This is a genomic window from Caldicellulosiruptor morganii (assembly GCF_026810225.1).
Lineage (GTDB): Bacteria > Bacillota > Thermoanaerobacteria > Caldicellulosiruptorales > Caldicellulosiruptoraceae > Caldicellulosiruptor > Caldicellulosiruptor morganii.
Window position 1 is genome coordinate 115344 of the sequence record NZ_CP113865.1, and the last position, 104657, is coordinate 220000.

Consider the following 104657-nt stretch of genomic DNA (forward strand, 5'->3'; position numbering starts at 1 on the left):
GCGAGACCTTTTACCAGCTAAAAAATCTTGATAAAGAGACAAGAGAATTCATTGTGAAAAACCTGGGTCTGAAATTTATAACAACCTCAAACATGGTAAAGCTTGAAAAGGTGCCACTTGTTCCAAAAGAGTATATGGGAGTGCTTGATTTTGAACAGCCGCGGGACTATGCATTTTTGTGCCTTGTCCTTGCCTTTTTGGAAGACAAAGGGGTGGAAGAGCAGTTTTTGCTTTCCAACATCACAGAGTATATCAGGATGAACTTTCCAGATGAAGAGATTGACTGGACACTCTACTCAAACAGACGATCACTTATCAGAGTGCTTAAGTTTTGTGAGAAGATGAGGATGATAAGAATTGACGATGGTAATCAGGAAGAGTTTGCAGAAAATAGTGAGGCAGAGGTGCTTTACGAGTCGACGGGGATTTCACGATATTTTATGAGGGTGTTTCCAAAGAGTATTACTGAGTACAGCAGCTGGCAGGAGATTTTGAACAGTGAATTTGAGTTTGCAAACGGAATTTCACAGCCCATATCAGATATCAAAAGGATTAAAGCATACAGGGGGCTTGTTGTTGATGGCAGTGTCAGTTTTGAAAATGAGGATGAGCTTTTGTATATAAAACGTCAAAAGGTTAACATTACAGCAGAGCTTGAAAAACATCTGCCAGAGGCAAGTTTTCATATATTCAAGTCTTTTGCGTTTTTGGCTATTAATGAGAGCTATAAAAATACCTATCCTGACGATAGTAACCTCTGCGACATTCTTCTTTTGGTCTCAAGCCAGCTTTTGTCAAAGATAGAAAAAGGTGAATACAGCCTTAATCCTGCAAATGAAACCCTGGAGATTCACATAAATGCTTTGAAATCCATTTTGGAAGATGTGCAAAAGCAATACAAAAACTTTTGGAATAAAGAATGGCGAGAAAAAAGCCTTGATAAAGTGTTTGATGAGTTTTTAAAGTTTTTGTGCGAACTTGGATTTGCAAAACTGCAGGAAGACGGGTTTGTTGTAATCTATCCAATTTATCTGAAGGTGGTTGGCGAGTACCAGGCTTCAGATGAGGCTGAAGAGAGTATTTAAAAATAAGCATTTTTAAAAAAGAACAAGATGGAGGTTTTTTGATCAAGAATGAGCAAGGAACGCAGGTGGGTGCTATCCCGAGCAGGTGTTTTTAACTACTGGTACTATGATGAAGAGTATTTTGACTTTTTTGATGGAAGGATGCTGATTCGCGGTCCAAACGGGTCTGGAAAGTCTGTCACAATGCAGAGTTTCATAACACTCCTTTTGGACGGCAACTATCATCCATCAAGGCTTGACTCTTTCGGCTCAAACGCGAGAAAGCTTGAGGACTATGTCCTGGGCGAGCAGGATATCTCAGGGAAGAATGAGTCGACAGCATACCTTTTTCTGGAGTTCAAAAAGGAAAACATATTTGTTTCAATTGGTATGGGTATGAGAGCAAAAAGGGGCTCAGGTGTTGACTGCTGGTATTTTGTACTGACAGACAACAGAAGGTTTGGGATTGATATATTCTTCTATGAAAAGATGGGCGAACAGAAGATTCCTCTCACAAGAAGAAAGTTTGAGAACCTGATTGGCAGTGGTGGCAGGGTTTTCACAAGCAGAAGAGATTATATGCAGGAGGTAAACAAGGTCCTGTTTGGGTTTGAAAATGTGGAAGACTTTGAGAACCTGATTGATCTGATAATCCGTGTTCGAGCACCGAAACTTTCAAGGGATATAAAGCCAGACAGGATATGCGGTATTTTGCAAGAGTCGCTTCCTGCACTGTCCGAAAGTGACCTTCGCAGCCTTTCAGAGTCGATTGAAAACATGGACAAAATCCAGACAGAGCTTAAAAATTTGGAGGCAATCCAATCCTGCCTTGAAAAGATAAAAAGAGCGTATGATGAGTACAACAGATTTTTAATGTACCAGAGAATTTCTGAGCTGATAGAATCGTATAAAAAACTGACAAAGGCAAAAGAAAGGTGTGAGATACTCTCAAAAGAGTTTCAAAAACTCACAGATATGGAATCAGATCTGAGAAATAGTCTTGACAGTATTGAAAAGGAAGAACAGGCGCTGAAGTTCAGGCTTGAGAGCATAAAAGAAAGTGATATATTTAAGCTTCAGCAAAAGCTTATCGAACTAAATGCTGAAATTGAGGATTTGGAAACTCAAAAAACTTTAAAACTTTCAAGTTTAAATGACCACATGCAAAGGCTCTCTCGGGCAGATGCTGACATAAAGCACACAAAACACCAGCTTTTGAATTCTCAGAATTTGATAAAGGACTATGTTCAGCAGAGCAAAAAGCTGCTTGAGAGTTTGAATATGCAAAGGTTTTTGGATGTAATTGATATTTTTGAAAAAAATGAGCAAAAGAGTTTGGACATTCTAAAATCTGAGCTAACAAACTTCATAGCTGAAGTGGAAAAGGCTCTTAAAAACTATGATGCCCTGCAGGATGTGCAAAAAGACCTGGATAACCAGCTGAAAAGACTTGACCAGGGCAAAATTCAGCTTCAAAAGTACCAGGATAAGTTAAATCTTTTAATTCTTCAGCTTGAAGATGCAAAAAACATTCTAAAGAGCAAAATCAAGAGCTATTTTGAACAAAATCAAGTTTTAAAAGCAGAGGCTGATGATATAACTTTGATGTTTCAGCTGATAAACACAATATCACAAAAGGGCGAGTATGAAGGTGTAAAGAAGATTTTGAATGATGTGTATGGCAGACATTATCTGTCAATCTCAGACAACTTGCGAAAGATCGAGTTTGAAATGAATCTACTCAAAGAGAGAATTAAAGACAGAAAGCAAAAAATTGAGGAGATTCAGAGCCAGAAAGACGAGTTTATACCATCTTCAGAGAAACAAAAGAAGGTAAGACAGAGACTTTTAGAAAAAGGTGTGCCGTTTGTGCCTTTTTACATGGCAGTTGACTTTAAACCGGGCACAGATGAGAGATTAAAAGCTGTGATTGAGGATGCACTTTTTGAGCTTGGGGTTTTAAATGTTCTTATTGTGCCAGAAAAGTATAAAAATGAAATTGATGAACTTCTGGAGGATGAAAAGGAAGTTGTACTTTTTCCAAAGCCGGCATACTTTTCTCACACACTAAATGAGTATCTTGAGGTTGCAAACTTTGAAAATGCAGATGCTTTGAGACAGGAGGTTGCCGCTGTAATTGACAGTATCCATATAAATCCTGTAGATGATGGAATATATGTATGTGAAGATGGGCGGTTTGGAAATGGCATATTGAAAGGGAAGACAACCACACATGAACAGGCAAGGTATATAGGCATTGAGAACAGGCGAAGGTACAAACAAATGCTAATTTTGCAGCTTGAGGAGGAGATTCAAACTCTTGCAAAAGAGCTGGAAGAAAAGAAAGCTGAGGCAAATTTTCTAAAATCCCGGCTTGAGGTTTTAGAGCTTGAAAAGAAAAACTTTCCGACATCTGCAGACTTGGACACTGCCTTTGACATGATAAATGGGGTTGAGAGGAATATTTCAAAGCTTCAGATTGAGATTGAAGCTTTTGAAGAGAGAATAAAAGAGCTGACAAATAAGCAAAATCAACTGAAATATGAAATTTCACTGATTGCAACAAAGCTGTCAGTACCGTCTTCAAAAGAGGTTTTTGCAAAAGCAAAACAGGACGCAAGTGCGCTGTCGAACTTACTTTTGAGACTTGAGACTGAGGTGCTGCATAAGCAGGAAATTGAAAAAACGCACCAGAGTCTGAACAGGTTATATGAACAGATAAAAGAAAGTGTAGATACTTTAAATGGCGATGTTCACAGGATTTCTGAAAAGTTGGGGGTTTTAAATCTTCAGAAAGGGGAGATTGAAAAAAGGCTTTCGAGCGAGGATGCTCAGAGACTTTTTGACAAGCAGAGAAGAGCGTTTGAGAGGCTTGAGAACATCCCGGTTGAGAGAAAAAGACTTAATGAAAAGCTTTTTGAGGTGACTTCCCAAAAAGCAGCATCTGAACAGAAGCTTGAGTTTTTAAAACAGGATCTTGAGTCAATTGAAAGTGAATATGAATTGGCTATGTCCTCTTTTAAGATAGAGCTTGGATTTGGTTTTGTTTTCAAAGGGGTAGAATTTGAGGATGAGCAAAAGCTTATAGAGTTTGCAAAGTCAAAGGAAGAAATTCTTAAAGAGTATTCTCAGAAGGATTTTTCTTCGATACTTCAGAGGCTTATGTCCATCCATTATACAACACAGATCCAGCTTGCAGAGTTTGGAGCAAACCTTGTTGATTGGAAAGATGACAGAACAACCTACAAAAGGTATTTGTGGACCTGCAGGAAAGAGGGGAGATTTCTTTCGCTTTACCAGTTTATAGATGAAATTGAAATGGAAATTGCCGAGAAAAAGAACTTGATAACAGAGAGCGAAAGAGAGCTTTTTGAAGATGTTCTGGCAAAGAATATAGGCTTTAAGATTTCAAGGAAAATCATGCTTGCCCAGGATTGGGTAAAGAAAATGAATGAGCTTATGGCAAATTTGTCTACATCAAGCGGTCTTACATTCCGGCTTTCATGGGAGCAGAAAAGACAGGAGGCAGAGGATGAGCTTTCTACAGGTGAGCTGGTAAAGCTTTTGAGCAAGGACCCTCTTGCCGCAACAGATGATGACAGAAACAGGATTGCAATGCATTTCAGGTCGCGCATAGAAAAGGCAAAAAGGTACCAGGAAAACCCCGAAAACTTTGCAACGCTCTATGAGATAATCAAAGAGGTTCTTGATTACAGACAGTGGTTTGAGTTCAGGCTCTACTACCAGAAGGTAGGGGAAAGCAGAAAAGAGCTTACAAACAATGCATTTGACAGGTTCTCTGGCGGTGAAAAAGCACTTTCCATATACGTTCCACTGTTTGCGGCACTGTGCGCAAAATATGAGAGCGCTGCGAATTTTGCACCGAGAATAATTGCACTTGATGAGGCGTTTGCTGGTGTTGATGAGAACAACATTGAAAACATGTTTGATCTGATAGAAAAGCTTGAATTTGACTATATAATGAACTCTCAGGTTCTGTGGGGCGATTACAAAACAGTGCCAGGACTTTGCATATACGAGCTTTTGAGAGAGAACAATCAGCCATCTGTGTTAAAAGTAAAGTATATCTGGAATGGATACAAGAAGGTGCTGGTTGAGGTATGACAGAGGATAGGATTTTTTATGAGTGTGTTAAGTACTTTTCGCAAAAAGGCTTTAGGCGTGCGCTGGAGCTTATTTACCAAAAATACAGGTCTTTGGGCAGGTTTTCTGGCAGAGTGATTCTGGAAAATCCGAGTGAAGAGGAAAAAGAGGCTTTGTCGCGGTATCTTAGAAGGGTTTTGAGAGGCGACAGGCTTGTAATTGATGTAAAGGACTTTGCGGAGACAAAGTTTCAGGACACTAAGTTCTCAGGGCTTGATTTTAAAAGCGTTCTGTCAGCGGTTTTAAAAAAAGAGGTTATCACCAAAAAGGAAGAAAAGCATCTGGAAAGTGAAAGGGTGTTGAAGTTTTTTGAAAGTTTGTCGGCACATTTTGAGGCTGATGAAAACGCCGCAGAGGTTTTGGATGCTTTCAGGGAAAATTTCAAATGGTTTGAAAGCTATTACAAAAAGTATTCGCAGAAAGAGTTTTTGGAGATGATGAAAAAGGTCATAGAAGCGATTTTAAAAAGACCGCAGAGCCCTGAGACCTTAGCTATTTTTGCAACAAGGACCACGGGCAACCCCCACTTTTTTGACCATGATAAAGACGCAGGAAAGATATTTTTGAAGCTTTTGAGCATTTTAAGCGGTAAAGAGTTTCCACAGAATGCAGAGGAAAAATCAGAACTGCTTTTTGATAACAACATCTTGATTGATGAGCTTTCAAACTGGTGTCTTTTGTACAACATTGGCGGGTATGTTGAAGATGGAAAAGAGGATGAAGGGCTCAGGTGCTTCGGCAGCCAGAAAAAGCCACTGATTTTACCGCTTTATACAATAAAGGATTACAGAGGGTTTTTTGCATATTCAAATAAGCTTGTGATTGTTGAGAATCCTGCTGTGTTTTCTGCCATTGTGCAAAAAGTCCCTGAGGTTTCTGCTGTGTGCACAAACGGGCATCTGAGGCTTTCCTGCAGGATAGTAATTGAAAGCATAGCAAAAACAAATATTGAGCTGCTTTACTCGGGCGACTTTGACCCGGAGGGGCTTTTGATTGCAGACAGGGTAATTCAAAACTTTGGTGCAAAGCCACTTTGCATGGACGAAAGCCACTATCTTCTGGCACTATCTCAAAATAAGATTGATGAAAGGCGCCTTGAGATGCTGAAAAATATTGAATCTGCTCAGCTTCAAAGCGTCTGCCGGAAGATGAAAGAGCTTCAGCTTGCCGGGTATCAGGAGAGGATTGTGGACAGGATTGTTGAAGAGTTGCAAAATTAATTCGCATGGTGAAAGAAGATTTCAAAATACAACATTAAATTTAAATGATGCAATAAAAATAGGTTCAAGGGGCTGGTGTGAATTTTTTAACAGCCCCTTTGATTTTTGGTATTTCAATGTGTGGTTAACATTTGAACTTTACAATGAACTCAGCTCCTTCTCCTTTTTTGCTAAAAACACTGATCTCACCATTGTGCATTTGGATTATTTCTTTTGCTATTGACAAACCAAGTCCGCCTATTCCTTTTCTGGTATTGGTGCTGTAAAATCTATTGAAAATGTATGGCAGGTCTGCTTCATCGATTCCTTCACCATCATCTTTGATTGATATTTCGATATAATCGTGTTTTTTATCAGCTTTTATAAAAATATTTCCTGTGTCATTTGTATGATTGATTGCGTTTACAATAATGTTGCTGAAAGCTATTTTCAAAAGCTTAGCATCGCCTTTTAATACAATATCATTTTCAAAAAGCCAAAGCTTTCTGTTTCCTTTAATAATATTTAATTCAGAAATAATCTCACTAAAAAGATTTTTTAAGTTTATAGGTTGAGTACTCAGCTGAACTGCCCCCGATTGCAATTTTGATAGCTCAAGAATTTCATTTATTAGATTATTCAAACGCTCAGCTTCTTCCATAATTGAACTTGCATATTCTTTGATTTGGTCTTTTTCCAATATGCCATCGTATATAGCCTCAGCATAACTTTTTATAATACTTAGCGGGGTTCTCAGCTCATGAGTTGTGTTTGCTATAAAATCTCTTCTTAGCTTCTCTGTTGTTAAAAGATTTTGAGCCATGAGATTGATTGTGTTTGCAAGCTCACCAATTTCATCTTTGTTTTTAACATTAATTTTAACGTTATAATTTCCACTTGCTATAGCTTTGGCTGCGTCATTGATTTTTAGAATCGGTTTTGTGAACAGGCTGCTCAGCACATATGCACCGATTATTGATATTAAAAGGGCAGCGATAAAAAGGATAAAGATTTGATTTTTGACATTTCTCACGTCATTTTGTATGTCATGCAAGGGAGTATGAATGAATATTGCTCCTATGATTTTATTATTGTTAATAACAGGCATTCCTAAGGTAAATAATGTACTTCCCTGAAATGTTCTTTGGTCTGTTTTGTAGATAGTTTTTCCTGATAAAACATCCAAAATTGTTTGTCTTTCAATGTTCCTTGTTCTTCCAAACATCAGTCTTCCATAAGAATCTATCAAACTGCCGGTTGAGTCATATATTGATACTCTGCCGTTTATAATACTGGCGATGTTATCTGCTTCACTTGAATAGTCAAGGTTATTCTTAAACTTATCAGCAATGTCTTTTGCGTATTGAATCATTTTATTTTTCAAATTGGTTTTAAAACCACTTGTTATGATATTGCTTTGTAGAAAAAAACTCAATCCAAGCATAATGAAGAGCAAAATCAGTGTGTAGGTAAGAAGTTTTAGGCTTATTCTTCTCATTTTTTCACCTCAAACTTGTATCCATATCCTCTTACTGTTTTAATACACTCTCTGATATCTCCAAGCTTCTCTCTGAGGTTTTTAATATGTGTATCCACAGTCCTGAGCTCTCCGTAATAATCATAACCCCATACGCTGTTTAAAATTTGCTCTCTTGAAAGTGCAATGTTTTGCCTTTCATACAGGTACAGTAAAAGTTCATATTCTTTTTGAGTTAGATTCACTCTTTGGCCTTTTACATAAACCTCTCTTGCTGCTTTGTCAATGAACAGAATGTCAGCTAAAACAGGTTTTTTAGCTCTCTTTAAAATTGCCTTTACACGTGCAACAATCTCCTTGGGGCTGACAGGCTTTACAACATAGTCATCAGCACCAAGTTCAAATCCAAATATCTTATCATCATCCTCTCCGCGGGCTGTCAGCATAATAACCGGCGTATCATCCTTTTTCCTTATTTCTCTTAACACGCTCCAGCCATCTTTTTGTGGCAGCATGACATCTAAGATCACAGCAGAGTACATAGAAGGTTGAAATTTTTCGATTGCCTGGTTTCCGTCTGCTGCTTCTTCCACTTCAAATCCTTCTTTTTCAAGATACAACTTTATTATTTTTCTGAGCTTTTCTTCATCCTCAACCAGAAGTATCTTCAACCTGTAACTCACTCCCTGTGAATTTTGGATACGAAAAGCGGTGATTCCTTAAATAAATTTTACCAGAGACTTGCGCAAAAATCATCATTTTCAAAACACAATTTATTTAAAAAGATTTTCTTCACAAAAACTCCACAGTTTCTTCACATCAGTTTCACAAAGCACCTTTATATTTATAATTGCAAAACAAAATTTTAGTTTTTGGGAGGTTGATTCAAATGAAAAGGAAAATAGGTTTTGTTTTGGCAGCGGCTTTTTTGGTACTTGCCCTGAACTTGGCTGCTTTTGCTGCAACAGGCGTTTCAAACAATAGCTCAACATCAGCAGCTAATGCCACAGTTTTGCACATGGCAAGAGGGTATGGTGCTCAGTTTATGGCTTCAATTGTAGCAAAGCTCACAGGTCTTACAGTTGATGAGGTTGTAGCTTTGAGGTCACAGGGACAGACTTTTTATCAGATAGCTCTGTCAAAGGGTGTGACAGCTGAGAAGTTTAAAGATGCTGTGTATCAGGAAAAAGCTGCTTTGGTTGACCAAAAAGTAAAAGATGGCATCATCACCAAAGAGCAGGCAGATAGCATAAAGGCACAGATGAAATCACGAATTGGCAGCTGCAACGGACAGGGCTATACAAACAGACCACAAACCGGGTATGGAATATTTGGTGGTAAAAACGGGCAAAAGCAGGATATAGGGCAAGGCAGAGGCTTTGGCAACGGCAGAGGCATAAGAAGCTTTGCAAATGCAAATTCTTCAAATCAATCAAAATAAGTTAAGTAGACATTTGGGCTTAGCAGGGTGGTTTGCTCTGCTAAGCCTATTATTTATAGCAATTTAAAATTTTATCTATTTTGTATTTTACGAAAATACCTCGACATGATAGGGATAAATTACAACAGCCTTTATTTCGTCTTTTGCTGTATCAAAAATGAGAACAAAACCTTCATCGAGTTTTGTTGCAAAGAAAGATTCTTTTTCATCTAAAAAGTATGCTTTGATTTCACCCTTTAAAACATTTTTTGTTGTAATGAAGCCTCAGATAATTCATCTGTAGGAAAGTTAATCGGCAGCTCCAAAAATGAAATCTGGTTGGTTCCTATGTAATGCTTTATAAAGAAATTCTTAACTGGTAATAAATATGGATGAAATGGGAAATACAATAACTAACTATAGAAAAAAGCATATTATAATTTAATAGAATACCTTAATTCTCTCAAATTTACTCCTGCAATATTAATTATTCTTACTTTATTATCACTTCTGAACCCATACTTTTCGTAAAAATTCAAAGCTCTCGTATTACCTTCCAAAACCCAAAGGTGACAATAATCAAAATTTTGCTTTTTCAATCTATTTAAAGCAAAATTCATTAATTCATAACCTTGCCCTGTTGACCAATATGCTGGTAAAACATATATAGATATAATCTCTCCATATCCAGCTTCTCCATCACGCGATTTACCAAAACAAACACATCCAGTATCAGTTTCTCCGTTATTTATTATCGCCGCTTCATGCAATTTGTTAGATAACGCCTCAATAAATGGCTTGATCCACCTATCTTCCGAAATCCCATTTAGATATTCTTGCGGTATCAAACCTTTATAAGCTTCTTTCCACGTTAAAGCGTGTATTCTACTCATAATAGCTGCATCTTCAATTTTAGCTAACCTTATATAACTCAATTTTTCTCCCCCATTACTCAAGTATTTATTATCTGCTGTTTTATAATTTAAGCAGAAACTTTTTTTACCTCAAAATTCATACAAAATAAAGCCACTCAAAATCAAATTCAAAAAGGCTAAAGATAGTTACGTGGGTTTGGAACCTGTTATAACTTGCTATTTATATTGCTCGCATTCTTCAGCTATTTTGTAAATATGCAAATTATCTCAATTATACTATTATCTATAATTCTTTTATCTTTTGACCTCTGAATTGATTGAAAAGCATTTGTATTATTGTTATTTTCCCTTTTTTATATATTCATTGCTTTCAAAACCCAAATTAAAGATTCTGTGTCAGTATGGAATAACCAGAACTTCTTCATTGTTTAGAGGATTGCTAAAATAAAGAATTTTTGAACAGGGTCTGGTTTGCAGCAGCAAGCTTTTGTCCCAGGGCGAAAAGAACCTGAAGATAAAACCGTCTGTCTGTGAAAATTTTGCTGTTACAAGATAGCCATCGCTTTCACAAATATCAAAGCATCTTTCATTTCTGTCAAACGTGAAGGTGTTGTAATTTTTGATGTGTATTTTTTCACCCGGATATAGAGCTTCAATAGTGCTTGCTTCTTGAATTTAATCATATCAGTTCCCTTTTAGAATCTCAATACTGTTTTGCATCCTTTTGAGCTGAAGCAAAAATTTTATAAAAGGCAAGATATCAAAATAGTAATAGCAAATGTTCCTCAGGGTTAAGAAAATTATTGATTAAACCATATACACAGTGTAAAAATACAAGGTGTTTTGTATTAAATTCATAAACAGGTTTTCTGTTTTTTGTGGAGTATATTTTTATTCTATAGTGTTTCGGATTGATAAAATCAATCTTTGGTGAAGCAGTTAATACAAAGCCGCTTATGAAATTTTCAAATACCAGAGAGAAATTGTATGCAAATAATAATTGTTCGTCATTACTGATATCAATATCTACCGTGTGTTTTTTATTTTTAAAAACAGAATGGTTAACAATCTTTAGTTTTCTTTTGTCATTTTCTTGTTCTTCCAAACATTGGAATACACAAAAGTTTCCCTCTCTATCCCTTAAAAGAGGATAAACAATTCCATCTAACACATAGCAATCCTGCTTTGTGAGGTTGTGCAAATTTATTTTTATGAGTTCTGTTTTATTTTTGTCAAATTTATATTTGGTGTAAAAATAATATTGTCCGTCAATAAAATTGTAAAAATCAAATGATAAATTTCTCAATGAGCAATCAACCAGATATGAGTCAAAATAGGGTTTTTGCAAAATTATATCCTGTATGAATTTACTTTGAGGATAAAGTATAAAGGTTTCCAATGCATCCACTATGCGTTCTATCTTATGGTTATCCCAGAGCATTTTTTTTCATGTGGCTCAATTTTACCTGTTTTAATAAGTATGTAACCGTCGTTATTATTAACAGGTGGTATATAATCCATAAATGAGAAGGTGTAAAGAAGGTAATCTCCACAGCAATTTCTGGGTTCATAAACATAATATTTCTCATTTATCATGTCGATGAGAATAATCCTGAAGCCTTTTTGTTCTGAATTTTCAACAAAGATTATAATATACCGGTGGTTAATCATTTTGATATTTGAGAGGATGTCTGGCAATTGATTGGTATTATCCAGGTCCATAATTGGCACTTCCATCAGGGTTCTTTCTATAGTTTTGCGAAGGTTAACTTCACAGATGTTTATTTTTAATTGGTTATCATTGACTGCATAAATACATCCATAAAAAGTATAATTTTTATCATCAAAAAACAGCATTTTGTAATAGCTGTTCTTAAAAAAGTATAGCCTGGTTTCAAAAGTTGAGAGGTTACACAAAAATAGTCCAATCATATTGTTTACTTCGCCGATGGCAGAGGGATTTTTTAATATACTTGCAACCAGAATATCTCCAATTTTTTGCGGCACACTTATGGAAAAATTGTTTTCAAATCTGGCATGGGGTTCAAATGTTTTTAAGAATTCTTTGTAATCCGAGCAGATGTCATGCATGTATAAAACTTGAAATGACATCAAAATACCTCCCTGCAACAGTTTTGCCTGGCAATCATAAGATCTTGAGTTTATCAAATGTGAATAAAGATAATCCAGGAAGCTTATCATCATAATATTAGTAAAAATTCATCCCTGTCTTTATTTTTTTCAACAAGTGTAATTAGAAAAGGATTTGAAAAAGGGTATTTTGTAATGAATTCAAGTAAAACAGAAGAAGATTCCAATGAGTACAGCTTTATTTTATAGTGTTTGGGGGTGTCTTTATAGTCAAAACCGGGTGAAATGGTCCCAAAAAGATTGTATTTTGCTATATACTTGTATGTTATATCTACAAACTGCTCTTCTTTGCTCAGAATAAAACTTGCACTTTTTGCGTTATTTCCATTAAGATATTCTTTGCTTATTTTTAACAGATTTTGTTTGTCATTTATCTCTTCAATTGATGAAGAAATAGCCATCAATAACCCATTGTCATAAAACAAAAATTTACTGTCAGGATCAATTGAAGGTTTAATAACTTCTTTGGCAAAGGTTTTAAGATCTAATTTTATAAGCCTTGATGAACCGGTTTTTAAAGATTTTTTAATATAGTAGAAGCAAAAATCTTTTATTGATTCAATATCATCTAAATAGCGAAAAGAAAAATTTTCTGAGATACGTTCAACAATATAATTGTCAAAAAATAGGCTTTGATTTTTAATATCTTCTATGAATTTATTCAGCGGGTAGAATGCAAAAGCCTCCCGGAAATGCTCAGCCATTTTAAAACTTTCGGGAGGATAATACATTTCCTTTTCGTCAGCATCAATTTGTCCAAATTTGATAAAAACAAAGCCATCAGTCTTGCTAACAGGAAAATACCTTATATAGCATAAAGGAAAGAACTTTTGAGGATTATTGTCGAAGACGTAACTGTAAAATTTACTCTCAAAAAGATCTATTACATAAATTTGCCATTTATTGCTTGAAACAAAAGGAAAAATCTTATCATGTATAATTATTGCATAGCGAGGATTTACCATTTCAAAAAAGAAAGGATGAGGCGAAAAGAAATTATCTACTCCCTCCTGCTTCAAATGACTTTCCCAGAGCTTTGATTCAACAATGGGAATTTCAAAAATGTCTTTTTCGTATCTGTTCAGCAGATTGATACTCCTGATAATAATTTTAACATACTGGTCATCAGTATTCCAGTAATAACCGTAAAGTATGCTGTTTGATTCATCAAAGTAAATAATTTTCTCCAGCTCTTTTTCAAAAAAGTAAGTTTTAAGTTCAAGATTAAATAAATTTACAAAGCATATACCAGAAACTTTATATGTTCCCTGCTTTGCTATACCTCTCGTATAATATGATTATCAAATCACTTAAAACTTCATATCTCAATTGGTACATTAAATTATTAGTACCAATTGATTACTGGAAACTGACCTTGATAACAAAGCTTTTCTTAACACATTCACTTCTTAAAAAATTGAATATTAAAATTGACTGCTACAGTTTAAATTTGCCCTTTATCTCTGGTAAACTAATATCAGAAAAAGTTTAAGCCTGATTTAGTTTATTTGGATATTTTTTGACCACCTCCTGCTGGACGTGCTTTGATATCTGCACGCCACAGCTTGAGAAAGACTGAACCCCAAAGGATTACATGAGTAATGTTTACTCGTTTGCTGTGCACGGTCAGTTTACCACATCTGATTTGAGCATGTCAGATGTGTGCACCCTGTAAACTGCTCCGTAGCTCTAATATCGGCGAGGCTGCATTACATGTAATCCCCAGGGATAAAGGGCAAAACTTTTTTCTAACACCACACACTTTAGAAAGGAGGCCTTTAAATTGCCAAATACTTTAATCGTGGGCATTGATATCAGTAGTCAGTCAAATTCTATCTTCTTCATCGATGATGCCGGAAATCACTTGATTAAAAAACCCTTTTCCTTGCCTAACGATCAAGAAGGTGCTAATGAATTAATCAAAAGAGTCATTGACTGCCTCAGCCAGTATAATCTGTCCTACGTTAAATTCGGCATGGAAGCAACTTCACATTACGGTTGGCATCTGCATTTGTATCTTGCTTCCTCTTCTGAATTACTACCTTACAAACCAACCTTTTACGTGCTCAACCCAAGCATCGTCAAAGGATTTAAAAAGATCTACACTTTCTTGCCTAAAACAGATAACATCGACGCTGTCGTTATTGCTGAATGCGTCAGGTTCAGTAAGCTAAATCCAACACCTTTGCCTGACTTCAAATATGCTGCACTACAACGCCTTACCAGAATGCGCTATCACCTTGTTCATAATCTAACTCGCGAAAAAAACAGAGCTCTCAATCTCATATACCTTAAATTCTCCACTTATTCTCAAGACTGCCCATTTTCTGATATCTTCGGTAAGGCATCTTGCGCTATCATCGAAAACTTCACCCCAGATGATATTGCTTCCATGCCTTTAGAAGATTTAATTAAATTTGTATCTGACAACGGCAACAACAGATTATCAGATGTCAATAAAATCGCTGAAATACTTAAAACCGCTGCTAATCGTTCATACAGATTACATCCTCTGTTGGCTGAGGCAAATGACTTAGCTTTGTCTATGACTCTTGAAAACATTAGATTTATGCAAGAACAACTTAAAAAACTCGACAAAGAAATCTCAAAACTTCTTAAAGCTTTCTCCCAAACCTTGACCACCATCCCTGGCATAGGAGATGTTCTTGCAGCCGGCATCATCGCTGAAATCGGTGATATCAAGCGCTTCAAAAATGAAGCTGCTTTAGCTAAATACTCCGGCCTTGTTTGGACTCAATACCAATCAGGCAATTTCAATGCCCAGGAAACCTCATTGGCTAAGTGTGGTAACCAATACCTGAGATACTATCTTGTTGAGGCTGCTAACTGTGTTAGGGTGCACACAGTCCGTTATAAAGCCTTCTACAACAAGAAGTTCTCAGAGGTTACCAAACATCAGCATAAACGTGCCCTCGTCCTCACCGCAAGACGATTAATTCCTCTGATCTTTGCAATGCTCAGCAAAGGTCAAATATATCAAGAAAGAGGTGATGTTTACAATACTTAGTTAATCCCATTTCTTAATTTAATAATCTTCTCAAAACAAGCTGCCAGTTAAATTTTTCCAGGCTGAGCGGCTCGGTATTCTATTGCCTTTTTTGCCCTAATTATCTAAAAAATTTTTTTAAAAAACCCCCTTGACATTATACCGTTTGTCTTAATAAAAAATTTTTGCAATCTACGGGTAAACTGCCAGGTTGATTATTTTTTAAAATGTTGTGTATTTCAGGTGATAAATCCTGAATGTAAACAACGTCAATGTTCATTATTTTGCCCTCCTGATTCTTAGAATGATTTAGCAGAGAAAAAAGGGATAGATTACAAAAGCCTTTATCTCATTTTTGTTTGCATCAAAAATGGGTACAAAACCCTCATCAAGTTTTGTTGCAAAGAAAGATTCTTTTTCATCTAAAAAGTATACTTTGATTTTGCCCTTTAAAACATTTTTTGTTGTGATAAAGCCTGCAGATGAAAATGAATATATGTTTTCAAATACTTCATCTTTTTCAACAAAGAATTCCAGTTTTTCTTTCTGGTGATTTTCAATGTATATTTTTTCAACAGTTAATTTTTGCAGCTTTGAACCTGGCAGATCAGAGTAGCTTGTTTCTACCAGAAAATATCCTTTTTCATCGCAGTATATAAAAGGGATTTCACTTTCAGAAGTTATTAATTTTGATGTTATTCTCTTATTCAAATCAAATTTGAAAATTTCTATACTGTCTCTGTCAAAGTTTTCCTTTGAATACAAAATGAAAGGCGAGTTTTTAGCTATTTCTGGTGAGAAAATGTCATCAGCATTTAAAAAAGGTTCAAATTCAATAGACTGATTTTCATCCGCAGTTGTGATGATGTATCTGGAAAAATCCACTTTTTTCTGGCTCATTGCTTCATCGAGAACATCTTCAACAGGTGCCACAATTAAAGTTTCAATCTTATCTTTGTAATCAGAATTTGAATTGTAAAAGTGTCTTTTTTCAAATGAGCATATTCGACCGGTTTTTATCAAGATGTATTTGTTGTTCCTGTGCTTTTGAATAACCTTTAAGTCTGCTATCTCAAATATGTCATGTTCTTCAAATAGATAGGGATTGATTGGAAATTCCTCTTTGCTTTCCATGTCAATAATTTTGGCAATCTTTTTCGGGTAATCAGGTATGTTTGGAGTAATAACTAAAAGATACCTTTGATTTAAAGCGCTTATATACAGGGGTTTTATAAAATCATCTTCCGGGCTTTTATCAAAATAGTCTATTGAAAAATTGAAAATTACACTTTCAATAGAATTTATAAGATCAGCTTTAATAATTTTTATTTCCACTAAATTTTTGTTTGGCTTTTGGGCTGTGTATACGTATAATATACAGTTTTCATCATCGAATAGCAGAATCTTGTCAATTTTGTTTAAAAACCTGTAGAATTTGCAGCTCAAATCTTTCCCTCTGACAATGAATATATTTTCGGTTGTAATTTTGGGAAGGTATTTTACCATTTCAAACAGAATATCAGCATTTGAAGTAAATCTTGGCTTTAGCACAAAAGTGTTATCGGTTGATTGCAAAAATGGTGATATCCCATCACTTTTGCAGGGCTTATATTTTGATATTTCTTCGCAAAGGTTATGTATATTCAAAATAGCTACATTTCTCATAGGCTGCCTCACCTTTCTTCTCTTTAAACCAAAATTGCGCAGATTGCAAATATTACATGATTGCAAAAAATTCACACTGCACAGGAAAATCAGGGGTTATAGGATTTTATCAGGAATCTGGGATAGATTACAATAGCGTTTAACTCATCAGTCTCAAAATTTACAATTAATGAGAAAAATTCCTGTAAATAATCTATCTTCACTATTGGTATGTTATCATTCATTGAATAAATGGATATATACTTTTCTTCAGGGTTTAGCGTGACGAAAATGGGAAAGTTTTTTAAAAGGTAAAACTCTTCTATTAGCTCCTTTGTAGGGAAATTAATTGGTAGTTCCAAAAATGAAATCTGGTTTGTTCCTATGTAATGCTTTATAAAGAAATTTTTAACTGGTAGTAGATATGGATGAAACGGGGAATACAATAAAAAATATTTGTTGTCTTCTCTGTATACAGGGCTTACTCTTTCTGAAGGAAAAGGGAGAGAGCCTATGAAACTTTTATTTTTTGTCTCCAGATCAAAAGCAAAGATATCAGTTGTTTTTGTCAAAAAGTTTTCTTTTTTGTAAGGTATAAATGGTGAATCAATGTCCTGGGAATAACTTTTTATACTGTAATAAAAACCATAGCCGGGTTTTCCACAATTTAAAAAATCCAATGTCTCATGATACTCGGCTTTATCAATTAGGTATTTGGAAAAAGAGGGCATTGTGCCACTGTCAATGTGTTGAATTAATTCTTCACAGGGAATTATCAGTAATGTTTCAACCTTGTTGATGATGTCTGCACCACAATTGAAATAGTTTCGTTTTTCATCTGGAGTTATTCTGCCAGTTTTAACAAACAAGTAACTTTTATTTTTAAATCTCCCTATATCTGCATGAGAAATCTCAAAAATAGAGTGATGGTCAGTTATAAATGGATCAAGATAAAATTCAGATTTATTATGAAGATCAACTATCAGAGCGGATTTGTCTCTGAATTTTTCATCAATATTTACTAGCATTATATACCTTTTATTGAGTGCAAATGTGTAAATTAAAAGTGAATCTGAAGGTTCATAGCTTTTGTCCATACCTGAAAGTTCCATTGCAAAACTGTAGATCAGCCTTTCTTCTTTTTCTTCTATGTCAATGCTATATAATTGTAATTCAGCAAATCTGGTGTTATTTGAAGATATTTTGTATCCAAGTAAGGTAAAATTCTGGTCATCAAAAGATATTATTCTAAAAATTTTGTTTTTCAGTTTGTAATTAATAATTTGTTCAACTTTGTTATTTTTAAAGGATAAAACAATAATAGATTCAATAACATCCTGTCTGTCGCTTTTTTCCACAATGAACACTATGCTATTACAGCTCTGATAAATAGGATAAACACAAAACCTGTCTTTTTTGTCCGAAGAAAAAGTATAAGTTTCCCATGGAATTTTATAATAGTTCTTTAATGCTTCTGATAAATCCACTACCGGAATTTCAGACATGATATTAAAAACTCCCTTCGATTTTTTAAAATTGAGGGCTGTCAAAGTGAATAATAGTGACAACCCTCAAAAAAATTTTTCACACAGAAACATGCGTAATTTTAGATAAAAGTCAGTAAAAATAAATCAAAATCTCATCTTTTTTATCCGGATTTTCATAGATAAAGATATTATAGCACATATGAACAGAATCCAGCCTGTCAATTAACTTCTGTGTGCTCAGCAAATACACTTTGTAAGTTAGAAGGAGTTTATCATGATTGCTAAAAGCAGCCTCATCCAAATTAAAGTGAGCAGTAGCAGTAATGAAAAAGTTTTTGCAAAGATTTAACAGATAAATAGATTCATTTTCTTCAAGTAGAGGTTCAATCCTTTTTATTTTTGTTTTTTCACCAAAATAAAATATTTCAAGCTGTTCGGGTTTGTTAGTCTTGAATGATTTTACAATATAAAACAGTTCTCTGCCTTTTATTTTTCCCGAGTCCAGTATTTGATATACTGTAAATATTGAATTTAAGATTATTCTTTCATCAAAGGAATAAATAACCTCTTTTTCAGCAATACCTCTTTCTGAAAGTTTAAGCTTTATAAGATCGGATTTGTCCTGTTCTGTATATGTTTTGACATAATAGTAACAATCATTTTCAAACCACCCAAGATAAGAAGAATTTAAAACAGCTTCATAGTCAGCAAAGTCAACCAAATATCTGGAGAATTCTATCTGGTTGTTTTTTAAGTCCATTAAAAATTGTTCAAAAGGAAGAATATATATTTGCTGTTTTACATTAAGAGTTTTGGGGTCAAAAACTTCCTTTTTCATTTCATCCATAACAATATCTAACTTTTCACAATCACCTATCTTGCCTGTTTTAAACAGAATATGCTTATTATTATATAAAACAGTAGATTGTATTTCAAGTTCAGCCAAAAAATTCTGCTCTTGTGAAGGTAACTGATACAGACTTTTATTCTCTATATCAAAAATAAATACACTCTTATAAATTGGAATATCAAGCTTATCTGTAGGCTCTAAAGAAAAAATTAGAAATCTGTCTGAAAGTTCCTTTGCCTCAACAAAGAAGATGGAAACAGCTCTGTTTTTTTCTTTTAAGTGCGCATTGTAAATATTATTTTTGCACATTATATTCTCTCTTTTGTTAATAATATCAATTTCCAGAATATAGATTTCAGACTTTTTTTCATCAATAGCAAGAGCGTATAATAGTTTTTTGCTGTCATCAATTTTTAAGATTCTATCAACAGGTATTTCTGGCTTGTATGAATATACAGGATGCCACGTTTTATTTTTTTGCCATTCATATATGTCAATATTATCAATTTTGTTTGATAAGCTCAAAGTATCTTTTTTCGCAGTGATAATTAATCGATTGGAAAAGCATAGAATCAAACGATGGAATGAATATTTTGAGAAATTTGTTTCTAAGTTTTTCTGAGGTTCAAATAAAAAGCCGGCAAAATTTATTTTTTTCATTATTGTTTTCACCTTCCACTCAGTCTCATTACTACATCAGAAAATAAAAAATTTGCAGTTGTTATTCTCACTGTTTATATATTCACTATCTTCAAAAACCAATTAAAGATTTTGTGTCAGTATGGAATAACCAGAACTTCTTCATTGTTTAGAGGATTGCTGAAATACAGGATTTTTGAACAGGGTCTAGTTTGCAGCAGCAAGCTTTTATCAAAGAGCGAAAAGAACCTGAAGATAAAACCGTCTGTCTGTGAAAATTTTGCTGTTACAAGATAGCCATCGCTTTCACAAATATCAAAGCATCTTTCATTTCTGTCAAACCTGAACGTGTTGTAATTTTTGGTAAGCATTTTTTCACCTATGTAGAGAGATTCAATAGTGCTTACCCGTTGACTTTCAATTATTTCTCTTGCAATGTAAAGGACATCTTTTTTATCAATTTTCCTTCCTTTGATAATTCTGTAATTGGTAAAACGGGAATTTTCCAGTATTCTTTCTCTGGTTGAACAAATGAGGATTGGATTATTGCTATTCTCAGAAAGATTGATTTTGTAGAATTCGGATTTATTTTCATTTACGTATGTTTTAAGGTAGTAATAATTATCGTCTTCAATGAAGTAGAAAGGTAAAACGGCTTCGGTTTGAGCAGTTGTGAGTGTGTATTTTTCCAAATCCACAGAGTTTTTTATAACATCAGCTTTAAACTGTTCAAAAGGGTATATTATGTGTTTTTGTGTATAATAATTGACAGAAGAAATATCACTTTCTTCATTGCTGATAAGAAGGTCATACTTTTCAGAGTTTCCCAGATTGCTAATCTCAAAGAATAAGTATTTGGAATCGAACAAATGAACTTCTGTCATATTGATATTTTTTATTGTTCTTGATAGGGAGCATGGCAATTGATAATATTCTTTTGCTGCAATATCGATGAGAAAAAACAATGGTTCGAATGTTTCTGAGTAGTTTTTATAAGAAGAATATGGTATTAATTTGACAAAGATATATTTTTTATCCAACAATTTTGCATATACTGAATATTCAGCTTTGCAAATAAGGTAATTATTAAAGGTTTCTGATTCTGAAAGTGGAATGTCTATTATGTCTTCCTCTTCAAGCTCAGAACTCATCTTTTTTATACTGAGTTTAGGAAAAGGAGTAGGAAAGCTATGAATTGTAAATATATCTTCACAAGTATCATTATATAGAATTATAATATCATTGGGAAGGTTAAAGTATTTGCATTTAAACTTTTTGGTCTCAATACAAAATACTCCTATCCGGTATAATTTAAATGGATGTTTATAAGTGAAGCAAAAAACTTTGTTATTTTTAAAATGACAGAAGTTTGAAAAATCTCCGGTATTACAATCTGACAAATATTCTCTTAAGCCATCAAATAAGCAAATTTTCTTCAATTAGTTAACCCCCTAATTTATTATTTATTATCAGCACATAGAGGCACCTATCTCAAAAAATTTTAAGTAGCGTTTAAAAATAGGTGCCTCACTTAATCCCGGTGCAATTGGCAACGCTATAGCAAACTGCGCCGTAACAGTATCCGAATCACCAATATTATACTCTTCCTTTGTTTTTTCATCAATCAGTTTTGCTTTTAGATTCTCACCGTTAACAAACTTCTGATGCCTTCCTTTGTTTCAATAAAGCTTTACTTAACTCAAGGAAAGAGGTATAATAATACAGTGAATAGAAAAATAAATAAAGTGGTGATATTAGCTGTGTCAGAATTAATTAAGGATATAGACAATGTAAGGAAAATATCAATTCCAGTGGACACATTAAAATATATTATAGAAAAACTTGAAAATGATATAATATGGGACTATGACTATATAACAGGTGAATTAATTATTATGAAACGTCCTGAGTCTTATGTAGATGCTCTGGCAGGCTTAGGGCAATAGATATGGGAAAAGCTTGAGAGTAAAGAATTTATTAAGAATATAGCAAGAAGACTCCATCTTCTGTAAGAAGGAGATGAATTGCTAAAAATGTGATAAAATATTTCTGGGTGATGTTAAATGTACAAAACACAAAAAAATCATATAAGATGTGATAAACAAACATACAAAATTTTGCGAAAGCTTTGTCACTTTTCAAAAAATCTATACAACTGTGCCCTGTATCATATAAGACAGCACTATTTTCAAACCCACGAACACCTGCGATATGAAAGTGTATATCACATTGCAAAAAGCAACGAAAACTACAGACTTTTGCCATCACAGATTGCCCAGCAGACACTTATTTCGGTTGATGAAACTTTTAAATCTTTTTTGAGCTTGTTGAAAGCCAAAAAAGAAGGAAAGGTAAAAGAAAAAGTTCTAATGCCAAAGTATCTGCCCAAGGATGGGATGTATCAGATAGTTTTTCCAAAAGACCAGTTCAAGATAGAAGATAAGAAAGTGAGACTGAGCCTAGGCAGAAACTTTTCAAAGGAGTTTGGGGTAAGATACCTATATTTTGATTTACCAAAAAACATTGCAGGCAAAAAGATTAAGGAAGTCAGGATAATTCCAAGATACCATGGGAAATGGTTTGAGATTGAGTATGTGTATGAGGAAAAAGAGCAGGATTATGAGCTTGACATAAGCAGGATTTTGGCAATAGACTTAGGATTAAACAACTTTGCAGCGCTTACGGATACCATTGGGACTGCCTTTTTGATAGAGGGCAGGTTTTTAAAATCAGTCAACCGATGGTACAATAAAGAAAAAGCAAGGCTGCAAAGTGTATACTCCAAACAGGGAATCAAATATGGTTCAAAACTTGCTCAAATTTCTCTTAAAAGACAGCATATAGTTGAGAACTTTTTAAATCAGGCTGTAAACGTTGTAGTTAAGCACTGTCTGGAAAATAAAATAGGAATAGTTGTTGTGGGTAATATGAAAGAGATAAAGAATGGTATAGAGCTGGGGAAGGTGAACAATCAGAACTTTGTGGGAATACCATACAAGAGGTTTAAGGGAAAATTAGAAGCAAAGTGCAGGTTATATGGAATAGAGTATGTGGAGGTAGAGGAAAGCTATACGTCACAGAGGTGCAGCAGATGTGGGGTGGTTGACAAAAGTAACAGAAAGCATAGGGGCTTGTATGTATGCAAGAATTGTGGGAATGTGGTGAATGCGGATATAAATGGGGCGATAAACATACTTTTAAAGGTAGCTGGTGAGTCTGCGATAAAGCAGATAACCAGTAGTGGGTGTGTGAACCATCCTGTGAGAATAAGGGTAGCTTAAGATGCTACCAAACTTCTCACGAAGCCTTCACCTCTTCAGGTGGATGGTAGTTCACTGAAGAGATGAGAGAAGAATGGGAACATTAAAAGCGGGGCAAAAACTTGCGTTGGATACTAATTTACTATATGAGTTGCTTGATTCTGACTGAAAGAGTAAATATGGCTCAAAAGCAGAATTAAGTTTACTGATATAGTCAGAATAATTTGTATGGCACCACGAAGGTGCTGTAAATATTTAGAGGTATTGGGCAGGATAAAATTGATATAAGTAAAACCGAAGATTTCGAGAACAAAGCCCACGAAGGGTGAGATTTTCGCCTTTCTGTGGGCTTTATTATTTTATTTATAAATTCATACAGAGGAGGTAAATAAGTTAATGAGAGGCAGAAGCTTTAATCCAAATTATTTTAAGGCAAAAAAGAGCATAGTAAGTGTTTTTCTAATTGCAAGTCTTTTCTTGCTGATTGTGTCAGGTGCGCTTTCGGGTTATGCAAAACAGGAAAAAGCACCTTCAAAGCTAATTGTGACTGACCTTCTTGGCAGAAAAGTGGAGATTGAAAACAAGAAGAACAAAAGAATTGTGGCAATAGGACCTGGGGCGCTCAGGCTTGTTTTGTATGTAAATGGCACAAAGAACATAGTTGGAGTTGAAAATGCAGAAAAGGCATGGGAAGAGGGTTCAAGAACATATATAATGGCATACCCTGAACTCAAAAAACTGCCTGTAATAGGTCAGGGCGGGGCAGACTCATCACCTGACCCGGAAAAACTTATTTCTGTAAAACCTGATGTTATTTTTGCCGCAAGTTTTTTAGACAGAGCAAAGGCAGATGCCCTTCAGGCAAAAACAAAAACTCCTGTTGTTGTGCTTGACTATGGTACAAAGCTTCTTTTTGATGAGAATGTCTACAAATCACTAAGACTTATTGGTAAAATTGTAGAAAGGCAGCAGCGCGCAGAGGATCTTATCAGCTTTATGCAAAGGTGCAAAGCGTTTTTGAATGAAAGGACGAGAAACATTCCTGATTCCAAAAAGCCAAGGGTGTATGTTGGAGCTATCAGCTTCAAAGGCGGGCATGGTTTTGAGAGCACAATGGGCAAGTACTTTCCGTTTTTGGCGACAAACGCAGTAAATGTAGCAGATAGCGCCAACAAAGAAGGATGGTTCATGGTTGAAAAAGAAAAGATTTTAGAGTGGGACCCTGACATTGTATTTATTGATGAGGCGAATATAGATCTTGTAAAACAGGACTACAGGAAAAACCCCGAGTTTTACAAATCACTTTCAGCTTTCAAATATGGAAAAGTCTATGGTCAGCTTCCTTACAACTTCTACTGGACAAACATTGACACTGTTTTGGCAGACACATTCTGGATTGCAAAGGTTGTGTACCCTGACAGGTTCAGAGATGTTGACCCAATCAAGAAAGCTGATGAGATTTACAAGTTCTTCTTAGGAAAGCCACTTTACAGCAAGATGGCAAAGAAATTTGGTGGATTTGTAAGAATTAAGCTTGACTAAAAGATATAAAATATAACAAAAGAGGTTTTGCGAATATGACTCAAAGCAAAGAAAGACAGCAAAATTTAAAGCTTGGCTACAAAAAGCTTATCTTTGAAAAAGTGCTGTTTTTGCTTGTGGTTGTTTTTCTAACAGTGCTTCTTTCAATCTATGCAATATCCTCAGGTTCATCGGATTTGAGCTTTTCGGATGTTTTAAAGGCTTTTTTGGGGAAGTGCGATGAGAGAACAGCTCTTATAGTCTTTGACATAAGACTTGTAAGAGTTGTTGCTGCAATTTTAGCAGGGATTGGTCTTGCAATTGGCGGAGCTGCTATTCAGAGCCTTTTTCACAATCCCTTGGCTTCGCCTTTCACTCTTGGAATTTCGCAGGGTGCTGCGTTTGGCGCAGCAGTTGGGATAATTGTTCTGGGCGGCGGTGCTACATCTTCTGCCGCCTCTGACTCTGTTACAATTTTGCATCCGTCAGTGGTTGTTGCATGTGCTTTTTTGGGGTCAATGCTGTCAACTATAGTTGTGCTTGCTTTGGCGCAAATAAAGAGGTTTTCACCCGAGGCTGTTGTGCTCTCCGGTGTTGCTCTTAGTTCTTTGTTTGGTGCTGCAACAACAATGATTCAGTATTTTGCATCGGATGTCAAAATTGCTGCGCTTGTGTTCTGGACGTTTGGCGATATTGGAAGAGCCACATGGAGCGATGTAAAATTGATGGCAATTTTTGTAATTCTGGCGTGGGTGTACTTTCTGGTAAATTCATGGAACTACAATGCAATTGCAAGCGGTGAGGATATTGCAAAAAGCCTTGGTGTAAATGTCGAAAGGACAAGATTTCTGGGGATTTTAGTAAGCAGCTTTATAACATCTGTGATTGTCTCCTTCCTGGGAATTATAGGTTTTATATGTTTGGTTGCACCTCACATAGCACGAAGGTTTATAGGGAATGACCAGAGGTTTTTGACAATAGCATCCGGGCTTGTGGGTGCGTTTTTGCTTCTTTTGTCAGACACAGTGGCAAGACTTATAATAAAACCGGTTGTTCTGCCGGTTGGTGCTGTCACAGCTTTTCTTGGTGCACCGCTTTTTATGTATCTTTTAATCCGCGGAAAGAAGGTATGATAAAATGCTGAAGGTAGATAACCTTGAGTTCAGCTTCAAAGACTTTCAGGTTTTGAGTGGAATTTCTTTTGAAGCAGGAAGAGGCAGTATTGTGTCAATTTTAGGAAACAACGGCGCGGGAAAATCCACGCTTTTGAGATGCATAGCAAGGCTTTTGAAGCCAGAAAGTGGAGCTATTTTTATAGATGGCAGGGACGCAAATAGTTTTTCGCACATCCAGCTTTCAAAGACTGTTGCATATGTTCCGCAAAGATACACTGCAAACAGGATAACAGTGTATGAAGCAATCCTTCTTGGCAGAAAGCCGCATTTTACAGGGCTTGTTCCCTCTTCAGAAGATTTGGAAAAGGTTGAAATGGCGCTTGAACTTTTTCAGCTAAAACACCTTGCTTTCAGATACTTGGATGAGATAAGCGGCGGTGAGCTTCAAAAGGTGGTGATAGCACGTGCGTTTGTTCAAGACCCGAAGGTTTTGCTTCTGGATGAGCCAATAAACAACCTTGATTTGAAGAATCAAATAGAGGTTTTGAAGATTTTAAAAATGCTCTCAAAACAAAAAGGTATTCTGGTGGTTGTAATTCTGCACGACCTGAATTTAGCAATCAGATTTTCTGACTGGTTTGTCTTTGTTAAGGATGGCAGGATATTTGCCTCGGGTTCAAAAGAGATAATTACAGCCGATGTGATTTCAAGGGTATATGGAATAGATGTAAAAGTAGAAAAACATGGCAATGAAATATTTGTTGTACCGGAGGTTTCTGCTATTTAAACAAAAGTTAATTTTTAAAAGAGGTGATTTTGATCTGATGGAACTTGTAAAAATAGGAATAATTCACAGCCCATATAAAACAAAAGAACAGGCGCCGCGCCAGGGTGCGGATTCAGAAGAGGTTTGCTATATAGAAATATTTGAAAAATACATTGAAGGGCTGAAGGATATTGAAGAGGCAAGATATTTGATTGTTTTGTACTGGGGTCATCAATCAAGCAGAGAAGTTTTAACAACTTTGACTCCGTTTTCTGATGTACCAAAGGGTGTTTTTGCATGCAGGTCTCCAAACAGACCCAATCCAATTCTGCTTGATATTGCAGAACTGATAGATATAAAAGGCAATGTTCTTGTTGTCAAAGGTATTGATGCAATAGACGGCTCACCTGTAATAGACATAAAGCCTTATTATGAAAGAATTGATATTCCCAAAGGGTTAAAAGAGGAAATTTTCAAAGTGCAAAGCAAATGACATGTTTGAAAGGTGGTGTTAATTATGACATGGGAAAAAGAAATGCTCTGGAAAAAAGCAGCTAAGTTTCACGGGCATGTATGTCCCGGGCTTGCAATTGGTTTTAGGGCATGTGAGGCAGCAGTAAAAAAGCTTTCGCTCAGGTTTTCTCACGATGAAGAGATAGTTTGCATTGCAGAAAATGATGCGTGTGGTGTTGATGCCATTCAGGCAATTCTGGGCTGCAGTGCCGGCAAAGGCAATCTTATTTTCAAAGACAGGGGCAAACAGGCATTTACTTTTTTCAGAAGGGATACAAATCAGGGTATCAGAATTGTTTTCAGAGGTTTTAATGAAAACAGATCAAGAGAAGAAAACCTGCAGTATATCCTTTCTGCAGATTTGGATGAGATTTTCGAGTACAAAGAACCAAAAGACAAACTTCCAAATATGGCACGCATTTTCAGGTCTTTGAAATGTGAAAACTGCGGCGAGATGGCAGCAGAGCACAGAATAAGAATTTTGGAAGGCAAATTTTTGTGCCTTGATTGCTATGAAGACTACTCAAGAGGATGGGGAAGATAAAGCTTTTCCTCATCCTCTTTTTTCAAAGCCTCTTTTATATCCTCAATTATCTGTGAAAATATCTCTTTCATGGATAGATTAACTGTTCCGGGAATAAATATTCCGTGAAGATTCAAGGGTATTATGTACTTTTTGCAATCAAGGCTGAAAACCAGATGTGCTATCTTTGCAGTGATTTCACCATTTATGCCACCGCAGCTCAGAATACCAATAGGTCCAACAATTGCATCGGGCACAAAGTTTGTTAAAAAATAGACAATTTCATCTTCACCACAATATCCGCTATCTGCTCCGCTTTTTAGCATGTTCTGCACTGCAACTTCGTTTGTTCCAAGTGCCACGATTTTTACATCATCTTTAAGCTCTTTTTTAAGTCTTTTAATAAATGATTTCCCAAGTCCTGCACCCTGTCCGTCCATCACAGCTATTACCATTTTGGCAGTGATATCCTTTTCGTTTTAATTTGCTGAAATCTATTATACAATAAAAATAAGTGAAATTAAATATTGGACTTTTTTGACAGATTTATGACAAAAAAATCAATTGATTTTTTATAAATTTTATTAGTATAATTTTCAATGATTAAGATTTAACAAAATGTGTGTACCAGTGGGGAACAGAATTATGAAAAGAGTGCTAATAGTTGATGATTCAGAGCTTATGTGTGAATTTATAAAAAATTGCATAGGGAAGAGGATAGAGGATGCTGTAATTTTTACTGCAAAAAATCCATTAATTGCAATCAGAAAAGCAAGGACGTTCAAAATGGACCTTGCTTTGATAGATTTTGAAATGCCTTTCATGAATGGGCTTTTGCTTATAGATTATTTGAAAGAGATAAATCATTTTACAAGAATAATAATGGTTTCGGCTTTTACAGAACCTGGTGCCAGGATTACCGTTGAAGCTTTGAGCAAAGGTGCTCTTGATTACATTTTAAAACCATCCGGTTTGGAAGATGCAAAAAGATTTGAAGAAGAGTTGGTGGAAAAAGTAAAGTGGGCATTGGGCGATGTTGATTATAAAAAGAAGAAAAGGGTATCAAAATTAGATGTTGAATCAAATGGCGTTCAGGTAGTTTCACGGGCACCTTCTGTTGTTATTCCAAAACCCAGGATTTCAAAACAGGATGATTTGGTGCAAAGGGTGAAAAACAGCGAAGTTATTGCCATTGGAATCTCAACAGGTGGACCTCCTGTGCTTGAAAAGATATTTACAAATTTAAAAAGCGATTTCAAAATTCCCATCCTTGTTGTTCAGCACATGCCTCCAACCTTCACAAAAGCCTTAGCTGACAGGCTTGCCAGAATTTCAAAAAGAGAGATAAAAGAAGCCGAGGATAGAGAAGAGATAAGACAGGGGGTAATTTATATTGCTAAGGGCGGAGTCCATTTGGCTGTTGAAAGGGTGCTCGGCAGGTTCTATACAAGACTGCTTGACAATGTTGAAAAAGTAAATAGCCACAAGCCCTCCTGTGATATACTTTTTAGCTCTGTTGCAGAATGGTACCAGGACAGAGCAACAGGAATTATCATGACCGGTATGGGTTGTGATGGTGCCCAGGGGCTTTTGGAGATGAGAAATCAGGGAGCGCTTACAATTGCTCAGGACAGAGAATCATGTGTTGTGTACGGTATGCCACGGGTTGCTGTAGAAAAAGGAGCGGCAGAAGTGGTTATGAGCGTTGATGAGATAATAAAGCTTTTAAATAGTGTTTAAATATGGTTATCTTTTTCAGCACAGCAGGATGAAGATGCATGTATTTTCCGGGTAAGCAAATACATCTGCTGCAGAGTATTTTCGAGCCTGAAGTAGTAAATAATATAGGCAACTGTCAAGACCAGAAATAAAGTATCCAGAGCGTACAAAAGAAGTAGATTATCTGCTCTTATGACAAGGGTGAGCAAAAAGCCGGCAAAGGTAAGCAGTGAAAAAAACAGAGTTATTATCAGGTGAACAAGTCTTTCGTGCTGAAAATATGATATCATCTCATGGTTGAATTTTAAAAAGTCTTTGGATTGTTCTGAATTACTTCTATTGATTTGTTTTAGCATTTCCAAATGTTCTTTCATGAGTTTGAGCAGCATTTAATAAAACCTCCACTTTCAGCTGCAGCCTCTTTTTTTATACTTTCATATTTTCCTCATCTCTTTTTACGCTTGTTTTTTAATTATCGTATTCTGATTAAATTATACCACAATCCAATTCAAAAAGATTTCTAAAAATATGTATATCTTTTTTGTAAAGTATGTGGTATATATAAAGTTAAAATAAACTTTTGCGGGAAGATTGTGATTTTGAAGATGAACAGGCACACACAGATACCCGAAAAATTTAAAAAATTCTTCTGGGATGTTGAATTTGAAGACTTAGACATTCAAAGGAACAAAACATTCATTATAACAAGGCTTTTGAATTTTGGAGACCAGGATTGTATAAAGTGGCTATTTAGCACATATTCAAAAGAAGAGATTAAAGATGTAGTAAAAAATAGCAGAGGGCTTTTGAAAAAACCTGCAAGGTTCTGGCAGCTATATTTCAACTTGAAAGAGGATGAAATGAAATGTTTTGAGGTATTTAAAAAGATGGAGGGATTGTATCCATTTTAGTGGTATTTTAAAATGGAGGTTAGCTTTAAGATGTTTTTTAATGTTTTAGAATATCAAAGATATGAAGTTCTAAATAAGATTGTAAAAAGTGATGTTGTTGGAGAGTCTTACCTGGCTGGTGGAACAGGACTTGCTTTGCAGCTTGGGCATAGAGTTTCTGAAGATTTTGACTTTTTCTCACCAGTAGAATTTTCAGGTGATGATATAATATACAAATTAGAAAAGGTGGGCGACGTAAACATATTGTATTCATCCAAAGATACTCTTCATTTGCTTTTAGATGGAGTTAGGGTAACATGGCTATATTATTCCAATCCGTTGTTAGATAATCTTGTAATACCGGCTGAAATAAAAGGTTTGAGAATTGCTTCAAAAAAAGATATAGGCGTGATGAAACTGGTTGCCATTTCTTCAAGAGGGACAAGAAAGGATTTTATTGATTTGTACTGTATATGCCAGTCAGGAATAGAGCTTGATGAGCTTTTTAAACTTCTTCCACAAAAATTTCCAAACAAAGTGATAAATCTTTATCATATTCTTATTAGCCTTTGCTACTTTGATGATGCAGAGAATGAAGCAATGCCTAAAATGCTCATTAGACTTGATTGGGATGATGTCAAGAAATTTTTCTTAGATAATTGTAAGAAATTAATCAAACTGATAGAATGAAATTATTTTCGAGAAAGAAGGTGTGCTTCCTTGAATATAGTTGCATTTTCACACTACAAAGAAGTAGCTTCTGAAGATTTAAAAGATTCATATGCGATTGTCATTGACCTTCTGAGGGCTACCTCTACCATGATATGGGCTATTTCAAACGGTGCAAAGAGGATAATTCCGGTTGAAAAGGTTGAAGAAGCCCTTCTTTTTAAAAAGCTTGATGAAAGCGTTCTTCTTGGTGGAGAAAGAGGCGGCTTGAAGATAGACGGTTTTGACCTTGACAACTCACCTCTTTCGTACAAAAGTGAAGTTGTGTCTGGCAGAACCATTGTGATGACAACAACAAATGGCACAAGAGCGCTGAAAAAAGCAGCAGGTGCAAAGCGCATTTTTCCCGGTTCATTTATAAACGCCAGAAAAACTGCAGAGTATATTATAAAAGAGGCTCTGTGCCATGATATTCACACAATTTCAATTGTGTGTGCCGGGACAGAAGAGAAATTTACACTTGAAGATATTCTCTGTGCAGGCTATTTTGTCCATTTGCTTAAAAAGCATTTTCCAGATGCTTTTTTGGATGACCTTTCCATTGCTTCATACGAGCTTTATAAAAAATTTGAAAATGACCCTCACGAAATATTAAAATATTCATATCACTATAACAACTTAAAAAAGCTTGGCTTTGTTTCTGACCTTGAGTTCTGTCTCAAAAAAGACTTTGTTGACATGGTGTGCGAGTACAAAAACCTTGTGGTAGAGAAGGTGTGAAAATGTATGAGATTTATCTTTCCTCATACTCAAAGAGAATTTACAGGAAAAGAGCTAAAATAGTTTCTGCTGCTGGTATGTTTGCAATCCTTGCAATAGCCAGCCTGCTTCACTTTGGATTTGAGTTTTTTGGAAAGGTCAAACCTACCGCTATTATTTTTGCTGTTAATGAGAGTGTATGGGAGCATCTTAAAATTGGCTTTTTCGGGGGGTTGATTTTTTACATAATTGAATTTATCATTTATGGAAAGAAGTTTGACAATTTCATAGTGGGAAAATCGGTTGCGCTGTTTCTGATCCCATTTTTGACGGCAGTGTTTTTCTACACCTACACCGCATTTTTGAATGACAATCTGATTCTGGACATACTCACCCTTGTTCTGGCAGTTGTCATTGCCCAGCTTGTCTCCTTAAGGATTATACTTTCAAACAGGAAGATAAAAAAGCTACCTTTTGTTATATTGATAATTATCCTTTTAATAATATTTCCACTTTTTACATACTTTCCACCAAAAATTCCACAGCTTTTTTACGACTTTGCACACAGGCGCTGGGGAATGTAGGTGCTAAAGTATGTTTTTGATTTTCGAAAGATTTTACAAAGGGGAGTGGGAAGACATATGGAAAAACCAAAGTTTTATATAACAACGCCCATATACTATCCATCTGATAAACTTCATATAGGACACACATACTGCACGGTTGCAGCAGACACCATTGCAAGGTACAAAAGGCTAAGGGGCTTTGATGTGTTTTTCCTGACCGGCACAGATGAGCACGGGCAGAAGATAGAAAGAAAGGCTCAGGAAGCTGGCAAGACACCTCAGGAGTATGTTGATGAGATAGTTGCCTCAATCAAAGATCTCTGGAAGCTTATGAACATCTCATACGATGACTTTATAAGAACAACAGAAGAGAGACACAAGAAGGTTGTCCAGAAGATATTCACAAAGCTTTATGAGCAGGGAGATATTTACAAAAGCGAGTATGAGGGCTGGTACTGCACACCGTGCGAGTCCTTCTGGCTTGACAGGCAGCTTGTTGATGGCAAGTGCCCTGACTGTGGCAGACCTGTTGAGAGGGCAAGAGAAGAGAGCTACTTTTTCAGGCTTTCAAAATACCAGGATGCGCTTGTTAAATACATTGAGGAACATCCGGACTTTATTGTTCCGCAGTCGCGCGCAAATGAGATGATAAACAACTTTATAAAGCCAGGGCTTGAGGATGTGTGCGTTTCAAGGACAACCTTGAAATGGGGAATCCCTGTGCCGTTTGACCAGAAGCATGTAATCTATGTGTGGATAGACGCACTTTCAAACTATATAACTGCACTGGGGTATATGAGCGAGGATGACAGCAGGTTCAAAAGATACTGGCCGGCAGATGTTCACCTTGTTGGGAAAGAGATTGTCAGGTTCCACACAATTATCTGGCCGGCAATGCTGATGGCACTGGGGCTTCCGCTTCCCAAAATGGTTTTTGGTCATGGCTGGCTGCTTTTGGAAGGCGGTAAGATGTCAAAATCAAAAGGAAATGTTGTTGACCCTGTAATCCTTGCACAAAAATACGGGGTTGACAGCTTAAGGTATTTTCTTTTGCGCGAGATTCCGTTTGGCGCAGATGGACACTTTTCAGAAGATGCACTGAAGACAAGGCACAATAGCGACCTTGCAAACGACCTTGGAAATCTTCTGTCACGAACAGTTGCGATGATTGAAAAATACTTTGATGGGGTTGTGCAACTTCCTGAAGAAAAAGATGAGCTTGATAATGAGATCATAACACTGGCAAAACAGGTTTATGATAATGTATGCAAATATTTGGATGAGCTTCAATTTTCAAATGCACTGATTGAAATCTGGAAGCTGATTGCAAGGGCAAACAAATATATAGATGAGACAATGCCATGGGTGCTTGGCAAAGATAAGTCAAAGTATCCGCGCCTTAAGACAGTTTTGTACAACCTGGCAGAGGTTTTGAGGATTGTTGCAATACTCATTGAGCCTTTTATGCCACAGACAACACCAAAGATGCTTTCTCAGCTTGGGATTTCAAAAGAAGAAAATCCGGATATAACAGCCTGGGAGTCGGCTGCAAATTTTGGACTTATCAAAGAGGGCACAAGGGTGAGAAAAGACCAGCCACTTTTCCCGAGAATTATTGATGATGAGGAGGAGAAAAAGGTGCAAGAACAAAGCAAAGATCTTACAAAAATAGAAGGTGCTGTGCCTGCAGATGACAAAAAAGAAGAGGAAAAGAAAGAGTATATTTCAATAGAGGATTTTGCAAAGATTGAACTTAAAGTTGCAAAAGTTTTAGAAGCAGAAAAGATAGAAGGTGCTGACAAGCTTTTGAAACTCATTGTTGACCTTGGTGATGAGAAGCGTCAGATAGTTGCGGGCATTGCAAAGCACTACAGCCCGGAAGAGCTTGTTGGCAAGAAGATTGTGGTTGTTGCAAATCTAAAGCCTGCAAAGCTTCGCGGAGTTGAGTCGCAGGGTATGCTTCTGGCAGCGTCGATTGGCGATGAGCTTTGTATAATTTCGCCTGAAAAAGACATCAAAGAGGGTGCCAGAGTAAAGTGATGATAGTTGATGTTCATGCACACTATGACGATGAGGCATTTTTGGAAGATTTGGAGGATGTGATGGCAAAGCTAAAGAGAGAGGGGATTGTTGCCATCTCATCCTCTTCATCTATTGAATCATCAAAGGAGAATATTGAAATTGCAAAAAAGTATGATCACATTTATATAAATGTGGGGATTCATCCGCATGAGGCAAAGGATGCACCGAAGGATTTTGAGGATGATCTTTTTGAGCTTGCAGGGTTTGAAAAGAATGTTGCAATAGGTGAGATAGGGCTTGATTATCATTATGATTTTTCGCCCAGGGATGTTCAAAAAGAGGTTTTTATTCGCCAGATAGAGGTTGCAAAAAGGCTTAATCTTCCAGTTGTTGTTCACTCAAGAGAGGCACACAAAGACACGCTTGATATTTTAAATGAGCATGCGATTGGGAAAATACCGGTTTTGATTCACTGCTATTCAGGTAGTGTTGAGATGAGCAGGATTTTGAGAAAACATGGGGTATACATCTCTGTTGGCGGGGTTGTGACTTTCCAGAATGCCAAAAAGCTCATAGAGGTTGTGAAAGAATACCCGCTTGAGCTTTTGATGCTTGAGACAGACAGCCCCTATCTTACCCCTCATCCTCACAGAGGAAAGCGCAATGATTCAACATATTTAAAGTATGTAATATCAAAGATTGCGCAGATTAAAGAGATTTCCGAAGAAAAAGTGATAGAAATCACTACAAAAAATGCCAGAGATGTATTTGGCATCAGGTGATGAAAAAAGAAGGATAGGAGATGAGTCAAAGTAAAGATGGGAATGATAACATACACAATTGACAGCAGGCTATATATCAATGTCACAAACAAGTGCACAAACTCATGCATATTCTGTATAAGAAACACTGAAAGAGGTCTTGGTGATGGGTATGACCTGTGGCTGGACCATGACCCAACAGCAGATGAGATTTTAAATGAGATAAAAGACCCGCAAAAGTATGATGAGATAATCTTCTGTGGCTATGGTGAGCCTTTGATAAGACTTGATGTTGTAATTGAGGTTGCAAAGAGGCTAAAAGAGAAAACAACAGTGCCCTTGAGGGTTAACACAAACGGGCATGCATCATTTATACACAGGAAAAATGTGCCACAGCTTCTTTCCGGGCTTATTGACAGGATTTCGATAAGTCTCAATGCCTCCAGCAAGCAGAAATACAATGAAATTTGCAGACCTTTTAATGAGGATATTTATGACCATGTGATTGAGTTTATAAAAGAGAGCAAAAAATATATAAAAGAAGTGTGGGTTTCATGTGTGGACACCATAATAGATGAAGAGGAAATAGAAAGGTGCAGAGAACTTGCAAAGCAGCTTGGTGTGAATTTTAAATTGAGAGCGTATGAGGGATAATATAGAATAAAGGTGAATTTATTAGGAGTAAAAAATAAATTGAGGTGTCTTTTAATGAAGTTAAAAAGTTTAAGCGTTAAAAACTTCAAAAGTTTCAAAGAAATGAATATAGAACTAAAAGATTTCAACGTGGTTATTGGTGCGAATGCTTCGGGAAAGTCAAATTTTGTTCAAGTATTTAAATTTCTACGCGATATTATAAATCTTGGCTTAGAAAATGCTGTATCCATCCAGGGGGACATTGAATATCTTACTAATCTAAAAGAGGGCCAAGGTGAAGAATTGTCAATTGGTATAGTATGTGAAATAGAGGATGATGGGAAATTTGCAAATACAAAGCAAAACATTGAAATGACTTTCCATGAAATGAAGTATGAGTTTTCTTTAAAAGAGAAAAAAGGATCGCCAGGTTTTAAAATTGTTAACGATTGTTTGCTTCTAAAGTTTAAATTTAAGGATGAAAACGGGAAAATTATTGAGGGTGAAATCAGACTGTCTCATAAAAAAGATAAATTAGTGTATGAAATTTTTCCAAAAGGTATTGAGGATAAAGTGGCAAGTCTTGTCCCGCTTTTATATTTAAAAATGGATTCATTACCCCAGAACCTTCTGCTAATTCAAACGCCTTTATTTTTTATATGGCGGCGCTTGACGATAGATGATATATTCCGTAATATTTCAATTTACGATTTTGAGCCCAAAAAGTCCAAAGAGGCTGCTCCAATTACAGGTAAGGCTGAATTAGAAGAAAATGGCAGCAATCTTGCAAAAGTAGTAAAAAACATTTTGGAAAATGAGGAAAAAAGAAGAAAACTTTTTAATTTAGTAAGTGACATTTTGCCTTTTGTCAATAATCTCTTTGTAGAAAAGTTACCTGATAAGTCCTTGCTTTTCAAGCTCCAGGAATCATACTTTGAAAAAAAGGATATTCCTGCATCATTGCTTTCTGATGGGACTATTAATGTAATAGCAATGATAATTGCATTATATTTTGAAAAGAAAAAGTTTGTTATCTTTGAAGAGCCAGAAAGGAATATTCATCCTTTTCTTATTTCAAAGGTTATTGAAATGATGAAAGAAATTTCACGAAAAAAGCAAATTATTGTTACTACACATAATCCTGAAGTTGTCAAATATGCGGGGATTGATAATCTTCTTTTGGTTTCTCGTGGTAGAGATGGTTTTTCAAGAATTTATCGTCCACTTGAGAAAGACCAAATAAAGATATTTTTAGAAAATGATTTGGGAATAGAAGAACTCTTTATTCAAAATCTTCTTGAGGTAGGAGCGTAAGTAAATGAACTGTGGCAAAGGTATATACGTTTTGGTGGAAGGTATAGATGATGAGAGGTTTTTCGAACGTATATTAAAACCCATGCTCTCTTCTAAATATTCTTTTATTCATATTATAAAATACTCTGGTGATGAGTTTAAAAGCCCAAAAAGTTTACAAAAGTATTCCAATTACATAAGGGCTTTTGCAGAAAGTAATAATGATTATATTTTTATAACAGATATAGATGACTCACCATGTGTTACACATAAAAAAGAGCAAATTGCAAAGTTGATGAAGAATATAAACAAAGAAAAAGTAGTTATAGTTAAAAAGGAGATAGAAAGCTGGTACTTGGCAGGTGCAGAAGATAATTTTTGTTCAAAATTTGGAATTTCAGAGTTTCAAATTGGTAACACCGAAAAGTTGTCAAAAGAAGATTTTAATAAATTTATCCCCCGGAATTTTGACAGAACAGATTTCATGATAGAGCTTACAAAAAATTTTTCAATAGAAAAGGCAAAAAACCGAAATGCCTCTTTTAAATACTTTATGGAAAAGTACATCGAATAGGAATTCTAATTTTTAGAAAGTTTTTCTAACAATGATGTTTGAAAGTTTTCGTATATGTCTAAAATATATAAAAGAAAAAAAATATTTTATTAAAATAGGTCAATTATTCACATAACCACATTTACAAAAATAAAATACAAATTTATAAAAAGTTCATTTATTTTTGGTATTGATTGGTGTATACAAAAAACATATAATTAGTAATGTAAAGAGCAGCTGAGCAAAAAATGAAAAGTGGCTGCGGACAACCCCCTTGGTTTTTTAAAATACATAAGAGGTAGAATCCCCCCCGTTCATTTCCTCCTTTTATATAGAAAGCGGGCAAGGACGCAAAAAGGTGCGTCCTTGCCCGCTTGCGATTTTGGGGGAATTTTTTTAATGCAAGCTTTTTAAAAAATATTGTAAAATAGAATAAGGCATCTTTTTTGTCAAAGGAGAAATTCAAACGCAAAATGGCAAGATATAAGATAGGTTCTCAAAGGAGCGGGGTTTTCAGGAAGACTCAAAAAGAGAAGAAAAGAAGATTTAAACGCAAATACATACTCTACATCTTTGCTGCCTGGATTCTGGCAAATGTTCTTTTGTTTCTGGCAAGAGAATATATCTCAAACTACTACTTTTCAACCCAGCTACCTGCACTTTCTCCTGAAAATTATAAAAGAATACTCATATTTGCACCCCACTGTGATGACGAGACATTGTCTTCTGCTGGTGTTATACAAAAAGCCTTAGCAGGCGGTAGCAGGATAAAAGTTGTTGTAATGACAAACGGTGATGGCTTTACAAGAGCAGCCGGTCAAAACTTTGGGAAAATCAGACTAAAACCGGAGGATTATATACGATTTGGCTACCTTCGCCAGAACGAGACCATTCATGCTCTTGAAGACCTGGGTGTTGACAGAAAAGATATTATATTTCTGGGGTATCCGGATAGGGGTTTGAGGTATCTCTGGGAAAAATACTTCGACTCAAAAGTGAGTTATTTCAATTCTCTTACAAGGACTTTTCATAGTCCATATTCAAATTCTTATGAAAAGAATGTCCAGTACAAAGGTGTAAACGTTGTGAGAAATATAGAGAGTATTATAAAGTCATTTGCTCCAGATTTGATAATCTATCCATATTCGCGCGACCAGCATCCTGACCACTGGGCAACCTCTGCATTTGTAAAATTTACCATCCTGAAAATGGGTTACAAATGTGAGCAGTGGCAGTACCTTGTGCACAGAGGTGACTGGCCAACACCGTTTGGCAGGCACCCGGACATGTTCCTGGTGCCACCTTTCAAGCTTGCATTTACAGACACCAACTGGTATCAGGTGATGCTTGATGATTTTATGATAGAGAAAAAGACAAACTCCATTTCTGATTATCACTCTCAAATGAAGGTTATGAGAGGGTTTCTGGAAGCCTTTGTAAGACAGAATGAGCTTTTTGCAAAGGTTGATGACATCATTGCAAGAAAGTATCAGGGAGATGATTTATTCTCCTCAAAGTATATTATTATGAAAGAGCCAACACATGACATCTGGTCGATCATTTTCGAAAAAGGTGCGGACATAGACAGTATCTACGCTGCACATGACAGCAGGAATATATATATTGGAATAAAGATGGCCGGGTCGGCAAAAAGACTTATCGGCTATTATCTGCACATCCGTGCATTTAAAGACCAGAAATATCTTGGGAGGATGTACATCCAGATTTCGGGAAGTAAAATGAAAAGCGAAAAAAATATGACAACCCCTCAGTTTTCTTTAGAGAATTCAAAATTTAAGAGAAACAAAAACTATATGATGGTGACTCTTCCAAAGAAAGATTTACAGAATCCAAACATGCTTTTTTTGAGTCTTCGAACAGAATTTTTGGGCCGTCAGCTTGACAGAAGTGCATGGAAAGTTGTTTTGCTAAAATGAAACTCTTACTGTGGTATGAGCTCTTCGTATTTATAGGTAAATTCTATAAGTTTTGGTGTCATGTAAATGGGAGAATTTGTTCTTAAAGCAAGTGCAATTGCATCGCTTGGTCTTGAATCTATGACAGATATGACATTGTTGTAGTCTTTTAAATAAAGCTCTGCAAAGTATGTTCCATCTTTGATATCAGTGATTACAACCTTTTGTATTGAAATGCCAAATTTTTGAAAGATGTTAATCATCAAATCGTGCGTGACCGGGCGTGGCAGCTGCTGCTTTTCAAGTGCAAGCGCGATGGACTGAGCTTCTAAAGGACCGATAAAGATGGGAAGCACCATTTTGTTGTTCCTGTCGCAAAGCAGGACTGCAAAACCTCCGCCTTCCTGGAAGAATGCAACGTTTAAAACATACATCTCAATCATTGCAAACAGCACCTCTTTAAAGTTTTTTCTAAATTTGCTCCACAGTAAAAAGCAAAAACCCCTTACTTTAATATTATGACACAAAGTAAGGGGTAAAATAAAGATTTCAATGAAAAAATTGTTTTTAGTTTTTCAGGATTCTGAGTGAATTCAGGATGGCAATCAATGCAACACCTACATCTGCCAAAACAGCCTCCCAGAGGTTTGCAAAACCTGCTGTACCAAGGAGCATCACCAGAAACTTTACAGACAGCGAGATTGCAATGTTCTGGATTACAATTTTGCGTACAAATCTTGAAATGTCTATCAAATCCAGAATCCTGGTGGTTGAATTTTCAAGCAAAATCACATCTGCTGCTTCACCTGCAATGCTTGACGCACCACGTGCAAAAGAAATTCCAACATCGCACAAGGCAAGAGCAGGAGAGTCGTTTATTCCATCACCCACAAATACTGTAGCAGCTTTTCCGGCTTCTTTTTTAATGCTTTGTGCAATCCTTGCTTTATCCTGTGGGAGAAGATTTGCAAAAACTACGTCAAAATCAAGCTTATTTGCAACTTCTTCAGCAGCTTCCTTCCTGTCGCCGGTGAGAAGAAAGGTTTTTATTCCAAGTTGTTTTAACCTTTGCAATGTTTCCTTTATATCTTCTTTGAGAAAATCCTTCAAAACAACATATCCACAAAACCTGCCATCAACGGCCATATAAACTGCTGTTGCAAAAAGCAAATTTTTTTCTTCTTCTGGTTCAAGATCAATCACTATGCCCTTTTCCTGTAAAAACTCCTTTGTCCCGGCAATGACCATTTTGCTGTCCACAACACCTTCTATTCCCCTGCCGGCATACTCTTTTATCTCTTTTACTGACTCTGCATCCACTTTTACTTTAAATTCATTGGTTATGGAAATTGCAATTGGATGATTTGAAAAGCTTTCTACGTGGCAAAGAAGTCTTATAAACTCTTTGCTGGAAATACCTTTTGGCATAACACTTTCCACTTTCAGGGTGGCACTGGTAATGGTTCCGGTTTTGTCAAACAAAATGGCATGGATTTTACCTGCCATCCTGTCAATGTACTGTGTGCCTTTCACAAGGATTGAAGATCTGGACAGTCTTGCAACCCCTGCAAAATAAGAAAGCGGGATGGATATAACAAGGCTGCACGGGCATGAGACAATGAGAAATATCAGGCTGCGGTATGCCCACGTCTTAAATGGCTCAGAGGACAAAAGTGGAGGTATTAGCGCTACCAGAATAGCAATAATGGTTACAGCAGGAGTATAGACTTTTGCAAAAGAGGTAATAAACCTCTCTGTCTGTGATTTTTTAGATGCTGCATTTTCTACAATTTCGATTATCTTTGCAATTGTAGAGTCCTTGTAAAAGCTCTTTGCCAGAACCTCAATTGTCCCATCAAGGCTTATTGACCCCGAAAACACCTCATCATTTTCCCTGATGGGGACCGGATGTGACTCACCTGTGATTGCGGATGTGTCAAGAAAACAGCTGCCTGCCACTACAATTCCGTCAACAGGAATTTTTTCACCGGCCCTGACAACTACTAAGTCACCCGGAACAATATCTTTCGGACTTACTCTTTTTATCTGGTTTTCAATTTTGAGGTTTGCATATTCAATTTCAAGATTTTTCAAAGAATTTATGGTTTTTCTTGACCTTCTGATTGCAATCTCTTCAAGCAGCTCTCCTATCCTGTAAAGAAGCATAACAAGTACTGCTTCGGGATATTCTTTTAGCAAAAATGCAGAGATTGTCGCAACCGTCATCAAAAAGTTCTCATCAAAGATTTTTAGCTGAATTAAATTTTTAAAAAACTTCCTTATGACATTCTCTCCTGCCAGAATATAGGAGAGTAGAAAAAGTCCTATTTGCCACCATGAGCTTTCAGAAGCAAAAAGTCCTGCTGTAAAGAGTAAAATTGAAGTTATTATCAAAAAAAGCTCTTTTATATCAATCACAGGTTTTTCGTCGGGCACTTGCAGAACTTTGACATCCGGTTCAATTTCATTTACAATCCTGTTCACACTTTCTAAAAACAGCTTATAATCTTTCCGGTCAATCTCTGCTGTTAGCTTTTTTGTCACAAAGTTCAAACTTGCATTTTTAACAAAGTCAAGAGAATTTACCTTTTGCTCAATTCTGGATGCACAGTACGCACACAAAAGATTTTCCAGTAAAAGCTCAACCTTAACAATTGCCAAGTTTGCCATCTCCTTTATGCTGTTATTGATGCTATTGAGATAATTTAAGCTTTCTCAGCAAGGTGCAAAAGCCCAAGCTCCAAAATGCTTTTTACATGTTCATCATTTAAGCTGTAATAGACAACCTTTCCTTCTTTTCTGCTTCTGACAAGCCTGAATGCCTTCAAAAGCCGCAGCTGGTGGGATATTGCCGACTGCGTTACCGAAAGCAGCGCCGCCAGATCGCATACGCACATCTCTGATATCAAAAGTGCGCTCAAAATCTTGACTCTTGTGGAGTCAGAAAACACCTTGAAAAACTCGGACAGATCAAACAGCTTCTCTTCATCCGGCAGCTCTTTTTTCACTTTTTCAAGGATATCCTGATGAATCACTGTGCATGTACAAGTTTCAATTTTTTTTGACATTTTTTCACCTCAAATCAAGAATTGATTGTAGATAGAGGTAATCAAATTCTATAAAATAAAACATATGAGCAATTATTCATATGTTTATTATATATCCTTTTGTGTCAAATTGTCAATGACAGCAGAATTCTCAGCAGAAAAAATAGCCTTATGGTTTTGAAATCCTTGACTCAAAATCTTTTCAAGTGCTACACTTGAAAAGAAGAGGATTTGTAAAAAAATTTTTCTGGGGGTTTGACAGGTGAACATAGTCCTTCTTACAATTGGCTATCCCCATCCCAAAAGGGATGTGTTTGTTGCAAACGAGATGGAGTTTCTTTGCAAAGCTTTCGACAGGGTTTTTATCTTGCCGGTTCAGGCAGGCAGGGTTTTGCCAGAGAAATTAAAAAACGGTGATAGATACAAACCCCACGAAAAGGTTAGGGTATGGGATGTTGAGTACACAATAAAAGATGTTTTGTTTATTTCACCAAAGCTAATGGGGCTTGCGATAAAGGAAGCTATCAGGGCAGTTTTTCAAAGAAGTACAATCAGATATAAAATGCTGCATCTCTGGATGATTTTCAGATGGATTTTTCTGACAAACATTACATTGAAAAATCTTAAAAAGCTGTTTGAAAAAGAAGGGATTGACCCGGAAGATACTGTGCTTTATTCATACTGGTTTCATTTTCTGGCTTTGAGCATTGCTCTTTTTGAAAAACCTGTTTTGCTAAAAGTTTCAAGAGCACACAGGTCAGAGCTATATGAAGAAGTTTATCCTCAGCCATTTAAAAGGTTTATTGTGAAAAAAATTGACAGAGTTTTTGCATGCTCTAAGATGGGTGCAGATTATATAAATGAAAAGTATAACACAGACAAAGCAGCCATTTCATACCTTGGAACTTTCAACGGCTATGAAGTAAATCCTGACAAAAAAAGGTTAAAGCCTTTTAAGATAGTCAGCTGTGCAAGGGTTGTCCCTGTAAAAAGGCTTGAGAAAATAGTGGATAGCCTTGAGAAAATAGAAAACCATAAGATTTCGTGGACACACATTGGAGATGGCGAGCTTTTTGAAAGTCTAAAAGAATATGCTCAAAGAAAACTTTCAAAAAAAGAAAATATCAAATACAATTTTATGGGATTTTTGCCAAATGACAAGATTATAGAATTTTATGCTAAAGAAGATTTCAACCTGTTTGTAAATACAAGCTCATCCGAAGGTCTACCTGTTTCAATCATGGAGGCAATATCATTTGGAATACCTGTTGTTGCAACAGATGTTGGAGGGGTGCGCGAGATAGTGATTGATGGTGTAAACGGCTATCTGCTAAAAAGAGACTTTGCAGAAGAGGATCTTGCAGGGCTCATAAAAAGGTTTATTGAAATGCCTGAAGAAGAGTACAGAAGATTTTGTATGGGGGCAATAAAGATATGGGAAGAGAAGTTCAATGCCAAAAGCGCCTATGAGAAATTTGTGTTTGAGATATTGAAGCTTGCAAACTCAAAAAAGGAGCTGGGCTTAAAGGATGAAAGATAATAAATTTGAGGTGCTATTAAAAGTAGAACTTTTTATACTTGACATGGATGGCACAATCTACCTTGGTGACAGGCTCTTTGAAGGAAGCAGGGAGTTTGTAGAGCTTTTGAAAGAAAACAGAAAAGAGTTTTTATTCCTGACAAACAATTCATCAAAAAGCTCTGATGAATATTTAAAAAAGTTATCAAAAATGGGAATAGATATTGCAAAAGAAAATCTGCTAACTTCCGGTCAGGCAACTGCCATTTATCTCAATGGCATTGCAAAAAAGACTATTAGAGCATATGTTGTTGGCACGGTTTCTTTGAAAAAAGAGCTTGAGAGTTTCGGGATAAATATTGCCGAGGATATAGAAAAAGAAGAGGTGGATTACCTGATTGTGGGGTTTGACACAGAGCTCACTTACAAAAAGCTTTTGGATGCCTGCGAGCTTATAAGAAAAGGGATACCTTTTCTGGCAACAAACCCTGATCTGGTCTGCCCTCTTGATGGTGGCAAATACATTCCGGACTGCGGTTCAATCTGCATAATGCTTGAAAATGCCACAAAAAAAAAACCTCTTTTCATTGGAAAACCATCTTCGATAATTGTGGATGTGATTTCAAAATTGAAAAATGTTGAGAAGAGCAGGATAGCCATGATTGGCGACAGGCTCTATACAGACATTAAGATGGCAAATGACAATGGCATGGTTTCCATTCTTGTCCTGTCAGGCGAGACAGCTTTTGAGGATATAGAAAAATCCCGGTTAAAACCAACCTTTGTATATAACTCAATCAGGGATATCTATGAGGATTTGAAGACTGTGTACAGAGGTGCAGGTTAAAATGTGCGGAAGATATCTGTTTTTGCCAGATAGACAGATTGAAGAGATAAAAAACATCCTGCAAAGAATCAATCAGAAATTTCAGGGCAGCTCATTTTTGAGCAAGCTCAAAACAGGAGAGATTTTTCCAACAGATCTTGCAGCTGTGGTGGTTGCAGGCGATACTGAAAAAGATGCCACAATTGCGCGCTGGGGCTTTCCTATTGAGGGCAAAAAGCAGGTGATAATAAACGCAAGGGCAGAGACTTTGCTTGAAAAGTGGACTTTTAAAAAGATTGCAAATCAAAGATGCTTAATTCCGGCTGCTGGATTTTACGAGTGGCAGAAGAAGGGGGATGGCAAGCAAAAACTTTTAATAAAACCCAGGGAAACACCAGTTTTTTACATGGCAGGGCTTTATGACAGAATCAAGTTGGAAGACGGTGGAGAAATTGACGCATTTGTGATTATTACAACAGAGGCAAACTCCCAGATAAAGCCAGTTCACAGCAGAATGCCAGCAATACTGAAAAAAGAACATGAGGATATCTGGCTTTTTGAAAAGGGGAATGAGAAATACTTAAAAAAGCTTTTTTGTACTGTGTTAAAGCCGTTTGATAATGAGATGGAAATTGAAAGTGTTTAGAAAACTGCTACATCACAACTTATATGGTATATGATTGCTATGGCTATCTTTTTGAGTGTTACAGGTGCAGAATAATAAAATCCTCAATATGAAATGTTCACAAACAACTTTGTAAAATTTGATATAGAAAAATTCAAGTGTTGGTGCTACAATAAATTCTATGCGCCTTTTGTTAAAAAAATGACCAGAAATAAAATTGGTATTAAAATTCATAGCAGGTGGTAGAAGGGGTTGAATTGCCATGAAGAGAATCTTCTTCACAGAAACAGTTTTAAGGGATGCCCAGCAATCACTGATTGCAACCAGAATGGCTTTTGAAGATTTTGAAGGAATTTTAGAAAAAATAGACTCTGCGGGGTATTATTCAATTGAGTGCTGGGGCGGTGCAACGTTTGATTCATGCCTCAGATATTTAAACGAAGATCCCTGGGAGCGCCTGAGAAAGATAAAGTCAAAGGTGAAAAATACAAAGCTTCAGATGCTCCTTCGCGGGCAAAATCTTCTGGGCTACAGGCATTACCCGGACGATGTTGTGAGAATGTTTGTCCAAAAATCTATTGAAAATGGTATGGATATAATTAGGATATTTGATGCTTTAAATGACCTTAGAAACATTGAAGTTGCAGTTGATGAGACAATCAAGGCAGGTGGACACGCCCAGGGCACAATTGTGTACACTCTAAGCCCAATTCACAACCTTGAGATGTATATAAAGATTGGCAAAGATCTTGAGAGCATGGGTGTGCACTCCATCTGCATAAAAGACATGGCAGGGATCATGAGCCCCAAAGAGGCTTACGAACTTGTAAAAGCGCTGAAAGAAAACGTAAAGGTACCAGTTTTCCTTCACACACACTCCACAACAGGGCTTGGGATTCTGACATACTTAAAAGCAGTTGAAGCCGGAGTTGATGGTATTGACACAGCAATCTCAAGCTTTTCAGGTGGGACTTCACAGCCACCAACAGAGACTCTGGACTATGCACTCAGGCAAATGGGCTTTGACACAGGGCTAAACAGCAGGGTACTGAAAGAGATAAACGACTTTTTCAAGCCGGTAAAAGACAGGTTCATCAAGAATGGAACTTTGAATCCTTTTGTTCTTTCAACAGATACAGATGCGCTCATTTACCAGATACCCGGTGGTATGCTCTCAAATCTCATTGCTCAGCTAAAGCAGCAAAACGCATTGGACAGGCTTGATGAGGTTTTAATGGAGGTGCCAAGAGTCAGAGAGGATCTGGGGTATCCGCCGCTTGTGACACCAATGAGTCAGATGGTTGGCACGCAGGCTGCTGCAAACGTCCTTGCCGGTGAGAGATACAGGGTAATCCTCAAAGAAGTCAAGGCGTATATAAGAGGGGAGTATGGAAGACCACCCGGCAGAATAAATCCCGAGCTTGTAAAAAAAGTACTGGGTGATGAAAAGCCCATTGAAGTGAGGTTTGCAGATACACTTGAGCCCATTTTTGAGACAACAAAAGAGAAGATTAAGGACTTTGCAAAGACTGATGAGGATGTTCTATCTTATATTTTGTTCCCGCAGGTTGCCGAAGAGTTTTTGAAAAACAGAGGAAAGAAAAAGCCTGAAGTAAGAAAGATTGAATACACAATTGAAGGTTTGAGATCATAAAATTTTGAGAAGGTGAGAGAATATGCACTATGCCTACAGCACAATAGGTGAAAGGCTCATCTTGGGGTTTGAAGTTACTATTATTGGTGTGCTGATTGTCTTTGCTGTTCTGGCACTTTTGAGCCTGATTATAAGCCTTCTTTCAAAGGTTTTGCAAAAGATTTCAAAAGCAGATCAAAAAGAAACTGATGTGCCTGCCGAGTTGAGTTTTGATATGGACCTGACAGAAGAGGTAAAGCCTCCTGACAAAGCAGGTTTTGTATCAGGTGAGGCAGTGGTTTTTGGTGCGGATGATGAGGAGGTTGCTGCAATTCTGGCTGCAATTTCGTTTGATAGTGATATTCCGCTTTCTGAAATGAGAATAAAGTCTATTAAATACATGGAAAAATAAAAAAATTAAATCATAAAAATCAATTTTGCGGAAGGTGATTTTTTAAATGATGAAATATATTGTAACAGTCAACGGTAAAAAATTTGAGGTTGAAGTGGAAAGGATTGGCAATGGCAATGGTTCAAAGCAGGTAAATGAGACTCCAGAGAAAGTGACAGCAAATGATATTGAGCAGAAAATAGCAGGCGGTATTAAAATTTCTGCACCAATGCCCGGCAAGATACTATCTGTGAATATAAAAGAAGGGCAGAAGGCTAAAAAAGGTGATGTTCTTTTTATCCTGGAGGCAATGAAAATGGAAAATGAGATCATGGTGCCCGAGGATGGCATGGTAGAGAAGGTTTTGGTATCGAAAGGTGCACAGGTTTCAAGCGGTGATATTCTTGCAATCTTAAAGTAACAACCGGAGAAGGGGAGAAGCATAGATGGAATTTTTCAGCATGATAGCAAAGGCAATTACTGATATACTCACAGCATCTGGGTTTGCGAAGATAACTGCTGGTCAGGCGATAATGCTTGGTATATCATGCATTTTGATGTACCTTGCAATTGGCAAAAAATTTGAACCGCTTTTGCTTTTGCCCATTGCGTTCGGGATGATGCTTGCAAACCTGCCGTTTTCTTTTCTGTCAAGCCATGATAAGGGCGGGCTTGTTTATTACCTGTATCAGGGCGTAAAGCTTGGAATCTACCCGCCGCTCATTTTCCTTGGCGTTGGAGCGATGACAGACTTTGGTCCGCTGATTGCAAGACCGAGCAGTCTTTTTCTTGGTGCTGCTGCCCAGTTTGGAATATACTTTGCATTCATGGTTGCGCTGCTTATTGGTTTTACACCGCAGGAGGCAGCTTCCATTGGCATAATTGGTGGTGCGGATGGTCCAACTGCAATCTTTCTCACAACCAAGCTTGCACCGCACCTTCTTGGTGCGATTGCAATTGCAGCATACTCCTATATGGCTTTGATTCCTCTTATTCAGCCGCCTATAATGAGGCTTTTGACAACAAAACAGGAACGGATGGTCAGGATGGATCAGCTGCGAGAGGTTTCAAAGCTTGAAAAAATTGTTTTCCCTGTGGCAGTTACAATAATTGTGTCGCTGCTTTTGCCGTCTGTTGCGCCACTTATTGGTATGCTCATGCTCGGGAATCTTTTCAGGGAATGCGGGGTTGTCGAGAGGTTATCCGATACTGCACAGAATGCACTGATCAACATCATCACAATCTTTCTGGGGCTTTCTGTTGGTGCAACGGCAAGTGCAGAGAGATTTTTGAATCCCAAAACACTTGCGATAATCTTTTTGGGACTTCTGGCGTTCATATTTGCAACAGTTGGCGGTGTTATATTTGGAAAGATAATGTACAAACTCTCGGGTGGAAAGATCAACCCCCTGATTGGTTCGGCAGGTGTTTCGGCTGTTCCAATGGCAGCACGTGTTTCTCAGGTTGTCGGGCAAAAGGAAAACCCATCAAACTTTCTTTTGATGCATGCAATGGGTCCAAACGTGGCAGGGGTTATCGGCTCTGCAGTTGCAGCAGGTGTGCTGCTGACTCTGTTTAAATGATAAAATGAAAAAGAGCCCACGAAGGGAAGTAGCCTTATTACCATTTCCTTTGTGGGCTTTTTTGTATTTTGCACAGAGTTTGTTCAATATGATAGCTTATAAAAAAAGGTGGAGATGAACATGGATGTAAAAGAATATTTTGATATGCTTGCAGAGAAGTGGGATGAGATTGTATGGCATGCTCCTGAAAAATTAAATAAAATTATAGAAAAAATCCAGCTAAAAATAGGTGATAAGGTTCTGGATGTTGGATGTGGAACTGGAGTTCTTGTGGAATACATTTTAAAATCTGTCGGGCAGCAGGGAAGCTATCTTGGTGTTGACATCTCAGAAAAGATGATTGAAAAGGCAAAAGAAAAGTATAAAGGGATAGAAAATGTAGATTTTGTTTGCAGCGATGCAACAGAGCTTTTTTTCAGGGAGCACTTTGACGCTATCATATGCTACTCGGTTTTTCCCCATATACAGGACAAGGAAATGGCAGTAAAAAAGTTTTCACAGATGCTAAAAGAAGGTGGCAGACTTGCAATTGCACATTCGGAGTCAAGAGATAAAATAAATAGCCTTCACAAAAACCTTCCAGAGCCTGTAAAAAGTCACTTTCTGCCACCAATGAGTAAGATCATAAACATGTGCCAGAATGCAAAGCTAAAAATTGTTTGCAGTATTGACAGCAGTGAGATGTTTTTGCTAATTGCCCGGAAGACAAATATTAATGATGTTTAGTTGCTCATGAAATATTTATATTTTTATTCAGGCAAAAACTCTTCAATTATATTGTGCACAAAGGTAATTTGGAGTATAATCAAAAATAATGAAGTAATTTTTAAAGGGTGGGGTTGTTTGTGAAAAGGGAAAAGAAAAATGTAGAGAAAAAGCAATCTCTTAAATTTAAACGTCCAGGTTTCAGCAAAGGCGGGCGACTTGCCAAAAAATTTGCTCTGCTGATTATTTCTATTTTAGTCATACCCATTTTGATTATTGATGTGATTTCAATCTCTACTTCAGTAAATTCAGTGTTAAACGAGAGTAAAAAGTCATATCTTGCTGCAACCACTGCTACTTCAAGCTACTTTCAGCTTGCATTCAAGACTGCTCAAAACAATGGCACACAGCTGATGGCAAATGAGCTTGTACAGAGGCTTTACTCCGAGTCCAAACAGGCAGCACTGGACGAATTTCAAAAGTTTACTTTGCAATCAGATGCTTTGAAGGTGGTACAGAATTTAATTGTTGCAGACAACATGATTGCAGGAGTTTATATTTTTGTTGATAAGGAGAGATCTTTATTTGTTCCTTCTTTACCGTTTGAAATAAACTACGATAAATTAAAAAAGACATCATGGTATCAGAAGATAATAGAAGCTGGCGCACCTGTACTTTTTGAGTCACATTCAGAGGAGTTTGACAGCATAGCAAAGTCAAACAATGCCAACATGCCTGAGTATGCATTTTCTATAGGTATGCCTTTTAGAGATATACAAACCAATGAAACTCTTGGTGTTATGGTTCTTGATATCAAGAAACAATGGATGCAAGAAACATTGCAAAACACTCAAATCAGCCAGAATGGTGGATATATGCTTGCGGTAAGCCCATCTGGAAATGTCATTTTGCCATCTGAATGGGAAAATAGCTTTAAATCTTTGCCTGATAGAAACACCGAGTTTGTGAAAAAGATTTTGCAGCAGCAATCAGCCCAGAAAACGGATGGTGCTTTTGATTCTATTTTCAGTGGCAAACCATTTTTGATTACATACTCACAGGTTCCCGACACAGGCTGGACTATAGTTGGGATGATTCCAATTTCTCAGCTTGTTTCTTCAGCGCGAAAACTTGAAATTTTGATTATAGTTCTCACAGTTTTGTTCACTATAGCAGCGCTTGCAGTTGGTATTTACTTTGCACTGAGGATTGTAAGAGATTTAGAAAAAGTGACAAACATCTTTGCCATCGCTGAAAAAGGCGACCTGACTGTTACACTGGATATCAAAAGGGATGATGAGATAGGGCTTCTTGCTCACAGCTTTAACAATATGGCAAAAAATATAAAGTCTCTGGTAGAAAAAGGTGTGAGCTTAAGTGGCGAGGTTACAGGGGCTATTTCAACCCTTGCAACGGTTGCCTCAGAGACGGCTACTGCGTCCAATGAGGTTGCAAAAGCCATTTCTGAAATAGCAGAGGGTGCCTCCAATCAGGCAAGAGAGGCGACAAACGTTGCTCAGACAGTTTCAAAGTTTGGTGAGAGGATAGAGACAATTGTCAGCTCTGCTGAACAGATGAGGGCGCTTTCACAAAATGTTGCTCAGCTTTCAACAAGTGGTACTGATGCTGTTGCAACCCTCAACAGTGTTACGCATGACACAGTGCATATAACAGATACAATGATTAAAACAATTAACCAGCTTGCAGAGTATTCAAGGTCTATAGGCAAGATTATTCAGGTTTTGGGCAGCATCTCTGAGCAGACAAAACTTCTTGCATTAAATGCATCCATTGAGGCTGCAAAGGCAGGGGAAGCTGGACGTGGCTTTGCGGTTGTTGCCCAGGAGATTCGAAAGCTTGCCGACCAGTCAAAAGAGTCAACAAGAGAAGTTGAGGAGATGATAAAGAAAATTGTAAATCAAACAAAAACTGCACAGGAGGTTGCAGACAGGGTAGAAAATGTCATTGATCAGCAAAATGAAGCGGTTGAAAATGTTGCTTCTGCATTTTCAAATATAAAAGGTGCAATGGATGAACTTGTAGAAGGGATTGAGAACATTACTGAGTCAATTTCTGCAATTGACAGAGAAAAGGATGTTATCATCCAGAGCATTGAAAATATTTCTGCAATCTCGCAGCAAACAGCAGCATCGTCTGAAGAGGTTTCTGCATCAACCGAGGAGCAGCTTGCAGCAATAGAAGAGCTCAGGGCCATGGCAGAGAGCTTGAATAAGCTTGCACAGGACCTGAAAGATGCTATGAGCACCTTCAAGGTATAAAAGAGTTTTAAAAGCTTTTGCAAAATTATTTCACCAATTTTACAGTTTGGTTACAGATTGAGAAGTTATCTTGACTTTGAGAATATGAGTTGATAAAATGTTAGCTGTAAGTGAGAGGGTAGTAAAAAGACTATCCTCTCACTAAAAAATAACACAGGGAGGTTTGGTGAGTAGTTATGAAAAGATTTAAAAGACTCATCGCTATTGTAACAGTAATGCTTTTTGCCCTCTCAATTATTGCTCCTGCGTTTGCACAGGACGAAGCAACAACAGAAGAGACAGGTTCTGTGTATGAGCAGGCAGCAAAGGTTCTTCAGGAAAAGGGTATCTTAAAAGGTAATGAGCAGGGTGACCTGATGCTTAACAAGTCACTCACAAGAGCAGAAATCCTTGCAATGATTATCAGAGCAACAGGTCAGGAAGATGTCGTCGAAAACTACAAGGATGTAGAACCATCATTCACAGATGTTTCACAAGATCACTGGGCATTTGCATATGTTGAGGCAGGAAAGGACCTCGGCATTGTAAATGGGTATCCGAATGGAACATTCAAACCAGACAAACCGGTTAAGTTTGAAGAGCTTTGCAAGATGCTTGTTGCTGCAAAAGGCGAAAGCCCGGCAGCAGGAAAGTGGCCTTTGAACTATGTAAGAAAAGCTCTTGAACTTGGATTTTTCAATGGAATCGAAGATGAAGTTGGAATTGGTGATGTTGTAATCAGAGGCCAAGCAGCGGTAGCATTTGCAAATGCATTCTTCCAGCCAGAAAAGACAATAGTTGTGAAAGACGTAAAGCCGGTTGCAAATGACACAATTGAGGTTTATGTTGATGCATATCTTGGAGATGAAGCAGCAACACTTGAAGATGGAGATGTAATTCCTCTTGACTTTGAGATCAAGGATGCATCTGATGAGACAAAGACAGTTGCTGTGACATTGATTGATTCTCAGGCATCAGACTTTGGTGCAGGAAAGCTTGTATTGAAGACAGCAGCACAGACAGAAGGAGCTACTTATAAGCTTTATTACAAGGGCAATGATACAGGTAAGACTTTTGTAGCTGTACCGGTTCAACTTCAAGTTGTAAAAGTTGAAGTTCCAAACCTGAAACAGGTTGTTGTAACATTCAACAGAGATGTAAAGGATGTTTATGCACAGGATACAAATAACTATGAGATTAAAGTTGGAGATGCAGTTAAAAACATTGGCGCTGTTAAACTTAGTGAAGACAAGAAGGTTGTTACATTAAACTTGAAAGATGATTTGGCGAACCAGGACAAAGTAAAAGTTACCTTGAAAACAGGATTGGGATTGAAAGCAGATTATACAGCAGAAATAGGACCGGTTGTTGATGCACAGGCACCTTCAATTGCAAAAGTAACAGCTATCAATCCACAGAAGATTCAGATTGAATTCAGTGAGCCTGTTAAAAATTATGGTACTTCATCAAATTACACAGTCAATGGTATGTATCTTGTAAAACAAGTAAAAGGGTTTGCAGAGGACAGCTCAATTGATCCGAATGTTATTGTGTTGTACCTGTATACTCCACTTAATGTTGGCAGCAATACTCTCAGTGTTGCAGGCGTAACGGATATTGCAGGAAATACTGTTGTTAATCCTAGAGTAAGCTTCAATGTTGCTGAAGATAAATCACCAATTGAGCTAAAGAATGTAAGTGCAACAATGACCCAGATCAAATTTGAATTCAGCAAAGCTATACAGAATATTGTAAGCATCTCACTATCAAATGGAACAGTTACAGGAACATCAATTGATGGTAATGTAGTAACAATCTCACTTGGCGATGACATTACAAGCTGCATACCAGTATCTGGTGCTAGTGTTTCACTTCAAGTGGGTGATTATGCAGGACAAACGGCTACATTTAACAAGTACATTGTTCCTACAATAGATACAGAAAGACCAACCATTAAATCTGTCAATGTGGCTGATTCAACTACAGTAAAGATAACATTCAGTGAAGATGTAAGAGTACCAAGTGTGTCGGATAACAAAATAGTTGTGAAAGATAAGGACGGAAATCAAAGAGTAATCAGTGCTATTACATGGGATACAGATGACAGTGGTAACCAGATTAAGAACACCTTAAAAGTTACGGTTGCTTCACCGCTGCCGGCGGGTGTTGTGACAGTTGTGGTAAGTGGTGTTGAAGATGCATCACCTCTCAAAAATGCAAGCTTACCACAGACTGTAACAGCAACCTTAAGTGATACAACACCACCAAGTGTTGTTGCACCTATTGTTTACAATGATGTTGCCGGTGACACGACAGAACTTTATATAACATTTGACAAAACATTGAATGCGGCAAGTGCTAATGCTGTTGCAAATTATAAGTACCTGGATAGCACATATGTAACAAGGGACTTCAGCGGAGCTTCAGCAACTTTACTTTCCAACGGCAAAACAGTAAAGCTGGTTGTGAAAGACAGCGAATTTGCAAGCATGACATATCTGCAAATAATGGGTGTTGCTGACACAAATGGTAACAAACTTACAACCGCAGTGCTAAAGAATGGTTCCAATTTTGTCAATGCTGGTGCTGCTATAGTCACAGTTGATGCAAATAAATTGCCTGAGGCTGTTTCAACAAATAAGATTAAAGTTTACCTAACAGGTCCTATAAATGAGTATACAATTTACGGTGGCGATTTTGAAGTTAAAGCTGGATCAAGTACAATAGACATACTTTATGCAAAGTGGCTGGGCGATGAGAAAGCAGTTGAGCTTAATCTGGCAACTGCTGTAGGCGCTGATGCTAAGAGGGATGGTAATCCAGTTACTGTTTCAGTAAAGGCTAACTCTGTAACAAAAGATTTGCTTGGAAGATCACTTAATAACGGTTCAGCAGTTGGTCCATTTACAGTTGCTGATAAGATTGCACCAACAATTTCCTCAGTAGAAGCAGTATTCAATACTACAGCTAATCAGACATATGTAACTGTAAACTTCAGTGAAAATATTACTGTTGGCAATGTGCTTGATCAGTTCAAGGTTTATATCGGTGGGGCGTTGACACAACCAGATGATATAACAGTTGGTCAGAACAATATTGTTTTCAAGTTTAATGGTGACAAGAGATACAGTGCAATCAAAGTTGATTATATACCACATTACAATGGATCTTACAGAGTAAAAGATGGTGCTTCAAACGAGCTTGGACAGACAAGTGTAACAGCTACATGGAAGTAATTGTAGATAACAAAAAGAGGGTGAGTTGAATACTCACCCTCTTTTTATTTTGGGCTCTATAATAAATAGGCTCTATAATAAATATTGGGGTGGGGGAAAAAGGAAAAAATATAGCGCTTATTCTGAATGCCTGCTATAATAGAAACTGTTTTATGACAGAAAACACTCAAAAAGAGAAGGGAAGCATCCAGAATAAGTGCTTAAGTATGATAAGTATAATTATATCACTGAACTTTTAAAATCTAAGAATATTATTTTTTACCAAATGAATTAGAATTAAAGTGAAATTAATATATATAAGTGATTGCATATGGTATTGTTTTTTAAGATTGTATTACCAAAATAAGTGTTTATAACATTTAACGCATAATTGAAAAAGTTAAGAATGGGAAACATTCAGAAAATCCACTTTACTGCTTGACAAAGAGTGTTTTAAGGATAGTTAATTTATAAATACTGATCAATTTGATAGGAAATTTGTATTGCTTTTAAAAAGATATACATAACAGATCATATAGCTACAAGTAATAGAAGTATTACACTAAAAAAGAAGAATATTAGTAACAGAAAGATATTTAAATAAAAAGTCAAAAATCTGAGGATTAAGGCAAAAGAAGCGGATCGCCCACACAGATGCAAGTATCACCCATGTCATTAGCGGTTATTCGTTCAAATTGCAGTGTTAATGTGTTTACATTTTCAACAGTTACTTCAGCATATACAGGTTTTTTGTTCAGCTCAATTTTGTATTCGCCAATAAGTCTATCATCACCAAATATCCTGACCACACCTTTTGAGCCGCTGGTTGAGCAATCAGCAATGACGAGCCAGCAGCTGAATTTTTTAAACTTTCCGTCAATCTTGTATGAAAGGCTAAATTTTGCACCATTTGTCCAGTGCTTCCACCAGATGTTTTTGAAAAACTTTTGATAGTTTACAGTAATATTTTCATCATTAAAACCAAATGAAGTATACATCCCAATGGGTGAAGCACTGAGGTCGGTCAGCCATGTGCCCTCCTTTTTTTTGAACGAGGACATTATTTTAACCTGTTTAGATTTGTCATCAAAAACGTAATCCTTTTTTGTTATATTCAGAAATGTAGTAATGATCGATTCAAAATGAACATATCTACGTCCTTTGTAACTCAGGAATGGAAGCTTTTCTGAAATGGTAATATCATCTTTTACAAGGTCGTATTCATATTCCTTTGGCATGTTTGCAAGCTTTTGATTTAATAATTTTACCTGGCTTTGCAGTGAGGAAATTTGCTTTTTGAGGTTTGCATTTTCAGACTTTAAGTTGTTGTACTGCTTTAGAAGATTTTCATAAAGCTGCCTGTAATCTGGCTTGGTTGAAGCAAGCCCATAAACTGACACAAGGAGAAAGAGAGTTGATACCAAAAACATATACTTTTTCAACAGAAATCATCTCCTTTCAATGTGTAAGATTTTAAATACACTTTGTTACTAAAAATATAATTAAATCATGCAAAAATATCAACAAAATAAAATTACATAAAATAAATTTTATATATGTAATGTAAATAATAACTTAAAAATTCAACATTTAGAGACGATAATGGCTCATACCAGAAGTATCCAAAACATTAGATGTATCGTTGTGTATTAACCACATAATTGAATAAAATGTATATCTAATTAAGCAAATAATTATCTTTGCTATGCACTACCAGTTATAGAGGCTATTTAGGTCTACTTTTACATTCCCCTAGATTTTCACATTTCATTAAAATTTGTTTATAGAAATTTAAAAATTTATTCATAAATTTTTAAAGAGGAAAAATTTTCATGAATAAGGCTAAAGTAAAGTATGAAAATATTCAAATTACTGAAAGCCTGCATAAGCTTCATACTTGTATTTACTTTTATTTTTGCAATGTTAGTCTTACCATGGGATATATCACATGCCCAATCCAATAGCTCACAAAATTCACAGTCAGATTTAATTGATGTTGTAAAAAGCTTATCTGGCAGCAAAATCACAATCTACATTGCAAAGCTCTCATCCCAGAGCGATGGCAGAGGTTTTGGAAGAGGTCGAATTGAGCTGACAGGCAAGACACAAACAATTACAGTTTCAAACAAGACAACAATTGTAACAAGATCATTTCAAAACGGTCAGGTGGTTGAAAAGAAGCTATCAACAAAGGACTTAAAGACAAACAATATCCTGTACATCTGGTATGCAGATAGCAAAAAGAAAACCATCTCAAAAATACTTGTCCAGGGCACATACGACCCGTATCAGACGCCGGAGCTGATAGGCATTATTAAAAAAGTTGAGTCAGGCAAAATCACGGTAGTGGTTGCAACAATCGAAAGGCCACAGCCACCACAGAACACATCAAACAATCAAGCCCAGCAAAGAACAAATCCTCAGCCGCCACAGGGCGGGTTTAGAAGAGGCATGATGAATTTGAAACTATCAAATCAAACAAAGACAGTAGCAATTTCAAAATCAACAGAAATTGTAACAAGAAATTTTCAAAACGGTCAGATGACAGAAAAGAAGCTGGCAGTAAAGGATTTAAAAGCAAACAACATAGTGTACATCTGGTATTCTGACAGTAAAAAGACAACTGCAAAAAGGATTATGGTAATGGGAACATATAACCAGAACAGTTCAAAATAACACAGTAAAAAAGCGAAAGGAAGGGTGTGCATATGGCAGAGAAAGTAAAGCCTCTAAAAACTTCTAAGTTAAAGTTCAGCTTAAAAAGCAAGGCTTTAAAGAAAGTTGTAATATCCATAGCAATTGTTGCAATTCTGGCAGGAGCAGGGTTTGGGGTATACAGGTTTGTCCAGGTAAGAAAAAATCAAAATCAGACCATTCAGCAGCGGACTGCAAGGGTAACCAGGGGAGATATCACAGTTAGCGTTACAGGCTCCGGTCCGATTGAGTCAGCTCAAAGTGTAGATTTAACATCTACTGTCAGCTCAAACATTACAAAGGTCAACTTTAACGATGGCGACAGGGTTAAAAAAGGAGATGTAATTTTTGAGCTTGAAAACCAGGATGCAAAGGATAAGATAGACTCAATCAAAAGCCAGATAGACGATGTCCAGTCGTCAATTTTGGATGTTGAAGATAGCATCAAAAACCTCAATGTCACGGCACCGATTTCCGGGTATGTAAAAAACCTCAACCTATCAGAAGGTGACAGGGTCGCAAAAGGCTCAAATTTACTCACAATAATAGATACATCAAAGCTGAAAGTCACATTGCCATTTTCAGCAGCTCTTTTTGGCAAAGTCAAAATAGGCACGCCAGCAGTTGTTTATATTCCAGACATATCCCAGTCAGTCCAGGGTACAGTTAGCTATCTTGGGAACATAACTTACACAAATGAATACGGTGGCAGGGTTTTTGATGTTGAGATAACAATCTCAAATCCAGGTGCTCTGCAGGAAGGCATGAAAGCAAGTGCCGAGATAAAGGCAGGAAATGATGTGTATCTTAGCACACAGGATGCAGCAATGGAGTATGTAAACAAAGAAAATGTCAAAGCAAAGGTTGATGGTGAGGTTGAAGAGATTTTTGCAAAAAACAACCAGTTTGTTGAAAAAGGTGCGCTGCTACTGAAGCTTTCAAACGATGACCTGTCAAAACAGCTCAAGAACTATCAGACACAGCTTAAAAACTTGCAACAGCAGCTGAAAGAGGCAGAGGACAATTTGGAAAACTACTACATCAAAGCTCCATTTGACGGAGTTGTGACGAATATCAACTTCAAAAAAGGTGATAACATAAAAGCAGGAGAAGTGCTTGCAACCATATTTGACGACAAAAATTTGGTATTCAAGGTTGACATAGATGAACTTGATATTGCTAAAATAAAAGTAGGGCAAAAAGTAAATATAACAGTTGATGCACTGACAGACACCCAGACAAACCCGCTGACAGGAAAAGTTGCTAAAATCCCGCTTGAAGGTACAACACAAAACGGTGTTACAACATATTCTGTTACAATCTCGATTGACAATCCAAAAGATCTCAAGATTGGCATGAATGCAAACGCAGAGATAATTGTAAACCAGAAACAGAATGTGTTGATGGTACCGCTTGAAGCTGTGCAGAAATTTGGTAACAGGTACTTTGTGTTTGTAAAATCATCTGAACAAAATGGCTCTCAAGAAGGAGAGACCGGTGGATTTTTCCCGCAGGGAGGCTTTGAAAGCAGTCAGCAAAGCCAGGGCTCACAAAGCTGGCGACAAAGATGGCAGCAGGAAGGTGGCAGCACACAGAATGCACAGCAGTGGTCAAACAGCCAAACAAGAGGTTCATGGTCACAAAACAGCCAAACTGCAGGCAGCTTTTCACAGCAGCGAGCAAGAAGAATGGCAAGCCTTCTTAACAACAGCTATTACAAGGGCGCAGTTTTACGACCTGTTGAGGTTGGAATCAACAATGATTCTTATATTGAAATTGTAAGTGGTCTTAGCGAAGGGGATATTGTTGTGCTGCCACCACTTTCAACAGGCTCAACAAGCACACAGACGCAAACTCAGCAAGGATTTAATATAATGGGCGGATTTGGCGCCCCGGGTGGTGGAATGCCGGGCGAGTTCAGACAATACAGGCAGTTCAGACAGAACCAGAGTTCAGGAGGCAGCGGTACAACAAACAGAAATTCAACCGGTAATCAGGGCAGTTCTACACAAAGATAAAAAAGAAGGTGAAAGCTTGCTATGATTGAACTTATAGACATATACAAAATTTACAAAATGGGCGATAGCGAAGTGTATGCTTTAAACGGTGTTAGCTTAAAAATCAACCCTCACGAGTTTGTTGCCATAGTGGGACCATCCGGTTCAGGAAAATCAACCCTGATGAACATAATAGGCTGTCTTGACACACCTACATCTGGCACATATATACTGGATGGTCATGAGGTTAGCAGGCTGAATGACAATCAGCTTGCCGAGATTCGAAACAGCAAGATAGGTTTTGTGTTTCAGAGTTTTAACTTAATTCCACAGCTCACAGCGCTTGAAAATGTTGAACTTCCTCTGATTTACAAAGGCATGCCTGCATCGGCAAGGCACAGGCTTGCAAAGGAAGCCTTGGCAAGGGTTGGCTTGGAGCAAAGAATGCATCACAGACCAAGGCAGCTGTCTGGCGGGCAGCAGCAGAGGGTTGCAATTGCAAGGGCGCTTGTCACAAACCCGGCAATAATTCTTGCAGATGAGCCAACAGGAAACCTGGATTCAAAGTCAGGTGCTGAAATAATACAAATATTCAAGGAACTTCATGTACAGGGCAGCACAATTGTTTTGATCACGCATGACAATAATATAGCCACTCAGGCAAAAAGGATTGTGAGAATTCAGGATGGTCAGATAATAGAAGACAGGGAGGTGAGCTGACAGGTGGCACAGTTTATTTTAGCTTTTAGAATGGCAATAAAAAGTATACTTTCAAATAAGCTGAGGTCCTTTTTGACAATGCTTGGTGTTATCATAGGTATCTGGGCGGTAATTGCAGTTGTTGGACTTGCGCAGGGGAGTACAAAAAGCATAACAGACAGGCTTCAGAGGCTTGGGACAAATCTAATACAGATAAACATAACAGGAAGAAACAGCAACAGAAATGTCACATTTGAGGAACTTCAGCAGTTTGCCGACCAGCATGCAGATGATATAGAAGCAATTGCACCGACTGTGTCAAGCTCTGTTACACTGAAGTATGGAACAACCACACATGACACCACTCTTATCGGGACAACTGCGGACTACAGCACAGTCAGAGATGTAAATGTCAGCAGTGGAAGGTTTATATTGCCTATTGATGTGGACTATCGTCAAAAAGTTGCGCTTGTTGGCACTTACATTGTGAAAGATTTGTTCAATGGTGAAAATCCAATAGGAAAAAAGTTAAAGATAAACGGGCAGATATTCACGGTTGTTGGTGTTTTGGAGGAGCGTGCAAATTCACAGGAGCAGTCAGACGACGACCAGGTGATAGTGCCGGTGACTGTTGCGCAAAGACTCACACGAAACGCGATCATCCGAAACTTTGCGATAAAAATCACAGACGGAAACAAAAGTGACACTGTTATGAACTACCTGAATAATTTTCTGTACAAAATCTACAACGACACAACTGCATACAGGGTATTTAACACAGCCCAGCTCCTTGACACCTTAAACAGCGTAACGCAAACACTTACACTCATGCTTGCAGGAATTGCCGCAATCTCACTAATTGTTGGTGGAATTGGAATCATGAATATCATGCTTGTATCTGTGACTGAGAGAACAAGAGAAATAGGAATCAGAAAAGCAATTGGCGCAAAGAGAAGAAATATTCTTGTTCAGTTTTTAATAGAGGCATCTGTTGTGACAGGGCTTGGAGGAATAATTGGGATTATTTTGGGGTATGTGACAATTAATTTGTTCTCAAAGCTAAATGTTGCAACGGCAATATTCTCTGTACCATGGGCAATTTTAGCATTTACCATTTCACTTGCGATTGGGATAGTCTTTGGGCTGTTCCCGGCTTCAAAGGCGTCCAGACTGAATCCAATTGAAGCTTTAAGATATGAATAAAACCTTGGAGGGATTTGAAAGATGAGAAAAAAGTTGATAACAGCTTTCGTGATGCTTTGTTTTGTGATTGTCAGCACCGGTGTTTTTTCTGCTTTTGCTGCATACAGGGACATTCCATCAAATGCAAGTTACAAGCAGGCTGTAGAAAAGCTAAATAAGCTTGGAATTCTTGTTTACAGGGACTATTTCAAGCCAGGTGCCAGTGTAACACGCGGTGAATTTGCAGCTGCAATTGTCAGGATTTCAAACGCAGAGGATGAAGCAAACCTGTTAAAAGGTTATTCGCAGTATCCCGACATAAAACCAAACACAGCCCTGTGTGGATTTGTCAACTGGGCTGTGAAGAAAAAATACATGACACCAATGGCAGACGGCAAATTTAATCCCAACGGCCCACTAACCTTTGCACAGGCGACAACTGCTATTGTTAGAATGCTCGGGTATTCTGACTCAGACCTCTCTGGCATCTGGCCACAAAGCTATATCGACAGGGCATCTGAACTTGGACTTATAAAAGGAATAAACCTTTCAGCTTCTCAAAAGGTTCCGCGCTGGGCTCTTGCCTTGATGCTATCAAGGCTTCTTGACACTGAGGTCAAAACTGGTGGGAGTCAAGCGCAGGGCAGCCAGTCAGCTTCAAGTTTAGTCACAGCATCAAACCAGAGTAGCAGTGGTATAAAATTTTCTGAGTATGTTGGGCTTTACAAATCGTATGTTGTGCTTGATACTGGAAAGACATCTTCAAAGCTTCTTTCGAATGAGGTTCTGACAGATAGCGGTGTGCTTGTGAACACAACAAAAGCCCAGCTGGAAGCTGGAAAAAGGTATATGCTTCAGGTTGATGGCAGCAAAATCACAAAGGTGTTTGGAGTTGAAACTGATTCTTTTCAGATTATCAGCACAAAGGTTGATGGAAAGACTGTATATTACAAAGAAAGTGGAAAGACAAAGTCAATAACTTTGCCATCTTCAGCAACATACTATTACAATGGCTCAAAACAAAGCTACGATGCAATAGAAAATGTTCTAAAACCAAACCAGAAGATAAGCTTTATATATTCTGAGGATAGAAGCAAAGTGGACTGTATTGTAATCAAAGACATATATTCACCAGAAGTTTATGGAAACTATGATGAGCTGCTGGTTCTGGCAACTTACAAAACATCATCGGCACTGGATCCAAATCAGGTTCAGACAGACAGGGGAATATACTTTGTTGCACCTTCTATAAAACCTGATAGCCTTGAAATAGGTACAAAGTATGGAGTGTATATAAAGAATGACACAATTACAGCAGTTTCTCAGAAAGTGTGGACATCTGATAAGTTTACCATCAAAAATATAGATAATTATACACTTAATGCTGTTCAAGATGACAAAACACAGAAGATTCAGCTAAGCAGTAAGCCTTTGTATTACTATCAGGGGACGAAGCAGAGCTATGAGAATCTGCCAAACATTTTAAAAGAAGGTCAGATACTCTATGTATCAAAAGACATAGACACAGGCAGGGTTATGGCATATGTTATTCAGGACCCATACGGCAGTGAGTACGGAAACTACATTGAGGCAATAGTTTTGCAAAATGCACTTTTAAATTCAAGCCTTGAGAACAACCAGGTGCTTACCGACAAGGGCATATACTACCTTCCATCTGAAGATACAAAGCTTGAGATAGGAGCAAAGTATGGGTTTTATGTTAAAGACGATAAAATAACGCTTGTTATAAAGAAGCTGAATGCTACTTTGCAGTATGAGGTAACAGATGTTATAAGCGATACCAACGTCAAGCTAAAGGGTGCTCAGGGGCAGGAGAATTTGATTTTGCCTCAAAAGCCAGCTTACTATTACAATGGAGCAAAGATGAACTATACAGAACTCAAAAATGTGCTAAAAGCAGGGCAGAAAATCTACTTTGGCTATGCAAAGGATGGCAGGACATGCGAATATGTTGTAATCCAGGATCCATATTCTTCTGAGTATGGCACATATGCAGAAGTGATAGTGATGGCTGATAGCATTTCGTCAAGCAAGCTTGCAACAGGTGAGGTTCTGACAGACAGGGGCATATATGTTGTGGGAAGATCTGCAGGAAAGCTTTCTGTTGGAGCAAAGTATGGTGTGTATATCAAAAATGATACAATCACAAAGGTTGTGAAAAAGCTCAATAATAGCGAACAGGCAGAGATCACAGCGGTTGTGAGCGATACAAATGTGAAGCTCAAAAAAGGCAGCACTGAGAACACCATGTTCCTTCCACAAAAACCCACGTATTACTATAATGGAAACAAAGTAAGTTATGACCAGCTAAAGAGCATTCTCAAGATGGGGCAGAAGATATATTTTGGTTACAACCAGTCAGGAAGTTCTTATGAGTACGCAATCATCCAGGACCCATACTATGATGAATACGGAACATACATGGAAGTTATTGTGATGGGCACAAGCAAGGTAACAAAAGGTCTTGCAGAGGATGAAGTTCTGACAGACAGGGGTATTTTGAGCTTGCCATCGAGTCAGAACACAAGCTTGGAGCTTGGCGCAAAGTATGGGCTTTATGTTGACTCAAGTAACAATATAACATATGTGTACAAAAAGTTTAACTCAACCGATGGCATGACAGTTGTATACGCACTTGGGAGCAAAGTAACAGTTGATAAGGGCGGAACACAGGTTGATATGAACCTGCCACAGAACATAACCTACTATTACAATGGTGCAAAGATAGATTATCAAACGGCGCTGCAAAAGATTGTAAGGAACACATCGCTTGTGTTTGGGATGTCAGCACAGAAGCAGGGCAAATATGACTACTGTGTTATATTTGACCCGGTATACAGCAAACCATATCTTGCAGATGAGCAAACCTACCTGACTTTGAAAGCAGGTGATCTGGATATAAGTGGTAGCAGTAAAGTTATAAAAGATGGGGATGTTGTTGATTACAGCTACATCCAGAAAAATGATGTTGTATATGCTGTGACAGACATCTGGGGTGGCAACAAGTTCATACTTGTTGTAGATAATAAGGTTGAAGGTTATATCAAAAGCTACCAGCCAACAAGACTAACGCCAAGATTTATTGTTGCAACTGTATTTGACCCGACATCAGGAAAGCTTGTGGACAGGACGTATGAGGTGAGCGAGGATTTTGACCCGTCTGTGCTTCTGGCAGACACATTCAAAGTTGGTCAGAGAGTGTATCTCATCCTGGGGTATGATGGCAGGGTGGTAAATATGGTAAAACCGTAAAAAGTGACTTTTAACTGGCTCAATAACTAAAAGGGACTTGCCACAATTTTCTGGCACAGTCCCTTGTTTTTTTGGCTCTTTGTCAAGTAGTGGGGTGGTTATTCTGAATGCCCACCTTTTTAGCTTTTTCAAGCATGCATTAAATGTTATTAGTGTATATTATAGGTAATAAAATCTAAAAAACTAATACCACTCTCGCCCACTCATATAGTGGGTTTTTAAATATTCAGCTTTTTCAATTTATCTACCACAACTGTACAAAATCTTCTTCCTGAATCTTTCAAAATTCCTGTATCCAAATCCATCCTCTTAGGTAACCTTTATTTTGTTATTAAAACCATCAGTCGTACTATTTGTATGCCGAACAAAAAAATGCATTTTACTGTTTCCAAAAAACCAGCTTCTAAAAACTCTTACACATCTCATAAATTCAGAAAGTCCACTTCGCTTCTTCTACTCTCTATCCACTTTTTTAATACAAGTCTTGCTTCTTCTGAATTTACTTCTCTTTAACACTTTCTTAAATGCTTCTTTGAGCTGATGGGCTTTTCTCAAATCTTGGCTGCAGCAAAACATTACCTCTAATTCTTCTCTTAACACAGTTTCAAGTTCTTCGTAAGCCTTCGATAATAATTTCCTGCTCCTTTCAAAAGACTATACAAAATTACTTTCTAATTCTTCTTGTATCCTTTTTCTCACATTTTCTAAAGCCAAATAAACATATCGGATTGATATCTGTATACGGTTATTTTTAAATTTTTTAAAATACATTTTGTAATTACTACAAATTACCATATGAAATATTTTTTACAAACTCTTGACACTATGTACATAAAAATTATGTTTGAAAAAATTTATTCAATTTATTATAATAAAAATGAAGAACATATTTTCTTTTGTTGCCAAAAATTATGCTTTGTAAAAAATATTCAGGCAAACTATTTTGATAGTGGAGAGGCAAAATGAGTGCAAATGAAATCTATGAATTCAGAGATCCAGTTCATGGTTTTATTCAGGTTAATGATTTAGAGCTGAAAATCATAGATTCCTATCCATTTCAGAGATTAAGAAATATAAAACAACTGGCATTTTCCCATTACGTCTATCATGGAGCAGAACATTCAAGATTTGGACATTCATTGGGCGTTATGCATCTTGTTACAAAAGCTTTCAGGACAGTTGTTGAGAAGACAAATATTTTTGATATTCCTCGAAAAGAATGGTATACTCAGATATTGAGACTTATAGCTTTAATTCATGATATCGGACATGCTCCCTTTTCCCACGCTACAGAAGAGCTTTTTCCGGATGATTTGAAACATGAAGATTACAGTTGCATGATAGCAACTCAAACAGAGATAAAAGATTACATTTATGAAATTGGAGAGAGATTAAAAAAACTCTACGGTGAAGACTATGATATTACTCCTGAGCTGATTTGTTCTATATACAAAGGTGAAAATATAGAAAATCCTGATTTCATGTTTTTAAGAAAGTTTATGGACAGTGAATTAGACTGTGACAAGATGGATTATCTTTTACGAGATTCGCTTTACTGTGGTGTAAGCTATGGAAAATTTGATCTGGAGAGGTTAATAAATACTCTTACCATTTGGAAGAATGATGAAGGCATACTTCATCTTGCTGTTGAAAAAGGCGGAATGCACGCTTTTGAAGAATTTGTTTTAGCACGATATTTTATGTTTACACAGGTTTACTTTCACAAAACCCGAAGGTTCTTGGATAATATGCTTTTCTCTTTTTTGAAGTCTACTTTGAAAGAGGGTAAATATCCCAGAGATATTAATGAATTTTTACAATATGACGATGTAACAATCAGTAAACTTATCAGAGAAAAGAGCAAGGAAAATGAATGTGCAGAAAGACTTTTAAAGAGAAAGATAATGAGCTGTATTTATGAAACACCACCACATGCTAACAAAGATCAAGAATCTATCTATAACATTGTCAAAAACGAACTCAAACAAAAAGTTGGCGAAGAGAACTTGCTTTTTGATTCAGCAGACAAAATGATTCATCAGATACCTGTAAAATATGAACTTGATAGCGAAAAAGCAATCCCTATAATAGACGAGAAAAACAGAGAAGTGATGTCTATAAGCATTGCTTCAGAGGTTATAAAAAAGATGACTGAACCAATAAATATAAAAAGGATATATGTTACTGAGGATAAAAGAAAAGAGGCAGAAAAGATAGTAAATGGAATATTTAACAAAATGAAACATTAAAATTAGGAAGACAAGGGGGTAGCTACCTCATGAAAGAAAATAAAGACCTGATATTGTGGTATTTGATAAAAGAGTTAACTGACCATTGCTCATGTACCGGCAACAAGGTTGGTAAGAAATTTTTGCAAAAAGTGGTTTATTTGTTGCAGAGAAAGGGCTTAAACCTCAACTATAATTTTTCAATCCACTATTATGGACCGTACAGTAGCCAGTTAGAATATGATATACACAGATTAGAAATGAATGGTTTGGTAAAGATTGATCCAAAAGATGGATATACTCATGAAATAATTCCTGTAGAACTATCTAATGATGAAAAATACTTTAGCAATATTATAGAAACAATAGAATCAAAAGAGATTAAAGATTTAATAAAAAACTTGTCGAGCTTTAACGCTTATGAATTGGAATTAGTTGCAACAGTGGACTATGTGATAAATCAACTAAAAATTCAGGGTATGAATGAACTAAATAAAAGAGAAATTATAGAAAAAGTGAAAAGGTTAAAAGGAAGTAAATATACTGAGGAAAAAATAGGTGAAGTCATTAAGTTTTTGGAAGACAATGGTTTTGTAAAAATAGAAGTTTAAACAGATGAAGAGAATAAATTAAAAGGGATGCTTTTCAACCTTGTTCAATAGCTTGTTTTTATATATGCTCAATTTTTTCTGGTTTTTTATAACCAAGGGTGGGTATTTAATTTAGTCCGCCTTTTTTGTTTGGTTTCATTGTCAATCAGCTGGATAGATATACTTGAATGTCTATCTTTTTTATGCTTTATCAGAGGTAACCTTTGATTTAAAAGAAAAAATTGAAGGTAAAGATAAATTAAAGGGACTTGCCTCAATTTTTTGGCACAGTCCCTTGTTTTGTAATTATCTTATCACACAAAATATTTCATCAACATCCAAAATAAGATTGTCAAATACCTTTATTCTCATACCTTTCCTGTATTTATTAATAGAGCAGTACCTACCATTGATGTTATTACCGTAAACTTCAATGCACTCATTTGAAATATCAACTATCCAGTATTCAGGTACTTGAAATTTCTCATAAACAGAAAGTTTGATTGTTCTGTCACGGTGCTCTGTAGAATATGATAGTATTTCAACAACCAAGCGGGGAATTCCCCTGTATTTGGGTCCATGAAAAAGTTTGGTGTTGCAGCATATCATTACATCTGGCTGAAATTCATAAATTTCATTTTGATTTTCAAACACAACAGCAACATCGCTTGTAAAAACTTCGCACATGCCACCAAATCCCAGGTGATTTATAAAAGCCATTGCGATTTTGTTCTTTACCCTATCATGGTTTGGATGAGCAGGGGCCATAGAAAAGATAAAGCCATTGTCATATTCAATTTTAAATCGGGTTTCCTCTTTTTGGAGAGTCAAAAATTCTTCGTAGGTGTAATACTCATATTTGTTGGGAAAGCTTGTTTCCAATTTACAACCACCCTTGTTCACAATACAAACTTTTCTCTGCAATAATTATACCACAAACTTTTGACTCATTACAGAAGAAGTAACAGAAAACCTCAAATTTTTAGAGCAGTGAAAAAGTCAAATAAGTGTTGAAAAATATGAAAATTATCTTTTTGCTCTGGATAAAAAATTGCTAAACAATTTCCAATAAAGGTGATATAATATTCTCAATAGATTATTTTATAATTTTTCAAACCAATTTTATAAGGAGAGAAAAAAGAGATGCGCAAAGTATTGAAAAAATTAGCTATTTTTTTCATTTTAGTTTGCTTTACAATCAACATGGCTGCTTTTGCTGGCATAGCAGCAAACACCCAGGCTTATGAACAGGCAGCACAGGTGTTAAAACAAAAAGGTGTTATGACAGGAGATACAAAGGGGAATCTCAATCTTGACAGGCCTTTAAAAAGGTCAGAAATTGCAAAAATGATGATAATTCTTCTTGGCAAAAAGCCTCTGGCAGATTTTTATGCAAACCAGAAAAAATCATCATTCAAAGATGTTGCTTCTTCACACTGGGCGCTTGGCTACATAGAAGCTTGTAGAAATATAGGGCTTATAACAGGATATCCTGATGGAACATTTAAACCTGACCAGTATCTTAAAATGGAGGAGCTTACTGCAATTGTCATAAGATCGCTTGGTATAAAGGAAAACGAGCTGAAAGGGAAATATCCTTTAAACTACATCAGAAAAGCATATGATCTGGGCATTTATTCTGGCATAGAAGCAGAGATTGAAACAGGGAAGCTTGCAACACGCGGCCAGACAGCTGTGATTTTATACAATGCATTTTTGAACCAGTCCCTGAAAGAAGCAAAACCTGTTTCAATTGAAGCTATAGACAGTACAACCGTAAAAATCACATTCGACAGAGAACTAAAAACACTTGATAGGTCAAGTTTTGCATTTGACAGTGGCCTTTCTGTCCTGGATGTCAGATTTGCCGACTCAACAAAAAAGGTTGTTGAGATAAAGACTGCTACTCAGCAGGAAGGGAAAGAATACACATTTATTTATAAAGGACAAACAACTGCATTGAAATTTACATCAAAGGTGATTCCATTTGGTCTAAGTGAGGATATAAAGGCAGAAAACCTTAAAAAGATAGACATAAAATTCACAAAGGCAATTTCTCAAAGCCAGATTGATTCATTGCCAATCAAGGTATATGTCAACGACAAGGAAGATTCAACAGCAAAATTTGCAGTATCACAGGATTTCAGGACGGTAAGCATAGTCTTCCAAAACAAGCTAAATCAGGGTGACAGGGTTAGAATTGTAATTTCAAACCTCATGTCGGAAACCGGGCAGAGCTTTAGCGTCACAAAAGAGGTATCATGTATGGATACCATTCAGCCCAAAGTGGTTGATTTTAAGGTTATCAACAGCAAAAAATTTAAAGTCATATTCAATGAGCCGGTGGATAGCAGTTCAAATGGAAGTTTTAAGGTGTGTGATATAGCTTCTGCAGGTGCGACAATAAAGGTTGATGGAAACTACCTTTATGCTAAAGTGACACCGAAGTATGAAGAGAATGCAATCGAGATTGAAAACTACACACCGCTTTCAGATGGCAGCCACACAATAGAGATTTCTGATGCCAAAGATTTTGCAGGTTATAAAATGGTATATTATACAACCACATTTACAACAACTCTTGACAGAACAGCACCAAAGCATGTTGCTTTGAACTTGCTTGCAAATAATAGGCTGCAGCTTGTATTTGACGAGGAGATAAGGACAATTGATGGCAGCACTCCAACAGGAGAGTATGAAGTGTATCAGGCATCGGACAGCACAAACCATGCAATTGGTGCAAAGATAACCCTGCTCTCAGATGGGAAGACAGTTGACATTGCATTAAACCCTGCTTTAAAACTCGATGTCAGAGCGCTTGTATCTTTTGAGGTAAGGTACAGAAACGTCGAGGACTTACTTGGGAACAAAACTACAGAGTGGACTATAGTTTCCTCAAAAGCAAGTGATGATACAACAAAGCCTTCGGTGAAATCTGTTGAGGTTTTAGATGGAAATATCGTAAAGGTTACATTTTCAGAAAATGTCAATGCAAAGGACAGGGTATCTTCTTTCAAGCTTCTGTCCTCTGATGGACAAACAATTTTGGATCAAGTTGCAAAAAGTGTATCTCAATTAAAAGAAAATGACTATTCAACATATTTGGTTGAATTCAGCTCTCTTGAAAAAGTTAACGGTGGGTCATACATCTTAAAAATCAGTGGTATTGCAGATGTGTCTGTAAGGGAAAATGTAATGGATGACGCTGCTTTATCTTTTGATGCAAAGGATACACTGCCGCCGACAATCACAGCTGCAATTGCAAAGTATGACTCTGCTTCTGACAATGATAAAATAGACATCTTCTTCTCAGAGACAATGGATGTTGAGAAATTGAAAAACCTGAGCAATTACTTTATAGGAAATGGTACTGCAACAATACCTATCTCAAGCATCAGGGGTGCTAAAGTTGATTATATATCGCCTTCGGCAAACAGGGTGACAATTATTGTCCCGGGTGCTGACGACAGAACACCTGGAAAGTGGTCATCTGCTGGCGGTGTTGTTGACAGGCTTGCAGCACCTACTTTGACCGACACAGCAGGGAATTTCTTAGCCAATGCAACAATTGCAATGCCGTATTTGATTCTTGCCAACTTCAAAGGTGTATCACCGCAGGACATTGAGGTTTTGGCAATTGACAAAAACACAATCCAGATAAAGGCACTGAATGACTATATATTTGCATCGTTTGACCCGGCTTCGATAATGTTCAGAAATGCCCAGAGCACAACCAGCCTCAATGGCAATCCTGATAATGACAAAATTATAAGCCTTGGAATTGTAAGCTATGTAATTAGTCCTGATAAAAAGATGGTCACATTAAAAACAGCAGTTTCGCTAACATCAGATGCCAGAGCCGATACAAATGACACGGGCCAGGAACCCGAGGAGCTAAAGATCTATACAACAGGTTCAGGTATAAAAGACCAGTTTGATCAGGTACTAACTATTCCGCCTACCTTAGATGTGAACTTTTATCCGAATATAAAACTTAAAGACAGAATTTCATCGCAGCAGCTATCTATATCTGCTGGCACAGGTCAAAACTCTGATACCATAGTTGTTGCGTTTGATGAGCCCATCATGGCTTTGCCGGGGATAAACAGTACAATTCTGGCAGCAGGAATTGAGCTCAAAGACGGCAGCATAACCCTTTTGCCCGATACCGATTATACAGCCTATACACAAAACGGTGTGCTTTATATAAAAGTCAAAAAGCCAGGGATTGTTGACAGGTCAATTTCTGTTGAGATAAAAAGACCTGATTTGATTGTAGACTTAAATGGCAACCCGGCTGCTGCTTCAAAAGCTCAGGTTGTCGACCATGTGACAGAAAGAGTGGCACCTGATGTCTCAGCCGAGTTTTCCACAACTGATACAAGAAAGGTAAAGCTTACATTTTCAGAGCCAATGGACCCGGCAACACTTACTTCCCAGAACTTCTCCTGCGTTGCAGGCGGAAGTATAACAGGCTTTACAAAATCGCCGGATAACAGAGTGGTTGAAATAACATTTACAAACCCGCTGCCGCAGGGAAGCATAGTTAACATCTCACCAAATGTCAGGGACTTAGCAGGGAATTCTGTTTTAACGCAAGCTGTGAAGAAGTAAGCGAATTTGTGATATAATTGTATTTAGAAGAGTTTTTGCTTTATATCAAAGTGAGGTGTTTAAAATGATATTAGATGCCAGAGAAATAATTTCTGACATTGATAAATATATGAAAATTATAGAAAAAGAAGAAATAATACTACAAAAAGATGGCAGAAAAATTGCCAGAATTGTCCCGATAAAGAGAAAGAAGAAAAGATCAGACAATACAAAAGAAATTTTAAAAGCTATTAAAGAATTAACAGGAATTGCAAAGGAACTTAATATGGATGCAGATGCACTAAGAGAGGAGAGAATTTTAGGTAGTGATTAAGGTTGTTATTGATACAAACGTTGTTTTAGATTGGATATTAGGTAGAGAACCTTTTAAAGATACTGCTGAAAAAATGTTTGAAATTATAACACTAAGGGAAGATATAAAGGCATATGTGACTGCAAATAGTGTGACTGACATCTTTTATGTTGCTAAAAAAACAATGAAAGTTGACAAAATTAGAAATTTACTTCTGATAATATTCAAAAAAGTAGATATCGTAAGCATATTAAAAAGTGATATAATAAAATCATTAAAAAGTGACTATAAAGACTTAGAGGATGCATTACAAATTACTTGTGCTCTTAAGATACATGCAGATTACTTAATTACTCGTGATAAAGAAATGTATAGTAAAGAAATTAGAATAATAACACCAGAAGAGTTTATAAAAGTATTTTCCTCTTAAAACTCAAAAATAAAAAGAGGCTGTGGCAGTTTTTAAGCAGCCTCTTTAAATTTTACATTTTTTCAAAAAGGAGCGATTCTGCCATGCTTTTAAAAAAAATCTTCAAGTTTGATGCTGCGCACAACCTCACAAAATACCACGGAAAGTGCGAAAAGCTGCACGGGCACACATACAGGCTTGCTGTCACAGTCAAAGGGAAACTGGATGACCAGGACATGGTGATGGACTTTGCACTTTTAAAAGACATTGTCCAAAAAGAGATAATAGCTATTTTAGACCATGCATATCTAAATGACATAATCGAAAATCCAACAGCAGAAAACATTGCAAAGTGGATCTGGCAAAGGCTGTATGATAAAATCAAAGCACAAAACTGTGCTCTTTATGAGATTGAAGTCTGGGAAACAGAAGACAGTGGCGCTATTTACAGGGGTGAAGATGATGATTGATGTTCAGAGCCAGAAGGACTTTCGCGGCATCAGCATTCAAAAAGTTGGGATAAAGGACTTAAACTGGCCAATTGTTGTGATGGACAGGGAAAACAGGACACAGACAACCATTGCAAAGATCACAGCAGCAGCAGAGCTAAAAGGGGATATGAGAGGCACCCATATGTCGCGATTTATTGAAGCAATAGATGAGCTGAATATTGTAGGACCAAAGGAGATAGAAAGACTTCTTGACAGGATAAAGGAAAAACTTGACTCTCAAAAAGCCTATGTTCGCTTTGACTTTCCATATTTTATAAACAAAAGAACACCTGTGACAGGCACGCTCGCACCTTTGAAAGTTGACTGCTATTTTGAAGCTGAAAAAGCTGAAAAGTTTGATTTAAAAGTGGGTGTGATAGTCCCTGTTCATACACTGTGCCCGTGCTCAAAAGAGATTTCTGAGTATGGTGCTCACAACCAGAGAGCGTATGTGACAATTGAGGTTAAAATGAAGCGGTTTATGTGGATTGAAGAGCTTGTTGAGATAGCAGAATCTTCTGCCTCATGCCCGCTGTATTCCATACTGAAAAGACCTGATGAGAAATGGGTCACAGAGCGTGCCTACCAGAACCCCAGGTTTGTTGAAGACCTTTTGCGCGAGGTTGTGGTTAAAATCAGCGCTGATGATCGCATCAAGTGGTACAGGGTTTTTGTTGAGAGCATAGAGAGCATTCATAACCACAATGCATTTGCATATATTGAAGGGGAGAATACAAAATGATACAATTAAAGTAATAAATCGGCTTTTGAAAAAGCGAGGGAAGGTTTTAAAAACCGCATAATTATGAAAAAGATAAAGATATACACAAAAAGGCTGTGGATAAGCATTGCAGTTTTGACATTTGGAATCTTATTTATTATTCTCCTTGTAAAGTGCCTGACAGCAAAAAATGTTCCGCCCCAGCAGGACAATATAAGCTTTGTAAAAGAACTTTTTGGGCTAAAAGCGGCTCATCTTGTTGAAAGTGATATCAGGCTTGAAAAGCTTCCTGATGAGACTTTCATGTACAAGTACCTTTTTGAAGATGAAAAGTCGAAGTATGAAATCTATATGAAAGAGAACCGCTCGGTTGTTTACTTTAAAAAGTATGTGCCGTCAGATGCTGTGAACAGCTTTTCATTCAATGATGTAAAATCAAAAGCATTCAGGCTTCTTTACAGGCTTGCACCGTACACAAAGGGAAATGTTGACCTTTTTGTCACGCAGACAAAAGACAGATACATCTGCAACTTTTACCGTGTTGAAGGGGATAAAAAGGTACTGTCAAATGAGGCAGTGGTTGTTTTCAACAGGGACAATGGGGAGCTTTTGGAATATAGTATAAACTGGTTTTCAAATATAAACTTTCAATCTGGCAGCAGAAAAGGGAATGAAGAGGATAGGATTTTAAAGAGTATAAAGGTTGTGCCTGCAATCAGCAGCGATTCTTTTTTGAAGTACACTACTTTGAACAACATTCTCTCTTTAAAAGACCTTTACTTTGACTATGCAGAAGGCAAGGTCTTTCCGGATATCAATTTAAGCCCGAATAGATTAAACATCAAGGAGTTCAACAGCTATGTTGAGTATGTTAAAAAGAAGGCGTCGGTTGAATATGTCAAACTAAAATTTGGCAAAATTCTGAATATTCTTTCATCCGACCAGAGAAGGCTGGCATTTTCGGCATCTGAATTCAGGGTTGAACCCTCCGGTGGATATTCATACAAAAAAGATGGCTTGTACGGCAGTGTTGAAATATCTGCTGACAGGTTTGGAAATGTACTCAAAATGAAAGCAAACCTGAAGCCATCCGACAATATTAAAAAAATAGAAACAAAGGTTTTGAACGACAGAGCAGAGCAGCTTGTGCAAACCCTGCTGGGAAAGTTTGTCACAGCTAAAATGTATACTTTTGACAGCCAGAAAGAACACACCATCTCATACAGGTTTTATATTGGTGGTGCTCTGGTTATGGCAGGAAAGCTAAATATAACTTTTGACAGGCTCTCGGGGGGAATTACGTCGGTTGACTTTGACCTTGGGATAAGACCGGAGTTCTTGGAAAAGGTAAAAGATGTAAAAGATACAGACGAGTATCTAAAGCTTGTAAAGTCGAGCGGGTTTGAAGAGGTGTATGTATTGACAAAAGACTATGGGAAAGTGTATCTTTTTGAAAAGAGTGTGGATGCGCACCTTGCACTAAAACCCAAATTTGACCTGACATATCTTATGAATGCAGCAAAGTAGAAAAAGGCAGAAAAGGGTGATTTGCTTAAGATGGAGCTTCTTATCAAAAACGCCAGGATTCACACAATGGATAACAAAGGAGTAAGTCAACTACCCACCAGGTTGAGTGGGTGATTGTAAATGGGAAGGTTGTCTACAAAAAATAGACCTGTGAGCTTAAAATTCTAACACAAAAATTTTTGTAAAAAAGGATGTTTTGCTGCGATGAAGGAGCTAATTTCATATTCATACGAAGAAACACTTTCAATTGGCTACAAAATAGGTAAAAACCTTTTTAAAGGTGCAATTGTGACATTGCACGGGGATCTTGGCAGTGGCAAAACGGCAATAGCAAGGGGCATTGCTAAAGCTTTCATGGTAGATGATATCTCAAGCCCAACATTTACCATATTCCACATTTATGAAGGAACAATCCCGGTGTATCACTTTGACATATACAGGGTAGAAGAGGATGAGCTTGAAGATATAGGATATGAGGAGTATTTTTACAGCGGCGAAGGTGTGACTTTGATAGAGTGGGCGGACAGGCTGAAGAGGCTCTACCCTTTGGAGTGCTTGAAGATTACAATTCAGAAGATGGATGAAGATGTTCGAAAAATTATCATAGAGGGCATAGGGGAAGAATACAAAAAGATAGAGGATGTGGTTGAAAAAGATGAAGATTCTGGCGATTGAGACATCGGGAAGAGTTGCAAGCGTCTGCGTACTTGACGAGGGGAAGATTATCTCAGAGATAACTCTCAACACAAAGCTTGTTCACTCTGTTATGTTAATTGACCTTATAGACACAGTCCTTAAAAATGCTTCGATTGATATCTCTGACATAGACCTGTTTGCAGCATCAACAGGTCCCGGTTCATTCACAGGGCTGAGAATTGGTGTTTCAACCATAAAAGGGTTTTGCCTTGCACTCAGCAAACCCTGCGCTGCTGTAAACACTCTGGAAGCGCTTTGCTACAATTTTTATTTGTCATCGGATTTTTTGATGCCGATTTTAGATGCAAAATCCCAGAAGGTGTTTGCAGGGGTTTTCAGATTTGAAAATGGAGAGATTGTGACATATGAGCAGACTTCAATCATGTATATTGAAATGGCAAGAGAAATTGCTGAAAAATACAACCCTGTTCTTCTTGGTGAGGGGCTGGATGTGTATGACTTTTCACCTTTTAGAATTGCACCAAAGTTTTTGCAGTATCAAAAAGCTTCAAATGTGGCTATTTTAGCAAAAAGGCTTGCAGAAAAAGGAAAGATACTTTCTCACTTTGATCTTGTTCCGCTGTACTTAAAAAAATCCTATGCAGAAGGGAAATGAAATGACCTTAAAAGGTATTGTAAGGCGCATGACAGAAGAGGATATTGACAGTGTTTATGAGATAGAAAAGCTTTCTTTTTCTGTGCCGTGGAGCAGAGAAAGTTTCTTGGCAGAGATGGAGAACGAAAATGCCATCTATTTTGTCTACGAAGAGGACTCAAAAGTGTGGGGCTTTGCGGGGATGTACCACATAATAGATGAGGGGCATATAACAAACATCGCAGTGCATCCACAAAAGCGAAAACAGGGCATTGGCAGAGCGCTTCTTTCTGCCCTGCTTTGCTATGCAAAGGAAAACGGCATGGTTGCCCTCACACTTGAAGTGAGAAGCAAAAACATCCCTGCAATCTCGCTTTACAAAAGATTTGGATTTGAAGAAGCAGGGCTTCGCAAAAACTACTATACAAATCCACCCGATGATGCCATCATAATGTGGCTTTATATTAAAGATAATTAGAATCTACCAAGAAGGCTCACTCCCGTTCTGTATATCAAATTGGCAAAAGTTGTTGTGTCTTTTTCTTTGTATATGGTCATCTCTTTTTTCATTTTATCTAAAGCATAGTAAGAAGACTCCATCTTCTACAAGATGGAGATGAATTGCTAAAAATGTGGTAAAATATTTCTGGGTGATGTTAAATGTACAAAACACAAAAAAATCATATAAGATGTGATAAGAAAACATACAAACTTTTGCGAAAGCTCTGTCACTTTTCAAAAAACCTGTACAACTATGCCCTGTATCATATAAGACAGCACTATTTTCAAACCCATGAACACCTGCGATATGAAAGTGTATATCACATTGCAAAAGGCAACGAAAACTACAGACTTTTGCCATCACAGGTTGCCCAGCAGACACTTATTTCGGTGGATGAATCTTTTAAATCTTTTTTGAACCTTTTGAAAGCCAAAAAAGAAGGAAAGATAAAATAGAGAGTTTTAATGCCAAAGTATCTGCCCAAGGAAGGAATGTATCAGATAGTTTTCCCAAAAGACCAGTTAAAAGTAGAAGACAGAAAAGTGAGACTTAGTCTTGGCAGAAGTTTTTCAAAGGAATTTGGGGTAAGATACTTATATTTTGATTTGCCAAAAAACATTGCAGGCAAAAAGATTAAGGAAGTCAGGATAATCTCGAGATACCATGGGAAATGGTTTGAGATTGAGTATGTGTATGAGGAAAAAGAGCAGGATTGTAAGCTTGACAGAAGCAGGATTTTGGCAATAGACCTTGGTTTAAACAACTTTGCAGCGCTTACGGATACCATTGGGACTGCCTTTTTGATAGAGGGCAGGTTTTTGAAATCAGTCAACCGATGGTACAACAAGGAAAAAGCAAGACTGCAGAGTGTATACTCCAAACAGGGAATCAAATATGGTTCAAAACTTGCTCAAGTTTCTTTAAAAAGACAGCATATAGTTGATAACTTTTTAAATCAGGCTGTAAACGTTGTAGTTAAGCACTGTCTGGAAAATAAAATAGGAGTAGTTGTTGTGGGTAATATGAAAGAGATAAAGAAGGAGATAGAACTGGGGAAGGTGAACAATCAGAACTTTGTGGGAATCCCATACAAGAGGTTTAAGGGAAAATTAGAAGCAAAGTGCAGGTTATATGGTATAGAGTATATAGAGGTAGAGGGAAGCTACACATCACAGAGGTGCAGCAGATGTGGGGTGGTTGACAAGAGTAACAGAAAGCACAGGGGCTTGTATGTATGCAAGAAATGTGGGAATGTATTGAATGCAGATATAAATGGAGCGATAAACATACTTTTGAAGGTAGCTGGTGAGTCTGCGATAAAGCAAATAATCAGTAGCGGGTGTGTGAACCATCCTGTGAGAATAAGGGTAGCTTAAAATGCTACCAAACTTCTCGCGAAGCCTCCACCTCTACAGGTGGATGGTAGTTCACTATATCAGGATTGGTTTGTACTTTCAAAATTTTTTTGCAAGCTCCAAGAACTCTTCCTTTGGCATAGGCTTTCCAAACAGATAACCCTGGCCAAAGTCGCACATGAAGCTTTTTAAAAGCTCGGCCTGTTTTTCATTTTCTATTCCTTCAGCAACAACTTTCAGCTCCAGAATATGAGAAAGGTCAATAAGACTTTTTGCTATTTTTTGCTCTTTCTGGTCGTCTGTCATGTTTTGTATAAAACTTCTGTCAATCTTGACAACATCAATGGGTAGCTGCTTTAAGTAGTTCAAAGATGAATAACCTGTTCCAAAATCGTCCAGCAGGATTTTGATCCGGTTTTTCTTCAGGCTATTCAGTATATCAATTGTATTTTGCGGGTCAACCATTGCAACAGACTCTGTAATTTCTATTCCAAGTGAGGAAGGTTCTACTTTGAAATTGTCAATAGATGAAAGAATAGACTCAACAAAGCTTGCGCTTGAAAATTCTCTGAGAGAAACATTTACAGAGACATAGAAATTTCCATTTAGAGTTTGCATGAAGTGGCCAAGGTCAAAAAGAGCTCTTTTTACCACCCACTTACCTATCTGAGAAATAAGCCCTGTTTGCTCGGCAATGGGGATAAACTCAAGAGGTGGAATAAAACCTTTTTCGGGGTGTATCCACCTGATGAGTGCTTCTGCGCCGGCTATTTTCATATTGTTCAAATTGATTATTGGCTGATAATACAGAACAAACTCTTCGTTCTCAACAGCTTTTTTCAGGCTTTGTTCAAACTCAAATCGCTTTTGCAAAATTTCATCCATTTGCAAACTGTAAAAACAGTATGTATTCTTCCCTTTTTCTTTTGCACTCAAAAGCGCTTTGTCTGCGTTTTTAAGAAGTGTCATGGCATCGCTACCGTCTGATGGGTAAATAGAAATCCCCATGCTCGGTGTGATGTAAAAATCATAGTCCATAACATCCCATGGTCTGGAAAATGAGTCAAAAATTTTGTAGATAAAATAGTTAAGTATGTTCAAATCAATAAAGTTGTAAAGAATAATGGCAAATTCATCGCCTGTGATACGAGCAACAAAGCCATTTTCGCCTATTGTTTGTTTTAGCCTGTTTGCAATTTCTCGCAGGACAATATCACCCGTTTCATGACCAAGTGTGTTGTTGATTTTTCCAAAATTATCAATATCAATATAGATAAGAGCAAGCTGCTGCCCTTTAAAGGCAGCTTCTTTTATGAACTTTTCAAGCATGAGCAGAAAATGATTCCTGTTGGGAAGACCTGTTAAAGTGTCAAAATATGCAAGCTCTCTGACTTTTTCCTGATTCTTTACAAGCTTTTTGTATTGAACAATTAGCTTTTCCTTTGTCTGGGCAAGCTCATCATTGGTTTTTTGCAGATTATCAAGAGCATTTTGCAGCCTATTTTCGGATACATACAGTGTGTAGAGCTTGTTGCGAATGAGAATGTACAAAAGACTTGCTGTGATTGTTACAAAGAAAGCGCCTTTTAACATTGAAAGAATGGAATAAAGTTTGGTGCTGGTTGATATAAAATTCAAAGCATAGTCAGAGGCAATAATCCACAAAATACTAACAGCTGCATAGATTATTGCAATTTTAAATGCGTAATTGTTAGCTTTGCAGTTTAGGTCTCTATCATGATTTTTCATTTTTAATTCTTCACCACATTCTAATATAAATTCTAAGTATATTTATACCCATTATAAGGTAAATAAAAACCATAAATTCAATCCTGATTATTGACATATGCCAGAAATGAATATAAAATAAAAGGGCAAAGGGAAACTTTACTGTAAGGAGAGATTTGAGTTGAGAGAAAATGTGATGCATCCCATTGCCAAAAATGAGTTTACCGATGTTAAAAAGATTTACGCGGTTGTCAGTGGCAAAGGCGGGGTTGGCAAAAGCCTTGTTACCTCCCTTTTGGCTGTAGGTTTGAGAAGAGAAGGGTTTGAGGTCGGAGTGTTTGATGCTGACATTACAGGTCTATCCATTCCGAAGATTTTCGGGGTAAATGGTGCAAAAGTTGATTCTGACTCAAAAGCAATTTATCCGGTTAGAACTCACAATGATATAAGAATAATGTCAATGAACCTGCTTTTAAATAAAGAGGATGCACCTGTTATCTGGAGAGGGCCACTCATTGCAAAAACAATAGAACAGTTCTGGACAGAGGTTGGATGGGGTGTACTGGATTATCTTTTGATTGACATGCCACCCGGCACAGGTGATGTTGTTCTGACAGTTTTTCAGTCAATCCCGATTGATGGAATAATAATTGTAACATCACCTCAGGACCTTGTATCTTTGATAGTCAAAAAAGCCTACAACATGGCAAAACAAATGGATATACCAATTGTGGGAATTGTTGAGAATATGAGCTACGCAATATGTCCTCATTGCGGCAAAGAGATTGAAATCTTTGGTAAAAGCAAATTGGAAAGCATAGCTAAGGATTTGAATTTAAAAATCCTGGGCAGGGTTCCAGTAGACCCAGAACTTACCAAACTCTGTGATGAGGGCGAAATTGAGAAGGCAAGAAATCTGTATCTGGATTCCTGTTTGGAGGTTTTGAAAAAGGAGATTGAAAAGGACTAAAAAGCTTATGAAGTGGCTTTTTTAAGATAGCTTTAAATTTTTTTAAACTGCAAATCTTGGCTTTTTTTTGGTAGCTTGAGTGCCCCTGTGAGTACACGGGGCAAAATTTTTTTCAAAAAAGTTATTGACATATGCCAAAAACAGAGTATAATTATAATTAGCATATGCCAATAACAAAAATCAAAAATTGTTCTGGAGGTGAAAAACATGCCTTGGGGTTTTGGACCTGCATGGGCAGGAAGAGGATTTGCAAGAGGCTCTGGCAGAGGTTTTGGTGGAGGTTATGGCAGAGGTCTTGGAGTTTGCAAATGGCTGTATTTTAATCAATCCAGCGATGTTCCTTTTGCTAAAGAGGCTTTAGAGTATGAGAAGCAGGTTTTGGAGCAGAGGTTAAAGTTGATTGACAAGCTTCTTTCAAATGATCAGAAGCAGGAGTAGAAGCTAAAATTGCTTTTAAGGGGGGCTTTCTTAACCAAATTTTATGCCCCCCGAATAATTTTCAATTTTAAAATATGGTGAAATGATATGGAAGTGTATAAAAAAAGGCTGCTTAGAAATAATCAAATATGTGAAATAATACTTCACAGTTTAAAAGAAAATAACAATATTATAAGAAAAGAAGATTTAATAACAAAATTGAAAAATATAGCAAGTTTGAGCACTATATATAGAGGAATAAGCAGATTGGAGAAAAGAGGATTGATAGTGGTATTTGACGTTGCCGGTGATAAATATATTGCCGGCACTGGTGACCGAGAAGAGAGCTATAGTTTGGTCTTCTTTGTTTGTGATGTTTGTCATAGAATATTCTGGCTAAAGCTTAGCAACAAAGCGCTTGAGAAGATAAAAACAAAGATTAAAGAGCTTTACGATTTTGACTCAAAATTTATACTGTACGAATTTCACGGGGTTTGCAAAAGTTGCTTGCTTGTCAAAAGTAAAAATTCATTGAGTTCGAAAAAGAAGGAGGAAGAGTTTTGTGAAAATAGCAGTTATGCTAATGGGTAACAAAATAAGCCCGCACTTTGGAGGAAGTGAAAGAGTTTGCATATATACAGTCGAAAATGGTGCTGTAGTAAACAAAGAATATTTTGACATGCCGGAGCACAGAGCGGGTATTTTTGCAAAGTTTGTAAAAGAAAAAGGAGCAGAGGTTGTTATTGCAGGTTCAATGGGTGAGAGGGCAAGATATATTTTCGATAGTCTTGGCATAAAGTACTTCATAGGTGTTCTGGGCTCTCCGGATGAAGCGGTGGAAAAGCTGTTAAAAGGTGAGCTAAAATCAAATCTGGCAATTGCTGATGAAATTCATGAAAGAGAAGAAGGAATGCATCATCATTCACATGGTTCCCATGAACATTTCCATGGTCATTTGCACAGGCATAGAAAAGACTTTTGAGATTTTTAGTACCGGTTTTTAGAAAAATAAATGGGCTTTAAAAAAATTTGTGGTATAATCTAAATGAAAGACTAAAGATAGCTTTAAGACAAAAAGTATAAACAGAATTTTCTTAAAAGTGATGGGCAGGAGAAAAGTCCTGCCTTTTTGTTAATAAAATTTTTGAAAAAGGGGGACTTTTATTTGCCAAGACCTGTAAGATGCAGAAGGGTTGAGTTTTTGCCAAAGTTCAGGTATTTTGCACCATCTGATAAAGCAGAAGATGAAGTTTTGCTTAAAATAGAGGAGCTTGAGGCAATAAGGCTCAAAGATTTGCTGGGACTTATGCAGGAAGAATGTGCACAGAAGATGCAAATCTCGCGCCAGACATTTCAGCTTATATTGGAACAGGCACGGAAAAAGGTTGCAGATGCACTGATAAACGGCAAAGCCATAAGAATTGAAGGCGGCAACTATGTTTTTGGAAGTTGCAGCTATGTTTGCCTAAATTGCGGAAAAGTCTTTGAGTCGGACAAATGCGAATGTCCTGAATGCCACTCGGACAGGGTTGTATGTCAGAAAGGCAAAGGGAAGGGGCATTGCTTCAGACACCACGGCAGAAACTGATGGATATAAAAAGAGGCTGGGTGAAAAAACCAGCCTCTATATTTTTGCATTTTTTGCCTAAACCACAAAAAGAATCAAATAAAACACAAAAAGCAAAATTACTCCGAGCGGAAGACCAAGCCGTACCCATTCTTTGCTTTTGATTTCCAGCTTGCTTGATGCAATTATATTTGGAATGTTGCCCTGAATCAAAATACCACCGCTTGCAAGAAGGCTCAAAAGTATGGCTTTTACTTGGCTTTCTGCAAGACCTGGTGTGATCTCGGCGGCTGCCACAGTTGCATTGTCAAGGGCTGCTGAGATAACGTTTATCCAGAACAGAAGTTTATCTCCCAGGTTAACAACATATTTATCAATAAAAGGTTTAAAACCATTGCCCAATAGTTCAAGTGCAATGATGAACATAAAAATTTTTCCGGCCCTCACTGCTACGTCCTTTCTTGCTTCAAGTTCTAAAATAGCCCTCTCCTCAGCCTTCAAGATAGCTTCTTCTTCTGTCAGAAGCTCTTCAACAGGTACAAGAATATATCCTCTTTTTCTCTCATAAAGCAAAATAAAGTAGCTCAAAAGTGAGAGGATAACTATGGTGGGTATTATATAAACACCGAGAATCTCAAATAAGTACAAAAAGCTGGCATTTAACGAACTTACCACAATTGTGGAAAGTGGTTCTCCAACCGGTGTTAAGGCTGCACCAAATCCTATAGAAAAGCATCCTATTACTGCTATTTTGACCTTTGTTTTGTGTTTAAGTGGCAAAAGGTGAATTATTTCCACCAGTATAAGTGTGGCAACAATTGCAGTTATGATGCTTGATATAAGCCCGAGAACCAAAATTACAATAGATACAAAAATCTCTATTCTAATTTTACCCAGAATAGAATTTATTACAGATATAAATTTGCTGACAGTGAGGTTAAACACAAAACCCATTACAAGAACAACCGCTGTCACAAGATAGAGAAGATAATTGCTAAATACATCTTTTAGAAGATGCAACGACAGAGTTTTGGAAACAACTGTTGCAATTATACCCATTACAAGCAAAAATAGCTCCAGATTGTGTTCAATCTTTCGAAAAATAAAAGGCAATATAAAGACAAGAAGCAGAATTGTTATAAGTAAAATATCAACCAAGTCAATTAACCCCCTATTCGTTTTTAAACACGAGCTAAGCTTTACATTGAAAATCATACTTCAATGATACCATGAAAAATTGTGCGATGCAAGATATTGACAGGATGGTTTTGGATTGAAAACTACATATTTTGGAGAGGATTGTTAATGTAGCTTTAAATATGGTATAATTAAAATTAAAAGAGTTTAATTTTAGTTTTTTGAGGTGTATAAAATTGATTTCAAGAAAAAAAGCGAAAATACACATTGCAGAATCAGACGTGCCAAATATGGAAGCAAAAATAGAGTTAATTAAAAAATATTTAGAAACTGAAACAAGGGAAAATCTCCTCTCTTTTACTATTTCTTTATTAGATGCTTTAAAGGATATACCTTTTGATTTACTCTCTGCAAGATTGAAAGATATATTAGTTGAATGGGCAGAAACAGCTGAAATCTGTCTTGATGATGAGCTTATGGATAGATTGAAAGAAGCAGAGGAAGAGTTTAAATCGGGTGGCAGTATTAAATGGGAACATCCGACAAATTCGACATAATACTTTCCAAAAATGCATATAAATATCTGCAGAGGTTACCCCAAAATATCAAAAAGAGGATTGCGAATATTTTAGAAGAAGAATTATCACAAAACTCGTTTTCCTCCTCTAAAATTAAACCATTACATGGCAAATTAGAAGGTTTTTATAGATACAAAGAAGGCGATTTGAGGATAATATATAAGGTGGAGAAAGAGCAGCTTACAGTTTACATCTATGAGATCGGCCCAAGAGGGGATATTTATAAAAAGTAAAGACCAAAAATATGAAAATAAATATAAAATCTTAGCACTCCTTTTAAAAAGCTGAATTCCCAGGGAAAAGACCTGGGATACGGGGGAACCAATTTTTACTGGGGTGAATCAGAAGCAAAAAGCTTCTGTAGGGCTAACCCTTTCGGCCCGAACCCGTCAGCTAACCTCGGAAGCTTTGAAAGGGGAGGCAAAAGAGTTTTTGTGCCTTTTTGTCCAAAAAAGGAGGCGCTTTTTTGCCTTTGATTTCAAAGCAGCCAGATTCCGGGGTTATGGAGTTTGGCTGCTTTTATTTTTATAAAACACCCGGGCGTTAAATTTTGAAAGGAGGTATTTGATAAATGGAAAAATTGGATGTTATTAATAACAGAGAAAGGTTTGAAAAGTTAAAAGAGGCAATTCAGGACTACTTAGATGTAAGAAGCACAATCAAAACAGGCATAGAAGATGAGGAAAGGATTGAATACCAGAAGAAAAAGATACTTTCATACCTTGGTGGCACAGAGAATGACTGGAAAAACTACAAATGGCAGCTTAGAAATAGAATAACAAATGCAAAGCAGCTAAAAGAACTTTTGAATCTTGATGAGAAAGAGGCAGAGAAAATAGCAGAGGTTGTCAGGGTTTATCGTTTTGCAATCTCTCCTTATTATCTCTCTTTGATTGACCCGGATAGCCCTGATTGCCCGGTAAAAAAGCAATCGGTACCAAGCAGCTTAGAGCTCATTGAAAAAGGTGAGCTTGACCCAATGGACGAAGAGCACACATCCCCGACAAAGATTATCACACAGCGCTATCCAGACAGGCTCATAATAAAGGTTACAAACATATGTGGAATGTTTTGCAGGTTCTGCCAGCGAAGAAGGCTGATTGGCGAGACAGATACTCACGCATCGCTTGATGACATCAAAGAGGCAGTTGACTATGTTGAGCAAAACCCAAATATAAGAGATGTTCTGATTACAGGCGGGGATGCTTTGATGCTTTCTGATGAAATTTTAGAGTGGATTTTAAGGTCACTGCGGCAGATTCCTCATGTTGAGATAATACGAATTGGCACACGGGCACCTGTAACTCTTCCCCAGAGAATTACAAAAGAGCTTGTTGAGATGATAAAAAAATATCATCCTGTTTATATAAACACCCATTTTAACCACCCGCGTGAGATTACAAAAGAATCAAAAAGAGCATGTGAGATGCTTGCAGACGCCGGTGTGCCACTTGGCAACCAGATGGTACTTTTAAATGGAGTCAATAACGACAAATACGTTGTGAGAAAGCTAAACCAGGAGCTTTTGAAGATCCGGGTAAAGCCATATTACATCTTTCATCCAAAAAGGGTAAAAGGCACATCACATTTCTGGGTGACAATTGAAGAGGGGATGGAGATAATTGAAAGCTTAAGGGGCAGAACCTCTGGTATGGCAGTGCCAACATATATCATAAACGCACCAAAGGGGAAGGGCAAAACCCCAATCATGCCAAATTATCTTCTGTACTTTGGCAAAGACAAAGTTGTGTTTAGAAACTGGGAAGGTGAGGTTTTTGAGGTGGAGAATGGGTAATAATCTTTAATACTAAACTTGGCGAAATTGTAATGAGTGGTATCATGCAATTTTGAAGAAATAAATTGTGCTTTATCTTCCCAGCCTGCAAAAGAATCAAATAGGCTTAGCTAAAGTGTGACAAAGCAAATTGTTAAGGCAACACAAAAGGTAAGTATTCATAACGTTCAAATTGAATCAAGAAGAAACGCATTAAAAAAGCTCAATGATGTAATAAGAAAATATGCACATGTGATAGTGTATTTGGTTTTAGGTATATTGGTTATCAATGCATTTGTAATAAGAGGAAGTAAAGGCTGCAAAGCCTTTTTCTTTTCTTTAATATTTTGCTTTCTTTATGCTGCAACTGATGAAATACACCAAATATTTGTTTCAGGAAGAGGGGCAAAAGCAACTGATGTTTTAATTGATGGTATTGGAGCTTTGATGGGAATTGTAATTTACAAATTCATGTTCAAAATATATCAAAAGACTAAAACAGAATCTTCACCAAAACGATTATAACCACCCACAGTAAAATACCTATCAAAAGTCCATTTTTTAACCCTCTAAAAAAATTGGGCGATGGCATTGCTTTAAAATTTTCCTTTAAATTTTCTTATGTTATATATTATTCATTGTCTTTTAATTTTTTATTCCACAATTCCCATTGCACTTTTCAATATCTTATCATAGTCCATTTCCTTCTTGGGAAACTCATACACCTTTTTGCCCTCTCTCAAAACAAGAATCCTATCACACATGCCAATTAGCTCTGAAAATTCAGAGGAGATAAAGATAATTGCACAGCCAATTCGCGCAAGTTCGTTTATGATATTATATACCTCAACCTTTGATGCTAAATCCAGACCCTTTGTTGGTTCATCCAGAATAAACACTATCGACTGGGAAAATAACCACTTTGCAATCAAAACCTTTTGCTGATTGCCCCCAGAAAGAGTTGCTATCTTTTGAGAGATTTCCTTTGGCTTTATCCCAGGTCGCTTTATAAAAAAATTTTCTTAAAAAACAAAAAGGCTGGGCAGAAAAAACTGTCCAACCCTTTGTTTTTACTCACCAATTTTTCTTCCAAAAATCATATAAGCAGTATGGCCTATCATCCTGTCATCGGGCCTTAACCTTTCTGGTACAGACTTGTACTGGCGGGTTAAAATCTCAACCACTTCGGATACATAGAACCTGTGCTCTTCCAGAGCTTTTAGAGTTTCTGCAACCTGATTTGTTGTGGGAACAAGTATACCCAAATGCCCGGCAGGCTTTAGTGCCTTTCTTATTTCGGGTATTGCCTCTTGTGGCTCTCTTATGTCCAGGAAAAATGCATCCAAATCTCTTTCCTCTATACCATCAAGGATTGATTTATTGTGCATCACAACATTGTCAAATTTTGAAAAACTTTTAATATTTTTTTCTGCTTTTTTATAAAACTCTTCTCTTTGCTCATATGTGTACACCTTTCCCTCAGGCCCCACAGCCATGGAAAGATACAGGGCAAAAGCACCCGAGCCAGTACCTGCCTCACCAACTCTTTTTCCAGGGTTTATATCAAGGCGCATGAGTATGTATGCCCCATCTTTTGGGTAAACAATCTGGGTATGGCGCTTTAAATAGTGCATGACATAGTCAAATGTGTCGCATGGAAATACATAATATTCAACATCGTTTGCAACAAAACTGCCACCTGGTGGTATCTGGGCTAAAGAAGTAGAGTCTATATAACCTGTTGGCAGATTTATTCTCTTTGGCACAGTTATATCAACAACTTTTTTGAATCCTTCTGGACCAATTATAACCCTTTTTGTTTCAAATCCCTGGTGCAATTGGTAACCCCCTTTTCAAAGCAAAATCTTCATTAATACTAAAAAATTACATAATAAATTGCGCAAATGATAGGTAAGAGTCTGTTAATATCAAAAAACAAAGGTATCAAGAATATTTAATACTACATTTTTATAAAATAATCAACTATATCCTCAAGCCCAACAAGCCCTATAACTTTTCCATTGTCTAAAACAGGCACAGCTGAGATGTCGTTTTCGCGCAGAAGCTTTGCAACATGCTTTATATCATCATTTATGTCAGCAGTGATTACCGCCTTTGTCATTGCAAGCTCAACAGGATATGTTTCAAAATGCCCGGGCTGACTTAAGAACCTGTATATATCAGCTTTCACTATAATACCTTTCAAAAAGTCATCCTGGTCAACAATAACCGCAACACTTTTCTTTCTTTTTTGCATCTGATCTAAAGCATACTTTACTGTGTCGTTTGGGGAAAGCTTTATAAAATCCTGGTTAATGATGTTTGAAAGCATTATTCTATCTCCTCCAGATTTAAATTTTAATTTTACTTTCTTAAAAATCTTCCTCTAATTATTTATTATATACCCAAAAGTTTTTATCTCTTAAAAAATTTTATCAAGTGTATTGACTTTTAGTCAATTTTGTTTATATAAATCATGACTATTAGTCAAATGTTAAACAGAGGTAAAAACAGCAAATTCAAAATTAAAAGCTTCTGGAAATAGCTTTTGGGGCTTTTGCACATTCAGGTAGACTGAGGCAAAAGCCCTCTTTTTTTGACGATTAAACTATAGTATTATAAACTTATACATCTCAAAAAAAGAGGTGCTCTGTTTTGGTATCAAATCTTAAAATTATCTTCATGTGCATAACACTCATTCTTTCGCTGGGCTTTCCGGTTTTGCTGGCTGTGGTTGTTGTAAAAAAGCACTCGGTAGTTTTAAAATCAATTTTAATAGGGGCGCTGGTATTTTTCATTTTTCAGATTGTTCTGAGAATTCCAATGCTTCAGATTTTGTCAAAGCAAAGCTACTTTGTAGAATTTTCTAAACATTATCTTATGTATTCAATCTTTCTGGGACTGACAGCCGGAATTTTTAAAGAGGTTGGTAGATACATTGGTTTTAAAGGGTTTTTAAAGGACAGGCTAAACTATAAAAATGGTCTTGCTTACGGTGTTGGACACGGTGGAATTGAATCAATTTTAATTGTCGGTTTGAGCTATATTAATAACATTGTGTATGCTTTTTTAATTAACTTTGGCATTTTGGATGTCCTTTTAAAAGGCAAGGTTTCTCCTGATATGATCAGGGCTATAAAAAGTGCACTTGTTGAAACGCCTGCTTCGGCTTTTCTTCTTGCCGGTTTTGAAAGAGTTTTCACAATGGCAATTCAGATTGCTCTTTCGCTTTTGGTACTTGTAGCTTTGAAGAAAGGTAAGCTTTTTTATCTTGTGCTTGCAATATTGCTTCACACAATCATTGATGCACCTGCTGCATATATGTCATTATTAAAAGTTAATATGTTTGCTATTGAGCTTGTAGTTTTGCTATGGGCTGTGTTGAGCCTGGTCTACATTATGAGGTGGAAAGACATTTATAAAATGCAAGAAAGCTAAAAGGGTTGAAAGAAAGATATTTATAAAAAATTGAGTTTACCTCTGAGGTGCCAATTTATGAGCAAGTGAACTGTGCAAAGCTGGGTGCCATGTTTATCAAAAATATAGCAAGAAGACTCCGTCTTCCACAAGATGGAGATGAATTGCTAAAAATGTGATAAAATATTTCTGGGTGATGTCAAGTGTACAAAACACAAAAAAATCATATAAGATGTGATAAACAAACATACAAACTTTTGCGAAAGCTCTGTCACTTTTCAAAAAACCTGTACAACTTTGCTCTGTATCATATAAGACAGCACTATTTTCAAACTCATGAATATTTGCGATATGAAAGTGTATATCACATTGCAAAAGGCAACGAAAACTACAGACTTTTGCCATCACAGGTTGCCCAGCAGACACTTATTTCGGTGGATGAATCTTTTAAATCTTTTTTGAACCTTTTGAAAGCCAAAAAGGAAGGAAAGATAAAAGAGAAAGTTTTAATGCCAAAGTATCTGCCCAAGGAAGGGATGTATCAGATAGTTTTCCCAAAAGACCAGTTAAAAGTAGAAGACAGAAAAGTGAGACTTAGTCTTGGCAGAAGTTTTTCAAAGGAGTTTGGGGTAAGATACTTATATTTTGAATTACCCAAAAATATTGCAGGAAAAAAGATTAAGGAAGTCAGGATAATCTCGAGATACCATGGGAAATGGTTTGAGATTGAGTATGTGTATGAGGAAAAAGAGCAGGATTGTAAGCTTGACAGAAGCAGGATTTTGGCAATAGACCTTGGTTTAAACAACTTTGCAGCGCTTACGGATACCATTGGGACTGCCTTTTTGATAGAGGGCAGGTTTTTGAAATCAGTCAACCGATGGTACAACAAGGAAAAAGCAAGACTGCAGAGTGTATACTCCAAACAGGGAATCAAATATGGTTCAAAACTTGCTCAAGTTTCTCTTAAAAGGCAGCATATAGTTGAGAACTTTTTAAATCAGGCTGTAAACGTTGTAGTTAAGCACTGTCTGGAAAATAAAATAGGAGTAGTTGTTGTGGGCAGGATGAAAGAGATAAAGCAGGGTATAGAGCTTGGGAAGGTGAACAATCAGAACTTTGTTGGGATACCGTACAAGAAGTTTAAGAGAAAATTAGAAGCAAAGTGCAGGTTGTATGGAATAGAGTATGTGGAGGTAGAGGGAAGCTACACATTACAGAGGTGCAGCAGATGTGGGGTGGTTGACAAGAGTAACAGAAAGCACAGGGGCTTGTATGTGTGCAAGAAATGTGGAAATGTGGTGAATGCGGATATAAATGGAGCGATAAACATACTTTTAAAGGTAGCTGGTGAGTCTGCGAAAGAGCAGATAGCCAGAAGTAGCTGTGTGAACCACCCTGTGAGAATAAGGGTAGCTTAAAATGCTGCCAAACTTCTCTACGTCGCCTTCACCTCTTCAGGTGGATGGTAGTTTACTGGTTTTCTAATAATTGGTATTTTGTTTGCAGCGGTTGTTGTGAGTTTGGTTTTGATTTGATTTTCTCTGATTTATGCTTACGTAAAGATGTGGTATAATAATACTGTAACGATTGATTTCACTATTCTATAAAATTTGATTACTAAGGAGAATTAGTTAAAAATGGACAATGAAAACAAGGAAAAACTTCCTTCAAAAGAGCATGATTCTACTTTTAAGCTTCTTTTTGAAAATCCTAAGGATGTTTATCTTTTGGTGAGCAAAATCATAAACTACAGTTGGGCAAGTGAAATACGCGAAAGCTCAATTGAAGTAAAAAAGACAAATTATATTACAAAGGAGTTTTCGCAAGTAGAAGCAGATGTTATAGCTAAAGCAAGGTTGAAAGATAGAGATATATTTATATATTGATAGAAAATCAATCAACTGTAGCGAAGGATATGCCCGAAAGGTTATTACGATATATGATTTCGATATGGGCAGAGGAAATACGAAATGGTGTTAAAAAACTGCCAGCTATTGTTCCTATTGTTGTTTACAATGGACTTGATAGAAGGTGGGAAGTACCCACAGATATAATTGGAGCATTTGATATTTTCAAAAATGATATTTTCAAGTACAAAGTTGTAGATATTGCTCAAGTTGACATTAAAAGTTACTTAAAAGAGGAAGATGTTTTAACACCAATAATTTTCTATTTAGAACAGGTGAGAAATGACAGTAATGAATTAATTCGCAGATTACAAGAAATAAAACAAAGCTTAAAAAAGCTGAGTTTTAATAATATCGAAAGGTTTTTGCTATGGTCACAGAATGTTATAAGACCAAGATTAGGTGAGGAACAAAAGAAAGAATATGACAGGATTGTTGAGAGAGTAAAACAAAAGGGGGTGGAGCTAATGGGTGAGTTTGTGTCAAATGTGGCAAGACTTTTGGATGAAACAAAAACAAAAGAGTTTTTAGCAGGGGTTCAACAAGGAATTCAACAAGGTATCCAGCAAGAGAGAATAGAGACTGCAAAAAGGATGATTCAGTTAGGAATTTCATACGAGGTTATATCCAGGGCGACTAACCTGAGCATTGAAGAGATTGAAAAAATAGCACGAGAAATGCTGAGCTGAGGTCCAGAACAACTAAAAAAGATTTTATACACAGAATTTCTTGCACAATGTACTTCAAAGTGCTATACTAAAAAGTGAAAAATTAAATAAAGTGGTTTTAAGGGGGAGCTGAGCGGGGCAAAGCTCGGCTGAGAGTAGGCACTGAAAAATCCCCGTGCCTTGACCCTTTGAACCTGATCCGGGTAATGCCGGCGAAGGGAAAAAAGAGCAGAAAATAAAAAGCCTTTAATGCTATAAAGTCCGGCATTAAAGGCTTTTCTGTTTATAAACGCTTTATTTTTGGATTCAAATAAAAAGAAGCTGCCGGCAGTGGCAGCTTTTTGTTTTAAGCAACACTTTTTTAAACTACCTTTTAGTTTACAAAAAGGCTTGAGAGGCAGGTGATAACTTTGCTCATAAGAGTAAATGACAGAGAAATGGAGTTTTGCGGTACTATTATGGAGCTTTTGCTAAGTGTTAATCTAAATCCTGAAACGTGTGCAGTTCTGGTAAACGGTGAGATTGTGAAGAAAAATGAATGGGAAAGCTTTGTATTAAAAGATGGGGACTATGTTGAGATTGTGAGCTTTGTTGGCGGCGGCTAAGAGCCAGAAAGCGCATTGCACAGACTTAATTCAAATCAAAGAAAAATTACAGAGAAAGGAGATGCTTAAATGTTTGAAATTGGTGGCAAAATCTTAAAATCAAGGCTTTTTGTTGGAACAGGCAAGCTTCCTGATTACAGCCTGATTGAAAAGATGTACTATGAAGCTGGCGTTGAAGTTTTTGCTGTTGCAGTTCGCAGAATAGGTCCAAATACCAGACATACCAGAAATGTTCTGGAGTATATTCCAAAAGATGCAGTAGTTATGGTAAACACATCGGGTGCGCAGGACCACAGGGAGGCAGTAAAGATTGCTATGATTGGGAGAGAGCTTACAAATTCTGACTGGGTAAAGGTTGAGATTGAAAAGGACACCAAATATCTTTTCCCGGATGGTTTTGAGACGCTGAAAGCCTGTGAAATCCTTGTAAAAGAAGGATTCAAAGTGTTTCCTTATATCTACCCCGACTTAAACCTTGCAAAGGAGCTTGAACAGATTGGAGTTGAGGCTGTCATGCCACTTGGCTCACCGATTGGCACAAACAAAGGGATTGGCTGTGAAGTGCTTTTAAAGCCCATTATAAACGAGGTCAAAATCCCTGTTATAATTGATGCAGGGATTGGAAGACCATCCCATGCAGCACAGGCAATGGAGATGGGAGCAGATGCTGTTTTGATTAACACTGCAATTGCAACCTCAGCTGACCCTCTCAGAATGGCAATGGCATTTGCAAAGGCAGTTGAGGCAGGAAGACTTGCTTTTGAGGTTGGAATTTTGAAAGAGCATGAGTATGCTCAGGCATCATCACCGCTTGAGGATTTCATAGGCGGCTAAAAATTTTTTAAAAAAGAAGGTGCTTATCAAAAATGAATGGCTTTTTGAAAGAGGCAGAAAAGCTTATTAAAGAGTACAAAGACTATGTCCCTTCCCACAAAGAAGTCTGCAGAATTTTAGAAAAGGAGTTTTTGACAAAAGAGGATCTGGCAAAGCTTTTGAACGTAAGTAGCAAAGAGGATATAATGCTCATGGCAAAAAAAGCGCAAAAGCTCACTCGCGAGAACTTTGGGAAAGTGGTTCTTCTGTATGCCCCGCTTTACATTGCAAATTACTGCCAGAACGGCTGTGTTTACTGTGGATTTTCATACAGCAAAAACTATAAAAGAGAAAAGCTGAGCTTTGAAGAGATTGAAAATGAGCTTGAAAAAATGAAGGAAGAAGGAATTGACTCTGTTATAATTCTCACAGGCGAGGACAGAATCAACTCTTCGTTTGAGTACATTGAAAAAGCATGCAGTATTGCAACTGAATTTATGTCGGAGGTTTCAATTGAGGTATACCCTCTTTATGAAGAAGAATACAGAAGACTTTCAAACATTGGTGTTGTGGGCATTACAATATATCAGGAGACATACCAGAAGGATAATTATCAGAAACTTCATCCATTTGGTCCCAAAAAAGACTTTGAATTCAGGCTAAATGCACCTGAAAGGGCACTGAAAGCTGGATTTCACGAGGCATGTGTAGGGCCTCTTCTTGGGCTTTCTGAGCCCAGAAAAGATGTTTTGTGCGCAATACTTCATGCAGAGCATTTGCTTGAAAAATTCCCAAAAGCTGAAATTTCAATTTCCTTTCCAAGATTCAGAAGCGCCGGCACAGACTTTGTGCCCTCATACACAGTCTCTGACAGAGAATTTATCAAATTTTTGGTAATTGCAAGGCTGTATCTTCCGAGGGTTGGAATTGTGCTGTCAACAAGGGAGTCGCCTTTACTTCGCGATGCTTTGCTTGATGTTTGTATAACAAAGATGTCGGCGGGATCCAAAACCACAGTTGGCGGGTATGCAAAAGAGAAGGATGAAGATGCCGGGGCTCAGTTTGAGGTGGAAGATAGAAGAAGTGTGTCTGAAGTTGTGGATGTTATAATTAAAAAAGGACTGAGACCCGAGTTTACAAACTGGGTGAAGGGTGTGAAAGGTATATGAGCCTGTTTGACATGATGCTTAAAAACTACTTTGATGAAAAGATGCTTGAAAAGCTCTCAAAAGTAAAGGTTCTTATAATTGGCTGTGGAGGGCTTGGTTCCAACATTGCTGTCATGCTTGTTCGAAGTGGTATTAAAAACCTTACAATTGTTGACTTTGACAGGGTAGATATTTTGAACCTCAACAGGCAGAACTTTTTCTTCTACCAGGCAGGACAGGAAAAGGTGTCAGCCCTCAAAGACATTCTTGAGAAGATAAATCCGTATGTGACTGTGAAAGCTTTGAATATGAAAATTGATGAGTCAAACATAGACCATTTGATTTTGCAACATGACATAATTGTTGAGGCGGTTGACGGCGAGCAGACAAAAATGCTCATCTTCAAAAAAGCTTTTGAACATGGCAAAAAAGTTGTTATGGCATCTGGCATTGCAGGGTTTGGCGATTGTGAGAATATAAAAATCAAGCGTGGCAAAAACTTTTCGGTTGTGGGTGATTTTGTGACATCAATCAAGGATAAAAAACCTTTTGCGCCAAAGGTAATGGCAGTTGCTGCTATGCAGGCAGATGAGGTTTTGAGGATGGTGAGTGAGCTTGAATAAAGAAGAGAAACTGCAGCTTTTTAGAACTTACAACATCTATGGCCTGACAGTTGAGAAATTTTCAAATGGAAGGTCTAATATAGAGGTTGTAAAAGCAATGCTTGAGGGTGGGATAAAAATAATCCAGTACAGGGAAAAGTACAAAAGCCTTAAAGAAAAGTATGAAGAGTGCCTGCAAATAAGACAGCTTACAGAGCAGTACGGTGCGCTTTTGATAGTGAACGACCATGCTGACCTTTGCCTGATGGTTGGTGCAGATGGTGTTCACTTGGGGCAGGAGGACTATCCGGTAAAAGAGGTAAGAAAGATTTTGGGCGAAGACTATATAATCGGTGTTACAGCCCATACAAAAGAGCAGGTTGAAAAGGCGGCAGAAGATGGGGCTGACTATGTTGGGCTGGGGCCTGTGTTTGCAAGCTTTACAAAAGACAGACCCCACCCGCCAATTGGCATTGAAATGGTCAGCTGGGCAGCAAAAAACTGCAGCCTGCCTTTTGTTGCAATAGGTGGAATAAAAGAGCACAATCTAAAAGATGTGCTTGATGCGGGCGCAAAGTGTGTAAGCCTTGTGACAGAGATTGTAGGCAGCGATGACATTTTAAAAAAAATAAAAAGACTCTGGGATATTATAAAAGAGTTTGAAAGGAGCTGACAAAGAGAATGAAAACCCAGATGACATATGCAAAAGAGGGAATGTTTACACGCGAGATGGAGCTTGCAATCAAAAATGAAGAGATAGATAAAGAAGAGCTTTTGCAAAAAGTAGCAGAGGGCAAGATTGTCATTCCTGCAAACAGAAACAGGAAAAGAGAAAAATATTTTGCAATTGGAGAGGGAACATATGTAAAGATAAATGTAAATATTGGCGTGTCTGAGGCATGTCCAAACTTTGATGTTGAAGTTCAAAAGCTTGAGATTGCAGAAAAGTTTGATGTTGAATCTGTGATGGATTTATCCAGCGGGCTTGATGCTTCAAACTTCAGAAAATACATCCTTCAAAACTATGATTTTATAGTGGGCACAGTCCCGGTTTACCAAGTTGCATCAAGGCACGATGATATCACAAAAGTTGACAGCAAAGAGTTTTTGGAGGAGATTGAAAGACAGGCAGAAGAAGGGGTTGACTTTTTCACAATCCATGCAGGAATTACAAGAAGGACTTTGGAGAGGTTTGAAAAAAATGATAGGTTGCTGAAGATTGTTTCAAGAGGCGGTGCACTTTTGTACAGGTGGATGCTGGCAAACCAAAAAGAAAACCCGCTTTATGAACACTTTGATGAGATTCTAAAAATATGCAAAAAACATGATGTTACAATTAGCCTTGGAGATAGTCTCAGACCGGGTGCGGTCCATGATGCAACAGATGCACTTCAGATAGAAGAGCTTATAAACCTTGGCGAGCTTACAAAAATGGCATGGAAAGAGGATGTGCAGGTTATGATTGAAGGACCGGGGCACATGAGAGCAAACGAGATTGCAGCAAACATGGTCATTCAAAAAAGGCTTTGCCACGGTGCACCGTTTTATGTTTTAGGACCTCTTACAACAGACATAGCAGCAGGGTATGACCACATATCAGGTGCGATGGGTGCGCTCATTGCAGCTTTAAATGGTGCAGATTTTCTTTGCTATGTGACACCTGCTGAACACCTGAGGCTTCCATCTTTGGATGATGTTAAAGAAGGAATTGTTGCATTCAAGATTGCCGCGCACAGCGCTAATATTGCAAAAGGCTTTAAAAAGCCGCTTGAAAAAGACATTGAGATGTCAATTGCAAGAAGAGACCTTGACTGGGAGAAGATGATAAGCCTTTCGATTGACCCGCAGAAGGCAAGAGAGTACAGAAGCACCTACCCTTCTGATACATGCTCTATGTGCGGAAAACTTTGTGCTGTGAAAAATTCAAAGGATGAAGCAATTTTGTAGTGAGAGATTTGCCGTATTTAAATTTTTCTGGGGAGCTGAAGAGGGTGAAAAAGGTTCTTATAATTGCCGGATTTGACCCGTCAGGCGGAGCTGGCATTGTGCTTGACACAAAGGTTGTAAGGTCACTTGGCGAGTATGCAGCCTCTTTGATTACCTGCCTGACAGTTCAAACAACAGAAAGGGTTTATGGTGCACTTCCCATAGACCCTGATTTTTTTGAGTATCAGTTTGGGAAGCTTGTTGAAGATATAAAGCCGGATAGTGTCAAGATTGGGCTTCTTGGAAGCGAAGATATTGCAAGGGCTGTACTGAAAAACATCAAAAGGTATAATCTCAAAAACATTGTGTGTGACCCGGTTTTGAAATCAACAAGTGGGTTTGAGTTTGGTAAAGATGAGTTTGTAGAGTTTTTGAAAAGCGAGTTTTTTAAAGTTTGCAGTGTCATCACACCGAACAAACAGGAAGCAGAGGCAATTTTTGATTTGAAAATTGAAAATTTTGAAGGAGATATTCTAAGCTCTATTCAGGAAAAGATGAACAAGATGGGTATAAAATTATGCGTTTTAAAGGGTGGGCATCTGGATAGCTATCTTGCAGAAGATGTCCTGATAACACAGAAAAGCATTTACAAAGTGGCATCAAGAAGGAAAGGCTCAACAGATAGCATTCACGGAACTGGCTGTGCCTTTTCATCTGCGTTTGCCACTTTCCTTGCAAAGGGATATAATATGTATGGTGCGCTAAAACAGACAAAGAATTTTGTTTCAAACCTGATACACAGTTCAATAAAGGTAGGTAAGGGAAGGCTTGTTTTAAATCCTTGAAGATACACAGGAAAATTGGCTGCAGAATATTAATGGGAAGGGGCATTGCAAGGTGGCAATAAAGTTTGAGCTAATCAAAAAGAGCAAAAAATCCAATGCAAGACGGGGAAGACTTTACACACCACATGGAGTCATTGAAACACCGGTTTTTATGCCGGTTGGGACACAGGCAACAGTCAAGGCTATTATGCACAGGGACCTTTATGAGATGGGGACGCAGATTATTCTGGCAAACACATACCATTTGTATCTCAGACCGGGCATGGATGTGATAAAGGAAGCGGGCGGGCTTCACAGGTTCATGAACTGGCAAAAACCCATTTTGACCGACAGTGGCGGGTTTCAGGTGTTTTCACTGAGCAAGCTGAGAACAATCACAGAGGATGGAGTTGAGTTCAGATCGCACTTAGATGGTTCGCGGCACTTTTTCACACCTGAAAAGGTGATAGAGATTCAGAATATACTTGGGTCTGATATAATAATGGCATTTGATGAGTGTGTGCCATACCCTTGTGACCATGAGTATGCAAAATGGGCTGTGGAGAGGACAGCAAGGTGGCTAAAAAGGTGCAAGGCTCATCACAAAAACACAGAAAATCAGGCACTGTTTGGGATAGTGCAGGGCTCAACCTACAAAGATTTGAGGATAGAGAGTGCAAAGCGCACAGTTGAAGAGGACCTTCCAGGGTATGCGATAGGCGGGCTTTCGGTTGGAGAGCCAAAAGAGCTCATGTATGAGATGATAGAGGTGCTCCACCCTATTTTGCCGGAGAACAGACCACGATACCTCATGGGGGTTGGAACACCAGATTGCCTGTACGAGTCTGTCATCCGTGGTGTTGACATGTTCGACTGTGTGTTTGCAACCCGGACTGCCCGCAATGGCACAGTGTTTACAAAAGAGGGCAGGATGATAATCAGAAATGCCCAGTATGCAAAGGATTTCAGACCGATTGAAGAGGACTGTGACTGCTACACGTGCCAGAACTTCACCCGGGCTTATTTGAGGCATTTGATTAAAGCCGAAGAAATCCTTGGCGCAATTTTGCTTTCTATCCACAACGTGAGATTTTTGCTCAGGTTCATGGAGAAGCTGAGAAAGGATATTGAAGAGGATAGGATATAGGAGTTTTTAATTGTCCGAATAATGTATAATTTTTACAATTATTTCTGAAAATGCTATTACTCCATTTGCTGAGATAAAACAAAACCATAGTAGAGCATGATTTTTATATCTCAGTGCTGCTTCAAAAGGGATGTGCAATAAGATAGTTCCCAGGATGACAAAGCAGCCTATTAGAATCAATGGGTTTGACTCTAATTTTTCTATTATTAATAAATTTATTGAATTCATCCTATTTTCTCCTGCTACAAATAGTCTCATCCAAACATTTGAACTTAATGAAGATTGGAATTGAGCTTTTAAAAATACGAATTTGTAATAGCCAGGAACAAACTTTGTACATTTATAAAATACAATATTTAATTCTTTTCTTGACACGGTAAAATTTTAAGTTTACTATGTTATTAGTAATTTTTAAACAATTTTAATAGATATTTTGGTATTCTTTTTATGTTTTCAGGATTTATTTTGTTTTCATTACATATTTTGTGCAAAAATTTCTTAATAACAAAAAACTTTTCTATAATTATGTTTAGAGGAGTTGGGAAGAATGTTACCCAGAGTCTGCTTTGTAATTCCCTGTTTTAACGAAGAAGAAATGCTGCCTTTCACCATTCAAAAGATGGGTGAAAAACTGCAAAGCCTTATTGAAAAAGAGCTGATTTCTGATAAAAGCAAAGTTGTCTTTGTTGATGATGGAAGTAAAGATAAAACGTGGGATATAATCAAAGCTGCCACAAAGGATAATAGATTTTTGGGGGTCAAACTTTCGCGAAACTGTGGGCATCAAAACGCCCTTATGGCAGGGATGAGCTGTGCTGTAAAGTTTGCTGACTGTGTAATTACTTTGGATGCTGATTTGCAGGATGATATCAATGTTATTGATGAATTTATTCAAAAGTACAATGAAGGTTATGAGATTGTGTATGGTGTGAGAAGCAGTAGAAAAACAGATACGTTTTTCAAAAGATTTACAGCAGAGGCCTTTTATAAGCTTATGAGAGCATTTGGAGTTGAGATTGTTTTCAATCATGCTGATTACAGGCTCATGAGTAAAAGAGCGATTGAGTATCTTTTACAATTTGAAGAGAGGAATTTGTTTTTAAGAGGTATGATTCCTTTAATTGGCTTAAAATCAACAGTTGTCTACTATGAGAGGTTGGAAAGAATAGCAGGAAAGACAAAGTATCCACTCAAAAAAATGTTATCTTTTGCTTTTGAGGGAATTACATCTTTTTCTGTAAAACCTATAAAGTATATTACAGTAGCTGGGTTTTTAATGTTTTTGCTAAGCTTTATAATTCTTGTATATGCAATAGTGCAAAAAATAAAAGGACAGGTTGTTACAGGCTGGACTTCACTTACAATTTCAATCTGGTTTATTGGTGGACTTCAGCTTGTTGCGCTGGGGCTTATTGGTGAGTATATTGGTAAAATTTATAAAGAGGTCAAAAGAAGACCTTTATACTTCATTGAGGAGATAGCAGGAGATGAATAATTTTAACTATTTTGTAAAAAAGATAAATTTGTACAAAAAACAAATAATCCAGCTTGTGAAATTTTCCATAGTTGGGGTTATAAATACGGCAGTTGACTTTGCAGTATTTTTTCTTTTTTATTCTGTCTTTCATGTCAGTTACTCACTCAGTCAGGTTTTTGGATACACAAGCGGCATGATAAATAGCTTTATAATGAACAAAAAGTGGACGTTTGAAGATAAAACCACCGGCAAAATAATAATTAAAAAGCTATTGAAATTCGTTGTTACAAACCTTGTTTCATTGGGCTGCTCAATAGTTGTGTTAAAACTTTCGAAAACATACCTGTCAAATTCAATTTTAATTGCCAAAATTCTTGCAACTGTTTGTGCACAGGTAATAAACTATTTATCCTACAAATACTGGATATTCTGTAATTAATACTGCTCATAAAATTCCACCGGTCCAAAGTTAAATGCTTCTATCTTTTTCTCCAATACCAGAAACCGTCTTATATCAAAACACAGGCTGCATTTGTGAAGATAGGCTTTTTTTGGTTCATATCCAAAGTTTTCTCTGGCAAACTTGAAAAGCTCACCAACACCTTTTGTGTAGAGCATATTTACAAAGAAGTACTTTTTGCTATCAAGATCTTTTCCCAGGTCATCAATAGAAATTTTGAAACCCACACATGGGTTTGGAATAAAATTTCCAAAAAGGTCCATGTGGAAATGAGTTCTGCTGTCAAGTTCATGGCAGGGGGAAGAGTTTTCTACTATTTCATCAGCGCTCTTTTTTGGAAAGAACTCTTCAAAGGTTTTTATTGCCCTTCCATTTAATGTAAGATAATAGCGCAAAGGCAGTGCTTTTACATAGTTTTCTCCAAAGGTAGCTATGTACTCTGCAAAGGAGTGTGTTTTTTCAATGTCAAACCTTTTTATATCGGGTAAAAATCCTTCTATCCATGGGAAGATTTCAATTCCGGCTTCCTTTAAAAGGTTAATTAGCCTCAGCACTTTTTTTAGCGGAATGTATTCGTTGTGAAATGGACTTATTGAAACCAGGATTGTTTCTATTCCAAGGCTCTTTAGTTCTTTTAGCTTTTGCTTTGCCTCTTTTTCATTTTCCACCCATGATGCATTGGTTTCTATGTACTCAATGTATACTCCATTTTCATTTGCCTTTTCTACAACCTTTTTAAAACCTTCAAAGTTCAAAAAAGGCTCACCACCGCCTATATGGACAGAGTAAACTCCAAACTTTTTTAAGGTTTTAAAGATTTTGTCTGCCATCTGAGGAGTTATATACTCTTTTTTCCATGAAGGGGAGCTGTTGTAAAGGCAGTGCCTGCATCTTGATGAGCAGTAGTAATTTGTTATAACACCGCCCGAGATAAGCCTGTCAATTTTAAGATTGCCATTTGAAGCTATCATGACTTAACAAACATTCCCCTTTCTTTTCAAAAGTGCTTGTCTTTTTTTGAAAACTATTATAATATTATTATGTTAGTTTTGAGCCAAAAAATCAAATTGATAAATAGGGGGCAAAAGAACTTTATGAAACTATTTGATTTCTTATTTGAAATAGCGTTTGCGACAAACAATGCGCAGGGTTCATCAAGTCAGGCACCGGCGGGGGCTACATGGGTGCTTGTGTTCACACAGCTAATTCTTCCTCTGCTTTTGATGTTTGCTATTTTCTACTTTCTCATAATTCTTCCACAGAGAAGGAAGGAAAAGCAGTTCAGGGATATGTTAAACTCACTCATAGTTGGCGACGAAGTGGTTACAAATGGCGGTATTATTGGCAAGATTGTAAACATCAAGGATGACATTTTGACAATTGAGGTAGGGGCTGACAGGGTAAAGCTGAAGGTTTACAAGTGGGCTGTAAAAGAGGTTTTGAAGAAGGCTGAACCAAAAGATTAAAAGAAAAATGCTGTAAACTTAAAAGAAGGAATGGTTCTGAAGGATGATGGCTTCAGAGCCATTTGTTTTTAAGAACGACTTTATTTTTGATAAAGAAGGAGTTGAGATTGCCATTACAATTTCTGAGCTTCTTTCACTTCTTGAAAAATATCATCTTAAGCCGGATAAAAAACTCGGGCAGAATTTCTTGATTGATGAGAATATTGTGAGAAAGATAATAAATCTTGCAGGAATTGATCAAAAAGAGGTCCTGGAGATTGGTTCAGGACCGGGAACTCTGACAGCCTTTCTTTCTCAAAAAGCTAAAAAAGTCTTTGCTGTTGAGATTGACAAAAAGATATTGAATGTTCTGAAAGAGGTCTGTCAGAATCTTTCGAACGTAGAGATAATAAATGAGGATTTTCTTGAGCTTGATGTTAAAAAATTAACAATTGACCAAAAACTCTGTGTTGTTGGGAATCTGCCATATTATGTAACTTCACAGATTCTGTTCAGGTTATTTGAGGAAAGAGATTATATAGAGTCATTTACAATCATGGTTCAGAAAGAGGTGGCACAGCGACTTTTGGCAAAGCCCGGCTCAAAGGACTATGGTATCCTGACAGTTGCAATTAACTTTTATTGTAAAATTGAGGATTATTTTCATGTTAGCAAAAATGTATTCTATCCGCGGCCCGAGGTTGACTCAACTGTTTTGAAAGCAAGCTTCAAAGAGGATATTCCGGATATTGATGAGAGGAAATTTTTCAGAATAGTACATGCATGCTTTTCCACAAGAAGAAAGACCATTTTGAACTCTCTTTCAAATTCACTTGAGATTGAAAAGGCAGAGGTAAAAAATATACTGAATAAAGCCTGTTTGCAGGAGAATTTGAGAGCAGAGGACCTGGATCTGGAACA

The 104657-nt window shown here is 37.1% G+C and carries 99 protein-coding genes, 3 pseudogenes and 2 riboswitches (2 of these 104 cut by a window edge); of the genes and pseudogenes, 74 read left to right on the forward strand and 28 right to left on the reverse strand.

The annotated features are described in order from the left end of the window. The 3 genes in view from OTK00_RS00550 to OTK00_RS00560 are tightly spaced (at most 48 nt apart) and all read left to right on the forward strand, a layout consistent with a single transcriptional unit that may run on beyond the window. Nucleotides 1-1085: the 3' portion of a TIGR02678 family protein gene (locus OTK00_RS00550; RefSeq protein ID WP_268760802.1), read on the forward strand. It extends 109 nt beyond the left edge of the window; 1085 of the gene's 1194 nt are visible here — the last part of the coding sequence; its start codon lies off the left edge, out of view; the stop codon is at nt 1083-1085. Nucleotides 1086-1133: 48 nt separating this feature from the next. Then, on the forward strand, nt 1134-5189 hold the full coding sequence (locus OTK00_RS00555) for a TIGR02680 family protein (RefSeq protein WP_045168526.1): 4056 nt from the start codon (nt 1134-1136) through the stop codon (nt 5187-5189). Further along, the gene (locus tag OTK00_RS00560; protein WP_045168525.1) at nt 5186-6448 is read left to right on the forward strand and encodes a TIGR02679 domain-containing protein; all 1263 of its coding nucleotides are present in this window, start codon (nt 5186-5188) and stop codon (nt 6446-6448) included. The genes OTK00_RS00555 and OTK00_RS00560 overlap by 4 nt, the downstream gene beginning before the upstream one ends. Before the next feature lie 124 nt (nt 6449-6572). Here OTK00_RS00560 and OTK00_RS00565 read toward each other — a convergent pair whose 3' ends face one another. Both OTK00_RS00565 and OTK00_RS00570 read right to left on the reverse strand, forming a co-directional pair. Further along, nucleotides 6573-7925, reverse strand: a complete 1353-nt coding sequence (locus OTK00_RS00565) for a sensor histidine kinase (RefSeq protein WP_045168524.1) — start codon at nt 7923-7925, stop codon at nt 6573-6575. Further along, a complete protein-coding gene (locus tag OTK00_RS00570) occupies nt 7922-8575 on the reverse strand; it encodes a response regulator transcription factor (RefSeq protein WP_045168523.1) in 654 nt (217 codons plus the stop codon). Before OTK00_RS00570 ends, OTK00_RS00565 begins: the two co-directional genes overlap by 4 nt. A gap of 218 nt (nt 8576-8793) precedes the next feature. Between OTK00_RS00570 and OTK00_RS00575 the strand changes: the two genes are divergently transcribed. Further along, the gene (locus OTK00_RS00575) at nt 8794-9345 is read left to right on the forward strand and encodes a hypothetical protein (RefSeq protein WP_045168522.1); all 552 of its coding nucleotides are present in this window, start codon (nt 8794-8796) and stop codon (nt 9343-9345) included. A gap of 413 nt (nt 9346-9758) precedes the next feature. On the opposite strand, the gene OTK00_RS00580 is transcribed toward OTK00_RS00575, so the two are convergent. The 5 genes from OTK00_RS00580 to OTK00_RS00600 all read right to left on the reverse strand — a co-directional run bounded on the left by OTK00_RS00580 (nt 9759) and on the right by OTK00_RS00600 (nt 13369). After that, on the reverse strand, nt 9759-10259 hold the full coding sequence (locus OTK00_RS00580; protein WP_045168521.1) for a GNAT family N-acetyltransferase: 501 nt from the start codon (nt 10257-10259) through the stop codon (nt 9759-9761). A gap of 485 nt (nt 10260-10744) precedes the next feature. Then, complete coding sequence (locus tag OTK00_RS00585) at nt 10745-10882, reverse strand: hypothetical protein (protein WP_157840993.1); 138 nt, start codon at nt 10880-10882, stop codon at nt 10745-10747. Between the two features lie 77 nt (nt 10883-10959). Next, the gene (locus OTK00_RS00590) at nt 10960-11505 is read right to left on the reverse strand and encodes a hypothetical protein (protein WP_157840992.1); all 546 of its coding nucleotides are present in this window, start codon (nt 11503-11505) and stop codon (nt 10960-10962) included. Nucleotides 11506-11615: 110 nt separating this feature from the next. Next, nucleotides 11616-12311: a hypothetical protein gene (locus tag OTK00_RS00595; protein WP_157840991.1), complete on the reverse strand. Its 696-nt coding sequence runs from the start codon at nt 12309-12311 to the stop codon at nt 11616-11618. Between the two features lie 89 nt (nt 12312-12400). Continuing rightward, nucleotides 12401-13369 carry a hypothetical protein gene (locus tag OTK00_RS00600; protein ID WP_241765420.1) on the reverse strand — a complete coding sequence of 323 codons (969 nt, stop codon included), beginning with the start codon at nt 13367-13369 and terminating at the stop codon, nt 12401-12403. Between the two features lie 764 nt (nt 13370-14133). Here OTK00_RS00600 and OTK00_RS00605 point away from each other — a divergent pair. Next, nucleotides 14134-15378, forward strand: a complete 1245-nt coding sequence (locus OTK00_RS00605; RefSeq protein WP_045168518.1) for an IS110 family RNA-guided transposase — start codon at nt 14134-14136, stop codon at nt 15376-15378. Nucleotides 15379-15514: 136 nt separating this feature from the next. Here the strand turns inward: OTK00_RS00605 and OTK00_RS00610 are convergent, their stop codons facing one another. The 5 genes from OTK00_RS00610 to OTK00_RS00630 all read right to left on the reverse strand — a co-directional run bounded on the left by OTK00_RS00610 (nt 15515) and on the right by OTK00_RS00630 (nt 21128). Further along, complete coding sequence (locus OTK00_RS00610) at nt 15515-15637, reverse strand: hypothetical protein (RefSeq protein ID WP_268760803.1); 123 nt, start codon at nt 15635-15637, stop codon at nt 15515-15517. A gap of 29 nt (nt 15638-15666) precedes the next feature. Next, nucleotides 15667-17022: a hypothetical protein gene (locus OTK00_RS00615; RefSeq protein ID WP_045168516.1), complete on the reverse strand. Its 1356-nt coding sequence runs from the start codon at nt 17020-17022 to the stop codon at nt 15667-15669. Between the two features lie 89 nt (nt 17023-17111). Continuing rightward, nucleotides 17112-18506, reverse strand: coding sequence for a hypothetical protein (locus OTK00_RS00620; RefSeq protein ID WP_045168515.1), 1395 nt, complete (start codon nt 18504-18506; stop codon nt 17112-17114). Between the two features lie 112 nt (nt 18507-18618). After that, the gene (locus OTK00_RS00625; protein ID WP_045168514.1) at nt 18619-19998 is read right to left on the reverse strand and encodes a hypothetical protein; all 1380 of its coding nucleotides are present in this window, start codon (nt 19996-19998) and stop codon (nt 18619-18621) included. A gap of 116 nt (nt 19999-20114) precedes the next feature. Further along, nucleotides 20115-21128: a hypothetical protein gene (locus tag OTK00_RS00630; RefSeq protein WP_157840990.1), complete on the reverse strand. Its 1014-nt coding sequence runs from the start codon at nt 21126-21128 to the stop codon at nt 20115-20117. A 609-nt stretch (nt 21129-21737) separates the two neighbouring features. Here OTK00_RS00630 and OTK00_RS00635 point away from each other — a divergent pair. The 7 genes from OTK00_RS00635 (at nt 21738) to OTK00_RS00665 (ending at nt 27696) form a co-directional block, all read left to right on the forward strand. Beyond that, nucleotides 21738-21923 (forward strand): hypothetical protein, encoded by a 186-nt coding sequence (locus OTK00_RS00635; protein ID WP_241765419.1) that lies wholly within the window; start codon nt 21738-21740, stop codon nt 21921-21923. A 117-nt stretch (nt 21924-22040) separates the two neighbouring features. Next, nucleotides 22041-23258 carry an RNA-guided endonuclease InsQ/TnpB family protein gene (locus OTK00_RS00640; protein ID WP_045168512.1) on the forward strand — a complete coding sequence of 406 codons (1218 nt, stop codon included), beginning with the start codon at nt 22041-22043 and terminating at the stop codon, nt 23256-23258. A gap of 375 nt (nt 23259-23633) precedes the next feature. Then, nucleotides 23634-24779 carry an iron ABC transporter substrate-binding protein gene (locus tag OTK00_RS00645; RefSeq protein WP_045168511.1) on the forward strand — a complete coding sequence of 382 codons (1146 nt, stop codon included), beginning with the start codon at nt 23634-23636 and terminating at the stop codon, nt 24777-24779. A gap of 35 nt (nt 24780-24814) precedes the next feature. Further along, on the forward strand, nt 24815-25891 hold the full coding sequence (locus OTK00_RS00650; protein ID WP_045168510.1) for a FecCD family ABC transporter permease: 1077 nt from the start codon (nt 24815-24817) through the stop codon (nt 25889-25891). A gap of 4 nt (nt 25892-25895) precedes the next feature. After that, nucleotides 25896-26660 carry an ABC transporter ATP-binding protein gene (locus tag OTK00_RS00655; protein WP_045168509.1) on the forward strand — a complete coding sequence of 255 codons (765 nt, stop codon included), beginning with the start codon at nt 25896-25898 and terminating at the stop codon, nt 26658-26660. A gap of 37 nt (nt 26661-26697) precedes the next feature. Then, nucleotides 26698-27132, forward strand: a complete 435-nt coding sequence (gene tsaA, locus OTK00_RS00660; RefSeq protein WP_045168508.1) for a tRNA (N6-threonylcarbamoyladenosine(37)-N6)-methyltransferase TrmO — start codon at nt 26698-26700, stop codon at nt 27130-27132. Nucleotides 27133-27156: 24 nt separating this feature from the next. Continuing rightward, entirely contained in the window at nt 27157-27696 is a 540-nt protein-coding gene (locus OTK00_RS00665) for an FmdE family protein (RefSeq protein WP_045168507.1), read from the forward strand. Here the strand turns inward: OTK00_RS00665 and OTK00_RS00670 are convergent. Further along, nucleotides 27672-28130, reverse strand: a complete 459-nt coding sequence (locus OTK00_RS00670; RefSeq protein WP_045168506.1) for a DUF3842 family protein — start codon at nt 28128-28130, stop codon at nt 27672-27674. The two genes, OTK00_RS00665 and OTK00_RS00670, sit on opposite strands and share 25 nt — an antisense overlap. A 190-nt stretch (nt 28131-28320) precedes the next feature. Between OTK00_RS00670 and cheB the strand changes: the two genes are divergently transcribed. Further along, a complete protein-coding gene (gene cheB / locus OTK00_RS00675; RefSeq protein ID WP_045168505.1) occupies nt 28321-29415 on the forward strand; it encodes a chemotaxis-specific protein-glutamate methyltransferase CheB in 1095 nt (364 codons plus the stop codon). On the opposite strand, the gene OTK00_RS00680 is transcribed toward cheB, so the two are convergent. Further along, nucleotides 29412-29783 (reverse strand): hypothetical protein, encoded by a 372-nt coding sequence (locus tag OTK00_RS00680; RefSeq protein WP_052670779.1) that lies wholly within the window; start codon nt 29781-29783, stop codon nt 29412-29414. The genes cheB and OTK00_RS00680 overlap by 4 nt on opposite strands. A gap of 216 nt (nt 29784-29999) precedes the next feature. Between OTK00_RS00680 and OTK00_RS00685 the strand changes: the two genes are divergently transcribed. The 10 genes from OTK00_RS00685 (at nt 30000) to OTK00_RS00730 (ending at nt 39477) form a co-directional block, all read left to right on the forward strand. Further along, complete coding sequence (locus OTK00_RS00685; RefSeq protein WP_045170029.1) at nt 30000-30305, forward strand: DUF6922 domain-containing protein; 306 nt, start codon at nt 30000-30002, stop codon at nt 30303-30305. 30 nt (nt 30306-30335) lie between these two features. Further along, nucleotides 30336-30974 carry a nucleotidyl transferase AbiEii/AbiGii toxin family protein gene (locus OTK00_RS00690; protein ID WP_045168504.1) on the forward strand — a complete coding sequence of 213 codons (639 nt, stop codon included), beginning with the start codon at nt 30336-30338 and terminating at the stop codon, nt 30972-30974. Between the two features lie 30 nt (nt 30975-31004). Next, on the forward strand, nt 31005-31733 hold the full coding sequence (locus OTK00_RS00695; RefSeq protein ID WP_045168503.1) for a 2-phosphosulfolactate phosphatase family protein: 729 nt from the start codon (nt 31005-31007) through the stop codon (nt 31731-31733). Between the two features lie 2 nt (nt 31734-31735). Next, nucleotides 31736-32296, forward strand: a complete 561-nt coding sequence (locus tag OTK00_RS00700; protein WP_045168501.1) for a DUF6512 family protein — start codon at nt 31736-31738, stop codon at nt 32294-32296. 57 nt (nt 32297-32353) lie between these two features. Further along, on the forward strand, nt 32354-34318 hold the full coding sequence (gene metG, locus OTK00_RS00705) for a methionine--tRNA ligase (protein ID WP_045170028.1): 1965 nt from the start codon (nt 32354-32356) through the stop codon (nt 34316-34318). Further along, entirely contained in the window at nt 34318-35082 is a 765-nt protein-coding gene (locus tag OTK00_RS00710; protein WP_045168500.1) for a TatD family hydrolase, read from the forward strand. Before metG ends, OTK00_RS00710 begins: the two co-directional genes overlap by 1 nt. A gap of 36 nt (nt 35083-35118) precedes the next feature. After that, nucleotides 35119-35715, forward strand: a complete 597-nt coding sequence (locus OTK00_RS00715; RefSeq protein ID WP_045168499.1) for a TatD family nuclease-associated radical SAM protein — start codon at nt 35119-35121, stop codon at nt 35713-35715. A gap of 54 nt (nt 35716-35769) precedes the next feature. Beyond that, entirely contained in the window at nt 35770-37008 is a 1239-nt protein-coding gene (locus OTK00_RS00720) for an AAA family ATPase (RefSeq protein WP_045168498.1), read from the forward strand. Between the two features lie 4 nt (nt 37009-37012). Continuing rightward, nucleotides 37013-37561: a hypothetical protein gene (locus tag OTK00_RS00725; RefSeq protein ID WP_045168497.1), complete on the forward strand. Its 549-nt coding sequence runs from the start codon at nt 37013-37015 to the stop codon at nt 37559-37561. A gap of 452 nt (nt 37562-38013) precedes the next feature. Continuing rightward, a complete protein-coding gene (locus OTK00_RS00730) occupies nt 38014-39477 on the forward strand; it encodes a PIG-L deacetylase family protein (RefSeq protein WP_045168496.1) in 1464 nt (487 codons plus the stop codon). Between the two features lie 5 nt (nt 39478-39482). Here OTK00_RS00730 and OTK00_RS00735 read toward each other — a convergent pair whose 3' ends face one another. From OTK00_RS00735 to OTK00_RS00745, 3 genes are all read right to left on the reverse strand, one after another. Beyond that, complete coding sequence (locus OTK00_RS00735; protein WP_045168495.1) at nt 39483-39899, reverse strand: bifunctional nuclease family protein; 417 nt, start codon at nt 39897-39899, stop codon at nt 39483-39485. Nucleotides 39900-40023: 124 nt separating this feature from the next. Continuing rightward, nucleotides 40024-42126 carry a heavy metal translocating P-type ATPase gene (locus OTK00_RS00740; protein ID WP_045168494.1) on the reverse strand — a complete coding sequence of 701 codons (2103 nt, stop codon included), beginning with the start codon at nt 42124-42126 and terminating at the stop codon, nt 40024-40026. Nucleotides 42127-42161: 35 nt separating this feature from the next. Then, nucleotides 42162-42524 (reverse strand): ArsR/SmtB family transcription factor, encoded by a 363-nt coding sequence (locus OTK00_RS00745; protein ID WP_045168493.1) that lies wholly within the window; start codon nt 42522-42524, stop codon nt 42162-42164. A 241-nt stretch (nt 42525-42765) separates the two neighbouring features. Here OTK00_RS00745 and OTK00_RS00750 point away from each other — a divergent pair, with 241 nt between their 5' ends. The 10 genes from OTK00_RS00750 to OTK00_RS00795 all read left to right on the forward strand — a co-directional run bounded on the left by OTK00_RS00750 (nt 42766) and on the right by OTK00_RS00795 (nt 55279). Beyond that, nucleotides 42766-44043 (forward strand): glycosyltransferase, encoded by a 1278-nt coding sequence (locus OTK00_RS00750; RefSeq protein WP_045168492.1) that lies wholly within the window; start codon nt 42766-42768, stop codon nt 44041-44043. After that, nucleotides 44033-44869, forward strand: coding sequence for an HAD-IIA family hydrolase (locus OTK00_RS00755; RefSeq protein ID WP_045168491.1), 837 nt, complete (start codon nt 44033-44035; stop codon nt 44867-44869). Before OTK00_RS00750 ends, OTK00_RS00755 begins: the two co-directional genes overlap by 11 nt. Nucleotide 44870: 1 nt before the next feature. Beyond that, nucleotides 44871-45494, forward strand: a complete 624-nt coding sequence (locus tag OTK00_RS00760) for an SOS response-associated peptidase (protein ID WP_045168490.1) — start codon at nt 44871-44873, stop codon at nt 45492-45494. A 241-nt stretch (nt 45495-45735) separates the two neighbouring features. Further along, nucleotides 45736-47127, forward strand: coding sequence for an oxaloacetate decarboxylase subunit alpha (locus OTK00_RS00765; RefSeq protein ID WP_045168489.1), 1392 nt, complete (start codon nt 45736-45738; stop codon nt 47125-47127). A 22-nt stretch (nt 47128-47149) separates the two neighbouring features. After that, a complete protein-coding gene (locus tag OTK00_RS00770) occupies nt 47150-47518 on the forward strand; it encodes an OadG family transporter subunit (RefSeq protein WP_045168488.1) in 369 nt (122 codons plus the stop codon). Nucleotides 47519-47567: 49 nt separating this feature from the next. Continuing rightward, nucleotides 47568-47918, forward strand: a complete 351-nt coding sequence (locus OTK00_RS00775; protein ID WP_045170027.1) for a biotin/lipoyl-containing protein — start codon at nt 47568-47570, stop codon at nt 47916-47918. A 25-nt stretch (nt 47919-47943) separates the two neighbouring features. Further along, nucleotides 47944-49080, forward strand: coding sequence for a sodium ion-translocating decarboxylase subunit beta (locus OTK00_RS00780; RefSeq protein WP_045168487.1), 1137 nt, complete (start codon nt 47944-47946; stop codon nt 49078-49080). A 114-nt stretch (nt 49081-49194) separates the two neighbouring features. Continuing rightward, on the forward strand, nt 49195-49806 hold the full coding sequence (locus OTK00_RS00785; RefSeq protein WP_268760845.1) for a class I SAM-dependent methyltransferase: 612 nt from the start codon (nt 49195-49197) through the stop codon (nt 49804-49806). A 119-nt stretch (nt 49807-49925) separates the two neighbouring features. After that, entirely contained in the window at nt 49926-52064 is a 2139-nt protein-coding gene (locus tag OTK00_RS00790) for a methyl-accepting chemotaxis protein (RefSeq protein WP_045168485.1), read from the forward strand. Between the two features lie 176 nt (nt 52065-52240). Continuing rightward, on the forward strand, nt 52241-55279 hold the full coding sequence (locus OTK00_RS00795; RefSeq protein WP_045168484.1) for an S-layer homology domain-containing protein: 3039 nt from the start codon (nt 52241-52243) through the stop codon (nt 55277-55279). Between the two features lie 602 nt (nt 55280-55881). On the opposite strand, the gene OTK00_RS00800 is transcribed toward OTK00_RS00795, so the two are convergent. Continuing rightward, nucleotides 55882-56700 (reverse strand): NPCBM/NEW2 domain-containing protein, encoded by an 819-nt coding sequence (locus OTK00_RS00800; protein ID WP_241765417.1) that lies wholly within the window; start codon nt 56698-56700, stop codon nt 55882-55884. 412 nt (nt 56701-57112) lie between these two features. Here OTK00_RS00800 and OTK00_RS00805 point away from each other — a divergent pair, with 412 nt between their 5' ends. Genes OTK00_RS00805 through OTK00_RS00825 form a run of 5 tightly spaced genes read left to right on the forward strand, consistent with a single transcriptional unit; the run spans nt 57113 to nt 65103 of the window. After that, nucleotides 57113-57934, forward strand: coding sequence for a hypothetical protein (locus OTK00_RS00805; RefSeq protein WP_045168482.1), 822 nt, complete (start codon nt 57113-57115; stop codon nt 57932-57934). Nucleotides 57935-57966: 32 nt separating this feature from the next. After that, nucleotides 57967-59970 (forward strand): HlyD family efflux transporter periplasmic adaptor subunit, encoded by a 2004-nt coding sequence (locus OTK00_RS00810; RefSeq protein ID WP_045168481.1) that lies wholly within the window; start codon nt 57967-57969, stop codon nt 59968-59970. 21 nt (nt 59971-59991) lie between these two features. After that, complete coding sequence (locus tag OTK00_RS00815; RefSeq protein ID WP_045168480.1) at nt 59992-60669, forward strand: ABC transporter ATP-binding protein; 678 nt, start codon at nt 59992-59994, stop codon at nt 60667-60669. Nucleotides 60670-60672: 3 nt separating this feature from the next. Further along, complete coding sequence (locus OTK00_RS00820; RefSeq protein ID WP_082054578.1) at nt 60673-61851, forward strand: ABC transporter permease; 1179 nt, start codon at nt 60673-60675, stop codon at nt 61849-61851. 21 nt (nt 61852-61872) lie between these two features. After that, nucleotides 61873-65103: an S-layer homology domain-containing protein gene (locus OTK00_RS00825; RefSeq protein WP_045168479.1), complete on the forward strand. Its 3231-nt coding sequence runs from the start codon at nt 61873-61875 to the stop codon at nt 65101-65103. A 453-nt stretch (nt 65104-65556) separates the two neighbouring features. Here the strand turns inward: OTK00_RS00825 and OTK00_RS00830 are convergent. After that, a pseudogene (locus OTK00_RS00830) lies at nt 65557-65742 on the reverse strand (transposase); the annotation flags it as partial. A 323-nt stretch (nt 65743-66065) separates the two neighbouring features. Here OTK00_RS00830 and OTK00_RS00835 point away from each other — a divergent pair. Further along, nucleotides 66066-67352: an HD domain-containing protein gene (locus OTK00_RS00835; protein WP_052670774.1), complete on the forward strand. Its 1287-nt coding sequence runs from the start codon at nt 66066-66068 to the stop codon at nt 67350-67352. 29 nt (nt 67353-67381) lie between these two features. Continuing rightward, nucleotides 67382-67942, forward strand: a complete 561-nt coding sequence (locus tag OTK00_RS00840; protein ID WP_045168478.1) for a hypothetical protein — start codon at nt 67382-67384, stop codon at nt 67940-67942. 285 nt (nt 67943-68227) lie between these two features. Here the strand turns inward: OTK00_RS00840 and OTK00_RS00845 are convergent, their stop codons facing one another. Beyond that, nucleotides 68228-68803, reverse strand: a complete 576-nt coding sequence (locus tag OTK00_RS00845) for a Uma2 family endonuclease (RefSeq protein WP_045168477.1) — start codon at nt 68801-68803, stop codon at nt 68228-68230. A 321-nt stretch (nt 68804-69124) separates the two neighbouring features. On the opposite strand from OTK00_RS00845, the gene OTK00_RS00850 reads away from it, so the two are divergent. The 9 genes from OTK00_RS00850 to rimI all read left to right on the forward strand — a co-directional run bounded on the left by OTK00_RS00850 (nt 69125) and on the right by rimI (nt 77744). Beyond that, nucleotides 69125-72535 carry an Ig-like domain-containing protein gene (locus OTK00_RS00850; protein WP_307188837.1) on the forward strand — a complete coding sequence of 1137 codons (3411 nt, stop codon included), beginning with the start codon at nt 69125-69127 and terminating at the stop codon, nt 72533-72535. A gap of 64 nt (nt 72536-72599) precedes the next feature. After that, the gene (locus OTK00_RS00855) at nt 72600-72848 is read left to right on the forward strand and encodes a hypothetical protein (RefSeq protein WP_045168475.1); all 249 of its coding nucleotides are present in this window, start codon (nt 72600-72602) and stop codon (nt 72846-72848) included. Continuing rightward, a complete protein-coding gene (locus OTK00_RS00860; RefSeq protein WP_241765416.1) occupies nt 72841-73257 on the forward strand; it encodes a PIN domain-containing protein in 417 nt (138 codons plus the stop codon). The genes OTK00_RS00855 and OTK00_RS00860 overlap by 8 nt, the downstream gene beginning before the upstream one ends. Nucleotides 73258-73340: 83 nt before the next feature. After that, nucleotides 73341-73706, forward strand: a complete 366-nt coding sequence (gene queD, locus OTK00_RS00865; RefSeq protein ID WP_045168474.1) for a 6-carboxytetrahydropterin synthase QueD — start codon at nt 73341-73343, stop codon at nt 73704-73706. Beyond that, nucleotides 73699-74469: a GTP cyclohydrolase FolE2 gene (gene folE2, locus OTK00_RS00870; RefSeq protein ID WP_045168473.1), complete on the forward strand. Its 771-nt coding sequence runs from the start codon at nt 73699-73701 to the stop codon at nt 74467-74469. Before queD ends, folE2 begins: the two co-directional genes overlap by 8 nt. A 63-nt stretch (nt 74470-74532) precedes the next feature. Next, nucleotides 74533-75975, forward strand: coding sequence for a hypothetical protein (locus OTK00_RS00875; protein ID WP_045168472.1), 1443 nt, complete (start codon nt 74533-74535; stop codon nt 75973-75975). Nucleotides 75976-76179: 204 nt separating this feature from the next. After that, complete coding sequence (gene tsaE, locus OTK00_RS00880) at nt 76180-76650, forward strand: tRNA (adenosine(37)-N6)-threonylcarbamoyltransferase complex ATPase subunit type 1 TsaE (RefSeq protein ID WP_045168471.1); 471 nt, start codon at nt 76180-76182, stop codon at nt 76648-76650. Further along, nucleotides 76631-77287 carry a tRNA (adenosine(37)-N6)-threonylcarbamoyltransferase complex dimerization subunit type 1 TsaB gene (gene tsaB / locus OTK00_RS00885; protein WP_045168470.1) on the forward strand — a complete coding sequence of 219 codons (657 nt, stop codon included), beginning with the start codon at nt 76631-76633 and terminating at the stop codon, nt 77285-77287. The genes tsaE and tsaB overlap by 20 nt, the downstream gene beginning before the upstream one ends. Before the next feature lies 1 nt (nt 77288). Beyond that, complete coding sequence (gene rimI / locus OTK00_RS00890; RefSeq protein ID WP_045168469.1) at nt 77289-77744, forward strand: ribosomal protein S18-alanine N-acetyltransferase; 456 nt, start codon at nt 77289-77291, stop codon at nt 77742-77744. Here the strand turns inward: rimI and OTK00_RS00895 are convergent. Beyond that, the gene (locus OTK00_RS00895; protein WP_268760804.1) at nt 77741-77866 is read right to left on the reverse strand and encodes a hypothetical protein; all 126 of its coding nucleotides are present in this window, start codon (nt 77864-77866) and stop codon (nt 77741-77743) included. The genes rimI and OTK00_RS00895 overlap by 4 nt on opposite strands. A 60-nt stretch (nt 77867-77926) precedes the next feature. Between OTK00_RS00895 and OTK00_RS00900 the strand changes: the two are divergent. Next, nucleotides 77927-79144 (forward strand): annotated as a pseudogene (locus OTK00_RS00900) (RNA-guided endonuclease InsQ/TnpB family protein). 78 nt (nt 79145-79222) lie between these two features. On the opposite strand, the gene OTK00_RS00905 reads toward OTK00_RS00900, so the two are convergent. After that, nucleotides 79223-80872, reverse strand: a complete 1650-nt coding sequence (locus tag OTK00_RS00905; RefSeq protein ID WP_045168468.1) for a putative bifunctional diguanylate cyclase/phosphodiesterase — start codon at nt 80870-80872, stop codon at nt 79223-79225. 160 nt (nt 80873-81032) lie between these two features. Between OTK00_RS00905 and OTK00_RS00910 the strand changes: the two genes are divergently transcribed. From OTK00_RS00910 to OTK00_RS00930, 5 genes are all read left to right on the forward strand, one after another. Then, a complete protein-coding gene (locus tag OTK00_RS00910; protein ID WP_045168467.1) occupies nt 81033-81821 on the forward strand; it encodes an Mrp/NBP35 family ATP-binding protein in 789 nt (262 codons plus the stop codon). Nucleotides 81822-82028: 207 nt separating this feature from the next. Further along, nucleotides 82029-82259 (forward strand): DUF5320 family protein, encoded by a 231-nt coding sequence (locus OTK00_RS00915; RefSeq protein WP_045168466.1) that lies wholly within the window; start codon nt 82029-82031, stop codon nt 82257-82259. An 87-nt stretch (nt 82260-82346) separates the two neighbouring features. Then, a complete protein-coding gene (locus OTK00_RS00920) occupies nt 82347-82829 on the forward strand; it encodes a hypothetical protein (protein ID WP_045168465.1) in 483 nt (160 codons plus the stop codon). Beyond that, nucleotides 82801-83220 (forward strand): NifB/NifX family molybdenum-iron cluster-binding protein, encoded by a 420-nt coding sequence (locus OTK00_RS00925; RefSeq protein WP_045168464.1) that lies wholly within the window; start codon nt 82801-82803, stop codon nt 83218-83220. Before OTK00_RS00920 ends, OTK00_RS00925 begins: the two co-directional genes overlap by 29 nt. A 183-nt stretch (nt 83221-83403) precedes the next feature. After that, nucleotides 83404-83826, forward strand: coding sequence for a DUF134 domain-containing protein (locus OTK00_RS00930; protein ID WP_045170023.1), 423 nt, complete (start codon nt 83404-83406; stop codon nt 83824-83826). 57 nt (nt 83827-83883) lie between these two features. Here the strand turns inward: OTK00_RS00930 and OTK00_RS00935 are convergent, their stop codons facing one another. Further along, nucleotides 83884-84963, reverse strand: a complete 1080-nt coding sequence (locus tag OTK00_RS00935) for a DUF1646 family protein (RefSeq protein WP_045168463.1) — start codon at nt 84961-84963, stop codon at nt 83884-83886. 215 nt (nt 84964-85178) lie between these two features. Here OTK00_RS00935 and OTK00_RS00940 point away from each other — a divergent pair, with 215 nt between their 5' ends. The 4 genes from OTK00_RS00940 to OTK00_RS00955 all read left to right on the forward strand — a co-directional run bounded on the left by OTK00_RS00940 (nt 85179) and on the right by OTK00_RS00955 (nt 87819). Continuing rightward, nucleotides 85179-85499 carry a hypothetical protein gene (locus OTK00_RS00940; protein WP_045168462.1) on the forward strand — a complete coding sequence of 107 codons (321 nt, stop codon included), beginning with the start codon at nt 85179-85181 and terminating at the stop codon, nt 85497-85499. Continuing rightward, the gene (locus tag OTK00_RS00945; RefSeq protein WP_045168461.1) at nt 85472-85753 is read left to right on the forward strand and encodes a type II toxin-antitoxin system RelE family toxin; all 282 of its coding nucleotides are present in this window, start codon (nt 85472-85474) and stop codon (nt 85751-85753) included. Before OTK00_RS00940 ends, OTK00_RS00945 begins: the two co-directional genes overlap by 28 nt. 39 nt (nt 85754-85792) lie before the next feature. Continuing rightward, nucleotides 85793-85943, forward strand: a riboswitch (cyclic di-AMP (ydaO/yuaA leader). Between the two features lie 148 nt (nt 85944-86091). Then, nucleotides 86092-87315, forward strand: a complete 1224-nt coding sequence (eam, locus tag OTK00_RS00950) for a glutamate 2,3-aminomutase (RefSeq protein ID WP_045168460.1) — start codon at nt 86092-86094, stop codon at nt 87313-87315. Between the two features lie 117 nt (nt 87316-87432). After that, entirely contained in the window at nt 87433-87819 is a 387-nt protein-coding gene (locus tag OTK00_RS00955; RefSeq protein ID WP_241765415.1) for a VanZ family protein, read from the forward strand. Nucleotides 87820-87947: 128 nt separating this feature from the next. Here OTK00_RS00955 and OTK00_RS00960 read toward each other — a convergent pair whose 3' ends face one another. The 3 genes from OTK00_RS00960 to OTK00_RS00970 form a co-directional block, all read right to left on the reverse strand. Beyond that, nucleotides 87948-88304: an ATP-binding cassette domain-containing protein gene (locus OTK00_RS00960; RefSeq protein ID WP_307733298.1), complete on the reverse strand. Its 357-nt coding sequence runs from the start codon at nt 88302-88304 to the stop codon at nt 87948-87950. Nucleotides 88305-88364: 60 nt separating this feature from the next. Beyond that, nucleotides 88365-89132 carry a tRNA (adenine-N1)-methyltransferase gene (locus OTK00_RS00965; RefSeq protein WP_045168458.1) on the reverse strand — a complete coding sequence of 256 codons (768 nt, stop codon included), beginning with the start codon at nt 89130-89132 and terminating at the stop codon, nt 88365-88367. A 122-nt stretch (nt 89133-89254) separates the two neighbouring features. Beyond that, on the reverse strand, nt 89255-89626 hold the full coding sequence (locus tag OTK00_RS00970; RefSeq protein ID WP_045168457.1) for a CBS domain-containing protein: 372 nt from the start codon (nt 89624-89626) through the stop codon (nt 89255-89257). A 323-nt stretch (nt 89627-89949) separates the two neighbouring features. On the opposite strand from OTK00_RS00970, the gene OTK00_RS00975 reads away from it, so the two are divergent. The 11 genes and pseudogenes from OTK00_RS00975 to tgt all read left to right on the forward strand — a co-directional run bounded on the left by OTK00_RS00975 (nt 89950) and on the right by tgt (nt 100354). Next, entirely contained in the window at nt 89950-90732 is a 783-nt protein-coding gene (locus tag OTK00_RS00975) for a YhfC family intramembrane metalloprotease (protein ID WP_045168456.1), read from the forward strand. A 182-nt stretch (nt 90733-90914) separates the two neighbouring features. Further along, nucleotides 90915-92132, forward strand: coding sequence for an RNA-guided endonuclease InsQ/TnpB family protein (locus tag OTK00_RS00980; RefSeq protein WP_045168455.1), 1218 nt, complete (start codon nt 90915-90917; stop codon nt 92130-92132). A gap of 219 nt (nt 92133-92351) precedes the next feature. After that, nucleotides 92352-93310: pseudogene (locus OTK00_RS00985) on the forward strand (Rpn family recombination-promoting nuclease/putative transposase). 91 nt (nt 93311-93401) lie between these two features. Then, nucleotides 93402-93527: riboswitch (TPP riboswitch) on the forward strand. 172 nt (nt 93528-93699) lie between these two features. After that, on the forward strand, nt 93700-93894 hold the full coding sequence (gene thiS / locus OTK00_RS00990; protein ID WP_082054577.1) for a sulfur carrier protein ThiS: 195 nt from the start codon (nt 93700-93702) through the stop codon (nt 93892-93894). 69 nt (nt 93895-93963) lie between these two features. Further along, nucleotides 93964-94728, forward strand: coding sequence for a thiazole synthase (locus OTK00_RS00995; protein ID WP_045168454.1), 765 nt, complete (start codon nt 93964-93966; stop codon nt 94726-94728). 32 nt (nt 94729-94760) lie between these two features. Continuing rightward, nucleotides 94761-95876 carry a 2-iminoacetate synthase ThiH gene (thiH, locus tag OTK00_RS01000; protein WP_045168453.1) on the forward strand — a complete coding sequence of 372 codons (1116 nt, stop codon included), beginning with the start codon at nt 94761-94763 and terminating at the stop codon, nt 95874-95876. Then, nucleotides 95873-96478, forward strand: a complete 606-nt coding sequence (gene thiF / locus OTK00_RS01005) for a sulfur carrier protein ThiS adenylyltransferase ThiF (RefSeq protein ID WP_045168452.1) — start codon at nt 95873-95875, stop codon at nt 96476-96478. The genes thiH and thiF overlap by 4 nt, the downstream gene beginning before the upstream one ends. Then, nucleotides 96465-97130: a thiamine phosphate synthase gene (gene thiE, locus OTK00_RS01010; RefSeq protein ID WP_045168451.1), complete on the forward strand. Its 666-nt coding sequence runs from the start codon at nt 96465-96467 to the stop codon at nt 97128-97130. Before thiF ends, thiE begins: the two co-directional genes overlap by 14 nt. Before the next feature lie 8 nt (nt 97131-97138). Further along, nucleotides 97139-98404 (forward strand): phosphomethylpyrimidine synthase ThiC, encoded by a 1266-nt coding sequence (thiC, locus tag OTK00_RS01015; RefSeq protein WP_045168450.1) that lies wholly within the window; start codon nt 97139-97141, stop codon nt 98402-98404. A gap of 44 nt (nt 98405-98448) precedes the next feature. Next, entirely contained in the window at nt 98449-99228 is a 780-nt protein-coding gene (thiD, locus tag OTK00_RS01020; RefSeq protein ID WP_045170021.1) for a bifunctional hydroxymethylpyrimidine kinase/phosphomethylpyrimidine kinase, read from the forward strand. A 52-nt stretch (nt 99229-99280) separates the two neighbouring features. Next, on the forward strand, nt 99281-100354 hold the full coding sequence (gene tgt, locus OTK00_RS01025; protein WP_045168449.1) for a tRNA guanosine(34) transglycosylase Tgt: 1074 nt from the start codon (nt 99281-99283) through the stop codon (nt 100352-100354). Between the two features lie 6 nt (nt 100355-100360). On the opposite strand, the gene OTK00_RS01030 is transcribed toward tgt, so the two are convergent. After that, nucleotides 100361-100729, reverse strand: coding sequence for a hypothetical protein (locus OTK00_RS01030; protein WP_268760806.1), 369 nt, complete (start codon nt 100727-100729; stop codon nt 100361-100363). 172 nt (nt 100730-100901) lie between these two features. Between OTK00_RS01030 and OTK00_RS01035 the strand changes: the two genes are divergently transcribed. Together OTK00_RS01035 and OTK00_RS01040 are read left to right on the forward strand one after the other, a co-directional pair. After that, nucleotides 100902-101849: a glycosyltransferase family 2 protein gene (locus tag OTK00_RS01035; protein WP_045168447.1), complete on the forward strand. Its 948-nt coding sequence runs from the start codon at nt 100902-100904 to the stop codon at nt 101847-101849. After that, nucleotides 101842-102270: a GtrA family protein gene (locus tag OTK00_RS01040; protein ID WP_045168446.1), complete on the forward strand. Its 429-nt coding sequence runs from the start codon at nt 101842-101844 to the stop codon at nt 102268-102270. Before OTK00_RS01035 ends, OTK00_RS01040 begins: the two co-directional genes overlap by 8 nt. Here the strand turns inward: OTK00_RS01040 and OTK00_RS01045 are convergent. Beyond that, nucleotides 102267-103262, reverse strand: coding sequence for a radical SAM protein (locus OTK00_RS01045; protein ID WP_045168445.1), 996 nt, complete (start codon nt 103260-103262; stop codon nt 102267-102269). The genes OTK00_RS01040 and OTK00_RS01045 overlap by 4 nt on opposite strands. 123 nt (nt 103263-103385) lie before the next feature. Here OTK00_RS01045 and yajC point away from each other — a divergent pair, with 123 nt between their 5' ends. Then, nucleotides 103386-103757, forward strand: coding sequence for a preprotein translocase subunit YajC (gene yajC, locus OTK00_RS01050; RefSeq protein ID WP_045168444.1), 372 nt, complete (start codon nt 103386-103388; stop codon nt 103755-103757). A gap of 43 nt (nt 103758-103800) precedes the next feature. Beyond that, nucleotides 103801-104657, forward strand: the 5' portion of a protein-coding gene (rsmA, locus tag OTK00_RS01055; protein WP_241765414.1) for a 16S rRNA (adenine(1518)-N(6)/adenine(1519)-N(6))-dimethyltransferase RsmA. 40 nt of this gene lie beyond the right edge of the window; only the first 857 of its 897 coding nucleotides appear in the window; the start codon lies at nt 103801-103803; its stop codon lies beyond the right edge, outside the window.

Coding starts and splice junctions, on each gene's coding strand:
- OTK00_RS00555 (WP_045168526.1), top strand. CDS start 1,134: ATGAGCAAGGAACGCAGGTGGGTGCTATCCCGAGCAGGTGTTTTTAAC.
- OTK00_RS00560 (WP_045168525.1), top strand. CDS start 5,186: ATGACAGAGGATAGGATTTTTTATGAGTGTGTTAAGTACTTTTCGCAA.
- OTK00_RS00565 (WP_045168524.1), bottom strand. CDS start 7,925: ATGAGAAGAATAAGCCTAAAACTTCTTACCTACACACTGATTTTGCTC.
- OTK00_RS00575 (WP_045168522.1), top strand. CDS start 8,794: ATGAAAAGGAAAATAGGTTTTGTTTTGGCAGCGGCTTTTTTGGTACTT.
- OTK00_RS00585 (WP_157840993.1), bottom strand. CDS start 10,882: ATGATTAAATTCAAGAAGCAAGCACTATTGAAGCTCTATATCCGGGTG.
- OTK00_RS00595 (WP_157840991.1), bottom strand. CDS start 12,311: ATGTCATTTCAAGTTTTATACATGCATGACATCTGCTCGGATTACAAA.
- OTK00_RS00610 (WP_268760803.1), bottom strand. CDS start 15,637: ATGAACATTGACGTTGTTTACATTCAGGATTTATCACCTGAAATACAC.
- OTK00_RS00615 (WP_045168516.1), bottom strand. CDS start 17,022: ATGAGAAATGTAGCTATTTTGAATATACATAACCTTTGCGAAGAAATA.
- OTK00_RS00620 (WP_045168515.1), bottom strand. CDS start 18,506: ATGTCTGAAATTCCGGTAGTGGATTTATCAGAAGCATTAAAGAACTAT.
- OTK00_RS00625 (WP_045168514.1), bottom strand. CDS start 19,998: ATGAAAAAAATAAATTTTGCCGGCTTTTTATTTGAACCTCAGAAAAAC.
- OTK00_RS00630 (WP_157840990.1), bottom strand. CDS start 21,128: ATGAGTTCTGAGCTTGAAGAGGAAGACATAATAGACATTCCACTTTCA.
- OTK00_RS00640 (WP_045168512.1), top strand. CDS start 22,041: ATGTACAAAACACAAAAAAATCATATAAGATGTGATAAACAAACATAC.
- OTK00_RS00645 (WP_045168511.1), top strand. CDS start 23,634: ATGAGAGGCAGAAGCTTTAATCCAAATTATTTTAAGGCAAAAAAGAGC.
- OTK00_RS00650 (WP_045168510.1), top strand. CDS start 24,815: ATGACTCAAAGCAAAGAAAGACAGCAAAATTTAAAGCTTGGCTACAAA.
- OTK00_RS00655 (WP_045168509.1), top strand. CDS start 25,896: ATGCTGAAGGTAGATAACCTTGAGTTCAGCTTCAAAGACTTTCAGGTT.
- tsaA (WP_045168508.1), top strand. CDS start 26,698: ATGGAACTTGTAAAAATAGGAATAATTCACAGCCCATATAAAACAAAA.
- OTK00_RS00665 (WP_045168507.1), top strand. CDS start 27,157: ATGACATGGGAAAAAGAAATGCTCTGGAAAAAAGCAGCTAAGTTTCAC.
- OTK00_RS00670 (WP_045168506.1), bottom strand. CDS start 28,130: ATGGTAATAGCTGTGATGGACGGACAGGGTGCAGGACTTGGGAAATCA.
- cheB (WP_045168505.1), top strand. CDS start 28,321: ATGAAAAGAGTGCTAATAGTTGATGATTCAGAGCTTATGTGTGAATTT.
- OTK00_RS00680 (WP_052670779.1), bottom strand. CDS start 29,783: ATGCTGCTCAAACTCATGAAAGAACATTTGGAAATGCTAAAACAAATC.
- OTK00_RS00685 (WP_045170029.1), top strand. CDS start 30,000: ATGAACAGGCACACACAGATACCCGAAAAATTTAAAAAATTCTTCTGG.
- OTK00_RS00690 (WP_045168504.1), top strand. CDS start 30,336: ATGTTTTTTAATGTTTTAGAATATCAAAGATATGAAGTTCTAAATAAG.
- OTK00_RS00700 (WP_045168501.1), top strand. CDS start 31,736: ATGTATGAGATTTATCTTTCCTCATACTCAAAGAGAATTTACAGGAAA.
- metG (WP_045170028.1), top strand. CDS start 32,354: ATGGAAAAACCAAAGTTTTATATAACAACGCCCATATACTATCCATCT.
- OTK00_RS00710 (WP_045168500.1), top strand. CDS start 34,318: ATGATAGTTGATGTTCATGCACACTATGACGATGAGGCATTTTTGGAA.
- OTK00_RS00715 (WP_045168499.1), top strand. CDS start 35,119: ATGGGAATGATAACATACACAATTGACAGCAGGCTATATATCAATGTC.
- OTK00_RS00720 (WP_045168498.1), top strand. CDS start 35,770: ATGAAGTTAAAAAGTTTAAGCGTTAAAAACTTCAAAAGTTTCAAAGAA.
- OTK00_RS00725 (WP_045168497.1), top strand. CDS start 37,013: ATGAACTGTGGCAAAGGTATATACGTTTTGGTGGAAGGTATAGATGAT.
- OTK00_RS00730 (WP_045168496.1), top strand. CDS start 38,014: ATGGCAAGATATAAGATAGGTTCTCAAAGGAGCGGGGTTTTCAGGAAG.
- OTK00_RS00735 (WP_045168495.1), bottom strand. CDS start 39,899: ATGATTGAGATGTATGTTTTAAACGTTGCATTCTTCCAGGAAGGCGGA.
- OTK00_RS00740 (WP_045168494.1), bottom strand. CDS start 42,126: ATGGCAAACTTGGCAATTGTTAAGGTTGAGCTTTTACTGGAAAATCTT.
- OTK00_RS00745 (WP_045168493.1), bottom strand. CDS start 42,524: ATGTCAAAAAAAATTGAAACTTGTACATGCACAGTGATTCATCAGGAT.
- OTK00_RS00755 (WP_045168491.1), top strand. CDS start 44,033: ATGAAAGATAATAAATTTGAGGTGCTATTAAAAGTAGAACTTTTTATA.
- OTK00_RS00760 (WP_045168490.1), top strand. CDS start 44,871: ATGTGCGGAAGATATCTGTTTTTGCCAGATAGACAGATTGAAGAGATA.
- OTK00_RS00765 (WP_045168489.1), top strand. CDS start 45,736: ATGAAGAGAATCTTCTTCACAGAAACAGTTTTAAGGGATGCCCAGCAA.
- OTK00_RS00770 (WP_045168488.1), top strand. CDS start 47,150: ATGCACTATGCCTACAGCACAATAGGTGAAAGGCTCATCTTGGGGTTT.
- OTK00_RS00775 (WP_045170027.1), top strand. CDS start 47,568: ATGAAATATATTGTAACAGTCAACGGTAAAAAATTTGAGGTTGAAGTG.
- OTK00_RS00780 (WP_045168487.1), top strand. CDS start 47,944: ATGGAATTTTTCAGCATGATAGCAAAGGCAATTACTGATATACTCACA.
- OTK00_RS00785 (WP_268760845.1), top strand. CDS start 49,195: ATGAACATGGATGTAAAAGAATATTTTGATATGCTTGCAGAGAAGTGG.
- OTK00_RS00795 (WP_045168484.1), top strand. CDS start 52,241: ATGAAAAGATTTAAAAGACTCATCGCTATTGTAACAGTAATGCTTTTT.
- OTK00_RS00805 (WP_045168482.1), top strand. CDS start 57,113: ATGAAAATATTCAAATTACTGAAAGCCTGCATAAGCTTCATACTTGTA.
- OTK00_RS00810 (WP_045168481.1), top strand. CDS start 57,967: ATGGCAGAGAAAGTAAAGCCTCTAAAAACTTCTAAGTTAAAGTTCAGC.
- OTK00_RS00815 (WP_045168480.1), top strand. CDS start 59,992: ATGATTGAACTTATAGACATATACAAAATTTACAAAATGGGCGATAGC.
- OTK00_RS00825 (WP_045168479.1), top strand. CDS start 61,873: ATGAGAAAAAAGTTGATAACAGCTTTCGTGATGCTTTGTTTTGTGATT.
- OTK00_RS00835 (WP_052670774.1), top strand. CDS start 66,066: ATGAGTGCAAATGAAATCTATGAATTCAGAGATCCAGTTCATGGTTTT.
- OTK00_RS00840 (WP_045168478.1), top strand. CDS start 67,382: ATGAAAGAAAATAAAGACCTGATATTGTGGTATTTGATAAAAGAGTTA.
- OTK00_RS00850 (WP_307188837.1), top strand. CDS start 69,125: ATGGCTGCTTTTGCTGGCATAGCAGCAAACACCCAGGCTTATGAACAG.
- OTK00_RS00855 (WP_045168475.1), top strand. CDS start 72,600: ATGATATTAGATGCCAGAGAAATAATTTCTGACATTGATAAATATATG.
- queD (WP_045168474.1), top strand. CDS start 73,341: ATGCTTTTAAAAAAAATCTTCAAGTTTGATGCTGCGCACAACCTCACA.
- folE2 (WP_045168473.1), top strand. CDS start 73,699: ATGATTGATGTTCAGAGCCAGAAGGACTTTCGCGGCATCAGCATTCAA.
- OTK00_RS00875 (WP_045168472.1), top strand. CDS start 74,533: ATGAAAAAGATAAAGATATACACAAAAAGGCTGTGGATAAGCATTGCA.
- tsaE (WP_045168471.1), top strand. CDS start 76,180: ATGAAGGAGCTAATTTCATATTCATACGAAGAAACACTTTCAATTGGC.
- tsaB (WP_045168470.1), top strand. CDS start 76,631: ATGAAGATTCTGGCGATTGAGACATCGGGAAGAGTTGCAAGCGTCTGC.
- rimI (WP_045168469.1), top strand. CDS start 77,289: ATGACCTTAAAAGGTATTGTAAGGCGCATGACAGAAGAGGATATTGAC.
- OTK00_RS00895 (WP_268760804.1), bottom strand. CDS start 77,866: ATGGAGTCTTCTTACTATGCTTTAGATAAAATGAAAAAAGAGATGACC.
- OTK00_RS00905 (WP_045168468.1), bottom strand. CDS start 80,872: ATGAAAAATCATGATAGAGACCTAAACTGCAAAGCTAACAATTACGCA.
- OTK00_RS00915 (WP_045168466.1), top strand. CDS start 82,029: ATGCCTTGGGGTTTTGGACCTGCATGGGCAGGAAGAGGATTTGCAAGA.
- OTK00_RS00920 (WP_045168465.1), top strand. CDS start 82,347: ATGGAAGTGTATAAAAAAAGGCTGCTTAGAAATAATCAAATATGTGAA.
- OTK00_RS00945 (WP_045168461.1), top strand. CDS start 85,472: ATGGGAACATCCGACAAATTCGACATAATACTTTCCAAAAATGCATAT.
- eam (WP_045168460.1), top strand. CDS start 86,092: ATGGAAAAATTGGATGTTATTAATAACAGAGAAAGGTTTGAAAAGTTA.
- OTK00_RS00970 (WP_045168457.1), bottom strand. CDS start 89,626: ATGCTTTCAAACATCATTAACCAGGATTTTATAAAGCTTTCCCCAAAC.
- OTK00_RS00995 (WP_045168454.1), top strand. CDS start 93,964: ATGTTTGAAATTGGTGGCAAAATCTTAAAATCAAGGCTTTTTGTTGGA.
- thiH (WP_045168453.1), top strand. CDS start 94,761: ATGAATGGCTTTTTGAAAGAGGCAGAAAAGCTTATTAAAGAGTACAAA.
- thiF (WP_045168452.1), top strand. CDS start 95,873: ATGAGCCTGTTTGACATGATGCTTAAAAACTACTTTGATGAAAAGATG.
- thiC (WP_045168450.1), top strand. CDS start 97,139: ATGAAAACCCAGATGACATATGCAAAAGAGGGAATGTTTACACGCGAG.
- OTK00_RS01035 (WP_045168447.1), top strand. CDS start 100,902: ATGTTACCCAGAGTCTGCTTTGTAATTCCCTGTTTTAACGAAGAAGAA.
- OTK00_RS01040 (WP_045168446.1), top strand. CDS start 101,842: ATGAATAATTTTAACTATTTTGTAAAAAAGATAAATTTGTACAAAAAA.
- OTK00_RS01045 (WP_045168445.1), bottom strand. CDS start 103,262: ATGATAGCTTCAAATGGCAATCTTAAAATTGACAGGCTTATCTCGGGC.
- yajC (WP_045168444.1), top strand. CDS start 103,386: ATGAAACTATTTGATTTCTTATTTGAAATAGCGTTTGCGACAAACAAT.